Source organism: Enterovibrio paralichthyis, from assembly GCF_019209835.1.
Classification (GTDB): Bacteria; Pseudomonadota; Gammaproteobacteria; order Enterobacterales; family Vibrionaceae; genus Enterovibrio; species Enterovibrio paralichthyis.
In genome coordinates, this window is record NZ_JAHUTS010000014.1 from 1 (window position 1) to 115,343 (window position 115,343).

Below are 115,343 nucleotides of genomic sequence, written 5' to 3' on the forward strand. Positions count from 1 at the left end.
GAGGAAGCGATACATCATGTGTTGCCCATTAAGCGAGAAGAGCGAATATACCCGAGAGCCGTGAAGCCTAAGGCAAAGAAATACCCCAATAAAAAGAAAGCCAGTCAGCTTAACTGACTGGCATTAGCCAAAAGGCTGCTTTTTATTAGTGATTTATTCATCAGTCACGCAGGTGCGCGCCGAATTTCTCACCCAATAGTGCTACAACTGCTGCAACTGCCTCAGAAATATCACTTTCTTCAAGCGTGCGTTCAGTTGACTGCAGGCTCAGTGCAATCGCAAGGCTCTTCTTGCCTTCTTCAACACCTTTACCTTTGTACAGGTCAAACAGCTTGGAACCGGTCACCAGCGCGTTGTCAGTATCCAGACATGCACGAACCACGTCTTCTGAAGCAACGTCGTCAGCAACGATAACTGCGATGTCACGACGGTTAGCCGGGAACTTGGAAATCACAACTGCCTCTGGGATAACACGGGTGTTGATCGCAGACCATTCGATTTCGAACACGATAGTACGGCCATTCAGACCAAACTTCTTCTCAAGCTCTGGGTGAACCGTACCGATGTAGCCGACAACTTCACCGTTCACTTCGATTGCTGCAGATTGACCCGGGTGCAGTGCTGGATGCTTCGCCGCTTTGAAGCTGTAGTTCAGCTCGTTCGCAGTCAGCTCCAGGATCGCTTCCAGATCGCCTTTCAGGTCGAAGAAATCTACTGTGTTCGTTGCAATGTCCCAATGCTCTTCAGAGCGAGGCCCCGCAATCACACCAGCCAGCATCATCTCTTGCAGCATGCCGTTTTCAGCATCTTCGCAAGGAATGAAACGCAGACCTGCTTCAAACAGGCGTACACGTGGCTGTTGGCGTTTCTGGTTGTAAGCAACCGTGTTCAGCAGACCCGTCCACAGGCTCAGACGCATTGCTGACATATCTGCAGAGATTGGGTTTGGCAGGATCAGTGGCTCAACATCCGGCACAATCAGTTTCTGTTGGTTTGGCTCAACGAAGCTGTAAGTAATTGCTTCGTGGTAACCACGGTCAACCAGCAGGTCACGAACACGTTTCAGCGGCTGTTTCGCTTCTTTGTGCTCGTTCATGTTCAGGGATGCAACAGGCGCTTGGTTTGGAATGTTGTCATAACCGTAGATACGGCCAACTTCTTCAATCAGGTCCTGTTCAATCGCCATGTCAAAACGCCATGAAGGTGCTTTGGCAGTCCAGCCCTCTTCAGAAGCTTCAACTTCACAACCCAGACGAGTCAGGATATCAACCACTTCTTCCGAAGGAATATGGTGACCCAGCAGGTTGTCCAGCTTGATGCGACGCAGAGAGATTGTCTTCGCTTTAGGCAGGTGCTCTTCAGACTCCTGGCCTACGATTTCGCCCGCTTCACCACCACAGATCTCGATCAGCAGTTGTGTTGCGCGCTCCATTGCCTGCTGCTGCAGTGCTGAATCTACGCCACGCTCGAAGCGGTGTGAAGAATCTGTGTGCAGACCGTAGCTACGTGCGCGACCACGGATTGCGTCAGGTGCAAAGAATGCAGACTCTAGCAGTACGTCAGTGGTGGTTTCAGCATTTACGCCAGAATCCTGACCGCCAAAGATACCTGCGATTGCCAGCGCTTTGTTGTGGTCAGCAATCACCAGAGTATTGTCGTTCAATTCAGCTTCAGTACCGTCCAGCAGAGTCAGTTTCTCGCCCTGCTTCGCCATACGCGCAACAATACCACCTTCAATCTTCGCCAGATCGAATGCATGCATTGGTTGACCTTGTTCCAGCATCACGTAGTTAGTGATGTCAACGATTGGGTCGATAGAACGGATACCGCTGCGACGCAGTTTTTCCTGCATCCACAGAGGGGTTGCGGCTTGAACGTTCACACCTTTAACAACACGGCCCAGGTAACGTGGACATGCCGCAGGCGCTTCGATAGCAACTGACACTTTGTCTTCGATGGTTGCAGCAACGCTTTCGATAACCGGCTGACAAACTTCTGCACGGTTCAGAACGCCAACTTCACGCGCCAGTCCTTTGATGCTCAAACAGTCTGCACGGTTAGCCGTCAGGTCAACATCGATGGTCACGTCGTTCAGCTTCAGGAATTCGCGGAAATCAGTACCGATCACTGCGTCCTGTGGAAGCTCCATGATGCCGTTTGATTCAACGTCGATGCCCAGCTCAGAGAAAGAACACAGCATGCCGTGAGATGGTTGGCCACGCAGTTTCGCTTTTTTGATTTTGAAATCGCCTGGCAGTACCGCACCCACAGTCGCCACAGCCACTTTCAGGCCAAGGCGGCAGTTTGACGCGCCACAAACGATGTCCAGCAGCTCTTCACCGCCAACGTTAACTTTGGTTACACGCAGTTTGTCTGCATCAGGGTGCTGGCCACACTCAACCACTTCACCAACCACGACGCCGGTGAACTCACCCGCTACCGCTTCAACGTCGTCTACTTCCAGACCCGCCATGGTGATTTGGTGTGCCAGTTCTTCGCTGTTTACCGCAGGATTAACCCACTCGCGAAGCCAGGATTCACTGAATTTCATTTATCAATTACCCCAATGCTTACTTGAATTGTTTCAGGAAACGCAGATCGTTCTCGAAGAACGCACGCAGGTCGTTCACGCCGTAGCGCAGCATGGTCAGACGCTCTACGCCCATACCGAATGCGAAACCTGAGTATTTTTCTGGGTCGATACCAACAGAACGCAGAACGTTCGGGTGAACCATACCGCAGCCCAGTACTTCCAGCCATTTACCGTTTTTGCCTTTTACGTCTACTTCTGCAGAAGGCTCAGTGAATGGGAAGTATGAAGGACGGAAACGTACTTCCAGATCTTCTTCGAAGAAGTTACACAGGAAGTCGTGCAGGATGCCTTTCAGCTGAGCGAAGTTAACGTTCTCGTCAACCAGCATGCCTTCTACCTGATGGAACATTGGGGTGTGAGTTTGGTCGTAGTCGTTACGGTACACACGGCCAGGGGCGATAAAGCGCAGTGGCGGTTGTTTCTCTTCCATAGTACGGATCTGTACACCTGAAGTGTGGGTGCGCAGCATCAGATCTGGGTTGAAGAAGAAAGTATCGTGGTCAGTACGCGCTGGGTGGTCTTCCGCAATGTTCAGTGCATCAAAGTTGTGGAATGCGTCTTCGATTTCCGGACCCGTTTCTACCGTGAAGCCCAGCTCACCAAAGAAGCTCTCAATACGCTCGATAGTGCGGGTAACAGGGTGAATACCACCGTTTTCAATGCGACGGCCAGGCAGGGTCACATCAATCGTTTCAGCAGACAGTTTCGCTTCCAGCTCTGCGCTTTCCAGTGCAGTTTTGCGCTCAGACAGCAGTTGCTGAACAGCTTGCTTCGCTTTGTTGATGCTTGCACCCGCTTCGCGGCGTTCTTCCGGTGGCAGTTTACCCAACTGCTGAAGCTGAAGGGTCAGCTCACCTTTTTTACCCAGGTACTGTACGCGTACCTCATCCAGAGCCGCAACAGTATCAACCGCTTCGATGGCAGCCGTTGCGTTGGATAGAATCTCTTCTAGTTGTTGCATCGTTTCCTCATCTACCCACTTGGGCAGTGTCCTACAGGGAGTAATAGATATACCAATTCTCGGAGCAAAATCAGCGCTGAACTTGTGGTAAAGCGATAACAGAAAATGCTCTGGGAATTGGTATAAGACGTAACGCTACATAGTAAATAAACCGAAGCCTAAATCCAATCTGAAATACACGATAAGTGCTTGTCATGCTTATTTCATCGCCATATTTATTCACTGAAATCAGGTTCATTCAGTAAGGTGGCTAATTGTTGACACAAGAAGGTGATTTTTCGCGGATTTTAGGCATAGAAAAAGGGGAGCCGAAGCTCCCCTTTCTCACAAAGTCTATTCTGTAATAAATTACAGAGCAGCTTTCGCTTTCTCTACCAGAACAGAGAATGCAGCTTTGTCGAATACAGCGATATCAGCCAGGATCTTACGATCGATTTCGATAGACGCTTTCTTCAGACCGTTGATGAAACGGCTGTAAGACATACCGTTTTGACGAGCCGCAGCATTGATACGTGCAATCCACAGTTGACGGAATTGACGTTTTTTCTGACGACGGTCACGGTAAGCGTATTGACCAGCTTTGGTAACTGCTTGGAAAGCTACGCGGTAAACACGTGAACGTGCACCGTAGTAACCTTTAGCTTGTTTCAGAACTTTCTTATGACGTGCACGAGCTTGTACACCACGTTTTACGCGAGGCATTATGTCTCTCCTAAACTAATTCGTTAAAAATACTAAGAAAAATTATGCGTATGGAAGCATACGAACAACTGCACCAATTTCGCACTTAGGCAGAATTGAGTTTGGACGCAGTTGACGTTTGTTCTTAGTAGAACGCTTAGTCAGGATGTGACGCTTAGTAGCATGCTTGTACTTGAAACCGCCGCCAGTTTTCTTGAAACGTTTAGCAGCACCTTTGTTTGCTTTCATCTTAGGCATGATGAATAACTCCGCATTGTATGCAATTAATAACAGTGTAATTTGGCGAACAAAGAGGCTATGCCCGAAGGCATAGCCTCTCGTTACTTGTATGCCGAAATTACTTCTTCTTAGGGGCAAGAACCATGATCATTTGACGACCTTCGATCTTCGTTGGGAAGCTTTCTACTGAAGCGATTTCAGCAGTGTCTTCCTTCAGACGATTCAGAACGTCAACACCGATATCCTGGTGCGCCATTTCGCGACCGCGGAAACGGATAGTGACCTTGACCTTGTTGCCCTCTTCAATAAAGCGAACCAGGTTGCGTAGTTTTACCTGATAGTCGCCAATATCGGTTCCAGGACGGAATTTAACTTCCTTGATCTGGACAATCTTTTGTTTTTTCTTCTGCTCTTTCGCAGCCTTACTCTTTTCGTAGATGAACTTACCGTAGTCCATCACACGACATACTGGTGGCTCGGCATTAGGGCTAATTTCTACCAGATCAACACCAGCATCTTCCGCTACTTTCATTGCTTCATCGTATGAAACAATACCAAGCTGTTCACCGTCGATACCTGTCAGACGTACTTCACGCAGACCACGAAGTTCTTCGTTCAAGCGGTGAGCATTTTGTTTAGCCGGGACTTTTCTTGCGCCTTTAATACCTTATTCCTCCAAAATATTAAGAGTTCGGGTGCGAACTTCGTTCTCGAGCAGAGAAACGAATTCGTCAATTTTATATTTACCCAAGTCTTTACCTTTGCGTGTACGTACCGCGATTTCGCCAGCTTCCATCTCTTGGTCGCCGCAAACCAGCATATATGGTACGCGCTTCAAAGTGTGTTCGCGGATTTTAAAGCCAATCTTCTCGTTTCTCAAGTCTGCAGACGCTCTAAATCCTGCTTTTTGCAGTTTTTTCGCTACTTCCTGAACATATTCTGCCTGATTGTCAGTAATGTTCATGACTACAGCTTGTTGAGGAGCCAGCCAGCTTGGGAAATGACCTGCATATTCTTCAATCAGAATACCGATGAAACGCTCCAGTGAACCGAGAATCGCACGGTGAATCATTACAGGTGTGTGGCGTTCGTTGTCTTCGCCAACATAAGTTGCGCCCAAGCGCTCTGGCAACGCAAAATCGAGCTGCACAGTACCACACTGCCAAGCGCGATCCAAACAGTCATGCAAAGTAAATTCAATCTTAGGACCGTAGAACGCACCCTCGCCTTCCAGAATCTCGAATTGAATGTCCATTGAATCCAGTGCTTCCGCCAGCGCTTTCTCTGCGCGGTCCCACATTTCATCAGAACCTACACGCATTTCAGGACGGGTTGACAACTTAACCACGATCTCTTCGAAGCCGAAGGTCTTGTAAGTGTCATAAACCATCTTGATGCACGAAGTTACTTCTTGCTGTACTTGTTCTGGTGTACAGAAGATGTGTGCATCATCCTGGGTGAAGCCGCGAACGCGCATCAGACCGTGCAGAGCACCTGATGGCTCGTTACGGTGACAGCTGCCGAACTCCGCCATACGCAGCGGCAGGTCGCGGTAAGATTTCAGACCTTGGTTGAAGATCTGAACGTGACCTGGGCAGTTCATAGGCTTCAGTGCATATTCACGGTTCTCAGACTGAGTGGTGAACATGTAGTCAGCGTATTTGTCCCAGTGACCAGAACGTTCCCACAGAACGCGATCCATGATCAGCGGGCCTTTCACTTCCTGGTAATCGTATTCATTCAGTTTTGAACGTACGAATACTTCCAGCTCACGGAAGATAGTCCAGCCGTTGTGGTGCCAGAACACCATACCCGGCGCTTCTTGCTGCATGTGGTACAGATCAAGTTGCTTGCCCAGTTTACGGTGGTCACGCTTCGCTGCTTCTTCCAGACGCTGAAGGTGTGCTTTCAGTTCTTTCTTATCGTTGAACGCAGTACCGTAGATACGTTGCAGCATCTTGTTGTCGCTGTTACCACGCCAGTAAGCGCCAGCCACGTTCAGGATTTTGAAGTTTTGGCAGAAGCCCATGTGCGGAACGTGTGGGCCACGGCACATGTCGATGTATTCTTCGTGATGGTACAGACCTGGGCGATCGTCACGTGAGACGTTCTCATCCAGAATTTCCATCTTGTACGGTTCGCCACGTGATTCAAACGTATCACGCGCTTCCTGCCAGCTTACGTTCTTCTTAACAACCTGGTATTTGGTTTTTGCCAGTTCCTGCATGCGCTTTTCAATCGCATCAAGATCCTCTTGGCTCAGTGAACGGTCAAGGTCTACGTCGTAGTAGAAGCCATTGTCGATCGTTGGACCGATAGCCATTTTCACATCTGGGAACAGTTGCTTGATAGCGTGACCCAGCAGGTGAGCACAAGAGTGGCGGATAATTTCCAGACCGTCTTCGTCTTTCGCGGTGATGATTTCAAGGTTTGCGTCTTCAGAGATCAGGTCGCAAGCATCAACACGTTGACCGTTAACACGACCAGCGATACAGGCTTTTGCCAGACCAGGGCCGATGTCAGCAGCGACGTCGTAAGTGGAAACAGGGTTTTCGAAGGAACGCTGACTACCGTCAGGAAGAGTAATTACAGGCATTATTTCGTCCTATATACAGTGGTGCTACACACGCAGTAGCACTTGTTTTCATGAATTTGGCTCAGCGGAATAGGAATTGCGCCGCTGAGCTTGAAGGTTTTCCCGGGCGCGATTTTGTTACCAATCAAAATATCATCGCCAGAGCGAACAAGGATTGTACCCCCATTCAAAAAGAACGCAACTCAGATTAATACACTGTTGCTTACAGAGGATTTTATAGTCACGACGCTTCGATAGGGATTCGCTACAAACTTAGAACGCCGCCCAAAATACCGAGTGCAAAACGTACAGTTTCATGGGCTATTTGAAGTGAATTGGCAATGGAGAAACAAACACAGTGAACCAATTTTACCTGCTGCGCGTATTGGGGTTTGATGTTGCAATGCTAGAAATTTAGGCCTCGTTGGTACTATCCAAACAACGAGGCCTCTTTTTTATTTGATGTTCATGCAGTTAGCATAAAAGGTCGTGGTTGCCGGCCAGTCCGAGAACACACCTACCACACCCACATCTTTAGCCAGTACATCCAACAACTTCAGTGCATCGCCATCATTATTGGTGACGTCTTCGATGGATTGGTAATACCAGCCACCACCGCTTGCCAGCGGGCCCGAGCGTTCCAGCGTCCACGCTATCATTTTTAAGCCAGCAGCTTTTGCCTGTTTGGCATAATCCGAAGGAACAATTTCGCCATTTTCATTTACCGTCACCATCGCAAACAGCGGCGGTGCAATATATTCAACACCGGCATCCTTCAGTGCTTTCATATCTGACAAAGATGGCGCCCAGTTCTCATCATCGTACATACGTGAATCCAGATAGACTGCCTGTTCACCAAATTTTGGTTCATTCGCAATCCAGTATTTCACGTCTTCTATATTAAAGGACTGAGGGAAGACCTCAGAAGGCTTCACACCCGCCGCTTTATATTCGTCCAGCATTTTCTGAGCATATTCTTGCTGGCTGAAGCCTTGAAATGGCATCTCAACCGCTGGCGCTTTCAATTCTGGCGTCATTTTCACACCCAATTCTTTGAACAATGCAATGCTCTCAGCATGGGTCATCAAAGTACCGTTTGAGGCATACAGATCTGTACGCCAACCCGGTGTACCATTCATGTACTCTTCCGGTGTTGTCGCCATAGGGTTTCCACCATCCATTTTCCCTTTCAGGCGTTTAAATTCTTCCAGCGTGAAATCAGAAGTACGGCATTCCACTTGTGCTTTCTCGCCCGTATCAGGATCGGCAGGGGTAAATGGCACTGAACATTTTGCAGCAAGATCCGGATATGCAAGTACGTCCGTCGTGGTATGGAGGTCGCTCTGGGAGTGGCGGCAAACGAGCTGTTTATCTTTAGTGAAAGTCACATCACACTCGACAATGCCCGCCCCCATTTGCGCTGCTGCAATGTAAGATTCCTTAGTGTGCTCAGGAAACATCAGCGCCGCACCGCGGTGGCCGATAGAAAACGCACTCTTCTTTACCGGTTTGCCCAGACATTTTTCGAGTTTTGCCTTGAGTTCGCCCTCGTCCATGTCTGCCACCAAATACGCGGGACGCGGGCCTAATGTGTAGTCAGATGAGGCCATTGCAAAACCAGATGATAACAGTGAGACGGCCACGCCAATCTAGACGATTCTTTTCATGCATACACTCCTTAATTTAATGCGTTAACACAATGCGATGCTGGCGCATTCTGTCCTACCAAGATGACTGATTAGCGACAAAATCTTTACCGTTACGTGTCTGGTTAAGCTGTATTCTTTCAATTAATACACGACGTGTAATTTGAACTGGCCATGAAGCTTGTGGTTGATACCAAGCAAAAACTTGATTTTGGGTTAAGTGTCATACAACATGATTTGTATATACGAAACAACCGAGCAGATTGATGACAAAAGCGCCCCGCTTCCTACAAATCAAAACTTACATTGAAGAGCAGATCAGCAACCACACATGGGCTGTCGGTTCTCAAATCCCGACAGAGGCTGAGCTTTGCGAGCAGTTTTCGGTCAGTCGAATGACGGTGAACAAAGCTATTCGTGATTTGGTCAATGAAAGAAAGCTTGAGCGCACGCCACGCCTCGGAACATTCGTTTGCCAACCCAAGGCAGAAAGTCCTTTGATGGATATTCGCAACATTGCCGACGAAATCATCGCCCGCGGGCAAAACTATAACAATCAAATCATTAGCTTGTGTGAGATAAGCGCGCCAGAAGATGTGGCAATGCGATTAGGTATCCTACTTGGCAGTACCGTATATAAGAGTGAAATCGTCCATTTTGCTGATGGGATACCGGTACAGCTAGAAGTACGGTGGGTAAACCCTGCATTCGCGCCAGATTACCTGCGACAGGATTTTTCGAAGATCACGCCAAATCAATACCTTGTCTCAAACTGCCCCCTCAACACTATTGAACATACCGTTGAAGCGATCATGCCAACTGAAAGTATCGCCCGTCTGCTGCAGATGACCGTAAAACAGCCTTGCCTGTTATTGCATCGCCGCACCTGGAGTAACAACCAGCTAATCAGTGCTGCATTGCTTTACCATCCTGGTGATCGCTATAAATTGAGTGCACGGGCCGATCTCTAACTTACTCTGTCATTGCACAATTTATAGAAACTGGCCACTAGGGTTTACACCTTTTATCACATTTTCATAACACAGCATCTTGAATCCACCCTCTCATTTGTCTATACATTTATATATACAAATGACAGGTGAGAGTTATGAAACGGATATTCACTGACTGCCGGGTTGTTACCCTGGACACAGACATCAGTCAGCCTGACGGATATCAGGTTCGTGAGAACCAAATGATAGCGACAGAAAACGGTGTCATTACCGCTGTGGGTGAAAACCTGCCAACAGCGGGACATAACTTGGTCTCACTGCAAAACAAACTTGTCACTCCCGGGCTGATCGACGCCCATACACACCTCGTCTTTGCCGGTGATCGCTCCGGCGAGTTTGAACAGCGCTTGCAAGGTGTGCCCTATCAGCAAATCGCCTTAAATGGCGGTGGAATCCTCTCTACTGTCAATGCAACCCGAAACGCCTCACTGGAAGAGTTGGTGAAACTTGCCATTCCCCGCGCCAAAGCGTTAATGCGTGACGGCGTCACAACCATCGAAATCAAAAGTGGCTATGGCCTAAGTGTTGAACATGAACTCAAAATACTGCGCGCCGCCAAAACGTTAAAGGATTTGTTGGATATCAATGTCACAACAACCCTGCTTGGTGCCCACGCATTGCCACCTGAATTTAAAAACGACAGCAATGGCTATATCGAATTAGTCTGCAACGAAATGATCCCTGCCGCGGCTCAGGAAGGATTAGCTGATGCTGTCGATGTTTTCTGCGAAGGCATTGGATTTTCACCAGATCAAATGATGACGGTTTTCGAGGCTGCTCAACGCCATGGTTTGCACATCAAAGGACACACTGAACAACTTTCAAACCTTGGTGGCAGCGCACTGGCCGCAAAAATGGGTGCTCTGTCTGTCGACCATATCGAATACTTAACCGACGAAGACGTTGAAGCTCTGGCTGAAAACGGCACCGTTGCAACCCTGCTTCCCGGTGCTTTCTATTTCTTACGCGAAACGCAACAGCCACCCGTTGGACAATTGCGCCAACACCGCGTCCCTATGGCTATTGCCACTGACTTCAATCCCGGAACATCACCGTTTGCCAGCCTAACATTGATGATGAATATGGCCTCTACCCTGTTTGGCTTAACGCCGCAGGAAAATCTATATGGCGTTACCCGGCACGCCGCACAAGCTCTTGGGATGGGCAACAAAGGGCAAATTGCCGCTGGTTTTGATGCTGATTTTGCCGTGTGGGATTTAACCTCCCCTGCGCAATTGAGCTATCAAGTCGGGTTAGCACCACTTTGTGCGCGGTATCTAAAAGGAGAGCTCGCCCATGACGCTTGATCGAAGAATCTGGCAGGGTCGGACAGACCCTGAAGACGGTGAGCTAGGCCAGCGTTTTCACCAGAAAGTCAAAAGTGCTGAAGATGCCAAAACACCCGGCGTTATGCTGATGGGTTTTGCCTGCGATGAGGGTGTAGCGTGCAATAAAGGCCGCGTTGGCGCTTATGGAGCGCCTGTTGAAATCCGCAAAATGCTGGCCAATTTGCCCTGGCATCACGGTTCGCTTGCCCTTTACGACAATGGCGATATCCATTGCGATGACCACGACTTAGCCCGGGCACAAACACTGCTCGCCAATCAAATCGCTGAAGCGCTCAAGTATAAACAGTTTCCGCTTGTTCTGGGCGGTGGGCACGAAGTGGCCTGGGGATCATTTCAAGGCCTGGCTAACTACGTTGCACAGAAAAGCCCGGGTATCACGCCAAAGATTGGCATCATCAATTTCGATGCCCACTTCGACCTGCGCACACCATCTGGCGCATCACGGGCTGGCAGCTCGGGCACGCCTTTCTCGCAAATCGCCGAACACTGCCAAAAGCGAAATTGGCCGTTTCATTACGCCTGTCTTGGAGTAAGCCGCGCCAGCAATACCGAGGCCTTGTTTAATAAAGCCGAATCGCTGGGTGTCCTTGTTGTCGAAGATACTGACTTCTCAGCTGCTAACTTCACGGCGATTGAAGATCAGATAAGCACTTTTTTAGCCCAAATGGATGCCATCTATCTGACCATCGATATGGACGTATTCCCTGCAACTACAGCACCTGGCGTCAGCGCGCCTGCTGCCCATGGTGTTGACTATTCACTGATAGAACAACTTATCCGCACGATTACCGATGCCAAAGATTCGGACGGTAACCGAAAACTGAAACTGGCCGATATCGCAGAGCTTAATCCGCGCTACGACATCGACAACCACACATCACGGTTGGCTGCCCGGCTGGTCTGGACGATCACCCGCAGCCTCTCAACCCCAGAAGAACCTCAAGGAGTGACGCAATGAACGACCCACGTCTGGATTTGTCGCGAACCATCAAATCGCCAACAGGCACAACGCTGACTGCCAAATCCTGGTTAACCGAAGCTCCGCTTCGTATGTTAATGAACAACCTGCATCCGGATGTTGCCGAACACCCGCATGCCCTGGTGGTGTATGGCGGTATTGGTCGCGCTGCGCGTAACTGGCAATGTTTCGACAAGATCGTTGAAGTTCTGACCCGACTTGAAGATGACCAAACCTTGCTGGTGCAATCCGGCAAACCTGTGGGTGTATTCCCTACTCACAAAGATGCACCAAGGGTTTTGATTGCCAACTCTAACCTGGTGCCGCATTGGGCGAACTGGGAACATTTCAACGAACTCGATAAGCAAGGCCTGGCAATGTACGGCCAGATGACCGCGGGTAGCTGGATTTACATCGGCTCTCAGGGCATTGTCCAGGGCACCTATGAAACCTTCGTCGCGGTGGCAAAAAAGCACTTCGGCGGCGAAGCAAAAGGACGCTGGGTATTGACCGGCGGCCTGGGCGGCATGGGCGGTGCACAACCTCTTGCTGCGACCATGGCAGGCTTTTCAATGATTGCTGTTGAATGTGATGAAAGCCGCATCGACTATCGCCTGCGCACCGGTTATGTCGACAAAAAGGCAACAGATCTGGATGACGCGCTCGCCATGCTGCAGCAATCACTGGATGACAATAAGCCGGTTTCCATAGGCCTGCTGGGAAATGCTGCAGATGTATTTGCTGAAATGGTTAATCGCGGCATCACACCAGATGTAGTAACCGACCAGACTTCCGCCCATGATCCGCTGAATGGCTATTTGCCGCAGGGTTGGACGATGGAAGATGCAGCTGAAAAACGAAAAATTGATGAAGCAGCCGTTGTCGATGCTGCAAAAGCTTCCATGGCGGTTCAGGTTAAAGCCATGTTGGCGCTGCAATCACGCGGCGCTGCAACCTTGGATTACGGCAACAACATCCGCCAGATGGCACTGGAAAAAGGCGTTGAAAATGCGTTTGATTTCCCAGGCTTTGTACCCGCTTACATTCGTCCGCTTTTCTGCCAAGGTATTGGCCCATTCCGCTGGGCGGCACTTTCCGGTGACCCGGAAGATATCTACAAAACCGACCAGAAAGTGAAAGAGCTTATCCCGGATAACCCTCACCTTCACAACTGGCTGGATATGGCTCGCGAACGCATCCAGTTCCAGGGCTTACCGGCACGCATCTGCTGGGTTGGATTGAAAGACCGCGCCCGCCTTGGTCTGGCGTTCAATGAGATGGTGAAAAACGGCGAGCTGAAAGCACCGATCGTCATTGGGCGTGACCATCTGGATTCCGGCTCCGTTGCCAGCCCTAACCGCGAAACAGAAGGCATGATGGATGGTTCAGACGCAGTCTCCGACTGGCCCCTTCTGAACGCCCTGCTCAACACTGCATCGGGCGCAACATGGGTCTCGCTGCATCATGGGGGTGGTGTCGGCATGGGCTTTTCGCAACATTCTGGTGTCGTGATCGTCTGTGATGGTTCAGAAGACGCGGCTAAACGTGTCGGCCGTGTGCTTCACAATGACCCGGCAACCGGCGTAATGCGCCACGCTGATGCGGGTTACGGCATTGCGATTAATTGCGCCAAAGATCAGCAGCTGGATCTGCCATTGCTGGATTTACCGAATGTCCCGGTTAAAAAGTCATAAGGATCAAGGATGAACACGTTAACTATCACTCCCGGCGCACTGACACTGAAACAACTTCGAATGGTCAGCCGCGAGCCCGTCCAGATCGCTTTTGCTGACGGAGTACAAAGCCTGATGCAGGAAAGTGTGGATACTGTAGCCAGCGTCTTGTCAGAGGGTCGCGTTGTGTATGGCATCAATACCGGCTTTGGTCTGCTGGCCAATACCCGTATTGACCTCGACGATCTGGAAACGCTGCAGCGCTCTATTGTGCTTTCCCATGCTGCTGGTATTGGCGAATTTATGGATGACAAAACCGTCCGTCTGATGATGGTTCTGAAAATTAACAGCCTGTCCCGCGGCTATTCCGGCATCCGTTTTTCTGTCGTTGAAGCCCTGGCTCAATTGATCAATGCCGAAGTTTTCCCCTGCATCCCGAAGAAAGGCTCTGTCGGTGCATCCGGGGATCTGGCGCCCCTCGCCCACATGAGCACAGTGTTACTGGGGGAAGGTCAGGCCAGACACAAAGGTGAAATCGTTTCAGGTGCCATGGCATTGAAAATTGCTGGTTTAGAGCCAATTACTCTGGGGCCAAAGGAAGGCCTGGCACTTTTGAACGGAACCCAGGCTTCAACGGCCTTTGCATTGGAAGGCTTGTTTGCCGCGGAAGATCTTTACGCATCAGCAACGGCCTGCGGCGCATTATCTGTCGAAGCAGCACTTGGTAGCCGCCGACCGTTTGACCCACGGATTCACCGGGTTCGTGGTCACCGCGCACAGATGGATGCGGCCAATGCCTATCGTCACCTGCTGGAAATGAACAGTGAAATTGGCGACAGTCACCAAGGCTGTGAAAAAGTGCAAGACCCTTACTCACTGCGTTGCCAGCCACAGGTTATGGGCGCTTGCCTGCAACAAATTCGCCATGCCGCGGATGTACTGGAAATTGAAGCCAACTCAGTGTCTGACAACCCCTTGGTGTTCTGCGATGATGGCGACATCATTTCTGGAGGAAACTTCCACGCCGAGCCTGTCGCGATGGCAGCAGACAACCTGGCGTTGGCCATTGCTGAAATTGGCAGCCTGTCAGAGCGTAGAATGGCGCTGCTTATCGACAGCAGCTTGAGTAAACTGCCACCGTTTCTGGTCGACAATGGCGGTGTAAACAGTGGCTTTATGATCGCGCAGGTTACCTCAGCAGCGCTTGCCAGCGAAAACAAAACGCTAGCACATCCTGCTTCAGTTGATAGCCTGCCGACCTCCGCGAATCAGGAAGACCACGTTTCAATGGCAACCTTTGCCGGCCGCCGCCTTACCGACATGGCCGAGAATACCCGCGGCATATTGGCCGTTGAGTTACTTTCAGCCTGTCAGGGGTTGGATTTCCGCGCCCCGTTGAAATCCACAGCCAAGCTGGAGCAAATAAAGGCTGAGCTTCGCAGCCATGTCCCCTTCTACGACAAAGACCGGTACTTCGCACCGGACATTGAAAAGGCAAACCGCCACCTTATGGAAGCTTGCCACAATAAATATATGCCCAGCGAATTACTCCCCAGCTTTTAATGACACTCAACGCCTCCTTTCTGGGGGCGTTGCTCAATTTTGAGTAGATTATTCATTTCCAATGCAGAATGTGGGGGTTACCACACTTCACTCTTGTCAGATTGCGCTACTATTTTGTTATCACACCAATTTTGACGCCTAACGAGGTAGATATGTGGCATACGCTCTCGGTTCAACTTTCGCTTGCCCTGGGCCAACAATTCGAAGTCGAAGAAAAAATGCCCATTGACGGCGGAGACATCAACGAGTGTTACAGCATTGGCTGTGGCGACACCCGGTTTTTCGTCAAAATCAACGCTAAAGAAAACCTCCCGATTTATGAAGCTGAGGCCGAAGGGTTGCGCCATCTGGCCAACAGCGGTGAAGTTTCTGTCCCGCAAGTTATTTACATTGGTGTGATAAAAGAAAAAGCGGTTCTGGTACTCGATTTTATCGTGATGAAGCCGCTTAACGATGAAAATGGCTACCTGTTAGGTAAAGATCTCGCCCGTTTGCACAAATGGGGAGAGCAGCCGGAATACGGTTTTGATATAGATAATTTCATCGGCACTACTGAACAGCGAAATAACTGGCACCGTAAGTGGGCACAGTTTTTTGCCGACCACCGCATCGGCCTGCAGCTCAAACTGGCCGAAGAGAAAGGCATGTTCTTTGGGGACATTGAAACAATCGTAGAAGCGGTAAAGGAAAGATTGAGTAACCATCAGCCCAAAGCCAGTCTGCTACATGGCGACTTATGGTCGGGCAACGCCTCCTCCACCATGAACGGGCCCATTCTCTATGATCCCGCTTGTTACTGGGGTGATCGCGAAGTGGATGTCGCTGCAACTCACCTTTTTGGCGGTTTTCCTGAATCCTTCTATCGGGGTTACAACGAAGTCTGGCCGCTGGATGAGGGGTTCGAATCACGCAAAGATCTCTACAATCTGTATCATCTTATTAACCATTCATTGCTGTTTGGCGGTCATTATCTGGCGCAAACAGAGGCATTGATCAACAAACTGGAACTCCTTAACTAGAGCGGTTTACGGTCAAATACAAATTCTTCAGAATAGGCGCCAATCAGCGCCTTTCTTTTTGCGCATTATTCGACATTCGTTTTAGGAAAACCCTTCACTATGATCCAAGCTGCGATTTTTGACATGGACGGCCTGTTGGTTGACTCAGAGCCGTTTTGGCAAGATGCTCAACTGGCAGTGCTCAATGATTTGGGACTTCACGTCACCCGTCAGGACACCATCGACACCACAGGCATCCGCATTGACCAGATCGTCAAGCATTACTACAAAACCCAAGGCTGGGAAGGCCCAAGCTGCGACGAAGTGTGCGACATGATCCTGGATAAAGTGATTGAGTTAGTTGGCATTCATAAGCCGATGATGCCGGGGGTAATGCATGCGCTGGAGCTGTGTAAAGCGGCCAACCTGCGTATCGCGCTCGCCTCTTCCTCCCCGCTAAAACTCATCAACGCCACACTCAAAGCGTTGGATCTCGAAGCTTGGTTTGAGCAATGTCATTCAGCAGAGCACCTTAAATATGGCAAGCCGCATCCTGAAGTGTATTTGAACGCAGCAGAAAGCCTGGGCGTGCCTCCACAGAACTGCATCGCCTTTGAAGATTCTTTCGCCGGTCTCCTTGCTGCGAAATCTGCCCAAATGCGCACAGTGATTGTTCCTGAGCATTCAGTCGCCGATCAGGCTCGCTGGGTGATCAGTGACGTCAAACTTCAATCGCTTAACGAATTAAGACCATCAATGTTGGGCGAATAATGCGCGCCATTCTGGGCAAGTGAACGAAACTTGCCCAGTCTTTACATTTTTCTTCGCTCAGCCGCTCACAGCTTTAAAAACTGAAGTACTCCTTTCCGAACCTTCTTTCGTAATTCCCATAGGTACATTTATGTTTCGACACATAAATATACATAGCTTCGAAATTCACTAACAAAATCATGCTGAAGGTCATAGTTTGGTCTTATTTCACTGAGCAAACCTTCGGCGGTTCTTAGAATGGGAACACATGGACGGTCTAAGAAACAGCTATCTTTCTTGCATCGCCGTGTAGTTGGGCCCGCAGTTCATATAGGGAGTTGAACATGCAAAATTTTACAGAAAGAGGGATCGACTGCCCTCATTGTGGACACCGAATTCGTATCACACTGGATACCAGCGGCGGTGATCAAGAATTTTATGATGATTGTCCGGCCTGTTGTAATGCGATCCATTTAAACCTACAAATTGATACGCAACACAAAACGATTACCCTGTTTGTAGACGCAGACGACGAGCAAATTTTTTAAGTGACGGCGCGGTTAATCATCCCGCTTTTAAACCGAGATTCCGGTAAAAGGAAGCCAGCGCAAAGCTGGCTTTTTTATTTATCCGTGACGGGCAGCCAGAACCCTTTCTACAGTATCCACAACGGCTTGAGTTTGCGGATCGACCTCAATATTGACGATATCACCAACCTTTCTCCAACCCATATTGGTGCGGTTTAAGGTTTCGGGTATGAGGTTGACACAAAATTGCTCTTGCTTCACATCGCCAATCGTCAAACTGATCCCATCAATGCCGATGTAACCTTTATCAAAGACGTATTTGTTGATGCCCTGCGGCAAAGCAAACCACACTTGTCGGTTGTTTTCCGTTTCAACGATGTCCACCACGGTTGCGGTACACATGATATGACCCGACATCGCATGACCACCGATTTCATCGCCAAACTTCGCCGCCCTTTCAAGGTTAATGCTATCGCCCTCATTCAAGCCACCCAGATTAGTCAGGGCTAAAGTGGCCTGCATTAAATCGAACCAGACAATATCGCCTTCAATGCGGGTGACAGTGAGACAACATCCGTTGTGTGCCACGGAGGCGCCTATTTCCAGTCCTTGCAGCAACTCTGGACTGAATTTCACGCCGTGGCTTTGAAACTGGGCTTTTTTAACGATAGAGACCACTTCTGCAGTAGTCTGAACAATTCCTGTAAACATGAAAATTCCTGTTGGCAGTATGAATACTGAGGCAAACGAATAACTGGATATAGCGTATTTTCCAAAAGTATCGATTGTCGCTTTGGTTTGCAAACGTATAATACAGCGTCCTTTTATAGCCAAGTCTATCAACTTCGAATTAAGCGAGGTTTGGGTTTGATTTGGCTGTTTTTCCCCTTTTCTTTTTCGGAGTCATAGGTGCAGAACTATCGCCTAGAAGCTAAATCCATCATCAAGTTAGGCATTCCCGTTTTCATTGCGCAACTGGCGCAAACTTCGATGGGTTTTGTAGATACTGTGATGGCTGGTGGTGTCAGTGCCACTGACATGGCCGCTGTGGCCGTTGCAACCAGCGTCTGGCTGCCTTCCATTCTGTTCGGTATCGGCATATTGCTGGCGATGGTACCTATCATTGCACAGCTCAATGGTTCTGGACGCAGTGCAAAAATCCCGTTCCAGGTTCAACAAGGCATCTATATGGCGCTGCTGCTTTCTGTGCCGATCGCGCTGGTTCTCTACAATGCGGGCTATATCGTCAACTATATGGAAGTTGAGCCGGCTTTGGCAGAGAAAACAATCGGTTACCTCTATGCCGTTATTCTTGCCGTTCCTGCATTTTTGCTGTTCCAGGTCTTGCGTAACCTTGCTGAAGGTATGTCGCTGACCATTCCAGCCATGGTGATTGGCTTTATTGGCCTTGCCGCCAACGTACCGCTGAACTGGATTTTTGTTTACGGTAAATTTGGCGCACCTGAACTGGGAGCGGTCGGTTGTGGCGTGGCAACCACCATGGTGTACTGGCTGATGCTGATCGCCATGTTTATCTACATCAAGATAAATAAACGTCTGAGCAAAGTAGGCGCTTTCCAGAACTTTGGTGCACCCGATTTTTCTGCGCTGAAGCGACTTTTCAAGATGGGATTTCCGGTTGCAGCCGCGATCTTCTTTGAAGTAACGCTTTTCGCCGTGATTGCACTTTTGATTGCGCCGCTGGGTTCGACCGTGGTGGCTGCACACCAAATCGCCATTAACTTCTCTTCGATGATTTTCATGCTGCCAATGAGTTTGGGTACCGCGGTAAGCATCCGTGTCAGCCATCAGTTGGGCGAAAAATCAACGGAAGGTGCAGCACGCGCAGCAAAACTTGGCATTTTGATTGGCCTTGGCACGGCGGTGATCACCGCGGCGCTGACTGTTGTTTTCCGCGAACCCATCATTCATCTGTACAACAGTAACCCAGAAGTGGTTGCGATTGCCGCCAACCTCATGCTGCTGGCTGCTGTTTACCAGTGTACGGATGCGATTCAGGTTGTCGCAGCCGGTGCGCTTCGTGGTTACAAAGACATGCGTGCAATATTCGAACGCACCTTCATTGCATACTGGATCCTGGGTGTGCCAATCGGCTACATCCTGGGCATGACAGATTGGATTGTCGAGCCGATGGGCGCCTACGGTTTCTGGATTGGTATCATTATCGGCCTAAGTTCAGCGGCCGTGATGCTGGGTCAGCGTCTCCACTGGATACGCAAACAATCTGACGAATTCCAGCTTGCAATGGCTGAGAAGTAACACCTCCACAATCCCGGCCTAGTCCGGGATTTTCTTTTCTGCACAATCCAATACGATCGCTCCTGCCTTATACTTCGTATCGTCTACATATATGGCGTTCATCAATCAAAGTATGACTATCCGAATTTTGTGGGTTATCTGCATTGCTTTCACGCTCTCCGGCTGTCTGGAGAATGATAAGGCACGCGCACAATTCGAAAATTATCAGTCACGCCTGGCCAGTGTGCTCGACACAGAGCCTTTCCTGCTCAGTGCCCCGTCATACATCGAACTTCCACGTAAGCGAGACTTGACGCTGCCGGTTGAAGACGTCCGCATGGGGTTACTGGATGCCTACGAGTTGCGCACCTGTGGCTTATTCCAACTCATTGCAGATCGGAATTCGATTCTAGGTAAAGTGCAGGATGGCTTTCGCCAGCTTCAATACGAAATAACGCTGCTCAGCACACTCGAAAAATGCTTAAACCAGATCGAAACAGAGAGCTTGAAAACCCAGCTTGAATCCGCGTATCAACAAAAACGCGAACAATTTCCGACTGTATACTGGAATACCATTTCAACCTCCGACGCATGGCGTAAGCAACTGACGCCATCCTCAAGCGCCTTGATTTTGCCCGGAGAGCCATTCCCACACAGTGATGCACTGGTTGCGCTAACGGGCTATGCCAATCTGTCAGAAGATTCAACGGATATCGTTACCCTTCAGGAGCCGCTGGAGAAACAGCGCTATCTGGGCAATGTTTTTTACTCCATGGATGAAAGTACTCGTTGGTTGACAGCGACAACACGTCAACTGTATCGAGATGATGCCTTAATTGTATGCGGGGCCAACCGTGATCCTACCCGGCTCAACTATATGAGGAATGTTTTCGACAAGTTTTTTGTCGGCGAAGTACAACCGTATCTTTCAAAGATCAACAGCCTGTACCTGGATGCCCAACCAGCATTATTACAATTGAACGAGAAGTTACCCGAACATCCACTCCTCAATGAGTATAGAAATGCCTATTTCGCAGGCAAACACTATCAAGCGTTCCAAAATGCAACCAAAGATCATGTCCAATACTGGCAACGCCTTTTCCAGAGATGCAACATTAAAGTCGGTAATTAACTCGTTCAAAAACAAAAACAATGGTGCAAGAAACGCCAAGTTGTGCACCAAAGCAGCAAACGCGCATTCTCACGCAAAAAAGTCCCTTTTTACGCTTGCGCCCTCCCGCCCTACTCGCTAATATTCACCCCGCTTTCAAGGGAAGCGGTGCTGAACAACAGTCTAAAATGCGTCTGTAGCTCAGTTGGTTAGAGTACTACCTTGACATGGTAGGGGTCGGCAGTTCGAGTCTACCCAGACGCACCATGCTTCCCTTAGAAAAACAAAATGCGTCCGTAGCTCAGTTGGTTAGAGTACTACCTTGACATGGTAGGGGTCGGCAGTTCGAGTCTGCCCGGACGCACCATTATTTTCGAAAGCTGATATTTTGCTTGCGTCTGTAGCTCAGTTGGTTAGAGTACTACCTTGACATGGTAGGGGTCGGCAGTTCGAGTCTGCCCAGACGCACCATTCCTCCCCTAACCAGGGTGGAAACAGAATTTGGGTCTATAGCTCAGTTGGTTAGAGTACTACCTTGACATGGTAGGGGTCGGCAGTTCGAGTCTGCCTAGACCCACCAAATTCCAATAAATGCACTACCCTTTCGGGGGCATCCCAAGCATTTATTCGGGCGATTAGCTCAGTTGGGAGAGCACCTCCCTTACAAGGAGGGGGTCACTGGTTCGAGCCCGGTATCGCCCACCACTTTCGTAAGAAACAAAAAAGCCTGCTTTCGAGCAGGCTTTTTTGTATTAGAAATCGTTCAAGCATCTCAACTGGAAAGATTTGATAACGCTCTCCCCCGGCATCGAGACAATGGCAAGTCAATTTTCCGCAAGCGTGACTGTTACCATACTGACATCCATAACTTCTTGCCCATTTTTGCCTGTTACCCATTAGGGCTCATTGGTCAGGCACCAGATGTCATCCCAAAGACATGACTCAAGGTGTCTTGCTCTCTCCCAAACAGTGGCATGGCACAAACGAAATAGAACGCCATAATTTTTCTCTCACCAGCAAGTGAAGCATGAACAGCACAGTTTTCATTTAGCGTCAGTGAAAATACCTTTCGGACAATGAAACCCGCCATGGTAGGTTTGGTCTTCAATAAATTTGGCATCATCAATCGGATTACCGTCCTGATTTCCAATCAACCAGATATGGCTTTCGTCAAACACCACTGAAGGAAAATCTTAATCTTTGAATAACGCTTGCAGATGACCATCCCTATACAGGCCGTTCATTAAACTGGATTTTGCGCTTTGCGTTGTAATACTAAAGACTTCATCAGGAAGCGTCTTCCCGCTTTGGTGGATAGCGAATAACGTTTCAGTGAACACTTGTGGGCTGTCGCCAATGGTAGTGAGTTGGGGGGTTTTTCACAAAGTAATCAACTAGAGGTATTCCGTTGAGTATCAATTTTTGCATCAATCACCAAAGCAATCTACCTCTTGACTGTTTTGCGAAATGTAAGCATTCGACTCCAAGCATACATGCGGTAGTCGACCAAAAATTGATTCCAGTTAAGCGAGACACGGAAAACGTTTCACGCCTTTAATATAAAATTTAAGTTTTATAATAATGCGTTTATTAAATTAGATAAATTGTAAGATCTAAAATTTTGGCAACTCGCCGTACAATACGCTAAAGAAAAACTTAACGAATTATTCTATTAATCATGAGACTTAACGCACTTGTAGCATGCCTTTTGCTGTCCATTTCCACATCTGCTAGCGCCGATAGCGCCATTACAAAGATTGCCTCAAAAGACGCAGCTTTCCATGAAGACCAAGACGTTATCGCCTGTGGCGAACTAAAACAAATTACTCGCTTCAAACGTGGTTTTTACTTGAACCTGGACGACAAGTATCCCCATCAATCGCTCACGCTCGTGGTTTGGGAAGATGATATGGCTGGATTTCGACAAGAACATGGAAAGTTTGATGTGATGCTCGACAAGCAGGTGTGTGGAAAAGGTACGGTCACCCAGTACAAAGGCCGCAGTCAAATGAGCCTGTATAACGCGTTTTCATTTAAAATTAGCGGCTAGGGTAAAGCGATTTAAAAGTATGGGTGTTCAAGGTGTGAATTGATCAAAGCCCCATATTTTCACTTACAATGTCCCGCTCAAAGGCAACTACAATGACAGCTCAAATATCTGAAGTACTTATTTATAATGGTAAAAAGCTTAAACTCCATTGCACGCCCATTATTCCTGATAATCATCCACTCATTCGACACAACACAAGTCAAGAAGAGTCTATATCTTCATTATGCTGGCGCGGCTATGTGGGAACCTGGGAGATTGCAAATCGCAGGCTCTATCTGAATAGTGTTGATGGCAAGTATATTGTTACCACTCCAGTCTTTGCTGATTGGTACTGCGGCACGCTCGTCATTCCAGAATCAGATCCAGGTGAGTATTTTCATGGTGGCTGGGGACGTAGCTACGCTAAGAATAAGCTCGTTACCATAGTGAATGGTGAACTCACCCAAGTTCAATATCAAAATAAAAAGCACCCAGACCACATTGACGACTGGCCTAAGCAGCGCTTAAACCAAGTCATAGGAGCAATAGCTGAAGCATCTGAAAAGCTCTACTTGCTAGCAGATAACAACAATAAAAACCGTAGAATGATTGCTTTCACATTCGAGCAGAAAACAACCTTTGAATCTATGGCTGGTAAGCTATTCATCGCTATGCAAAGTTGCAGACAACCCTGGCCGATTTCTATGACTCCTGCTCAACCCAATACGGTGGGCGGCAACAAATATCACGTCCTTGCGATGAGTATTCCAACGCTATTCGCTGTTGAACTCGATCAAATGATTCACTTCGATCATTTCTGTGGCGTTGATGATGACAAAAGCATTATGGATAACATCGTGAGCTCCTGGTTTTGTTCGGAAGCAAAGAAGCCCAAAGCCCCAAACAAAACGCAATACAATAAGCCACCTGTTGACTTATTTGACGAGGACTTTCCGTTCTGAGGCTTGCCCGAGATCTAAACTTCAACTGCAAACCACACAACATTGTAACCCTTCCAGAAATACTGAGGTAGCAGCCAAAACGTGAGGATAGAACGGTTAGTTAAACCCCAAGGTAAGACGTTATCGATTGCTCGCAACACTACTTTGAGCTCAAGTTTTTTAGGCTGCGCCATTCATCGCTGTACTCAGTAATAGGAACCCAGGGAATTTTGCACACACTTCCTCGAACGTTTCGATTGATTGGCTGCGACCAAACCTTGATTGGTAAATCAATCAAGGCTAGGAAATCTATTTATTCAATACGTGCTTCTCAAGTAATTCTCAAAACGGGATATCATCAAAATCAGGCAATGTTGTTGATGTAACTTTAACTTGTTCAAGTTTGATTGCTTTCCAGTTGTGACGAGCTTTCGTTTTATCCCACGCCATAATACGCAACACCGTTACTCGTGATTCATTAGCTATATCACCAATCAAAAAAGGCGGAACAAACGTGTCATCTACGAATCCAAAGCCTTTCGGAGCAATGCGAAGCTCGCCGTCAATGATGCCAATATCCGCTAGTTCAACAGATTGACTCGGAACTGACGCAACCACCTTTTTCTCAGTACCATTCATAGACAGTGCCAGCTCAACATAGTCACCCGCTTGAGGTTTCAGATTGCTTTTGTGTATGCCCATGCGGACAGACCATGTGGTGGATTTATTCACAAAAACTTGAAAGCCTTTCTCCGACTTGTGAATGTTCTCGATAACGCCAATGACTTTCTCGGTCGGGCCATGAAGATATTCGGTAGCATCTCGACAAAGTGACTTTAAAAACGCCTTCAGTTCATTTTCATCGACACTGGCGTCGTACCATGGTTGATTCATCAACTGCTCTAGCTCTGGCTTTACTTTCCAACCATTACTTTGGTAGACCTGCAATGCTGTCTTTAAGCACATTGATGCTTCTGTAAGTTGCTGATTAGCCAGCAACAGCGGTATCGCACCATGAAACAGCTTTAAACTGAATGTAACATCATGAGCAGAGACGATTCCCTTTGCGAAAAACTTCAGTGCCAAGCTACGGTCTTGCTTTTGGTAGGTAGCAGCCAATGCCCCCCAAGCCCATGCTTCTTTCTGTTTTTTCCGCAGGATTGGCAGCAGTAACTCGCGAGCTTGTTCATATTGATCGGACACAATCAAACACTTTGATTGATCGTAGTCGAGCCAAATCAAGTGTTTCGTATCTGCCACTTGCTGACGCGTTTGATTGATAAACCCCAATACCTGATTAAGGTCGAGTTGCCAAAACTCACGAGCGCGTAACCAAGCACTGGCAACTTGACGTGCCGTCGATAGCATCAAGCTAGGTACTTCACCTTTCTCAGCTTGAAAAGGCTTTTTGCTGTCATCATCAAACAACGCGCCTTGGTGACGCAGTACCAAGTTGACCAAGCTTGGGAACCATTCGAGGTTCTTTTTAAATTGAACCAACAGCATCTTGTATTCCAACCCGCCTGTTGGAATATCAAGACTCACGATGGTTTGAAGCAAGTTTTCTATACGCTCAAATTCAAAGTCGCTAGGTCGAAAATTATTCGATGAAGCAGCGCGTTTCGAAATTCGTTCTTGTTGCTGCTTGATAAATTCATAACACACCCAAAATAACGCACCTTTGAGATATGTATCTTGCGGGGAGTGTTCTAATGCAGTAAAGCCAACATTCCACGCCTCTTGGAGTTGGCCAGATTTACGTAGGTTAGTTACGGTACGAAATGTTTGTTCTGTCATTTTTATTTCCTGTGAAAGCCTAGCTAATTCCAGCGCTTCACGAATTACTCCAGATCTGCAAAGACTCAGCCAGCAGATGGGGAGAACTGCTTAAATCTTGTTTCGGGTATACCTTAGTAAACTGTTTCTTTCCGTTATAGAAAAAATCAATGACCGCCGTATCACCATTTTTTGTTAGTGTGTATCGTTGTGCCCAAGCGATTTGATCTAAGTTAGACACCTTAATCTCGTGGCGAGAAAACACCTCATTAATGCGACAGTGAAACTGCCCCAAAAAGGGTTCAGCAAAGCTATACTGCTCTTCTATAACCTCAGAAACCTCAGACTTGATGGTTGATAAAGTAACGCCTTTAATCTCTGCCAATAGTTGTTGCAGCAACGTTTGAAGCAAACCTGTTTCACGGACATTAAACGATGAAACCTTGTTCTTGCCATTATAGTGAAACTGAACCTCTGCTACTGCGTCGGCGTGCTTAAAACGGTATAACTCTTGGTATTGGTAGTGGTGAATGTCGCATACTTCGATCCCTGAGCCTTGAAGGCAAGCTTGCACTTTTCTCAGCAGATCTTTTAATGTTGGCTGGTTATCACTAATGCCAAACTGATGCGCTTGCTCAGGGCTTACCGAGTTAACTACGGAAACTTTCGTTGCTGATTGCTCAAACACCAAACCTTGGCCACCAACGATCTGAGTATTGCCACCCAAACTGATTTTTGGCTCATCAATCACATACAACTTTGAAGAGGTACGAGTGATTGCCGTATAGAGCCAACGAAAGTACTCTTTGGTCAATGTTTTTAGGTGCGATGAACACTTAACAATGACATGCTGCCATTCGCTGCCCTGAGCTTTATGACAGGTGATCGCATAACCAAATTTGAGCTTAAACGCATTTAAATAGGGATCTTTTTTACGACGAACTTCTAGCTCATCACGGTTCAGGCCTCTATGACGCTGCATAAATTCAATACTAAGTGCTCTATTCTCATCAGGTGTGAGCGATGGCTCTGAGTTATATAGCAAATTTTCTAGAAGTTTTGCTTTTATCACTTTCGGCTGTAGCACCTCATCTCGAAATACCAATTCAACATCGCGAAAGTACAAATCCACATTGACCGATTCTGTTTTCCCATCCACTTTTTTCTTAAAGTAGACGCTCTTCTTCTCTGGCGCAGATAGGACTTGCCTCACCATTCCAAACTCACCGTTAGTCACGGTAATATCTTCCCGATAGTGGTTGGCAACCGAAATCACTTTGTCTCGTGGACACAACTCGTGTTGATTAGGGAAGAAATGCTGACGACAAAGGTCGTTGTAAACCTTTACTTGCGAGTTTGAAGACGCAACCAACATAACCTCTTTGGTTTGTGCAATGGTTGAATGACACAACGCCATATATTGATCAACAACGCTATCTGCCGAAATCGACTCAATATCCGGCTTTTCGGTATCAAAGTTGAGTTGGTTAAACACCTCTTCATCGATTGATGAGCGCAGCATGACAGCATTATCCATGACGCCACTACCTGCTTTTTGTCGCACGACTTCGTTTAGGTGTACTTCCGAGACTCTAAGATCATATTTATCATTTAAATACTGCGCTTTTAGCGCTGGCGAAAAGCTCATGGAGACAGGAGGAAGTTGAGCATGATCACCAATAAAGATGACCTTTCTCGATGAGGTTGGTTCTGCTTTTTCTAGGGAATCCTTGGTGTACTTGATGAAGTCATCAAGTAAACAGCCTGATCCAAACTGAATCGAGTCTGATTGCGTAAATGCATTCGATAGCATTGAGGCTTCATCGACAATATATACGGTCTCGTCACTATCAAAGTTGCGTTTGAGTTGAGCTAGTGGTACTGCCATCTCGTCTTCAGACAGCAATTTAGCATCTTTAAAGCTATAGATGGCACTATGAATAGTAGAAGCACTTGCCCCCGTTTTTTCTGAGATCACTTTGGCCGCTTTACCTGTTGGTGCTAGTAACACACAGTTTCGGCCATACGCTGTCAGATACTCAACCAGCCCCTTGGTAATGAATGTTTTACCTGTACCTGCATAACCATGAAGAATAAAGCTATCAAGCTGATTCGATCCCAAAAATGTTTGCATTTGCTCTAGTGCAATACGCTGGCCTTTCGTCAGCTCGACATTTTCAAAGCTATCGAAGATAGAGACACGTTTACGGGTCTCTTTCATCTTTAAGTCAAAGCTACTCGCCGCTTCAACACTTGCTTGCTTAAATGCTCTCAGTTTCTCTGCTTGCGCTTCAGACGATAGCTGGGCAGTTTTAGCCTTATGCAATTCAACTTTAATTGCATCCAGTTCGGCTTGTGTTTGTTGAATGGCTTTCGCTCTGCTTTCTATCTCTTGTAGGAGCTTTTGGTTATCTTTTTTAAGTAAAGTCGCAGGCGGCTCTTGCCAAGCTGGTGTTTGGAACTCAGGCACAAACACATATTGAGATTGCATGGTTTGGATAAACCAACGACCAATAATATAACTCTCTTCGATCAACCAGGTTGCATCATACACAGAGATATCTATCTCATTATGAACCGCTTTGTTCCCCAGTTTACGCACACCATGTAGCTTACCCAGAATATCTGCTGGAACGGCTTGCCTAAGCTTCCAATCTTTCAGCCGATCAAGTTGGCTCGATCTTGCATCAAGCTCAATATCTAAATGACTACAGATGTATTCCACCAGCAGCTCAGAGAATGCTCTAAGCTTAAATGCTGTAGTTTGTGGATCATTAAATAGGTAGGACTCGGCTTGCTTACCTAATTCGGCGAGCTTAGCATAATCTTGTTGTAAGAATGAGAAGTTTGAGACAACCATTTTTACTCCACTACTGTAGTTTCAGCTAACTCGATTTCGCTCAACTGCAAGATCGCTTTAGATTCAATCTGATTCAGTCTTAGACCTGCATTAACACAAGCACTTGCAAATTCACTCACTGTCATACTCGCTTTTTTGTTGACCAATATATAAAACACTTCTAATGCATAAATACGTAGCAACGTGCTCGAAGTGTATTTTATTGCATCTCTGACACCTGTCATAAACGCTTCATTTTCGATCAACCCATCAATGGAATATAAATAAGGCTCAGTACGCTTTCTTGTCTTGATAAAATGGTGAAGGACTCTTGCTTTTCCATAATCATGAATATTTTCATTCACGAGAAGGTCTCGTGTAACAAAATGGAATGCCATGCTGAAGACATTTCCATCTCCTTTGCGCATAGCCTGGACCATCAACCAAGCAGCATGCTTTATCGCTGATGGATAACATTTAAAGATAAGAATTAGTAATGAAACATCACGCTCTTCCCAGTCTTCAACGTTATGTTCAGATAAGAAAAAGCAAAACTGTTTAGCAGAAGAGTGATCATTAATACCAATCTTATAGTCAAACTCAACAACACGCTGTTCAAAGGGAAGATCAAGGGTCAATTTATCACCTAATAACGAAATTTCGTCCTTAATTGTTTCGATTTCTTCATTGCCATTATAGTCACAACCCAGAACTACTTCTTGCTTGATCAGCTCAACAATCTCAGTGTTACTGTTATAAGTTTTTGTTTTACTTGAATTAATGCTTAGGCCTAACGCATGTAATTCTACCTGTAGCTTCTTAAATACTTCTATGAGCTTTTGTTTACAATTGCCAAATAATCGGATGTCATCGACATAGCGTCCATACTCTACCCCTTCAATCGCATTCAGACGTGAGTCCATATCCATCAAGTAGTAATTTGCCAATAATGGACTACAACATGGACCAGTCATAATCCCGCGTGGGCGCGTTATCAGTTTATCTTCACCATTTTTTCTAAAGAGGAACACTGGTTGTGAGAGTACTGCTTCAAAATAGGAGAAAAACGGAGAAGTAACACTCGTTGCCATTTTTCTAGCTATTGACGTCAATAAAAGGTCTCGATCGATGTTATCAAAAAAACTCGATAAATCAGTAACCAGCATACAACTACAATCATTTGCCGATTGGTCTTGCCATTCACAGTAGTTTGGCCATGAAACCTCAGCAAATGACTCTGCGAGTCGACCTGTATTTTCCTTTCTCTCTAATCGATTGGCAAAACAGTGTTTGCTCAATTGAGGATCAAGCACATCAGCAATTACCTGCACAAAGCAGTAGTGAATCACCAGCTCTTTAAATGGAAGGCACACAACATAGCGATCAACCAGTGACGACTTAGGCAAAGCATAGTAATAACCATAACGTGGCTGGTATGCGCATTCACCTTGTAATTCGAATTTCAACTCGCCAATGAGAGCATGGTAGGCCTCTTCTGAACTAGGCATCTCTGACTGAAACATTGCGTGTTCACTATTACGACGTTCATTAGCCGCGTTTATAATCGCTCGAGTGATATTTTCTTCACTTGCGAGTTGTTGCATTAACATTATATTTAAATCTCAAAAACGTTCTTCGTTGCAGCTATCTTCGATAATTCGTAAAGTTTGCTAACTATAAAAAAGGGAATCCAAACAAGGCACCGATAATACCAATAGGGCTAATTGGCAAAGCCACATCGGCTACAAGTTCAGCAAGTCCCTCACTCGCAACCTCACTTGCTACAGATTCACCGACATGGTTGCCTATTCCAACAATTAATACCTCTGACACTGCATCACCCAAAGCAACATTATCTGTTGAACTTGTGGCCATAATCGATGGGAAATAGCACTTGAATAAACTTGTGGTCGTGCTCTAGCCAAAAGTGGTTGTAGTTATGAATCTCAGAGATAAAGCGCCCGAACACATCTGGCTCATTACCGTTCATATATGACGCTATCTTGCTCACTGGTTGCTGCCTCTTAAAGGGAGATGATTCAGAGGATTTTTGGGAGGGTTGCTTTTAATACAGGCAACATAGGCACTGATTCTCACACCAAGCCTGCTCAAATTTCGCTTTATAGGTTATCTCGAACCGATGCTGCTATGGCGTTTTTAAGCTTGCGATCTGACAGCTATTTGATAGGTAGTTTAGAGACTGCGTTATGTCTCAACTAGTGGGTTAGATAAACCTTTATTCTTGTTCGCACAAGTTTCATCCAGCGCGACCATTTAATCATTTTTTTCGATTTTTTTCGATTTTTTTCGGCGAGAGGTAACACATAAAGATAGGCTAAAGCGAAAATATGGGACCTTTTCGGCCCCTTCTTATTGTTGCCGAAGTGACTACATATTCGTTAACTGAACTTTGTTCATTGCATCTGTCTTGCACTCGGCTTTGTATGCATCTTCAGCAGCGTGACCCGCTTTCTGTGCACCAGTTTCGCCTTTATCAAGGTTAGAGTAATAACCAACGCGATATGCACTTTTTACTTCATCAGAGGCCATGCACTCTTTGTATAGACGGTCGTATGCCTCGACTGCTGTTTCACCATCTTCAGAGCCACCCTTAACTTGACTAGCAACAACTTCCTCAATTCCGATGACCTTATTTAGGTTAATGTTAGTGGTGATAGTTGCAGTATCAGTAATTGAGCCATTATTCGTCATAAATGCCGTATTGTCCGCACAAACAGTAAGATAAATACCTGTCTTATACTCAAATGCAGCACAGCTATTCTGATCGTAACTCTCACTACGCTTTAGTACCATTAGCTCACCAGACTTTTGATGGCGGAATGAAATAAGCTTGTTGTTAGAACCGAGTGATGCTTGTTCAACTATCCCAGTACTCCAACGGAATGTGATATTAGGATTGTTAACTACATAATGAACTTCATTGTTTACAGCATCAAAACCATCGACTACCCACCCCGGTAGATTCTGTCTTACCTTGTTGTAGTGGTCAGATGAGAGCAAATCATGCTCAAAATCTTTCGATGAGTACACAATGCCCTGATCGTAGTATGCGTAGAATTCCCAATCGTTAAACGTTGCGTAAGCATCTGGCATACCGTAGCGTTCTAGCATATTGTTGACTTTGCGGTTGAACTCGCCGTGAATTTCGATACGCTCACGAACCTCTGAGCTACTCACAGAAACCCAACCTTTGCGCTCGAACTCCCCTTGCTGAGCTCCGTGATTAAATGCAGTACAACCACTTAGTAAAGCTACTATCATCATAGCGGCAGCTAATTCAAATTTCATTTTCATTTATATTTCTCAGTTTAAATTCCAACGCTTGTGGGACAGTGATGATTGCTCTTTGAGTTTTTCCAGACGAGAACTCACTCTATATGAGATTCAGTCTGATTGAAGAAAAAAGAACACTCGCAAAGATGTTTGGTACACAGTCTTTTCCCAATGATTCACTACAATCAGAGTTTCTATTCACTTCATACCTTAGGGAGCGGCTAATCATAACTATGGTCAAGATTTATAATCGACTTATATTTCATGTAATTCAAATTATAAATCACCAAGCACCAAATCAAGCTACACACCTATCAAATTTGCTTGATAGAATCCATCACCGTTAACAGTAATGATGAAAAACGACAATTTCTTCATCGAAAAGTGACTTATAATCCGCTTATATTTCTTCTAAATTTTTATCAAAGTGGTGTTGGAAGGCATTCATACATGCCATAACTCGATTAGCCTCAGAAGTATGTTTGAATTAGCATTTCTGGCATATTTGCTTATGTAGCAAGTGACACGGATTTAGTAAGAGAGCCCTGACCTCACTCATCAACAACCTGTTGATAAAATTCATGTTTGGTGAGGTCAACGTAACAAAAGGATGCTTTACTCATACAAGAATATTAGCGGCGTTATAGTATGGGCCAAAGTATGGTTCGCAGTAATTGCTGGACAATATACCGATGAAAGGATTGTTAAAAAGCTTTAAATTGGATTAGATATAGTCAAAAATCCATCTATCTTTTACTGAAGCACCAAAGGGGTCAATCGTTGCCTGATATGTCAAAGCAACTAGAATAGCCCAAACCGTTATAACGATGGCAACACTTCTGCGAAAGGAGAAAATCGACCTAATTTGCTGTCCAGAATCAGTTGGCCACGACAGTTGTAGCAAGTGCATCGCCCACCGCAAGCCCAAGCAGCGCACCTTTTGCCCGCTCAATTTTATATTCTTTTTGTTCGTTCACGTTTTACATCCAATACAAATAGGTTAAGCCAAGTACTCATCACTTATGCAGTCGCATTTTCCCAGTGCACCAGCGTGTCATCACTCACCGTTCCGATCCTCTTGGCTTCTCGAATAAAAACCCGTTGGAGATTCTGGGCCACAGCCTTATTACCAAGCAGGAGGAGACTGCGAATGATGCGTGTAATTCTTAGTTGGTTATGATTTTTGGGCTTAAGCCAGTCGTGGCTTTTTGGGGTAAGCTCATCCCTGACAACAATGTCTTCGCCTCGACGTTCCAAACCGTAGTAGTCCAACATCAAATCGAGCGAGCGTAGATGAACGTTTCGCAATTCATCAGACGCGATGAATGCATCAATGTCTTCCTGCTCTACAAGCAGAGCGTGTTTGTTGAACTTGTGGCCATAATCGATGGGAAATAGCACTTGAATAAACTTGTGGTCGTGTTCTAACCAAAAATGGTTGTAGTTATGGATTTCAGAGATAAAGCGCCCGAACACATCTGGCTCGTTACCATTCATATATGACGCAATCTTGCTCACTGGCTGCTGCCTCTTCTAGGTAGATGAATCAAAGGAATCTTTGGAGGGTTGCCTTCAATACCGGCTAACTGATTCTCACAGTAAGCCTGCTCGAATTCCGCTTTATAGGTTATCTCGAACCAATGCTATTCTGGCGTTTTTAAGCTTGCGATCTGACAGCTATTTGATGGGTAGTTTAGAGGCGCGTTATGTTTCAACTAGCGCGTTAGATCAACCTTTACTCTTGTTCGCACAAGTTTCATTCTGCACAATTATTTGGCCGGTTGCTTTTTCATTGTTTTTGCGTGAAGTAACACTTCAAGGTGAGGTGGCGCATAAAATAGGGGTCACTTTTGACACTTTCGTTTTAGTGCGTTTATTGGGACCAGATTGGGCCCAATCGCATTATTCTGATCGTTAAACGATGCATAAAACGCTTAGAGCAACCAAGCATAGTTAATCTATCCGTCTGTTATATTAACTTTTTTAGTGAGAAGAACCTCGAATCGTCACTTTTAGCATTTAGACACGTTATGCCTTGACATGGTAAGGGTCGGCAGTTCGAGTCTGCCTAGACCCACCAAATTCCAATAAACGCACTATCCCAATAGCGTTTATTCGGGCGATTAGCTCAGTTGGGAGAGCACCTCCCTTACAAGGAGGGGGTCACTGGTTCGAGCCCGGTATCGCCCACCACATTAAAAAGCCTGCTTCCGAGCAGGCTTTTTTGTTTTCAGCGGAAAATTCAAACCGACACAATGACACCCAACATCCTGTCGGTATTCAGAGCTAAATCACCCATAACTTTCCCCCTTACTTTCCGCGCATATATCTCTGGTTATCAGGCTTACAGGCTGAAACGAAGACACAGACGGCTTCGGCACTAAACATGTGACGCCTTATTAGAGTCCAGTTCTAAAGCCACAATTGGGGTGCAAGGCTATCCTTACGTTTTTGCGCTCTTTTACACTTTTCCATTACAGTTTCTGCTTTAAATAACTGCTTACAACTATTCACTTTCAGTTCAAAACCCTGTATTTTACGCGCCTTTCTTTTCCAACTACGCCTAGAATTTTCCCTATGACAATCAAAGATATAGAAATAGTAATCGGGAATTTCACATGGGAAGTGAATTCGAGACAGTTAACACTCGGTAAGAATGATGGCTCTAACCCGGAGTCAAAAAGTACCGTTCTAACACCAAAGCAGTATCAGCTACTAAAGTGCCTTTATGACGCTTACCCTGATACCGTTCAGAATGACCAAATCATTGAGTCCGTTTGGGGTTCAAAACACACTTCTCCAGAAAGTTTGCCTCAACTAATCATAAGAACAAGGCAAGCAATTGGGGATGTAGATAAGAGCATTCTTGTTAACGAGCCTGGCGTTGGTTATTCACTCAACTTTAAGACGTTGGAAACTAAAGAAAAGGAAGAGTCTGTTACTCTTGTGGAAGACGGTGCTCTATCCAATCAAAGAAAAAAGAATAACCACACTTGGTATTTTTTGATTGTCTTGCTTACGGGTATTACCCTTTACAACCTTTGGAATGCTGGCGAAGCGCTATACAATCGATTTGATTTTATAAACGTACATCAACTTGAGCCCTACCCTGACATGGAACAGTCTGAAAACGGTAACGTTAAATTAAAGATTGATAACCATGACTGCGTATATTCAAAAGATAAACTCTTACTTCAGTGCTAATTCAGCTAAAACCAAAATCGTTGCTTGTTTTGTTTTAATCAACATTTTCCTGATTTGTGTTCCAGCGCTTTCCTATGTTAGAGCATTTGGGCAAGTTGAAGCTATTGGGTTCAAGTGGGAAACGTATATTGAACTTAAAGGCGACCAACTGACTTCACGAGTAACTTATTCCGATTTAGACGTTGACGAGTTGGGCATTCAAGTGATTGATTATAGTTACGATTACGATGCAAGCAATTCAAACAAGAATACGTACCTGTCGGTCGGGAATCAGAAATCCCCTATCATTAGACTTAGTCGAGCATACTATCTTGATGATCAGTGCAGCCTGGTATTCAGCGGGCGTTCTGAAATGACATTGTTGAACGTTTCACTACGCTGTTTTTATTAAAAAAAGCCCCGCTCTTTCAAGCGGGGCTTTTGCTTACGTAGGGTGTTTTATTGGATTATTCTTCGATTTCCGCCCAAATCTGGGCGCATTTGACTGCTCGTTTCCAGCCTTTGTAACGTTGGCTGCGTTTCTCTTCGTTGCCGTCTGGTGTGAATGAACGATCAACGACTGCTTTGCCCTGCAACTCATCAATGCCATTCCAGAAACCAACCGCAAGGCCTGCCAAGTACGCTGCACCCAGCGCTGTCACCTCTGTCACTTGTGGGCGGTGAACTTCAGTGTTGAGCAAATCTGCCTGGAACTGCATCAGGAAATTATTGTGCACTGCCCCGCCATCTACACGCAGCGCGCACAGTTCGATGCCAGAATCAGCCTGCATCGCATCCAGTACATCGCGGGTTTGGTAAGCAATACTTTCCAGTGTTGCACGTACAATATGGTTCGCATTCGCACCGCGGGTTAAACCAACGATAGTGCCACGTGCATACGCATCCCAGTAAGGTGCGCCCAAGCCAGTGAATGCCGGAACCACATATACACCGTTGGATGTATCCACTTTCGTCGCGAAGTATTCAGAGTCACGAGCATCTTGAATCAACTTCATTTCATCGCGTAGCCACTGAATTGATGCACCGCCCATAAACACTGAGCCTTCCAGTGCATAAGCCGGTTCGCCTTTCGGGCCACATGCCAGTGTCGTCAACAGGCCGTTACGTGAAGTCACTTTTTCTTTGCCGGTATTCATCAGCAGGAAGCAACCTGTACCATAGGTGTTTTTCGCCTGACCTGCTTCCACACACATTTGACCGAACAACGCTGCTTGCTGATCACCAGCAATACCGGCGATTGGAATACGGGTGCCGCCTTTACCGCCAATGTTAGTTTGGCCGTACACTTCGGATGAGCATTTCACTTCCGGCATCATGCTGGCTGGAATACCCATTTCATCAAGGATTTTGGCATCCCATTTCATGTCGTTGATATTAAAGAGCATGGTGCGTGATGCGTTGGTGTAATCGGTGACGTGTACGCGGCCTTGAGTCATTTTCCAAACCAGCCAGGTATCCACGGTACCGAACAGCAGTTTGCCGGCCTGCGCATCTTCACGTGCGCCTTCCACATTATCCAGAATCCATTTTACTTTGGTGCCAGAGAAGTAAGGGTCAAGCAGAACGCCAGTGTTTTCACGCACATACTCTTCAAGACCACGGGCTTTCAGTTCTTCACAGATTTCCGCTGTACGGCGGCACTGCCATACAATCGCGTTGTATACAGGTTTGCCGGTTTCTTTGTTCCAGACGATGGTGGTTTCACGCTGGTTAGTAATACCAATTGCGGCCACTTCATCACTACGGATGCCCGCTTTAGTCAGTGCTTCTACCAGGGTTGAACTCTGGGTTGCGTAGATTTCCATTGGGTCATGTTCTACCCAACCTGCTTCAGGATAAATCTGAGTAAACTCGCGCTGTGAGCTGCTGACGATATTGGCATTGTGATCCAGAACGACTGCGCGGGAGCTGGTAGTGCCTTGGTCCAGAGCGACGATATATTTTTGATTTGTCATTGTTCTATACCTTTTGTTTTTATTCGTTATTTAGATTTGAGCAGCTTCAGTTGAATCATCACATTGGTTCGGAATGGTGCAACCCGTACCAACGGTTGGCAGGAAGAAGCCAACGGCTTTCGGGTAAACCCAGGCACCAAAACACGCACCGGCGATTGGGCCAAGAATAGGCACGATGAAATATGGAATGTCTTTCGCGCCAGTCAGTGCATGGTCCCAGCCCGCGATAAAGGCGAAGAATTTAGGGCCAAAGTCACGCGCAGGGTTCATTGCAAAACCGGTCAGTGGGCCAAGGGAGCCACCGATCACCGCAATCAAAATACCAATCAGCAATGGGTTCATCGCACCGCGGTGAGCACCGTTGTTCTCATCACCCAGCGCCAGAATGCCAAACATCAGCACGGCAGTAATGGCGAATTCCACCATGGTTGCGCCAAAGAACGACAGAGATGCATGAGGATACGTAGAGAAAATCCCCGCTGTTGCCAATCCTTCTACACTTCCACGTGTAATACCGTTTGCGACTTCGTAGTCGGTAAACAGAGGGCCATAGAGGAAATACACCAAAGCCGCCGCAGAGAAAGCACCCATAACTTGGGACAAAATGTAAGGCGCGACTTTAGACTTATCGAAACCGTGGAATGCGGTCAGGGCGATAGTCACTGCCGGGTTCAGGTGGGCCCCCGACACGCCAGCGGTGCAGTAGATAGCAATCGCCACCCCCAAGCCCCAAACAATACTCACTTCCCATTGGGTAAATTCCGCACCGGTTAGCACTAATGCAGCGACGCATCCCACCCCGAAAAAGATGAGCAGCCCTGTGCCGATAAACTCTGCGATGCACTGACCCAGCAGCGTATGTTGCCGGTTATTAGCCATGATGGCCTCCTACTATGTGTGGTTAAAAAGCGCATTCACCTTTGCGGCCTACAAGCCTCACCTCAAGCGGCAAAGGTCACCCCTCTCTCACCAGTGAGACTCAATATACGCAGAACTGGACAAACCACTACGGGACAAAATCACAACTGAGCGAACGAGCACAAATTTTGAAACGGATGAACGAAAATTTGTTATCTGGCGCAATTTTGATGCCAAATTAGACAGGTAATTTTCGTGACGACAAAGAATAAAGGGAAGTCGTTTACACGTTAACCAGCCGTTAAAACTGGATAAATAGCACTCAATTAGCATTTACGTCGCCTGAACAAGAAAAATCTTTTATCCGTTTTATCTCAACTTTTAATGTTCGTTCGCGCATTTGTGTGAGTGAATTCATATCAAAGCGAAAACAGAGGTGCCACAATAAAACCATCAGTTATATGAGGATTTGGACATGCCACGCTTTGAGACGGATGTCGTTATTATTGGTGGGGGTGCAACAGGCACTTCTATCCTGCGCGATTGTGCGCTTCGTGGAATCAACGCAATTTTGCTGGAACAGGATGACCTCGCCTCTGGCACTACCGGACGGAACCACGGTTTGCTTCATTCCGGAGCCCGCTATGCCGTCACCGACAGCCATTCCGCCAAAGAGTGCATCAAGGAAAACAAAATCCTTAAACGTATTGCTCGACACTGCGTTGAAGAAACCGATGGCCTTTACCTGACCCTGCCGGAAGATGACATCAGCTTTCAGCCAACATTTATTGATGCTTGCCAAAAAGCTGGCATCGATGCTCAGCGTCTGACACGGGAAGAGGCGCTTCGTATTGAACCAAACGCCAACCCTTCCCTACTCGGCGCAGTGCGTGTACCGGATGGCACGCTCGACCCATTCCGTCTTTGCTCCGCAAACATTCTGGATGCCAAAGAACTGGGCGGGAAAGTATTTACCCACACCAGAGTGACTGGCTTGATCCGCGAGCAAGACCGAGTAATTGGTGTGCATTGCTATAACACCCGTCAGCGTCAGGCATTTGAAATTTACGCCCATCAGGTGGTAAACGCCGCAGGCATATGGGGACAGGGCATCGCTGAATACGCCGATTTAAAAATCAAAATGTTCCCAGCCAAAGGCTCATTGCTGATCCTCGATTACCGCATTAACAACGTAGTGCTAAACCGCTGTCGACCACCATCTGACGCCGATATCCTGGTGCCAGGTGACACTATTTCCCTGATTGGCACTACTTCCAAACATATTGATTACTGCGAAATTAATGATTTGCACGTCACCAGCGATGAGGTCGATATTCTGCTGGAAGAAGGTGCGAAGCTCGCCCCGATTATGGCAAACAGCCGTATATTGCGTGCCTACGCGGGTGTGCGTCCTCTGGTTGCAGTTGATGATGACGGCAGTGGCCGCGATATCAGCCGCGGCATTGTCTTATTGGATCACCAGGAGCGCGATGGCCTTGAAGGTTTCGTCACCATCACTGGCGGTAAGCTGATGACCAGCCGATTGATGGCGGAATGGACAACCGATCTGGTTGCCAAAAAGCTCGGAAACAACACGCCTTGCTCCACACATACCCGCTTGTTGCCGGGTGCAGCAACGCCGCCAAAAGCAGCCAAGAAAACAGCCAGCCTCGCCAAACCGGTTTATGAAAGTGCGGTTTACCGCCATGGTGAGCGAGCTGCTGCGTTCCTTGATAACGGGAAAGGCAGTGACACCGTCATTTGTGAATGTGAAATGGTGACGGCGGGCGAAATTAATTACGCCATTCAGACGTTGGATGTCCATAACCTTGTCGATTTACGTCGCCGTACCCGCCTTGGTATGGGTCCTTGTCAGGGTGAACTGTGTGCCTACCGCGCAGCCAGCCTGTTCCAGAAATATTCCGACGCCAATGCCGCTCATCTGCTGGTCGATTTCCTCGAAGAACGCTGGAAAGGCGCAAAACCTATTTTGTGGGGTGATGCGCTGCGCGAATCCGAATACAGCTATTGGATTTATGAAGCATTGATGGGTGGTGACGAGCTGCCGGGAAAGAAAACAACCATAGACACCGATACTCAGGAGAATACCCATGCTGACGTTTGACACCATTGTGATTGGCGGAGGCTTGGCGGGCTACTGCGCTGCAATCAAAAGTGCCCAGAGTGGCCGCAAAACCGCATTGATCAGCCAGGGCGAAGGAAGTTTACATTTTGCTTCCGGCTCCATCGATGTTTTGGCAAAAGACCCAAAAACACAAGCGCCTGTCCGCTACCCATTTGAGGCTATTGCCCAGCTTGCGAAAGCGCACCCTTACCGCAAAAGTCGGCGTTGAAAGTACCCGCGAAGCATTGGAATGGTTCCGTCAATTAATGCATGCGCAGGGGATCCATTTCCACCAGTTGGATGCGTTTCAGAATCATTGGCGTATCACTCCTTTCGGTACGCTCAAAGCCACCTGGATGTCACAGGTTTTCAGCGTATTACTTGATGACAATGCGCCCCACGGGTTCGAGCGCGTCATCGTTGCAGGCATCGACGGTTTCCGTGATTTCCAGGCTGACGTGGCGGCCGAAAACATCGCCCAACTCGAACAGTTTAAAGGTATTCCTGTAAAACCTGTTTCCATCGTATTGCCAGACAACCAAAGCGATGGTATGCGCGCCAAACGCGCAATAGATTATGCCAGGGCGCTACGTGATCCCCTTTTGTATAACGCACTGCGTGACCAGTTGCTCCGCTACGCAACGCCCCGCGATCTAGTGATCTTGCCGTGTGTCTTCGGTAATGGTGACGGACAGGATTACATGGCCCGTCTACAGAAAGAAACCCAGCTGAACTTCCATGAAGTGCCGACCATGCCGCCTTCTCTGCTCGGCATCCGTATTTCAGATGCCTTGCACCGCGCCTTTACCCAGGCAGGTGGAACCTTGCTGAAAGGCGACAGCGTAATTAGCGCAAACATGGAAACGCAAGACGGTGTTTGGCGTGTCGCGGGCATTCACACCCAGAAAATGGGTGACTTCCTGCTCAAAGCATCAGAGTTTGTGCTTGCCAGTGGCAGCTTCTTCAGCCGCGGTTTGATCTCCACTTCAGATCGTATTTTCGAGCCTGTGTTTGGGCTGGATGTCACTGCACCAAACCACCGCGACAACTGGTACAGCGCAAAGTTTTTGGATGCCCATCCCTACATCAGCAGTGGTGTAGTGACCAACGACAACCTCCAGCCCTCCATTCAAGGAGCAGCTGTCTCCAACCTTCGCTGTATTGGGGGTGTGCTGGGTGGATTTGACCCGGTAAAAGAAGGCTCAGGTGGCGGCGTTTCCATCGCAACCGGATTTGCGGCCGCAACAAAACAACAAGAAACAACAGAGACAACGCAAGAGGCAACAGTATGAACACAGCCCAACACACATTGCATGAAACCCGGTTCGAACAATGCCTGAAATGCACCGTTTGTACGGTGTATTGCCCTGTTGCCAAAGCTAACCCACTCTATCCTGGCCCAAAACAATGCGGGCCAGATGGTGAAAGGCTCCGCCTAAAAGACGCCACCTATTACGATGACGCACTGAAAATGTGTACCAACTGCAAGCGCTGTGAAACGGCGTGCCCTTCAGGGGTGAATATTGGTGACATCATTGCTGTTGCGCGCAAAAACCATGAAAAGGCACCAGTCAGCCCCAAACGCCTGCGTGACTATGTGCTCAGCCATACCGATCTTTTCGGCTCTTTGTCTGCCCCGCTCGCCCCTGTGGTCAACACACTCACTGCGATAAAGCCGGTCAAAAAGCTGATGCACCACACAGTAGGCATTGATGAGCACAAATCACTGCCGAAATACAGCCGTACTTCATTCCGTAAATGGTTTGCTTCACAGGAAGAAAGCCAAAAACAATACGCCGAACAAGCGTGCTTCTTCCACGGTTGTTATGTGAACTACAACAACCCGCAGCAAGGCAAAGATCTGGTTAAGGTACTCAACGCCATGGATATAGGCGTTCAATTGCTGGATAAAGAGCGATGCTGTGGCGTGCCATTAATTGCCAATGGCTTCTTCAAAAAAGCCAAGAAAAACGCAGAAATTAATGTCGGGGAGATAAGCCAATTACCTCAAGCCATGCCCGTACTTTCAACGTCTTCGACATGCGCATTTACGTTAAAACAGGAATACCCGCATGTACTCGATGTCGACAACAGCGCGGTAGCCGACCAGATCTATTACGTTAGCCGGTTCCTGCTCAAACGGGTCATGGAAGGCAAAACACTTAAGCTGAAATCGACGCCATTGCGGGTGCTTTACCATACGCCGTGCCATCTTGAACGAAGCGGCAACGTAATTTTCACTTTAGAACTGCTAAAACTTATCCCTGATCTGGAATTGATTGTGTTGGATAGCCAATGCTGTGGCAGCGCAGGCACTTATGGGTTCAAATCAGAAAACTACGACACGTCGATGAAGATTGGACAGTCTCTGTTTGAGCAAATCCGTTCGCAACAGGCTGATTTTATTGTGTCTGACTGCGAGACCTGTAAGTGGCAATTGGATGAAAATACCCAGCTTGAGACCCTTCACCCCATCACCCTGTTAGCAAAAGCGCTGGCAGATTAAACAGCTAAAGTATTGGAAAAGGCCGGCTTAGTCCGGTCATTTCTTATCAAGTCGCCAAAATCACAAAATTCTTGTTCCAAAATTAGGTGGAAAGCACTATTATTCTCCCGTTTTGGGGAGTAGTCATTTCGTCGCGCTGTCGTCATCCCGTAGCTTTCGCTTCCGGCACGCGAGAACACAAATCATTGTGTTCTGACAAGACCAACGCACTTACTTAACTATTGTTTTAAGCTGTGCGGCTGGTCAGGTGATTATCCTCGTCCTGTCACCTCCGCACGCTGGAGGTATCATGTCCTTCGAACTATTTGCTGGCTATAACGGCCTTTTAGTTCTTACCCTTTTGATGCTGGGTATCGACCTGTTGTTGACGCGCGGAAAAATCAGTTTCCGTAGTGCGGCAATTTGGAGTGTATTCTGGTTTTCACTGGCCTTTGTTTTCGCCGGTGCGATTTACTACTTTTGGCCTCAAATGTCACCGCACAGCGGCCTGACAAATGGCGAAGCAGCAACATCATTTATTACCGGTTACTTGCTTGAGAAATCACTGAGCGTAGACAACCTGTTTGTGTTCGCCCTGATCTTTACGCAGTTCAAAGTGCCGGAAAATAACGTTCCACGTATCCTGATGTTGGGTATTGTTGGCGCGCTGGTGCTGCGCGGTATTATGATCTCGCTGGGTGCACCGCTGATTGCCAAGTTCCACATCATCCTGTACGTGTTCGGTTTCTTCCTGATCTGGACAGGCGTTCAAATGTGGCGCCAACACGGTGAAGATAATGAATCATTCTCAGACAGCTTTGCAGTGCGTTTGATCAAGCGCTTCCTGCGCGTGAGCCCGGATTATCATGGCAACAAACTGTTCACCCGTGATTCGATTGGCCTAATGGCAACACCAATGCTGGTCGTGGTGATGGTGATCGCGATGACAGACGTGATGTTCGCGCTGGACTCAATCCCGGCTATTTTCGCGGTAACACAGGAACCATACCTGGTACTGGCTGCTAACGTGTTTGCCCTGCTGGGTCTGCGTTCTCTGTACTTCGTGCTGGGCGGTATGCTGAACAAGTTTGCTTACCTACACCACACACTGGCGTTCATGCTTTGCTTTATCGGTGTGAAGATGCTGCTCATTGATACCCCGTTCGCCATTGCGACGCCGGTTTCTTTAGGTGTGATTGTCAGCTCACTGGCTATTGGTATCGCCGCTTCAGTATGGAAGCAGCGCCAGCTTGAAAAAGCGCCTCTGTAACGAACAAAAGAAAAGGCACCTTGCGTGCCTTTTCTCTTTTCTCTTTTCTCTTTTCTGAATATCTTGCCTGCCGCGTTAGAGATTGCCGAGATACACGCCGAGTAAACCGCAACTGATCCCCGCCAATGTGCTGGCAAATGTCCCCAACATGACATATTCGGTAAACATCCTGCTGCCGTGATCTTTCAGGTCACCAAAGCGGAATACCGATTTTGCCGCCAACACCAGCGCTACGCCCGGCAATTGTCCCCACAACACAAAGGTCACCATCAGGGTTCGTTCGAAATAGCCAATATAGGTTCCCGCTTCTTTCAGCGGCCGGTTGCGGCCTGTGTCTTCTGTTTCAGAAAGCTCATCAGTCCAGTTTTTCAGCAACAGGGAAATCGCGGTTGATGAAGGCTTCAATGCAAGCAAATAAGCCAGCCCCCAACACAGCAACAGTTGTCCATTCAGGTTATCAAGCACAAGCCAGGCATGCTCCCGAGCATCTTGCCCTACCACCAGCAACACCAAAACAGTAATACAGGCAAGATGTATCAACTGCTTAAACAATAACCCTTTCAGAGACGCTGCCAACGGGGCCAGCAAGCCGGTCAGTATCCCGTATTGCAGCATCAGCGCACCTGTCGCCAATGTAGTGATCAGAAGAGGAATGCCGGATATTGCCAGTGCCGCGAATGTCACCACCAGCTGGAAGGCCAATGCCAGCACAAGCGGTGATTTCTTATCCGCAAATTGAGGTGCTAAATAAAACTCAGTGACGACATGAACGACCACGAGCACCAGTAAAAGGGTTACCACCAAAACTATGACTCCTGATATCGCTTGATTCGGTAGACGTACCATTTAAGCGCATCATCAACGCGCCCGTAGTTTGCGCGGTTGATGACCCGAGTGAACGCACTTCGGCTGATCCCTAGCTTTTCTGCCAACGCAGCATGTTGCAAGCTCGGATTGTCCATCCAGAGCACCAGCGCCTGCGCCATTTTGGCCGTCACCTGGCTGATCTGGTCATCCAGAAAACCGACCATCATGCCAACATCACCGCTGAAACTTTCTTCGTCTGCCGCAAAGGCAAAGCGTTGACTTTTCATGCCGTCGAGCAAGCGTCCGGAGAGCGTAAATGCCTCAGAATTGTTGGCTATACGCACCGGCAACTCGCGATCTTCTGCTTCTGCTACAGCCATCGACAGGCGGGCATCCAAACCCAGTTCGATCAAAGACAGTCTCAGCTTCAATGCCATGAAAAGCAGCTTTTCCGGTGACGTGGTGTACAACTGAAAAGCATCGCCGCGGTAGATTTCCCCGCTGCTATCACCAGTAAAGGCCGCAAAACATTGTTGTACCGCTTCAAGACCTTCCCGCCGGGCCGACTCAGTGACCTCGGTCGAGCCCACTAAATCGCCTGTTATTACCCCTGCATAGTTCTTTTTCACACGCACCTCAGTTACGCATATATGTAACAAATTAAATTGTTACCCAATAACGTAACCTTGTCAAAAGTTACTCAATAACGTAACCAGGATACATGTTACGCCATTTCATCACTTGCAGGCTCTTTCGCTTCTACTTCCAGGCTGTCATAAAGCGCCTGAAAACTCTCTGCGAGCTTGTGTTTAGGGGCAAAGTGCACCAGCGGTTTCTGGTGATAATGAGATTCCTTCATCTTCACAGATTGGGGAATAAAAGGCTCCAACAGAGGTAAACCCAAATCCCTGACGTTCTCGATGATCTGTGCCGGGAATTTTGCCTGCGCGTTGAACATGTTCACCACCACCCCTTCAAGTTTCAGGTTGCGGTTGTGATCGTCACGAAGCTCAGCAAGGTTATCCATCAATGTCAGCAGGGCTTGATGAGAAAAACTGTCACAGTCGAACGGGATCAACAGTTTATGCGCTGCTATCAGCCCCGCTTTACTGTAGAAATTGAGATTGGGCGGCGTGTCGATATAAATCCGCTCATATTCAGATTCAAGTTCATCCAACGCATCACGCAGCTTATAGATTTTGTAACGACGCTCAAACTCGGGTTCTAACGCAGCGAGTCGTGGGCTTGAGGGAATGATGTCGAGATTCTTGTAAGCTGTGGCTTGGGGAAACTGCTTGATAGGTGTAGAAGTCGAAAACCAGGATACTGTCTGGTCGAGCAGGTCTGCCACGGTACGGTCATTTTTAGCGTTGATATCTACACCGAGGTAGTGACTGCTGTTGCCCTGTATATCCAAATCAATCAGCAGCGTCTTCTTTCCGCTCGCAGCACTTAACGCAGCCAGATTAACCGTAATACTGGATTTACCGACCCCACCCTTCTGATTGAAAATTATGCGTCGCATTTTCCGCCTTCCATTGTCTGAAAAAAGGATTTGAAAAAGCACGACTACAAACTGTGCAAACTAATAGGCGATGGTAACAGTCTGAAAAGACCAATACATGAAGATGGATCCCGATTACCTCTGCCAGAAACAAAAAACGCCCGCAAAGCAGGCGTTTCAAAGCAATGTATGGATTAAGATTTTCCAAGCATACGGGTCAACGTATTATCTTTCATCAACACGTGGTGTTTAATGGCGCCCAACACATGAAGCAAGATAGCCGCAATCATGATCTTCGCCAGCACGCCGTGGGTCGCGCCGCCTAATTGACCCAGCCATTCGATTTTTTCACCGGCAGCAATCAGGTTAATACCAAACACATCCAGACCACGACCGCCACCAACCGACATCATAATGCCGGAGACTGGCATTAAAACGGTCGCCAACAGTAACAGGTGATGAATGCCTTTCGCCATTTTCTCCTGCCAACCTGATGCATCGCCGATAGCCGGAATTGGCCCCTCTTTAACTCGCCATACAATTCTCAGCGACGCCAGCATCAGCACAACGACTCCGAACGATTTATGAAGTCCCATCAGTTCTCCCTTCTCGGGACTTCTCGGCAAATCTTCCAGATAAAGGCCGAAAGCAAGCATTCCAATGATCGCAATAGCGACAATCCAGTGGAACGCAATGGTAGGCTTGGATAAAGCCGAGGGCGTACTCATTTATTGAACTCTCCATTTCAATTTAAGATGCTCAACAATTGTGCGCTCACTTTGATTTGCAAACAACCAACCTAATGTAAAGTAGCGTAAAACTCGTCCATTCAAACCTAATTACAACTATGTGCAAATGTGAGAGACACAACCGATACCGAACGCGGTCTGATTTGCCATACTTGCAGTCTTAACCTGAAAGATGATGGAGACGCTTTCATGAAGTCCCGCTTTGCCAACCTTTTCGTTTTGCCCATTTTACTGTTCACATTACTCGTTGCGCCCCCATTGTCCGCATCCACGGAAACCGCCCCATCGGCTGCGCCTGCTGCTTCAAGTGCTTTCGAGCAATGGAAAGCCCAGGTAAACACCCTTCACAAGGAGCTGGAAGATCTAGCTGCCTTACAGAACAGTGCCAGCGGTGAAGATAAGCTGGCATTGCAACTGCAAATGTTCCAGAAAAATGCGGAACTCCGGAGTTTGTTAGCAGCTGGCGTGAAAAATAGCGACTATGACCGAGCCTATTTGATAGAGCTGGTCAAACAGCAGCAACAGTATGACAACCAGGGAATGAAGTACCTGTCCGAGCGTTCAACACAGCTTTCAGAAGAGCTAAGTAACGCCAACAGCGAAGACAAGTTCGCTATCCTCGGTGATTACGAAGAGTCGAGAAAATATCTCGACAGTATGTATCAGGAACAGTCGCAAAATATCGTTTGGCTAAAAGCGCTTGATGCCCTCCCACCTAAAGCCGAGGAAGCCTTTAAGAAAGACGTCGATCGCCGCATTGAACAACTGGGCGCCAATGTTGAATACCTTCGCCAGCAACTCAGCGCCGATGCCGCACAACTGAAAGTTGCACCAGAATCTGAAAAAGCCTCTATTCAGTTAAGGCAATTGATCACCCAACGCAGAATGGCAATCACGACTGAAAGCCTGTCAGTGATGATCGAACTGGCTGACGGTGTCGGCATTGAAACTGCAGAGTACAAACGCCTTTATTTCGAGGTTACCGGCAGCGTTACTCAGGATCTCCTCCGAGGCGACGTACTGCTTTCCATTGTTAAAACCTGGTCGTCCAAATTTTGGAACTGGCTGGTTGAAAACGCCCCCCAGCATATTTTCCAATTGCTGGTGTTTTTGGTCATTCTGTTTATTGCACGACAAATCGCCAACCTGACCCGAAAAGTCGTGAAAAGAGCCGTTGCAGCCAAGAACCTAAAGTTCTCGCAGCTCATGCAGGACTTCTTTATCTCCATGTCCGGTAAGGCTGTCTGGTTTATCGGTATCCTTATCGCGCTTTCGCAAATTGGCCTGAACCTGACGCCAATCCTGACAGGTTTCGGTATCGCTGGTGTGATTGTCGGTTTCGCGTTGCAAGACACACTCTCCAACTTCGCAGCGGGTATGATGCTTCTGATCTACCGCCCCTTTGACGTTGGCGATTACGTTGCAGCCGGCGGCGTAGAAGGCAAGGTCAGCCATATGAGTCTGGTGAACACCACCATCAAAACCTTCGACAACCAGATTATTATTGTGCCAAACAGCAAAATCTGGGGCGACGTGATTAAGAACGTGACTCACGAGCGTGTGCGCCGCGTTGATATGGTTTTTGGTGTGAGTTACAGCGACGATGTACTGTTTGTCGAAAAAATTCTGACGGACATCGTCACCAATCACCCTTCAGTACTTCGCTCGCCAGAGCCGATCATTAAAGTTCACGTACTGAACAGTTCTTCGGTCGACTTTATTGTGCGTCCTTGGGTTAAAACCGATGATTACTGGGATGTTTACTGGGATGTCACCAAAGAAGTGAAAATCCGCTTTGACAAAGAAGGCATCTCTATTCCGTTTCCTCAACAGGATGTCCACCTGCATATGGCATCGGGGCAATTGCCGCCTGCGCCGGAAAAAGACGCATAAAAAAAGAGAGGGAGGCACTCGCCTCCCTCTCCGTTGTTGTTTGGGTTTATTTGGCTTTACCGAACAATCCCATAAACCATTTTTGAATTAACACCAGGCTATAGAACGGGTTGGTTGAGGTGTTGTACTCTTCCAGTGCATAAACATAATTGGATTTGTACTTTTCAACGGCTTCTTCTGCATTTTCCGCGTAAATAGAATCATCCTCGACCTCAAAACCCTGCTCCAACAAGCTTTCTTTTTCAGCGAGGAAGGTTTCAGATGCCATATCTAGAAATGTAAATTGTTTGCGGTTTGAATCCGGCATCGTGAAAAATTGATATTTGTTTGTCATAAGCACTCCATTGAAATTCCGTTCCAGCAGAATTCAAACAACCCGTCTAATAAACGTCTAAATGACGAAACTTGAGTAGTCTGAAGCCCATCCATAAGACTTACTCAACAACATATCACGCCCTCAAAAGCCGGCAGCAAAAACAGCACTGATGGATAGCTCAACACCCTGACATTTAGGTACAAATCACCAAAAATTGCAGTTTGGTAACCTGTTACACTAACCAGAATTACTTATCGGCAGGATGGTTAACCCCATCATTGGTGACCACCTCACCTAAATCGAACGGGTTTACGCCCTCAAGACAACCGACGTTAAATCCATACTCTGAGGGGTCAGAACGACGCTGGTGATGGGTATAGATGCCGCATTCCGAACAGAAAAAGTGCTTCGCGGTTTTGGTGTTGAATTGGTACAGCTTTAACAGTTCTTGCCCTTTCACAATGTGGATGCCATCAAGTTTGACCGACGCCACAATCGCCCCTTTACGTCGGCAGATTGAGCAGTCGCAACGACGTGGCTTTTCTATCCCATTGGGTAAAGACAATTCCATTTCCACACCACCACAATGACAGGTGAGTTTGTGCTTTTCTTTAATCTCTGTTTCGCCAACTTGTTTGATCATTCTGTTCTACTTCCTTGTTAAACATTTTTAGCTGATGAAAACCAGTGCGTGTTTTCATTACTTAACACTGTTTACTTTAAATATCATTCAATGTCTCGATTACAGCACACACATGACGACTGCTTTAATGTTGTTAACTCTGCCAGCTTTGCAATATTTTGCTAAAATACTTTCAATTCACCACTATTTATATTCATGGAGTTTCATGTCTCAACCCTTACCGAAGAACCGCACTGAGTGGCTGATATTCTTTCGTCGCGCAAAGACTGTCGACACGTTGGATTTAATGTTGGATGGTGCGTTGAAAAAACTAAAAACGCCTGCAGAACAGGCGGATGCAATTTTAGGCCATGAGGCCAGATTGGATGAACTGGAAGGTTCCCGCTAATTTAGCGAGCTCGAAGCAAACTTTCATTCAATTCCCTGCCATATGATCATGCAGACTGATTAAAGTTTCCGACATCTTGATTGTTGTCAGGTTGCGGCGTGGTGTCAGGTTCGGCTGGCAAATCAGATTCCGGCGCTTTTTCTTTAGGCTTCATGTACTCCTCGGCTTTCTTTTCGGCCTCATCCACCAATTCACCGCCTTTCTCTTTGCCTTTTTCCCAAAGTTCAGCGCTTTTCTCTTTGGCGCTGTCCCAAAGATCGCCCCCTTCCTTTTCCGCATCTTTCATCAGCTTTTCGCTTTTTTCTTTGGTCGCGTCCCAGGCGTTTTTACCGGCTTCCTTAGCTGACTTCCAAGCCTCGCCAGCAGACTCTTTTGCTTTGTCCCAGCTGTTATCTTCTTCGGTCGCCAATGCTGGCGCGGTAAGCATTAGTGAAACCAATATGGGCATGATCAGCTTCATCATTTCATTCCTTTTAAACAACGCTGTGTGCGTTTCAGTCTAACAATTCCATATCCAAAACACGTTAGCAAAATGTATCAAACTGCTTCCGGGCTTTGCCATAGAGACAAAAAACCTTCTGTAAAGGTCACTCTACCAAAAATAAAAAACAGCGTTCAATAGCAGACCAAAAAATAAGCCCACCTATTGGTGGACTAGTTAGGGTCTCTTTTCTGGGGGCCGTCATAGGTCCACAACAAATCACGCGGAATGGGGCCTTTGTTGCGGCCCCCCTGTTGTGTCTGCTCCCAGGCGTGGGCGAGGATACCAACCGAACGTGAAAGGCAAAACAATCCCCGTGACAGCTCAGCAGGAACACCAAGCTCTGCATAAATAACGGCTGTCGCGCCATCAATGTTCATGGGAATAGATTTTCCCTTGTCCTTAAAAAGCTGCTTTTCAACCTGCTGCGCAATTGCCAGATAGCGCCCTTCGACAATGCCTTCGCCAACTGCATTTTCAACCAATTCCATCAAGCGCGGCGCACGCGGATCGACTGGATGGAAGCGGTGACCAAAACCCGGGATAAATTTGCCGAAATGCTCCCGTTGGCATGCCAATCCCTTTTGGGTTGCCGCGGCAACGTCAAGCTGCTCATCCTGCATGATGTTATAAATCATCCGGTAAAGCGAAACGGCTTGTTCACCGGCTCCACCATGTACATCACCCAATACGTTAACCGCTGAGGCCATCGCATTGTTAAGCCCAACACCGCAGGTCGACGCCATCCGTGCTATGGCGATACTTGGTGCCTGAGGGCCATGGTCGACGGCAGACATCAAGGCCGCATCCAATAACTTTGCCTTATCAGGGGAAGGAAGCTCGCCTTGCACCATCAGCCAGACCATTTGGGTGAAACTGACATTGCCAATCAAGGATTCAATCGGGTAGCCAAAATAGCTGATCTCTCCGGGCTTCATATCTATGATTTCAGTGCGCCACCAATCAGCGACTGCTTTTTCTGGCCCTGAATCCGGGCGATGAATAGTCATATCACACCTCGCTCTGCCAGTTGTTCGATATCAGCATGGCTGTAACCAAGGTCATGAAGAATGGCTTTGGAATCTGCACCCAGTGCAGGCGGAGGACAACCCACTTCCGGGCGTTTTCCGTCGACCAGAAATCCCGGACGGGCAACATGTACCGGTTGCTCAACGCCGTCTACATCATCAAATACTGCTTCAAACTCCCTCTGCTTAACCTGCGGAAGATCCAGCGCTTCAGGTACCGACATCACGCGACCGGCAGGCACTCCGTGTTGATTCAGCACAGTTTCCCAATGTTCAGCAGGATGAGAGGCAAAAGCCGCTTCAAGAATCTCCGTCAGCGCTTTACGGTTTTGCAACCGAGCCTGTCTTTCTGAAAAGCGAACGTCGGTTTTAAGCTCAGGCTTTCCTATCACCTCGCAAACCGATTCAAACTGCTCCTGCTTGTTTGCTGCGATGTTAATAAGGCCTTCGCCAGTTTTGAATGCGCCGGATGGGCTGGCCGTAAAGTTATCATTCCCCATCGGTACCGGTGTTTTCCCGGCAATCAGATAATTGGAAACTACCCAACCCATGGTGGCGAGCGTCGACTCAAGCATAGAGACATCGATAAAACAGCCTTCACCGCTTTGTGAACGACCTGCCAACGCCGTAGAAATGGCAAACGCTGCCGTCATGCCACCCAGCGTATCGGCGATGGGATAGCCCACCCTCAGCGGCGCACTTTCTTCGCTGCCGGTAATCGACATCACACCCGACATGCCCTGGATGATCTGGTCATACGCGGGCAGGTTTTTCATTGGCCCCTCTGCGCCATACCCCGAAATCGCGCAGTAAATCAGCGCCGGGTTTTCCGCTTTCAGTACGTCATAATCCAGCCCTAGCCGCTTCATCACTCCTGGCCTGAAATTTTCCACCAGCACATCCGCGGTTTTTACCAGTGCTTTAAGCACGGCTTTGCCTTCCGGGTCTTTCAGGTTCAAAGTCATTGAGCGCTTACCGGTATTTTGTGCCAGGAAGGAAACACCGATTTTCCGGGCATTCAGTTCTGGATCTGCGCCTAACTGACGAGCCAAATCCCCACTACCGGGAACTTCCACTTTAATGACGTCAGCCCCCATGTGCGCCAGTTGGTGGCAGGCAAATGGGCCTGCCAATACATTGGTTAAATCAAGTACGCGAAATTTAGACAACATCCTACTCATTCGCCCACTCCTAACCTTCGCCGCTGTCAGTACTTGCACTGGTTTCCATCGGTTTGGCTTTACGACCCAGTCCCATTTTTTCTGCTAACACACGAAGCAGCGGCAAAATAAGCACAAAAACGGAGATAGACATAATGGTCAGTGTCAGCGGTCGCTCCCACAGGAAGCTCAAACTACCGTCTGAAATGGTCATCGAGCGACTGAGATTGTTTTCCATGATCCCGCCAAGGATAAAGCCCAGTAGCATTGGCGCCATAGGGAAATCCAGCAAGCGCAGGAATATCGCCACAATGGTGATAATCACCATCATGTTGATATCAAAGGTATTAAAGCTCACCAGATACACACCCGTGATGGAGAAGAACAAAATCAGCGGGATAAGAATTGGACGCGGAATCACCAGCAAACGTGAGATGTAAGGGATCAGCGGCAAGTTCAGGATCAGCAACACCAGGTTACCGAAGTACATGGAGATAATGACCGACCAGAACACATCCGGATTATCGACAAACAGGCGTGGGCCCGGTTGGATGCCATAGGCGATCAGCGCCCCAAGCATAATCGCCGTTGTGCCTGAGCCCGGGATACCCAGCGTCAGCAACGGAACAAATGAACCAGTAGATGCCGCATTGTTTGCTGACTCAGGCGCAGCCAGACCACGCAATGCCCCTTTACCGAACTTCTCTTTCAGCCGCTTTGGCGCGAGATTTCGCTCCAGACCATAAGCTAGGAAAGAAGCAATGGTCGCACCTGCACCAGGCAAAACACCGACCAAGAATCCGAACACAGAAGAACGTGCAATGGTTGGCGCCACTTCTTTCACTTCCTCTTTCGAAAGCTTCATGCTGCCAAGCGCCGCCATATCCATGTCGGGCTCTTCTTCCTTATGCTGGCCTTTCAGCACGGTCATGACAACTTCTGCCAGCGCAAACGTCGCCATTGCCAGAAGCAGGAAGCTGATACCGTCGACCAAATCGATATTGTTAAACGTAAAGCGTGGCGCGCCGGTGATCACATCCGTACCGATAGTGGCAATCATCAGGCCAAAGACTGTCATCGCCATCGCTTTCAGTACCTGCCCTTTACCGGCAAATGCCGATACTGCCGTCAAGCCAAGGATCATCAGCGCAAAATAGTCTGCCGACTGAAAACTCAGGGAAACTTTCGCCAATGCCGGTGCAGCAAACAACAGAATGATCGCGCCAATCGTACCACCGGTAAACGAGGAGTACGCCGCCAGCGCCAGCGCTTTACCCGCCTGACGGTTTTGCGCCATAGGATAACCATCAAACGCGGTCACGACCGTACTTGAACACCCAGGTGCGTTGATCAGAATAGAAGAGGTTGAGCCACCGAAAACGGCTCCGTAGTACACACCCGCCATCAGGATAATGCCTGACGCAGGATCCAATCCGTAAGTAATCGGGATCATCAATGCGACCGCTGAAATCGGCCCCAAACCCGGTAACATGCCGATAAAGGTACCGGCAAAACAGCCAACCACAACCATCAGGATGTTAAAAGGCATTGTCGCTGTGCTTAAGCCTGTTGCGATTCCTTCCCACATAGCCTTAGCCTCCAAACACTTGGGTAAACAAACGACCCGGTGCCAGATAGATATCCAGCAGTTTTGCCAACGTGAACCAGATGCCTACCGCAAAGGGCACTGAGGCAATAAACAAGGTTTTTGGTTTTCTCTCACCGAGAATCCAGTAACCACCAACCAGAAAGAAAACAGTCGCGAGCAGAAAGCCAACCCACTCCAACGCAAAAGCGAAAGCAACAATCAGCACCAAAAGCTTGGTGACCAGAACAAAGTCCAACCCCGCAAGGTTGAGTTTGCTTTCAGCGCCGCGGCGACCTGTCACCAGCATCAATATGCCGAGTACGCCACCCATGTATGAAAGCGCAATAGGTAAAGTCTGGGCATTAAACGGTTCGTACTCATCGCCGGGCAGCATGGGAATTACACGGGCGTAGTACCCGTATGCCACTGAAAGACAGAGAAATATGAGACCACCGATATGGTCTTTAGTGACAACCATCTGACACTCCTTGAACTACAGAAGAAGACGGAACATTCCGTCTTGTTTACTCGGTTGAAGCCTTTCCATTGGCTTCAATTGAGGGCTCAAATGAGCCCTCGGTCTGTTTATTTATTTGAGGAAGCCCAGCTCTTTCATCAGCTCGCCCACTTCCTGCTCCTGACCTTCAAGGAAAGTCACGAACTCTGCACGTGGCTTGTAGATTTCAGTCCAGCCATTGCGGTCACGCACTTCTTTCCATGCATCCGTGGTGTACATTTCTTCCAGTACAGCCGCATACTCGTTCGCTTGTTCATCCGACAGCCCAGGTGCACCAAAGAAGCCGCGCCAGTTGGTGAACTCTGCGTTATAGCCCAGCTCTTTCAGGGTTGGGACATCCGCCGCCGCAGGTGAACGTTCAGGGCCAGTCATCGCAAGGATGCGTACCTCACCGGCGTTTTTCAGCGCCAGCGCTTCAGAGAAACCGGTAGACAGCACCTGGGTTTCACCCGACAACATGCCCGCCATTGCTTTACCACCTGCATCGTAAGCGACATATTTCACGCGCTTTGGATCACCGCCTGCTGCTTTAAAAGCCATTGCTGCAACAAGGTGGTCCATGCCGCCACGGGATGAACCGCCAGCCACAGACACAGAACGAGGATTGGCTTTGTAGTCATCCATCAACTGCGTAAAGTTTTGGTATTTGGAATCTGTCGGCACCACAAAGGCAGCGTAATCACCGATGGTGGCCGCAATCGGCGTCAGGTCGCGGAACGATTGAGGGAAAACTTTCGACAAAGAGCGAATAACAATAGGGGTTGAGTTCACCATCAATGTGTTATCTGCCTGATCCGCCACTTCAATCAGGTGCGCAATGGCTTTACCGCCACCACCGCCAGACATGTTTTCGTAAGAAACCGTCTCGACAAGACCTGCTTTTGACAGCGCTTCACCGGTACCACGCGCGGTGCCATCCCAACCACCACCAGCACCACCAGGTACCAGGAAGTGAATTTCCTCAACGGCCGCATTGGCCATGCCTGCACTCAGTGCTGAAGTGAGCGCCAATGCTGCAACGAGCGAACGTTTTTTGGCGAACAGTGTTGAAATCATAGGTTTTTCCTCATGTCGTGCCGTCCATTGGACGAGATAGTTTTATTCCGAACTACACGCTCAACCTGGCGTTTCAGTGCAATGCACCTATTCGGTTTCTTTGCCCTACGCTTTCAAACCTATTGGCAGGATGAATATCTGGAAAGCTTGTGTGTTTAATGTTTTTTTAAACTTTAAAAAACATTTTGTGCATATTGTTCACTTGCGTGACACACCACAAAGAATCACCATTTCAATAAGATAGATTGAGAGACTCAGGTAACCTGAAACTGCCTGGACATAAACGCGGCCACTGCGCCTGTTCGATGGTTGTAACTAAAAGGTACTGACTACCCATGCTTTCCCTTCGCGCACTCAAGCTGAAAACCCTTATGATGCTCATTCTGGGCATGATGGCGCTACTACAAACCGGATTTATCGGCTATTTTGCCCTTACCTACCTGACACAATCACTGGATGAACAAATAGGCCTGCGCGCATTACACGTCGCCAAAACCATTGCCTCCATTCCTGAAGTGATTGAAGCGGTTGAACAGCGCGACAGCGAATTGCTACAGCCCCTCACCCTCGATCTTGCTTCGGTCAACGATGCCCGTTTTGTCGTGATTGGTGACCGCAATGGCATCCGGCTTGCCCACCCTTCCTGGCAACGCATTGGAAAGCCAATGTACGACGACGATGGCGACCGCAACGAGCCTGCGCTGCTCTATGGCAAACCCTATATCCAGAAAGCAGTGGGAAGCCTTGGGGCATCGGTTCGGGGCAAAGCCCCTATCTTCGACCGCAGTAGCGAAGAGGTGATGGGCATAGTGTCAGTTGGTTTTATGCTGACGTCTGTTGAAGAAACCATTGATCGATACCGGGATACGCTTTACGTCGTTATCGTCATCAGTTTTGTGCTGAGTGTACTGACAGGGCTATGGTTCGCCAGCCATTTCAAAAAAGCCATTTTCGGTCTTGAGCCTGAGCAAATCGGCCGACTGTTTCAGGAGCGGAATGCTACGCTGGAATCCGTCCGCGAAGGGATCATTGCGGTAAACAGCGAAGGCAAGATCACCACCTTCAATAAAGCAGCGGTTGATACCCTTGGTCTGGACGCCAATACACGACTCACCGATCGCCCCATAGAAGAGGTACTGCCAGACAGCCGCCTGATGGAAGTACTGCGCTCCGGTAAACCACAGTTCGATAAAGACGTCTGGCTGCAGGATAGAAACCTGATAGTAAACCGCCTGCCCTTGGTGCAGGACAACAAGATCACCGGCGTGGTTTCCAGTTTCCGCCGTAAGGATGAACTGGATGCGGTGAGTAAACGGCTATCTCAAATCCAACAATATGCCGATACCCTGCGCAGCCAGTCCCACGAGTATTCCAACAAGCTGCATACCATTGCCGGACTTATCCAGATTGGTGCAACCGATGAAGCACTCGCTTTGATTGGGCGGGAAACACAAAGCCACCAAGCACTCATTCAATTGATGGTGGAAGCCGTGCCCGATCCTATCCTTGCCGGTTGCCTCCTCGGGAAATACAACCGTGCCAAAGAGCTTGGTCTGAATCTCGAAATTGACCCAGAAAGCAGCATGAAAGAAATCCCCGATCACATCGCGCGGGAAGAGCTAGTGAGTATCCTCGGCAATCTGATCGACAATGCATTGGAAGCAACGCTCAAAAACAAACACAAGGAAGTACGGCTTTCGATGACAGACCTCGGTAACGACCTGATCTTCGAAATTGAAGACGAAGGCGAAGGGGTTTCGGAGCAGGATCAGGCGCGTATTTTCCAAAAAGGCGTCACCAGTAAAAGCGGCGAAGGACACGGTTACGGACTGCATCTGGTCATCAAACTGCTGCAGAAAATGGGCGGAACAGTCACGCTGGAGCCGGGTGACCAACTCGGCAGCCGGTTTACCGTCTACATCCCGAAGGCTGACTTTTCAGCAAGCTAGCTTAGAGCAATATAGAATTAAGAGAGAAGCAAGGAGTCAGCTGTATCTATGACTGAAAAGATCCGCTTGGTCATCGCTGAAGATGATGTGCAAATTGCAGAAATACAGAAACGCTTTCTGGAACGTATCGACGGCGTCGAACTGGTTGGCATCGCCCACACATTGGAAGATGCCGAAGATCTCGTTGACGTATTCAAACCTGAACTCCTGCTTCTGGACAATCATTTCCCCAACGGCACAGGGCTCGACCTGCTGCGTAAGTTGCGCGCCAATAACAGCGCCACCGACGTTATTCTCATCACAGCGGCAAAAGAAGTGGATACCCTGCGCGACGCACTGCGTGGCGGCGTGTTCTATTACATTCTTAAACCACTGGTGTTTGAGCGTCTGCAGGAAGTGATTGGGCAATATACCGCCCATTTGGAAAAGCTCCACGCAATGGAAAACCTTGCTCAAACCGATGTCGATACGCTGCTCCCCCAGCGAGTGACGGGCAACACGCCTGCACCAGACACACCCCAGCCCAACATCACCCGCCTGCCAAAAGGTATCGACGGCATCACGCTGGATAAAATCCGCTCGGTATTCTCCGGCTCTACCGAATCATTCAATGCAGAAGAAGTCGGTGCATTAATTGGGGCAAGCCGCACCACGGCAAGGCGGTATCTTGAATACATGGTCAGCACCCAAGAACTCGAAGCGCAGGTAAATTACGGCAGTGTTGGTCGCCCGGAAAGGCGCTACATTCAAGCGACCTGAATGCGGCTGAAAACCACCGCGCAGCCTTCTTTTTAAACCAGACATTCATGACAAGTCAGGCAGTTCAGCTTCTTGCCAAGCCAGTTGGCATTGGCGCTGCCTGTGATCCTGGTTGTACAAATGATAAACGACATATTTAGTTATAGTGCGCTAGATGCACTCTCCTCGATTTCTGATCCCCAACCCGCTAGGCTCTGAGGAATACCCCACCAAATCTTGATATACACGATGAATCGGAACACCAAGACGTCAACCTCAAACCACCCGCATCAAGAATTGACGGCGCGCGTTACCCTGCCTGTCGATTTCCGCCTTCAGGATTTCCTTACCTTTCACCGGCGTGACAAAACCGAGCTTTGCGAGCGGGTTTCCGACAATAGCGTTGAAAAGGCGATGCTGATTAACGGCGTGCCATGCTGCCTTATTCTGACGCTGTCGCAAAACAGTGCTGAAATCTCGCTGGCCGTTGACGGTGATACCGCTCCCCTCACCCCGCAAGCACTGGAAACTTTGCTGCGCCATATGCTCGGGTTAACGCAGGATATTTCGGCGTTTGAGGAAGCGTACAAAAACGATGCGAATATCTCCCGGCTTCTTAAACACAGTCATGGCCTGCGCATACCCCAAACTGGCACACCGTTTGAAGCCATTACCTGGGCAATTACCGGACAGCTCATCAGCGTGGAAGCTGCGGTGTCTATCCGTCGCAGGCTGATAGAGAAAACCGGTGTGCCACACAGTTGCGGATTGCTTTGCCAACCGGATGCTGGCTTGCTTGCCGCTACGGGTATCAGTATCTATCGCGAATGTGGCTATTCCAACTCCAAAGCCACTACCATCCAGCGCGTTGCGCAGCAGTTGGTTGATGGTGAGCTCTCCCTTTCCCTTGATGATGACCCAGCCGCAATTGCCAAAAACCTGCTGGCGGTTAAAGGTGTCGGCCCTTGGACAGTGAGCTACACCCTGCTTCGCGGCTTTGGTTATCTCGATGGTTCGCTGCATGGTGATGTGGCTGTCAGACGCAATTTACAACGGCTTTTGGCACTTGAAGAGAAGCCTTCAGAGAAGGAAACCCAGCAATGGTTGGCGCCTTTTTCCCCTTACCGGGCGCTGGTTGCTGCCCATTTATGGGCGATGCAATCCGATCAGGGATACTAAAGCTGGTTAAAACAGGAACAATCTGGCGCTGAAACAAGCAGTTGAACGTTCCAACGTGCCACAGTTGCAGAACCTCCGTAATCATTGCGGTATGCTCCACCGACCTTCGAACCGTGATCAATGACACATTTATGCTTTATCAGAACATGCTGGGATACCGGTATCCCAAGGGACCATTCGCCATGGTCAGCGTTTACACCTTCACCGGCGCAGCGGTGGTCACCTCGACGGTTTTCTCACTACTGTTGTTTCTTTCCATTGACGATAACCCGTTAATGAAGGCCCTTTTCGGCACACTGGCGATTATTTTTGAGGCGGGTAAATTCTACGCCTGGTATGAATATGGCGAGCGCCGCGCACACCGTAATTACACCGGTGCGCTGACGGCTCTGGTTTTCTATCTGGTACTGGCAGCCATTTCTATTGGCGGCAGTATTGGCGGCATTAACAGTGCGACCAATAAAGCGCAGGGTGTCATTTCGATTCAAGAAGCCAAAGTCGCCGCCTATGACCGTCAAATCGCCGCGCTCGACAAGCAAATTGAACTGAACAACCTTGCGGCCCAGAAGTACATTGAAATGGAACGCATTGCGACAGGCGTGACCCGCATTCAGGAACAAAACAACCGTCTGCGTGAAGAACAAATCCGTCTGGCGACTGAACGCGATTCCCTGCCGCCGGTTTCACAAGGTTCAGCAATCGGCCTGATTGATAGCCTGGCGAAAGCGTTTGACGTTTCCCAGCAAGCTGCGCAATTTGGTTTGGTGGTGTTCCTTTCTATCCTACTGGATCTGTTTGCGGCGTTTTTTGTGGGTGTGATTGGTGAAGAATTGCGTTTCCGCCGCTTCTACCAAAGCCATGCCGACTTTGATGTCACGACCAAGGATGTGCCTCAGCCGATTGGCTACCTTGAGCACAAACCGCAGCTGGATGCGGAGAACATTGCATCCGCAGAGCCGGAAGTACCACTAACCATGGAAGAAAAAATCCGCAAGGCAGTCGGAGATGGTGTGATCACCTGCTCGAAAAAAGCGGTGGCAAAACACTTCCTGATGAACAGCGACGATGTCGACCAACTGTTTGAACAAATGATGGAAGCCGGCACCATCGGCCAGAAGGCGAACAAGCACTACTATCTGGTTTCATGATCAAAGAGAGCGCCCACCGGCGCTCTTCTTTTCTCTGCTCAAATACCCTTTAGGCTTCAGGCTCTACCTTTTTCATCCCGCTACTCTCCATCATATTCGTTGCCGGTTGAGCTTTTTCCATAGTCTGCGGTTTGATGGTATCAATCACCATTTTCAAATCGTCAATCAAGCCTTCGTTTTGGCTGTTTTGAGCTTCCAGTGTTGAAACCTGGGCGGACAGCGTTTCCTTTTCCTGTTGCGACACCATCAGGTCAGCCTGAACGGCATCCAGCTTTGCCATTAACGCAGCGAGCTGCGGATCTACATCAGTTGAACCGGTCAGCGACTGCGCTTTCTCTTCCATTGCCAACGCCTGTTGCTGCATAGGCTGGTCTCGGAGGTCGTCATGTTGCATTGCCTGCGCAATCGCATGCAGCTGGTTTTCAAGCTCCAAAATCAGCGGTTCAAACTTGCCGTCGTCGACATTCCTGAAACGCTTCACCTCCTGACCGATATGTTTAAGGTGCTCAATTTCAAAGGTGACATCACCAACTGCAGAAGCGATGACGGCCTTATCCCGAGGGTTGGCAGTGACGGTTACCACCGCCTGCTCCAGCGACGCATTGGCTTTGGTAAAGCTGATGGGAGCCGCGGTTTTAAACCCTTCCTTTCTCAGCAATGCAATATCGCTTTTCAAGGGTTCGATATTCAGTTTGAGCGCAACGGCCACCTCAAGCTTCTTCGCATCGGCAAGAAACTCAGCCTGACCAACCTGCGCATCGTCGATATCGTTATCCGCCACGTCTTCAAACAACGCCCGGTAGTCAGAGGCCAGTCGCTTGTAGCGCGAGGCAAAATGCTGTTCAGCTTCGATACTGTCCAGGTACGCCATCTCCGCAATTGCGGGGGCTAACAATGAATCCGCTTCTGATTTGAGTGACTGCAACTTGTCGTAGAGCGAGGACACCGCCAAAAGACGTTTATCAAATACCTCCGCATAAGTGCCGGATGAAAATACGGAGTAGCTTTCTGTCGCTTTGCCAGGATTGGAGGCAAAGTCTTCATAAACATCGACGGCTTCAGACCATGCATCAAAAAGGTCTTCCACAAGATCCTTGTCGTAAAGACGGAGAGATTTGCTCTCTTCCATTTTCACCAACCAGGATTCATAACTGGATTTTGAAGCCTCATAAACCTTCAAGGTGTTCTGGCTTTCCTGCGATGCTTTGTTGGTTTCGGATGCAATCTGACGTGGTTCTGTGGTTGACTGACAGGCACTGAGCAAAGTGGCTAACGCAACGGCGCACACAGTCGCTTTGACGAGTTTCATCGGCTAATCCCCATTTAATGACAGAATCCGCACCGCTTATTTCTTATTATTTGTTGTTTTATATGAATAATTTTCACTGCTTTGCGGGCGGAGTATTTGAATGACACAGGTTAAATTTAGCCCTGCGGCTCACGCCCCATTCGCATTTTTATGTGACATTAATCACGTTAACTCTTGTAATTCTTACACCACGAAATCCGGTATTGATAATTCATTGAATAGGCAATGAGTTACCTCTAAACGTTATAAAAACACATGCCAGAGAGGGCAATTACCGGGACTGTTTGGGTCAGCCCCAGCAAGCAGCTGTTCATTATATTGCACACAAAAATCACAAAACGGTTATTGGAATCACTGTTTTCCAACGGCATGCCTCCCACGGCTTGCACTGTGATGATTCCGCCGTTAGTCTGACATTTAGCGTATTCACCCATACATGGACACGGATAATGGATCAGATTAATAACCTATCGTTGCTTTCTGCAATGTGCGAAAACGTGAACAGTGCTATCGCTGTAACCAACCCGGCAGATGGAAATGTATTGGGCTATATCCCATCACACAGCCGCGAGACCATAGAAAGAGCCATCCTTGCCGCCGAGTCCGCACAAAAAGAATGGGCGAAAACGACCGCAAAACAGCGCGCTGAAATCCTGAACCGTTGGTATCAGTTACTAATGGATAATCAGGAAGATCTGGCGCGGATCATGACACTCGAACAAGGTAAACCATTGGCAGAATCCCGTGGTGAAGTCGCCTACGGTGCTTCGTTTGTTCAATGGTTTGCTGAAGAAGGCAAACGTGCCTACGGCGAAACCATACCGGCACCACTGGGTGATCGACGCATTATGACTATCCGCCAGCCTGTGGGCGTTGCTGCTGCCATCACGCCGTGGAATTTCCCGATTGCAATGATCACCCGCAAAGCTGCCCCTGCTCTCGCGGCAGGTTGCGCCTTTATTGCCAAACCGGCAGCGCAGACACCACTTAGCGCCTATGCCGTAGCAGAATTGGCTTACCAAGCGGGATTACCCCGTGCTTTGCTACCTATCGTTACGACTACAGAAGCAGCGATGGTGGGTGAACTGTTTTGCAGCAGTCCGCATATCCAGAAAATCTCCTTTACCGGCTCTACCAATGTCGGCCGTATCCTGATGAAACAGAGTGCTGAGACCGTGAAGCGTGCTTCTATGGAGCTGGGCGGCAACGCACCGTTTATCGTCTTTGACGATGCAGATATTGATTCGGCGGTAAAAGGGGCTATCGCGTCTAAATTCCGCAACGCCGGTCAAACCTGCGTTTGTGCCAACCGTTTCTATGTTCATGACGCCGTTTACGATGTGTTTGTGGCGAAATTCGTTACTGCGGTTGAAGCACTGAAAGTCGGAAATGGCCTGGAAGACGGCGTGGCTATTGGCCCGTTAATTGATGAGCCAGCTAAAGCCAAAATCCAGTCGCTGCTCGACAATGCCGTTACTCAAGGCGCGAAATTGGCCTGTGGCGGACGTGATCTGGGTGGTCAGTTCTTTGAGCCCACGGTGCTGACCAATGTCAGCCATGATATGGCGATCGTTCAGGATGAAATCTTTGGCCCTATCGCACCGGTTATCCGCTTTTCTGACGAGAACGAGCTGGTTGAAATGGCGAACGACACCATTTATGGCCTTGCCAGCTACTTCTACAGTAAAGACATCAACCGCGTGTTCCGTGTTGCAGAGGCACTGGAATATGGCATGGTTGGCGTGAACGAAGGCATTATTTCCACCGAAGTGGCCCCCTTTGGCGGGGTAAAACAGTCCGGCATTGGGCGCGAAGGCGCCCGTGAGGGTCTGAATGAGTACCTGAACACCAAATACATCTGCCTGGGCGGTATGTAAACACTGTTCATCATCCTCACAAAACAGGCAGAGCTACGGCTCTGCTTTTTACTCACTGTGTTGCACATTGTCCAATTCAGCCAATCCTAACTATGCTTCAATTAATCAACAAAATACTTGGTGTGCTACATAAGATCGGAGGATATAAATGGCGATTATGGATGAAATTGACGCCGCCGTAAGTGCCCATGGAAAATGGAAACACAAACTGCGAATTGCCATTGATACCGGAGAATGTGAGTCCACCCCTGCCCGCGTGAAACTCGATACCAATTGTTCGTTTGGTAAATGGCTCCATTACCGCATGGACGAACAATACAAAGAAACACCCCACTATGACGAAATTGTCACCCTGCACGCCGCCTTCCACCGTGAAGCGGGCACTATTTTGGAAATCGCATTAAACGGCGATAAAGAGACCGCCAATCAGCGAATGAAAATGGGCAGTGACTTTTCTGTGTTGTCAGCAAACCTCACCGCCAAGATGCGCGAATGGCAGCATTGGCTGCAGAAAAACGGCGTGAATTAATTCCAGCGGAAAAACAACCTCTTGGGTTTAACGCAGCCACAACGCTAAGTGCATAATTTACCGCATGGTATTCACCAAAAATTAACCCACCGCCGGCTCACGCTGCTGCTAAAACTAGCAACCCGCATAAAAATTCCGCAAACGGTCTTCCCAAACGCGCCCACTTTCCTTTAATGTGAAGCCCGACAGCGTATTTTCGTTTAACAGTGCGAAACTACGCGACATTGAAATGAGAACAACAAGGTAAAACGAGATGTCTGACGTACCTTCAGCTGCAATCGACGTTGCAGCAACTGCGCAAACTGCTGCTGAATCTTCTGGCGCAATCTGGCCATACGTGGTGGGTGGTATCGCCCTTGTCATCGCAGCAGGCTACTGGGGCTTCAAGCGTATGAATCGCCCAACTTTCCTTATCAAGCAGATTCGTCGCCGTAATCTGAAAGCGATGAAGAAAGAAGGTATCGAGAGTTCAGAAGCGACAGCGGATCTGGACCGACTACTGACTTCTATCGAGTCGTATGCGGTAGAAAAAGAAATGAAAGGCTCAGACATGCTTAAGCTTCTGACGCCATTGAACGACCAAAACCGCATGAAAAGCGCGAAAGATATGTACCTCACCATGCAACACATCGCCCGTGAAATCGGTGATACACGTCTGGCCGGTGAATTCAAATCTAAGTCTTCTGGCGTGAAATCAAGCTCTAAGCTGATGGCTGGTCTGCTGAAACGCGCGGGTATCTAAACCCAAACCTTCAGGACAACACGAATATTAAACGGACACCCAAAGGTGTCCGTTTTGTTTTTGCGTCTGCCGCGTTACTTCATGGTCACTTTGCCACCAACCACTTTAAAGGCGGGTGTTCCCCGTACCAAAGTCTCTCTGGCAAACACACTGCCACATCCCGGACATTGGCAAGGCGTGGTGGTATAATCTGCCACAATTCTCTCTTTCCAACACTTCGTCAGCGCCCCTTTTCCGCCCTTTTTATATTTGAACAACAGGGTTTTACACTTGGCGCAAATGATATCAACGGAACGCTCCGGCATCTTTTTATTTGGTTTAGCCATTCTATCCCCCGGAAAATTGCCAGACGCTCATTCTACTAAAGTCGAATTCGCAATGAAAAACTGAGATAGCGCTTAGGTTTATCACTCTCAAATTAACAGCCCGTTTACATTTTTAGCTATCCTTTCTCCGTTTACTGCGTGAGCCTGTACCCCACCCACGGCTTCGCTTCTCAGCCAACGAAGGAACTCTTCCACAACGGAGTGTTATATGAAAATCAAAGCGTTGCTCAAATCACTATCCATCGCCACCGTGATTTCATTTGCCGGTATGCAAAGTGCCACGGCGCAGGATCGGGACTATATTCTCGCTACCGCATCCACAGGCGGAACTTACTATCCTGTGGGCGTCGCACTGGCAACCCTGAGTAAAGTAAAGCTGGAGCCTCAATATAAGTTCGCACTCTCTGCTATCAGCTCTGCGGGTTCCGGTGAAAACATCAAACTGCTGCGTGAAAACGAAGCGCAATTCGCCATCCTTCAGGGTTTGTATGGTGCCTGGGCATGGAGCGGTGAAGGCAAGCTGAAGCAGTCCGGCCCTCAGAAAGAACTGCGTTCTGTCTCCATGCTTTGGCAAAACGTAGAGCACTTTGTTGTGCTGAGCGACCTCGCTAAAACCGGCACCATGTCAGATATGAAAAACCTGGACGGCAAGAAGTTCTCTATCGGCAAGAAAAACTCAGGTACCGAAGGTTCTGGCCTGCAGATCCTGGGCGGCCTTGGCATTGATGCAGACAAGCTGGACTTTGCCTACCTTGGTTATGGCGCGAGCGCTGACGCCCTGCAAAACGGCACCGTTGACGGCATGAACACTCCGGCCGGTGTACCGGTCAGTGCCGTAACCCGCGCCTATGCCGCTATGGGTGACAAAATCACCATCCTTGGTTTTACCGACGAGGAAATGAAAGAAGCCAATGGCAACTACAACCTCTGGACCCGCTTTGTCATCGCACCTAACACTTACCCAGGCCAGACAGAAGCGGTAGAAACGGTTGCACAGCCTAACTTCCTTGCGGTTCGCAGCGATGTGACCGACGAAGATGTTTACCTGCTGACCAAAACCATCTACGAAAACCTCGCTTTCCTAAATGGTATCCACAAAGCCACAACCGCGATGTCACTGCAAAAAGCCATCGACGGCCTGCCAGTGCCACTGCATCCGGGTGCAGCGAAATACTACAAAGAACAAGGCCTGACGATCCCGGCTCATCTGATCGCCGAGTAAACCAGACAGCGCCGGCTCCAGTCGGCGCTTTGCTGTTTAGCCACACCACCCAAAAGGACGTCGTGCCTTTCGCACGCTAGAGGGAACATGACAAATACTTCTTCCCAACCATCGCCACAGGAAAAGGATTCCGACCTCTCCCAGTTTGAACTGACACAGCGAACGGATTTCCCTCTGCTGACCCGCGTTGTTACGGTTATCGGCATTTTGCTGTCTCTGGTTCATATTTGGTTCAATACGTTGGCTACCCTGCCCGAGCTATGGGTTTCCGCCGCCCACTTCGCCGGATTTTCGGTGATGTGCGCCCTTACCTATCCTGCAGCCGCCAAATGGCGTACCAGTCGCTTCGCTCTAGCGATTGATATCGGCATCGCTGTTGCTGCGGTTGCCTGCCTGGTTTACCTCATTCTGGGGGAAGATGCGCTCTACGAGCGGGGCGTGAAGTTTGTTACCTCTGATTGGGTGTTCTCGATTATCGCGATTCTGATCGCGCTAGAGCTTATCCGGCGTACCATGGGCTGGTTTATTCCCTGCCTGATCGTCGTGGCGCTGACCTATGTCATTTGGTGGGGAAGCTGGATTGACGGCATTTTTGCCTTCCCTGGCCTCTCTGCAGAAACCGTGCTTTACCGAGCATTCTATAGTTCGGACGGCATGTTTGGCCCCATTTCGCGGATCTCATGGAGCTACGTCTTCATGTTCATTCTGTTTGGGGCATTTTTGGTAAAATCTGGCGCCGGTGACTACATTATCGACCTTTCCCGTGCAGCCGCCGGCCGCGTTATCGGTGGCCCCGGTTTTGTCGCAGTTTTGGGCTCTGGCTTGATGGGCTCGGTTTCCGGCTCCAGCGTGGCAAACACGGTTTCTACCGGCGTTATCACCATTCCTATGATGAAAAAGGCAGGCTTTCCTGCCCGTTTTGCCGCTGGCGTCGAGGCCGCTGCTTCAACCGGGGGGCAATTGATGCCGCCGGTGATGGGAGCCGGAGCCTTTATCATGGCGTCATACACCCAGATCCCGTATGTAGAAATCATTGCTGTCTCCTTTGCCCCGGCGTTGATTTACTTCCTCTCTGTTGCATTTTTTGTGCGTATTGAAGCCAAACGCTCTGGCGTCCATCAGGTTGAAGCTGACACGCCATCGATGTTTTCCGTGTTTATTTCGGGGTGGCATTTCCTGATCCCGCTGGCAGTTCTGGTTGCCCTGTTGATCATGGATTTCACCCCGACTTACGCGGCGGGCATTTCGATCATTTCGGTCATCCTCGCTTCCTGGCTGTCCCCCAACCGGATGGGTTTTGCCGACATTCTCGATGCGTTGGCACAGGGTGCGCGCAATATGGCAACCACGGCGGTGCTCCTCACCGGTATTGGCCTTGTCGTAAACGTGATCAGTACCACAGGTATCGGGAATACCTTCTCCCTGATGGTGAATGACTGGGCGGGCGGCAGCCTGTTTATCATGTTGCTGCTGGTGGCAATTGCCTCTTTGATTCTGGGGATGGGATTGCCGGTTACCGCGTCATATATCGTGTTGGGTACCCTTTCCGCTCCAGCTATTTATGGCCTGATCGCAGAACAACAATTGCTGGATCTGCTTGCAAACGGCCAGCTGCCAGAGGAAGCCAAAACCATCTTTATGCTGGTTGCGCCAGACCAACTTGCTGCCCTCGGCGCCCCCATGTCGTTTGAATCAGCCATCGAGCTGCTCGGCAAAGTACCGGAAGATTTCAAAGCCACGCTACTGGAACAATCTCTGGGGCCTGCCACTGTCGGCCTGGCTCTGCTTTCTGCGCACCTCATCATCTTCTGGCTGTCGCAGGACAGTAACGTCACACCGCCGGTTTGTTTGACTGCCTTTGCAGCCGCAACCATTGCACGCACGCCGCCCATGGCGACAGGGTTCACCGCATGGAAAATCGCCAAAGGATTGTATCTGGTGCCGTTGTTGATGGCTTATACACCCTTGGTTGCCGGTGATTTTGAGCAAGTGGTGGTGATTACCGTGTTCGCTATTATCGGCGTGTGGGCGCTTATCGCTGGCTTGGAAGGTTATCTCGAAGGCCCTATCAATATCTTTCTGCGGGCAGTAGTTTTCGGATTGGGCGCACTGATGATGTGGCCGGGACTTGACCTCATTGTCCGGATCGCCGCCGCCGTCGCCTTTGGTCTTCTGGTCGTTTATAGCTCGCGAAATGGTGCGCAGCCCAGCCCTGCTTAACTGACACAACAGCACAAACTCAAAGCGCGCCTTCCGGCGCGCTTTATGGTTCACGTAGTTGTTATTTTTATCGCAAGGCTCAGTCTTTCAGGATAAAGCTGTCCATCAAGCCGACCATACGGCCGATCTCCGGTTTGGTAATGGTGTCATTCGCACCCAAATCCATGGCTTTGCGACGGTTGTCATCACTCATCAGTGACGAGAACATCACGATCGGAATGGTCTTGAATTCCTCAATTTCCCTTAGCCGTTTCACCAGGTGCATGCCATCCATTTTTGGCATTTCCACGTCACTGACAACACCGTCGACGAACTCGGAAATCGGTAAGTTTTCCTCGTTACACAATTTGACGAATTCCATCATATTGTCCAGGCCTTCCTGCCCGTCTTTCGCGGTGATCACGTTATAGCCCGCAGAGCGCAAGGTGTTCTCAATCAAGCGTCGGATAAAGGCGGAGTCATCAACCACCAGCACAGTCTTGGCTTCACGCTTTGCCACCATGGCATCGTCGATAACCACACGCTTGTCTTTGGTGACATCGTATTTTTCCATGCTGAGTTCAGGGTTGATATCAGCGATGATTTTTTCGAAGTCGAGGATCATGATGAGGTTGGATTCCTGACGCACCACCGCCACAACACAGTCCTGATCAGAAGCCTCAAGAAACTGGCTGGGAGATTCCACTTCTTCCCAGGAGATACGGTGGATACGGCTGACGCTGTCGACCAGGAACCCATTCGACATGCGGTTAAAGTCGGTGACGATAACCACTTTGCTGTCAATGCTGTCTTTGGTGGGAACACCGAGCCAACCAGCCAAATCCACCAGCGGGATCAGCTTTCCGCGTAACGAAAAAACGCCCAGCACATTGGGCTGTGCGTTGGGGTAATCCGTGGTCTCCGGTACCCGGATAACTTCACGTACTTTGGCGACGTTGATGCCGTAGTAACAGACTTTCTTGGTGCCGTCCGGCAACATTTTTTCCAGACGAAATTCAATTATCTCAAGTTCATTGGTTCCGCTTTCGGTCAGAATGGTTGTTTTTGGTTCTGTACTCATACCAAATCTCTAGGCTGATAGAGGCAAAAAGAAATATGTCCTCTATCAGCATAGTCTTAATCTACAGACAGATGCGTCATTTGGTAAATTTATTCCCCACCTCCAGTAGACTGGGTGCCGTTTCGCACCGCTTAATCAAACTTGAAAGCATCGTGCTGTTGCAACGCCGTCACAATCTCTGCAGTGCTCGCACCCATCGCCAAATCCAGTCCAGAAGCAGAAATATCCATATTTTCCAGAATGATGGTTTGAGATTTCCCTGCTTCAGAATGCATTGCCAGTGTCACTGTGCCATTACCTGCCACAGTCGCATCATCGAAGTACGGCAGAATGTCGCCCACATCCGGCGTGGTAGTAAAGTCCGGCAACAAATTACTGATATCCAGCTTATCCTGACCCAAGACAAGATCCGTTACCGTATCAGTGTTTGCCGGATCGCTCAGCGAAGCGGATTCCCATATAAAGAGATCGTCGCCCTCACCGCCTGTCAGTATGTCATTCCCCGCCCCGGCCAGTAAGGTGTCGTTACCGTCCATACCGAACAGGCTTTCCCCGGCAGAATCGGCGACAAGGTTGTCTTCTGCCGCTGAGCCCATGGTGTCGCCAAGATAGAGCTGTCCACCATTCACCAGCGCCGACAGGAGTTCAGCTTGGGATAAACCAGACGAAGCGCCGTTGATTAACGCATCGAGCGACACATCGTTAAACACAATGTGCTGCACCGCGTCACCGCTATCCAGAATGCTGAGTGTAGTGGTGCCGCCTGATTCCGACAGCGAGAGGATGCTGGTCAGGTCGCTGAAAGCAGTCAGGTGGGTTACATTGACTGCGGCGCTCAAATCCACCACATCGCTGGCGGGATTAAAGTCCCCGATGGTATCGGTATAAGCAGCCCCCACGGAGCCCAGATCGCCCGAAGACCAGACAAAGCGGTCGCCGCTGCTATTCCCAACACCCTCATCGCCACCCCAGAGCATGTCATCTCCAGCGCCGCCGGTAAGGATATCCGCCCCCAGTCCGCCGATTAGCAGATCATCACCGGCACCGCCATTTAGCGCTGCACTTTCTGCTCCTGACGCAACCACATTGGCCACCGCCAAATCAGAGGCTTCAACCGCCCCTGTTGCAGGGTCAACCACATCTATCTGCAAGGAAACAGGTACTGATTCTGCCGTTTCCCCGGTGCTGGTTTCGGAGATTGCCACCACTTCCACTTGCTGCGACAACACAGCAGAACCAGTGACATGCAGTTGGCTCAACTCGTCTGCGGTTAAGGTCAGCACGCCGTTTACCGGGCCGGCTCCCATTGCAGCACCGTCTGCGTCGGTAAAGGTTAACCCAGCGGGGATATTGCGAATTTCTACCGACAGGGTTTCAGAAGGATCCGTCAATGCCGCCGCCAGCCCCAGCAAGGGGATGAGCGCCGAAATGCTGCCTGCAGCCGCTGCTGTTTGTGCCGCATTCAACGTCAGGGTTGGGATATCCGGTTTAGGGGCAACATTCACTGTGATGGATGCAGTATCACGTAATGCACCGCCTGACCCCGTACTACCATTGTCATTGACGACAACCGTCACGGTGTCCTGACCGGAGAAGTTGGTATCCCCAAGATAGGTAACCCCACCAGACAAGACAGCGTTGATATCATCCAGCGCACCATTGAGGATCATGGTGCCCGAATCCTGGCCTGTGACCGTAACACCCGGTGGAAGCGGCGTAGTCGAAGGTAGACCGATAACACCATCAATAGCGCTCAGGCGCACCGTCACTGCATTGCCTGCCTGTTCGCTAGCGTCAACATCCTTGACCTGAATGGACTCTATCAACAGTGGCGTGTCTTCCTCGGCATTCACCGTGGCCGGTGCTGTCAGTTCCGGCGCATCATTAACCGGAGAGACAGTGACATCAATGGTCTGGTTTACCCAAAGTGAACTCTCTGCCTCCACACCGTTGTCCACGGCGCGGACAGAGATCTCAAGCTTGCCATCCCAATTGAGTGTATTGGCATCACCAGGCGTAAAAATCAGGCTAGAGAGCGTGCTTTGGTTGGCAATGATCACCCAACTGCCATCGCTCTGTTTTTCCGCTGAACTGCCCGGTGCAACACCGGTTGGCAGAGAAATAGATGCGCTGTCAGGCACGTTGGTCAGTACAACCTTGATGGTTTCAGGTTCATTTTCCGTGACAGACAGGCCGGTGCCATCATAGGTGGGCTTGTTATCCACCACGCTGATATCCAGTGGCAGGACAATGTTGTCATCCTCAGAGCCCGCCACCGAAGGCGTGATCTCAGCGTCTACGCCGTCGCCAACCGGATTAACGACCACATCAATACTTGTTTTGTAGGCTTCCGGTGCGTCAAGTGCCGATTCTCCTGCGAAGACAACCAGCTCGACGGTCATTTTTCCGCTGAAGTTTTCCGGTGGTACAAACGCGATGCTATCCAGATTGAGGCTTTGCGCTCCCGCTGGCACGCTTACCGTCCAGATCCCGCTTCCGCTGTTTTGCACCAACTGGCTGCCCGTAGATATCACCTGGAAGTCATCGGGCACTCCCACCAGCCGGATAGAGTAAATCTTCTCTGAACCGTCGGTATCGTTAAGCTGCGCCATCACGCCTGTGAGAGGAATAGCGCTGTCCTCGTTACCCGAGATTGGCGTGGTATTGCCACTGAAAGTCACCGGATCGTTTACTGGCTGCACCTCGAACGACACGCTTGAGTTGACGGTGTCAGTAACGATTGAATCCGGCTCGCCAGTGTCGTCATTCACCGCTTTGTCTTCAACCGTCGTAGCCATGGATACCGAGACATTTCCGCTGAAATCTTTCGCTGGTTTAAAGTGAATCGAAGAAAGCTCGCTGACGGAGACCGAAATGCTGCTCTGCGGGTTTTCCCCGTTGGCATCGACAAAGAACCCCATCGAAGTGTCAACACTCAAAACCACCGAGGTGACCGACTCAACGCCGGACGTAGGCGATGTATCGGGGTCAATCAGTTTTGCACTAAAGTCCAGCTCGATAATGCCATCTTCCAGCGCTTTTCCGGCCACAGGCACCCAGTCAGTCTGGTTGTCTGTCGGCCGTTCTTCGCTGTCTAAACCGTTGGTTTCAACCACGGAAACGGAGGTAGTAACACCATCCACCACAGGGGTAACCAACACAGACAAGGTGGTCGACACCTCTTTTACATGACCGCTGAGCAAGTCGGTTGTTACCAGTTTGATTGGCAAAGAGACATCACCGGCAAAGTGTTCCGGCAGGTGAAGTGACACACTGGAGAGATCGACGCTGCCATCAGACCCGACCGGCACTTTGGCGACGTATTCGCCGGTCGCAAAGTTAAAGTCCATGCCGGAAACCGTGCCGCCGATAGCCGCTAGGTCACCGCTTGAAATCACCAGTGTCAGCTCGTCATCACTGACATGAAGCGCTTCAACGCTGATCTGTCCGTCCAGTTGATCACCAAGGTTGATAGCTTTGTCTTCAACCCCTGTAATGTCCTGTGGCGTGACCGTGATATCCCCAGCCTGCTGGTTGTTATCAACGCTGCCCTGAAAATCCAGGGTGAGGATAAGTGGTGTCTGCTCGACTTGGGCACTGACATCCCCCTCGCCCGCATCGCCCTGATCCTGAACCCGCGCAGTCACTTTGATATAAACAGGTGTGGAAATCGGAACCGTCGTTGATATGGCGAGCGAACTGAGGGCACTTTCGGGAACCGTCCAACTGCCGTCGCCGTTATTGATACCGCCGGCAACGGTAAACTGGTCAAAGAACGCCTGATCAGCCAGGGTCAGCGGCGTACCTTGTGCGTCTTTCAGGAAGGTTACAACTACCTGCGTAATAATTTCCGCGCTGTTGCCGTCTGTGTTAACGCCTTCCGGTGTGATAAATGCCAGATGCTGATCGGCTGCAGCCAGCGAAATCGTACCTGTGCCGTTATCACTCACGGTCGTTGAAAGCGGGTCATCACTGCTGTTCACCAGTTCAATGCTACCGTCATCTTCCACTGCCGCCACGATACGCACATTCAGGGTGCCAGTAATTTCGGCTGTGTCGATGGCGGTTGAATCTGTGTCGGCTTGCTCGACTGTCAGTTTGACACTGAGATCAATATTTTCATCCTGATCGACATTTTCCGGCGCGCGCAACAGTAGCTGAGCGCCACCCAGCAAAGCCTGCACCTGAGCTGCACTCAATACGGCTTCTCCACCACTGAAGGCCAAAGGCGTTGATTCACCGGAAACGGTAAGGGTGTAACCGGCATCAATCGCGCTTTGCGCCATGCTGAAGGTGATGGCCGTGATCTCTTCGTTGTTATCCGTGTAACCCTGGTCGGCATCCGGTCGCCAATTCACCACCACATTCTGGTCTTCAACGCCCCGACTGCTAAGGCTGTAATCCGTCGCGTCAATTTTGGGTTCGATGTGGATAATCACGTCTTTGTTCACCGTCAGCGAATTGCCGTCATCTTCTGTGACAACAATAGTGACGGTGAGGTGAATATCGTCCGTGCTGCCTTCCGGTGGCACGACTTTGATATCTGAAAGGCCGTCCACCTTTGCCTGGTATTGCGGCTCGCCATTGGGCCCGATACCTGCATAAATCAGGTTGATGGCGTTCTCATTGGTATCCAACAGGGTGACGCCGGGCGGGATGTTTGTCACCAAGGTAGAAAGCGTTTCTGATTTGTCACCAGACAGGGCTGTCCCTGCTTCACCGGACGAGATATTGAATGAGAGCGACACTGAACTGTCTTCATCAATGGTGGTTTCAATACCGGTATCGACGCCGTTTTCTATAATCGGCTGCCATACATTTCCGAGGTCAGCGCTGATCACCGGCACATCGGCTACCCCTTTCAAGGCAACATTCAGTATTTTCGACGACGTTTCATAAACATGGGTGGCAGTTTCAGGTACACCGGAAGCATTGGTAATGGTCGCGGTATCTTTCACCACACCCTTCACTGTCAGGGCAAAATCAACATTGCTCTGTGGTGGCGGCAACAGTGAAAGCCCGCCGATATCTGTGTAGGCGATTTCATAAACGCCATTTTCCTGCGGCACTTCCGTACCATTCGCCAGCAAGAGCTTTGCGCCCGTCGGCAAATTGGTGATCCAGACATACAGCGCTTCAGAACCATCCAAGTCCGCCGTGTCCGTCAGGCTGATATGCGAAGAGAGCGGAATGAGCTCATCTTCCAATCCACTGGTCCGGGTCACCCGCAATGTCGTCGAATCTGCAATTGGATCGACTGCCACCGTCAATGTCCGGGTTACCGAATCGGCCGTTTGCTGTCCGTTCACATAGTTGGCGGTTTCCTTGCCCTGTGCTGTTGCTGTCAACACCACGTCGCCGGAGAAATTGGCATCCGGTTTGACCACCATCTGATTGATATCAGCCGCGGCAATCAGATATACCCCGCTTGCATCGGGCGTGAGTGTGTTGCCATCCAGAATCAGGCTAGCACTGCCACTGTCTATGGAGAGCAGATAATTCAACGCTTCAGAGCCATCGTTATCCTGCAAATCAGCACGTATGCTGAGGGTTGCGCCGTCACTGTCTTCATCGATGGAGTAGTAGGTGACCGTGTTGTCATCGTCCCACTGTGGTACGTCTGCAATGCCTTCCACGGTGATGGTGAAGCTTTGTTGGGGTAAAGCGCGCTCCGAGCCGTTGCTGTTGTCGACGTAGGCATTCACGGTAAACGTTGGAATACCATTGCTGGCGGAGTAATCCTGATCCGGCACAAAGGTCACGCCCTGCAACGTCCACAACACATTGTCCGCATCCGGCGTAAACAGGCTTCCCGACAGCGTTATCATCCCGTTGGAAATGGGCAGCTCGCTGCCATTGGCGTAAAACGTGCCGTGCGCATTGGCCGGCAAGGTGATGGTGACACGGTCTACGTGCTCGCCTTGATCATAATCGCCGATATCCACTGTCATATTGATGGCAATGCCATCCAGCGGGTTGGCCACTTCATCATCATCCGGATCGCTAAGACGCCCTTGGTCTTCAATACCTTCCGCGTTATTGACGATAAGTTGTGGCTCATCATCCACCACGATGATTTGGGTGGTGCCGACAACAATATCGCCGTCACCATCAAGAATTTCATAGCTGAATGTTTCAACGAACCGGTTGTTTGTCGCGCTGCTATGGTCAATGCTCGGGTCTGCGGTGAACCTGATATTCCCGCTGGTTTGGACAGTCAGGGTGCCGAGAACCTGTCCGCCAACACCCTGCGTGACGGTAAAGCTGTTGTTCAGACCCTGTGCCAGTTCATGCTGCTCACCATTAATGGTGACCGATTTGATTACCGCATCATCCGCGCCACGGTTACGTGCAGGCAAGACGGTCAGCCAGCCGGAGTTTTCTCCTTCTTCTGCCGTCACACTGCCACCGCCGACACCAACATTGTCTGTTTCCAGCGAGAACGGCACATCATCGAGCACGTTCACAACGATCGTCGCTTCCGCTACATCGCCGTCGCTGTCTGTCACCTCCACAGGGAAGTTAATCGCCAGGCTGTTTTTTTCATCGCCACGGGGATGGTCGAGCGCGCCTAACAAGACGAAAGCGTAACGCCCGTCCGGGTAAACCGTCAGGGTGAACACCTCACGGCTTTCAGCGACCCCTGTATAAACCTTGCTGGTTGCAGTATCACTGGTCAGTTCCAGAGAGACAGGCTCGCCGCGGGAGCTGAGCGGGATATTGTTGCCGCTGTTGTTCTGGCTGTTGTCACTGTTTTGCGCCGCAAAGCCGGAAACGTCAATGGCGATACTTTCAATCTCGTCGCTGCCGGAATCAATCTGAAGCTGTCCGCTGGCGCTGTCCTGATCTGTACCCACTCCGCCCGGCGTGGTGCCGGGGCGGTTAGTATTCGCGCCGCTGCCATTGGCGTTGATGTCACTCTCTTCAACATTCAGCTCGGGCGCTGCGGTAACAACCGGCGGCTGCCCATCAACAATTTCAATACTGAACAGGGCGACGGAATTGACGGTGTCACCGTCACTGTCTTCGGTCTGTAGCCGCACGGTGAAAACGAGTCTATCCCCCCTAAACGAGACAAACTCAGTGGATTGACTGTCTGGCAGGTGGTCGATGGGCTTGTAAAGAGTCAGTGTCGGTGTGATATCCAGATTAAAACCGTCACTTGCCTGCTGCGCACTGAAACTCAGTGTCATTGCAGTTTCGCCATTCACTGTGCCTGTCAGCGTCGCGGTAGAAGCGTCGTAGGAAAATGAAAGCGCCTCACCACCGCTGGTCAACACAGCGCCCAATCCGGTGATCAGCTCCTGCAATTGCAGTGAATCAATCCCGATTTCAGACGGAAGTAAGCGATCTGCCGAGGCTTTTGCCTCGCCGGTGGTAAATGCGGTTTCCGGATACCCCTTCTCACTGCCATCAGGCGTTAGATCCGGCTCCGTGAGCACAACTATGCCAGTGACACCGGCAGGGGAAATCGCGCCGTCGTCATCGCTCAGGGTGACAGTAAATTCGCCGGTTGTTTCATCGCCGTCGGTATCCAACACTTTCACGCCAATCGGCAAGGTAATCGCGGCATCGCCCTGATCGATGGCATAAAACTGGGTGACTGTGTATGAGCCTGACGGATTGCCATCGCCATCTAAATCAAGGGAAATAGTCAGCACTTTAGTGCCATTGGCGGGTGTGGAAGCTGATGACAACGAAGGATCATCAAACACCACGACAATTTCGTCTGTAAGTGCAGAAAACGGCTGTGGTTGAATGGACGTTTGATACCCGTTACTGGTGAGTGCGTTCAGTGCATCTTCCAGCCCCGGCACAGCAAATAGCGAGATGGATTTGACGGCATCAGAACCCTGCGTCAGCCCCAGACTGACACTTTGGGACTGACTAATCGTGTTAACGGCTGGGTCAACCAATTCAGCGTTAGTTGGGTCAACACTCGGCGGTGAGCCATCAAGTACCGTGACATTGAAATCGGCCAACGTGATATCGCCGTCTTTGTCTTCAACCCTGACCGACAGCGGGAAGACCACCTTCTCGCTGTCAGGCTGGTCTATAGCATGTGACAACGTCACACTATATGAGCCGTCTGTCGGGTCAAGCGTGATATACAGCACCCGCACCCAATTGCTGTTCGCATCAAAATACCCGAGGTCAATAGGTGAAGTTGTGCCATTCACATCAACACTGCCCGGCGCGAGATCCAGCGGGTGGCCATCACTGGTTAATCCGCGCAGTGAATCGGGAAACGATGCACTTAACGCCCAGGTTACGGAGTCAATTTCGTCACTGCCTACCTGCAAACCTAACGAACCTTCCGCTTCAGACGGTGCAGCATTGAAACCAGGATCGGTCAGTTCAACACTGGTGGCATCTGTGGTGGTGCCTCCTCCGTCTTTTACGGTGTACGCGACATTAATGGGGGCATCGAGAAGGTCATTGTCTGAATCGCGAATCTGCAGTTGGAGATCAATCTGTAGGCTGTCTTCCCCTCCACCGGTCCCTTTTATGAATTTGACCCAGCGGTTGTTGGCATACTCATCTGGGTCGTTTTCATCCAACGGCTGGGACAGCACAAAATCAGACGCCACACTCACGCCTGTTGCGCCGGTTCCTGCTTCCTGCGTGGCTGTCAGGGTGAAACGCATCACTTCACTGCCATCGCTCTTGCTGCCCACCAGCACAACCACATTCGGATCGGTGCCCGCTTCCACGGCAAATGTTAACGCCGCACCTGAAGACGTGAGTGCGTTCAGTTCATCCAACAAACCGGACTCACCGTTTTGCGCTTCCAGATTGGAGATATACAGGGTATCCGGCAACAAACGGTCAGCGCCGGCATCCAGCGTGACAGTGCCTTCCGCCGTCTGGGCGGGTGAACCGAGTTTGGCTTCTGTCAGGGTATAGTCACCGGCGATTTCCGCTGCATCCCCTGAAGCATTCCTGCCATCTTCAAGCGTGACGGTAAACGACCCCGTTTCGCTGTCACCGTCGCGATCCACCGCTTCAACGGTGACCGGGATGGCTTCTACATTCAACGCGCTATTTTCATCAATTGAGGCGTTTTGGGTGACTACGTAGCCATAACCACCGGTGTCATTTCCTGCCAGTTTGGTCGATGGTAATTCAACCAATGAAATGGCAAGCACCGTAAAATCCGGGTCGGAAGCCAACGTGACCTGAATCTCGTCATCCGTGACGGTGTAACTTGTTGCGTATCCATTACTGGTGATGCTGCTAAGCACGTCAACCAGCGCGGGCGTAGAGACAATCCTGACCACTTCGAGCGCGTCACTGTTCACATCCACATTCAGCGGGATCGGGTCGGACACATACTCCAGAGTATCTTCGTTATGGTTGGTGTTGTTGGGGTTCACCGACGGGTTGGCACCGTCGAGCAATGTGACATTAATATCGACAGGTGAATCCAGTTCATTGCCGCCGCTGTCCTGCCCCTGCACCGCAATGGCAATCGAAATACCGGCCGGCGAGACGGTGACCAATCCGGCGCTGTCGCCGCTTATCTGGTCGAGTGGCGCGCTCAGTGACACTGTCACAGTCAGGCTGACATCACGCCCACTTTGTGTGGCTTCAAGCGAGATGGAGACAACCTCTGCCCCATTCTGGCTACCGATGATGGCTTTGCCATCGTCAGAGAGCACATAGGTTAAAGGTTCGCCGCCACTGCGGGTATCTGTCGTCAGTTCTTCAATAAGTGTTGCGGCTACAGCGGGCTCAATCACAAAGGAATCAGCCTCTAGCGGCAAGGTTCCTGCTTCAACATCAATTTCTGCGGTGACGGTTTGCGGATAAGGGCTTTCACCGTTTAGCGGGTTCAAATCCCCTTCCGTAATGGAAAGCGAAATTGTTTCACCGCCACCGGGTGGGACAATCACGGAGTCATCTTCAACCGCCACTTCGGGTGCCAAAGGTTCATAGGCAGTTTCGAATCCCGCGCGGGCAAGCACGCTGGTATTGTCATACTGGATGATGGCATAACCGCCGATAGAAGAACTCAGCCCGTTGCCGCCTGCTGCGGGAGCTTCAAAATCAACCGTTGGGTCTTCACCGGCTAAAATCGCCTGTTGCAAGGCGGCGATATCCCCTTCCAAGAGCGCCAGAGGGTCGGAGCTCTCAATCAGCGAAACGTTTTCCTCCAGCCCGATAACTTCTATGCCAGCATCGTCCAGACGCACACAGGTTGCACAGGGCTCATTGACCAGAACCGGCACGCCATTTTTCATCACGACATACTTGGCACCGGGCCCGGCGACGATTATATCGTCCTGCTGTAAGGCGGTTTCGCCAGTGAGAGGCATTGCAACATCGTTGCGGACAATGTACACAACGCCTTCAGGGTTACTTGCCATTAAGGGGGAGTTTATCGCTTCTGAACCATCTGAAGCGGTTTCAATTCTGTAGCTCGCCATTCTATCTCCAACGCCAATCCCAATTTGACTGAATACTGCCTGGAAGAAGATTTCCAAAAGCGGAGAGTTGAACCTTAGCAAAGGCCAAGTAAATGGATTGACGAGAGTTTGAGACAAAAAACAATCATTTTGCCCCTTCTACCCTCCCGATTAGTCGAAAAACCTGTAAGTGGCTGTCTGAATTGTCTCATTTACGATAGGAACGCGATAAACCGCCGTTTGGGGGGTCAAAATTGCCCCAACATGCCCTAACTTTACGGGGCGAACGCAATATGTGACTGGAAGCATGTGGGTTTATACACACATGACTAGATACACATGCATTACTTGTGTTCAGGGAAAGCGAAATCGTTCGGAGATCACAGCACTCGTCAGGACGTAGCCTCCAGTTTTCCCAATTTAAATTTAAAAACGTGTCTCAATTCGGTTTGAGGGAGTATTCATGAAGAAAAATAAGATCACTGACGGAACAGGTCAAAGGACGCATACAGCGTTTCAACATACGTTGAAGCCCGCATTGAGTGCACTGACCTTGGTTTTTGCCGCTCTCGGCAGTTCGGCAGCGGTACAGGCCCAATCTCTCGAGCAAGCCGTCGCAACCACGCTGACACAAAATCCAACCATCCGCGAAGCCTATAACGAGTTTAAAAGTCGTGAAGAGGATATTGACGCTTCGCAGGGTGGGTATCTGCCCGCATTGGATGTGGATGCCGGTATTGGCTATTCAGATTACAACAGCGATGCCACCAAAGGGACGTTTCACCCGCGCGAAGTCGGTATTAGCCTCCGCCAGTTGATTTGGGATGGCGCCATTACCTATAACGACATCAAACGCACAAAATCCGAAGCAGAAGCACAGCGCTACCAGCTGCTGGCAGACGCACAGGATACCGCGCTGAGTGTGGCAGAAGTCTATATCGATGTACTGCGCGCCGAAGCGATCCTCGATTTGTCGCAGAAGAACCTCGTTACCCACGAACGTATTTACGCAGATATCAAAAAGCGTACTGACTCCGGGTTAAGCTCTACCGCTGATTTGTCGCAAGCTGACGGCCGTCTCGCGCAGGCGAACTCCAACCTGCTGTCTGCGCAGAGTAACCTGCAAGATGCCATGATCCAGTTTGAGCGCGTCGTCGGTGACACGCCTCGGGATCTTGTCCTGCCGGAAGTGGATGCCCTCTTCATCCCCGCGTCACTGATTGATGCCATCACCACCGCTAAAGAAAACAATCCGGTGATCAAAGTGGCAAACAACGATGTGGATGCCGCGCGCTACCAGTACGAGCAGACCAAAGGTGATTTCTACCCGACCTTTACTGTTGAAGCCTCACAACAATGGGGAGAAGAACTGGATGGTACGCCGGGTGACACCGATGAGTTCCAGGCCATGGTGCGCATGCGCTACAACCTGTTCAACGGTGGCACCGACGCCGCAGAGGCGCGCAGCGCTGCCTTTCAGGTCAACAAGGCCAAAAACATTCGCCAGAACGCACATCTGCTGCTGGATGAAAGTACCCGTCTGGCATGGACAGCCAAAGAGCTCGCAGAACGTCAAACTGTCTTCTTGCAGCAACATGTCGATGCTTCAGCCAAAACACTGCAAGCCTATGAGAAGCAGTACCTGATTGGCCGCCGCTCATTGCTGGATTTACTGAATACAGAAAACGAGCTGTTTGATGCCCGCCGTTCGTACATTGATTCTCACTACTCGGGTATCTTCGCCAAATACCGCGTCCTGAATGCCACTGGTCTGCTACTTTCAGAGTTAAGGGTAGACACGCCACAAGAATGGCAGGCGTCTATCTATAACAACCAAAGCAATGAAGGAGAAACACAATGATGAACGCTGTATGGCAGCCCTCTGCCAGGTTCAAATGGCTTCTCAAAGGCACGACCGCAATGGCAGCTGCACTGTTGCTCAGTGCCTGCTCGGTGAGTGTCTCTTCACCTCCGGTGGCAATGCAACAATCAGATCTTTACGACGCAGACAACGATGGGGTGATCAATGCCCGTGATGCCTGTGAAGGCACGCCACAGGGTGCTGTTATCAACAATGAAGGCTGTTCTGAAATTATCGATATTTCCGCGCGGGACGACCTGCACATTCTGTTCGCCAACAACTCCGCGGAAATCCCGCAAAGCTTCAATGAAGAAGTGACAGATCTGGCGCGCTTTCTGGCCTCGTTTCCGCAAATTCATGTGGAGTTAAACGGCTACGCCAGCAAAGTGGGGAACTCCGCCTATAACCTTGCCCTGTCAAAACGCCGCGCAGACTCCGTCAAGCGTGCCTTGATCCGCGCTGGCGTATCAGCTGATCGCATTAATATTGTCGGCTATGGCGACAGCGACCCGGTAGCAGCGGACTCACAAGATAAATCAGACATGCTCAGTCGCCGCGTGACAGCCAGTGTGGCGATTTCTGAATCTGAGCTTGTGAAGAAATGGACAATCTACACCTCCCGCCAGTAAAGCTATTGCGGATACAACGAAAAAAGGGCCAGCTGGCCCTTTTCCTTTTTGCGTTGACGTGTATGCGCTACATCACCCGTACCGGACTAGTGAAACACGATAGGGTCAACGGTTCCCTGATTGGTCGGCAGCGCCAGCAACAACCAGAAATCGAGATCTGTTTCTGTGCATTTGCCCGGCTCAACAAGGACAACTCCCTTACAACGCTTTCCGCCAGGCTGCTCAAGCAAGGCACCCGGACGGCGTAACGCTTCAGAAAGGCATTCTTCGCCGACAACAAAATGGAGTCCGGAATCATCAACAATGCTGAATAATCGGCCATGTTGGTAAAAATAGACTCGCTCGTTATCAACTTCTTCACGAATCCCCGAGACACCCATTAGCGCCTTACGCACGGACTCCGACAATTCAAGTCCTGTCACTTTCATTTTGTGTCACCGTCTATGTTATCTTTTCCACCAATATAGAGACGGATTCGGGTCTGTTAAGAAGCGTATGGGATATTCGGTCTAAAACCGTAAAAAAGGATGACAGACTTATGTATCTTCCGTCGATAAAGGACTCATTCATCGACTATTTTGCTTGAAAAAGTATCACCCGCGAGTATGACTATCATCCCAAAGTGACATTTCACGTTAGACAGACTCAAATCATTTAAGTGACAACCGCTTCAGGTTGATCCCACACACATTTCGTTTTTTTTGCTTGCCCCTGTTCATTAACTCTGCACTACGCTTTAACAGTGAGATAAATTTCTCAATAAGTTACCGCAAAAAATATCGCTACCCGTCATTCCTACCAAGGAGGTTGCTAAGCCAATAAGACATTTCCCCCTTCGCTTCGTATATACCGCTAGCTAGTCAAAAGGAGAGACTGTATGAAAGGGCTTTTTTGGTTTAGACATGATTTACGTATTGCAGACAACCCTGCGCTCGTCGCCCTCTCCCGGCGTTGCAACAAAGCCCTGATGGTATATGTGATTGACCCGGACTGGTTCCGTCCTACCAATCACCACTCCAAACATCTCGGCCGTTTCCGCGAAGAATTCCTTTACCAATCCCTGCGCGCCTTAGAGCGGGAACTGAAAAAGCGTAAGCAACGTTTAGTGGTTAAAGTGGGTAACCCACTGGTAGTGATCCCAGAGCTATGCAAAAAGCACCAGATTGATTTAGTCTCTGTGACCGATCACCCCGGCGTGTATGAACGCCAACAGGTGGCTTACCTGATGCGAACCCTGCCCTGTGAAGTCAGTGTCAGTGAAAGCTTTACCCTCTATCTGCAAAGCCAACTCAATTTTGATAAAACCACCCTTCCCCCCACCTTCAGCCAGTTCAGAAAGCATATTGAGAGGAAAAATATCCTGCCATGCATTCCCATCAGCGCGCCGGACAGCCTACCCGCGTTTATTGATGAACGGCGGGATCTATGGGGTGGACAGGAGTTTGTTTACGACCTCTCCCCCTACCATGGCGGGGAAGATGCCGGTTCAGTCCAGCTGAACCAGTTCTTTTGGAAAACCTATGGACTGAAAAACTACAAACAGACTCGCAACGGGTTCGACGGCTGGCAGTTCTCGTCCCGCCTCTCGGCGTGGCTGGCGAATGGCTCGCTCTCACCACGCATCGTGGCGGCAGAATTGGATAATGTGGAATACCGCCACGGACGCTCCGAATCCACGGAAGCCATGTTTGCCGAACTACTGTGGCGCGAATACTTCCAGTGGATGATGCATTGCCACGGCGCCAAAATGTTTGCCTTCGGCGGGATCAAAGACAAACGCCCCCTCACCACGTACTACAGCGAGCACTACAAAGCCTGGGAACAGGGCACCACCGAGTTTCCTATCGTTAACGCCTGCATGCGTCAGCTAAACCAAACCGGGTATATGTCTAACCGCGGCAGACAAATTGTGGCGAGCTGCTTAGTGAACGAATTGGGTGTCGACTGGCGATTTGGTGCAGCTTACTTCGAACAGCAACTGATCGATTTCGATGTCGCGGCCAACTACGGCAACTGGCAGTACCTGGCAGGTGTCGGCGCAGACCCGCGCGGCCAGCGTCACTTCAACCTGGAAAAACAGGCGAAAGAGTACGATCCCGATGGCACCTTCGTTGAACGCTGGGCGAACGCCAGCGCGTCAGAAAGTCTGCTGAAATACTAAATATAAAGGTTCCAACAAACCCGTTACCCCATTAAGCGGACTTGTTGGAACCTTGCTTTTTCTTTCCCGCTTTTCATCAATCTGTGGCACACAGCCCATGTTCATCATTAATCCAGATCATGTTCTCCGCTCACATTGAAACTGGCGACAGGGGTCGGTAAAAAAGAATGGATACCAACAATTACCCATCCTTATTAATGTCAGAGGCAAACATGTCAGTTCAGGAAATCGACTTCCCGGCCGGTACCAGCATCAATGGCAAAGAAATAAACCCCCACTTCAAAGACGCCTTCGAAGTGGTGGTCAGCAAACCCAACTTAGATGCGAAGTACGTCTATCACGCCATTTTTGGCTTTATTCCCACACCGGTTCGATGGGCTTTAAATTTAAGAAATTCAATAGTAAAGTGGTTTGGATTCTCCGCGGCCAACGTCGAAATGTCGCTGCCACTGGAAGAAATTGAAAGTGGAAAACAAGCAGGATTTTTGACCATTGAATTGGTAACCCAAAACGAAGTGGTTTGCGGTGCCTATGAGGCGAACATGGATATGTGGCTCTCTGTTTTTAGGCAATCCGACAACACTTTTTGCGTTTCAACACTGGTCAATTTGAAAACCCGGTCAGGGGTTATCTACATGGCGCTGATTAAACCTTTTCACAAGATTGTCGCCAAATACTGTATTCGACAGGCGATCAAAGCAGGACGGATTTAATTCACCGTCAAACAATAACGGCACTGAGGTAAGGCGCGATAATGCTAAATCTTGAAAACACCGGACTGATCGTTGTAGATATCCAAGGAAAACTGGCAAAGCGGGTAGCAGACAGTGAAGCGACGATTTCTCATTGCCAAAAGCTCATTAAAGGCGCTAAAGCCCTTGGTTTGCCAATCGTCTGGGTAGAACAAAACCCCGAAAAGCTGGGTGATACCGCCCCTGAAATCGCCGAACTGCTCGAAGACATCAAGCCTATCGCCAAATTTACCTTCAATGCTGGCGAAGAACCCGACTTCATGGAAGCTATCAACCAAACCGGCCGACAATCCTGGCTGGTCTGCGGCATCGAAGCCCATATCTGCGTTTACCAAACTACCGCACACCTTCATCAAAACGGCTTCGATCTTCATCTTGTTACCGACTGCATCGCCTCCCGAGCTGCTACTAACAAAGAACTCGCCATCGCCAAGATGATGCAAATGGGCATATCAGTCACAGGGCTGGAGATGTGCCTGTATGAATTGGTGAAAGATTGTCGAAAACCTGAGTTTAAAGATGTGTTGGGGTTGGTGAGATAATTTAGCGGGCTGATTAATTACTCACCGAAATGCTCCGCTTTTGATCCCTTCCCATTTTCAAGGGGAAGGACAAAAGCCCATACCCTCCGCGCCTTTTCATCCCAACTTTTCATTCCAATCAGCCCAATATCTCAATAATCCTGTCTGCAATCCTGCGCGACAAAATCATCCCGGTATGGGTTAGCGGGAAAACTTCGTGGCTGGCCATGCCGGTGATCTTGGTTTCAACAATCAACACGGTGCCATCGGAAGGTTCGCCATTGTTAACCAGTACCCTAGCTGGGCCGATGGCCATGTCTCCGGCGAGGCTGTAAAGCGTGACGTTATCCGGCCAGCTAGGCTCGTTTTCCGGGAGTAGGAACTTGCAGGAGTCCTGAAACATTAACTCCCCTAGCCCGATTTTGCGGAAAAACGCGGCGACTTCGGAGCCTTGGTGCGGCGTACCAAGGGTAATGACTGGCTCTACAAAGCGTGACATTTCGCTGCCTGCTTCCAGATATACACGGGTGATCACGCCACCCATGGAGTGCGCCACTATTGCGGTGGGCTGTGCGTCGATAAAGGCATCCATTTCCGCGAACAGGGTATCCAAATCCGGAAAGACGGTGTTGTATGACAGATTCAGCACGTCATGCCCGGCCTCTTGCAGTCGGTTTCTGAGTGGGATCAACGCAATCCCGTGCATGTACAAGCCGTGCAATAGAATGATTTTCATACGTAACCCAGCCTTCCTCTTGGTCTTTAAGCTTTATTCCCATCATAAACCAACATCAAGTTTTGAAATTGAGACGCCGCAGACAAGCTCTTGATAAGTATTTTTATCGAGGCGATTGCATTTGCTGTCGCCGCTATACCAAGGAGAAATGAATGCAATTCAAAGCACCTTTTGTCTTTGCGTATTTTTGTTCCCTGCTGGCCTTCTCTGCCGCCGCGACTGTTGAAGATTCACCTGAGCAACAGGCGCTTGATGCGCGCACTGAGCAGATCCAAAACACGCTCTCCGACATTCAGGACGAGACGGCGAAAAATTTAGATGTTGCCCAACAAAATGCAGATGCACTCGATGATGACGCTTCCACAGAAGCCCCCTACATCAAGGCTGATTATTCAGGAGAAAATCAATGAAAAACTATCGTTCAGTTGCTGTTGCCTCTTTTTGCTCCATGCTCGCATTTTCAGCTTATGCCTCCACTGAAGGCTCTATCAGCCAACAAGCGGAGCAGGTAACCACGCAAACCGTTGAACAGGCCAAAGATCTGGCGGCCGAAGTCAAAGCGGACGTAGAGGAGATGATTGTTGTCGCGGAAGAAAACCTCGAAGAGATGAATAAAAACGCCAAGGAAGCGATGGCGAGTGAGCAAGCGGATGTCACCAACCTGACTGAAGAACAGGCGAAGGATGCCCAAGAGCAGCTGGCTGAAGACAAAGCTGAAATGGAAGAAGAGGTCAAACAGGCCGTAAGCAACTAACCCGCATTCGGACAATAAAAAAGAGCGGCTTTTTAAGCCGCTCTTTCTGTTTGGTTCTTTCGTCCTGATTAGAAAATCAGGTGAGCAACGCCCGCGATAACTGGCAGCGTGACCAGAGTACGCAGCAGGAAGATCAGCGCCAGTTCCCACAGTTTCACTGGGATTTTAGAACCCAGCAGCAGAGCACCTACTTCAGACATGTAAATCAGCTGGGTAACAGACAAAGTTGCTACTACAAAACGGGTCATCTCGTTGTCGATGTTCGCCGCCAGTACCGCTGGGATGAACATGTCCGCAATGCCCACCAGCATGGTTTCAGATGCTGCTACCGCTTCAGGGACGTGCAGCAGTTCCAGCAGTGGAACGAATGGCATGCCCAGAATGGTGAAGATTGGTGTGTATTCAGCGACGATCAGCGCCGTTGTACCGATAGCCATTACCACTGGCAGTACGCCGAATACCATGTCTGCTGCGTTTTCCAGGCCTTCTTTCAGCACATCGCTCAGTGAACGGATGTGAGAAGCACGGTTCAGGGCAGATTTTACGCCGTAAGAGAACAGCGTCTCGCCTTCTGGCAGTGCTTCGCTTTCCAGTACTTTCTCTTCGCCGTTAACCAGGGTGTTTTTCTTCCAGCAAAGTGGCGGAAGACGCGGAACCACAACCGCCGCAACAAAGCCGGCCAGACATACGGTCAGGTAGAAAGGCACGAACATGTGCTCAAGGCCAACTTGCGCAATCACCACCAGACTGAAGCTGATAGAAACCACAGAGAAGGTTGTACCTACGATAGCCGCTTCACGTTCGGTGTAGTAGCCCTGCTCGTATTGCTTGCTCGACATCAGGATTGCCACTGAACCGTCACCCAGCCATGAGCTTGCACAGTCAACCGCGGAACGGCCTGGCAGACCAAACAGTGGACGCATAATGCGGGTCATAAAGGTACCGATCAGTTCCAGCAGGCCGAAGTTAGTCAGCAATGGCAGGAACAGGCCAGCAAATACGAATACAGAAAGCAGTGTCGGCAGCAGATCAGCCAGTACGAAGCCACCGGTTGCACCGCCGGTAACGTGCTCTGGACCAAAACCGAAGAATGCCATCAAGACAAAGGTTGCACCCAATAAACGCACTGTCAGCCAAACTGGAGAAGCTAAAAAGAGACCTGACAGGAATTTTGATTCAGTCACAAAGCGTGGCTTAGTCGCCAGTGCCATCACAGAACCCACCGCGCTGATCATAATGATGCTTGTCACCACCACAGTGGCACTGTCACCCAGCGCACCCAGCAGAGATTTCGCCAGCACAGCGATAGGAATAGTAAAACCGCCGTTGGTCACCACAGGGGTCATAAACAGCAATACACCCAGCAAAGATGGGATTAAGAACATCAACAGATTCCGTGTTGATGATGTCGTAGTGTTAAGTTGTTCGGTTTTCTGCATGGCAAGACTTCCTGAGCAATGCGATAACGCTGGGGTTAAAGACGAAATATATATTCACAATATGTGACTAATTGAGCGCAAGATTAAATCAAGCGTATTTTGATGTAAACAATAAATAGTCATTTATTTTGAATAATTTCGTCAAAGTCGATTAATTGACCACTTTGCAATCGATATCTGTTCGTTTTTAACTCATTAACGGTTAAATAATTGTAAAATATATTACGTCGACAATATAAAAAACGCCCCATTTATGGGGCGTTATTCACCGGACTTCTGTGATTCACATAAGTGAATAATTATCCAATCTTTCGGTCTATGCGTGCATATTCGGAGAGTATCCATGCACCGAAGCTGTCCATGAGGTCAACAACCGCACGTTTTTTCACCCGCTTTCTCTCGACGAGGTAAAAAAGTCGCTCTATTTCCAGTGACTTATCCGGATAGTGGGCAAGGAAGGCCTCAGAAGCCGACACCAGATCATGCGCCCATTTCTGCTCTTTGTACGCGACCAGACCGAAGCTGGCGTTTATTAGCTTTTCCGCGGCATCCTGCGCGGCATCCAACTGGGTTCCCCACTTGGTAGCCAGCGCGATTTTCTGGCGCAATTCGCGCATCCTCGGTGCCAGATCATCATTCATGGCTTTTGACACTTCCCAGCTCACTTCGAAGTGGCCGAAGCTGCGTGCCAGGTTGTCGCCACTAAGGCAGACCGCGCAATGTTTGATGAAAAAACCCCAGCGGAAAATGTTGGCGAGGTTGGTGGCATCTTTCAGCGGTACGACATCAATCTGTACCCTTTTTACCGCATCGCTGGACTGCTCAATACGGAATTTCACCGTATTGAGGGCTGAAAACTCCTGCACCGCGAGTGCCCGTGTGGTCACCAGCGTCAACGGCAAGTCTTCTACCTCTCCTGCTTTCCGGTGGGCAATCACGCCTGAGAGATAGACGCTGTGCAGCACATCGCCCAATACGCCCTTCAACTGGCGCAATGCGGTGGCGATAGGTTCAACAAATGTGGGTTGAAAAGGTTGTTCGTTGTCCAACTCTGGCAACAGGCCGCCCCTGGGCTTGTTCTGGTACAAAGAAAGTCCTTATGTTTAGGGAAGTCGTGCAATGTCATCATTTTAAAGGCACATCTCTGCTACAACCAGTTTTATGCACCATTGTTGCCGCTTGGGATTGGGAAAAGTCACTTGGCGTGGTCTAATACTGAAAATCTTATCATTCCGGTGAAACACTGATGGAAAACGCACTACTTTCAATCGACGAAACCCTAGAAACCGCATTCGATATCTTCTTCGAAATGGCGGAAGACAACTTGGAATATGATGATTTGCAAGCCTACCAGGCACGCTTTGATGAAGAAGGCGCAGCCGTGGCTGTTGATGCAGCGGAAGATTGGGAAGGTCACGTTGGTTTTGATGTAGACCGTGACAGCTTTGTGGAAGTCCAGATTGGCCTGACTCAGGGCGATGCGCTGGAAGACGTACTGGCACGTATGCTGATCAGCCGAATTCCTGACGAAAAGTTCTGCCACATTCTTTGGAAACGTGCAGCTTAAGCCATTGTTTCAATGATGAAAAGGCCAGCAATTTTGCTGGCCTTTTCTGTTTTTAGAAGTGATATTCTTTTGATGCGTCGTAGTCACGCGGAAGCTGGTGCGCAATCCCCTTATGACAGTCGATACAAGTCTGCCCGGCTTCTTCTGCCTTATCGTGAACATTGGCCGCCACAGATTTCTGCACACTGAAGTCCATGTATTCAAAGTTGTGGCAGTTACGGCATTCCTGTGAATCGTTAGCCTTCATACGATTCCATTCACGGGTTGCCATTTCCAGACGGTGATCTTCAAACTTCTGCGCAGTATCCACTTTGCCAAAGGCTTTGGCGTAAAGCTCTTTACTCGCCTGAATTTTACGGATCATCTTAGGCCCCCACTCCTTCGGCACGTGACAGTCCGGACAGGTTGCCCTTACGCCACTGCGGTTGGTGTAGTGAATGGTGCCCACATATTCCTGATACACGTTTTCACGCATTTCATGGCAACCGATACAGAACTCTTCGCGGTTGGTCATCTCCATGCCGGTGTTGAAACCGCCCCAGAAAATGATCCCCGCGATAAAGCCGATGGTCAGCACCGCACCTATTGCCAAACCACTTGGCGTTTTGAACCATGTCCAGAGCTTGGTGATGAATCCTGGTAATTTCATCATCGCCTCCTACTGACCAAACTTACCGGCCGGTGTGAAGTCATTTTCAATCAGTACTTCTGCCTGTGCTTGCGGCACATGGCATTGCAGGCAGAAATAACGACGCGGAGAAACCTCTGTCAGCACTTTGCCATCGCGATCCATAAAGTGTGTCGGGCTGACGCGGGGCGCACCGGTTTTGCGGTAAACGTCCACGTCATGACATTGCAGACACGCATTGTTTGACTGGTTTACCTGATAACCATCAACCGAATGCGGGATCATCGGCGGCTGGTTAACATAGTTCAGGCTGAATTTATCCTGATTCTTCGGTACATTTTTGATGGTTGGTGCATCATTGGTATCACCGATTTCGGTGCCACCACGCAGTGATTCCACTTCTACAATTGTTTCTTCTGTCACTGTTGCTGCAATGGCGGCAGCGCTGCCCAGCATTAGCGCGAGCAATAGAGAAACCGCTTTTCTACTCTTCATTTTCGGCTCCAATTCTTGTCCTGAATTCCAAAACCTGTTCGGCACATACATCGATACAACGACCACAGCTGATGCAGTCCTTGTCCAAAACCCTTCTGTCACCCGCCTTTAACGGCTGACGCAATACTTGTGGCTCGGGGCACACATTGAAACAGTCCATACATTTGGTGCAGGCTTCGCGCTTCACCGCTTTTATGCGGATTAGGCTTTTTGAACCAATCAGGCCGTAAGCCGCGCCCAGTGGGCATAAATGTCCACACCAGCCATGCTCAACCAACACCAAATCCATCACAAACACACAGACCACCAGCCAGATACCCGCGCCAAATCCGAAGATAAGGCCGCGCTGTAAGGTGTTTACCGGATCAAGCCATGTCCACACCAAGGTGCCGGAAAGTGCACTGCCAACCACAATTGCCGCAAGTAGCCAGTACCGCAGTGAATTGTTCCAGTTGAAGCTAACTTTCATGCCAAGTTTGCGTCGAAGCCAGGCAGCCAAATCGGTGACCATGTTCATCGGGCAGACCCAGCTGCAAAACGCGCGCGGGGCAATCAGTGCATATAAGCCAACCACCACCGCCAGACCAATCAGGGCTGAAGGCTGAAGCCAGTGACCGCTCGCCAGTGTTTGCGCAGCAATCAGTGGGTCAGTGAAAGGCACCACATCAAACAGCACACTGCCGGAGAGGTTGCCTTTAAACAGCCATACATCCCAAAACGGGCCCGACCAAAACGCCAGCAATACGGAAAGCTGAGTCAACCGGCGCAAAATGAGAAAGCGGTGTGCTTTCCACCAACCCAGTTGGGCAACCGCGGCTTTGCCTGCGTCTTTCGCCAGATGCTTCGCCATTACAATCCCTCCCCCGGTTTACGGGCAGGAAGTGTGAGATTGCGAGGAACCAAGGCTTCGCCGTTATTGGCTTCCTGTTCTTCCCAACCTAGACGGTAGTGCTTGCCAAGTTGCCCGCGGGCAAGTTCAGTTGGCACCACTTTAATGGCGGTTTCATCCAGCACACAGGCATGTTCACACAGCCCACAGCCGGTGCATTTATCCGCGTTGACCATCGGGATCAGCTTGGCATGTACGCCGGTGCGTCGGTTATGCATAGGTTCCAGCGTGATGGCTTCATCAATCATGGGGCAGACGCGGTAACAGACGTCACAGCGAAGCCCTTGCCAGTTGAGGCAGTTTTCATGATCGATAAGCACTGCTGTTCCCATTTTTGCCTGGGTAATGTCAGTCAATGCCGGATCCAGCGCACCGGATGGGCACGCTTTCACGCAGGGAATGTCCTCACACATCTCACAGGGCACGGCTCTCGCGTCAAAGTAAGGCGTTCCTGCCGCAACTGGAGACAGTAAGGTGGCCAGTTTCAATGTGTCATAAGGGCAGTCACGCACACACAAACCACAGCGGATACAAGCATTCAGAAACTCAGGCTCATCCAACGCGCCCGGTGGACGAATTGGCACCCCCGAATTGGCCTGGCTCTGTTTGGATTGCAAGCCCAACACGGTCACTGCAATGCCCGCACCAGCCGCCGTCCTTGCCGCATCCCGAAGGAAACGGCGTCGGCTGTTGCTGGTTGGCACATTGCGCTCCGGCGAGTTTGTCTGCTTGTTACTGCTATTCGTCATTTGCGGACTGCCTACCCGTTACGCCTTCATGACCTTGACCGCACACTTCTTGTAGTCGGTCTCTTTTGACAGCGGATCGGTTGCATCCAGGGTCAGCTTGTTCACCAGCTGACCGGCGTCAAAGAACGGCATGAAGACCAACCCTTGTGGTACGCGGTTGCGGCCACGGGTTTCAACGTGAGAGATCACCTCGCCACGGCGGGACATCACTTTCACGGCATCACCACGGCGCAGGCCACGCTTCTTCGCATCCAGTGGGTGCATAAACACCACAGCATCCGGAAATGCTTTGTACAGCTCAGGGACACGGCGGGTCATGGTGCCGGTGTGCCAGTGTTCAAGCACACGGCCGGTGGAGAGCCAAAGGTCAAAGTCTTCATCCGGGGATTCTGCTGCGGGCTCGTAAGGCAGAGCAAAAATCACCGCTTTCTTGTCCGGTTTACCGTAGAAGGCAAAACCTTCGCCCGCGTTAACGTATGGGTCGTGACCTTCTGCGTAACGCCAAAGGGTTTCTTTACCATCGACAACCGGCCAGCGAAGACCACGCGCCTGGTGGTACATTTCGAACGGTGCCAGATCGTGCGCTTTACCGCGGCCAAACGAGGCATACTCTTCGAACAGGCCTTTCTGGATGTAGAAGCCTGCTGCGCGTGCATCGTCATTCAGGCGATCTTCCGGCACTTCATCAAGGCTGTACTGGTTAACCTGACCGTTCGCATACAGAATGTCGAACAGGGTCTTGTCTGCCACTTCCGGTTGCTTGGCAACCAGTTCAGCCGGCCATACATCAGCGACCTTGATGCGCTTGGACAGTTCAACCAACTGCCACAGGTCAGATTTCGCTTCGCCCGGCGCTTTCACTTGCTGGTACCAGAACTGGGTACGGCGCTCAGCGTTTCCGTATGCACCCTCTTTTTCCACCCACATTGCAGTCGGCAGGATCAGGTCAGCAGCCATCGCAGTGACAGTTGGGTACGGGTCAGAGCAGATAACGAAGTTGCGTGGATCGCGGTAACCCGGCAGACGCTCTTCATTGATGTTCGGGCCAGCCTGCATGTTGTTGTTACACATTACCCAGTAGACGTTCAGTTTGCCGTCTTTGAGCATGCGGTCTTGCAGCACGGCGTGGTAACCCGGTTTTGGCGGAATGGTGCCTTCTGGGAGTTTCCAGATTTTCTCTGCCATTGCGCGGTGTTTAGGGTTGTTTACCACCATGTCTGCTGGCAGACGGTGCGCAAACGTACCCACTTCACGTGCAGTACCACAGGCTGATGGCTGACCCGTCAGGGAGAATGGGCCACAACCTGGCTTGGAGATTTTTCCGGTCAACAGGTGAATGTTGTAAACCAGGTTATTCGCCCACACACCACGGGTGTGTTGGTTGAAGCCCATGGTCCAGTAAGACACCACGTTCACGTTCGGATCGGCATACAGTTCCGCCAGTGCGATCAGCTGGTCTTCCGGTACGCCGGAAAGCTTGGACACAGACTCAACATCATAATCCGCAACGAACGTGGCAAAGCTGTCGAAATCAATCGGATCGGAATTGCCGCTACCGGCATTTTTCGCTGCTTTTTCCAGAGGATGCGTAGGACGCAGGCCGTAACCGATATCGGTCACCCCTTTGCGGAAGTTCACATGCTTGGCAATAAAGTCTTTGTTTACTTTATTGTTTTGGATGATGTAGTTGGCGATGAAGTTCAGGATCGCCAGGTCGGTTTGCGGCGTGAAGATAATGCCGTTGTCAGCCAGTTCGAAACTGCGGTGTTCAAAGGTTGATAGAACGGCAACTTTAACATGCGGTGCAGACAAGCGACGGTCAGCAAGGCGCGACCACAGGATTGGGTGCATCTCAGCCATGTTCGAGCCCCACAGCACGAACGCGTCGGCTTTCTCGAGGTCATCGTAACAACCCATTGGCTCATCCATACCGAATGTACGCATGAAACCCACAACCGCAGACGCCATACAGTGGCGCGCGTTCGGGTCGATGTTGTTGGTCAACAGGCCTGCCTTCATCAGTTTGGCAGCCGCGTAACCTTCCCACACTGTCCACTGGCCAGAGCCAAACATACCCACCGTAGTCGGCCCGTTGGTTTGAATAGCGGTAGTGAATTTCTCTGCCATCAGATCCAGCGCTTCATCCCAGCTTACCGGGGTGAACTCACCGTTCTTGTCGTAAACACCGTTGGTTTTACGCAGCAGAGGCTGAGTCAGGCGGTCTTTACCGTACATGATTTTCGGCAGGAAATAGCCTTTGATACAGTTCAGGCCGCGGTTTACCGGCGCATCAGGGTCACCCTGAGATGCCACCACACGGCCATTTTGCGTACCAACAAGGATGCCACAACCCGTACCACAGAAGCGGCATGGTGCTTTATCCCATTTTACTTTCTCATCACTGCCTGCAGCGTGGGCGATTGACGCTGGCAAAGTAATGCCTGCGGCACTCGCGGCGGCTGCAGCTGCATTCGCTTTGAGAAATTTACGACGTGTCAGGTTCATTGCCCCTCTCCTTCCATATGATGCTCAGGCTCTTCGTTCTCGACCTGATGAAATACCAGCGTTGCAGCCAAAACCCCCGGCAACGCTTTAATTTGTTCGAAAATGTCTAACAGTCCGCCACGGCTGGAGCCTTCAATAACGACCACCAGCTTTCCTGCCTCGCTGGATGCTGGCACTTCAGCGCCCGGCATCAGTTCAATGGCCGCGCGGACAATATTGGTTTGGTCAGCCGCCGTGTGAACGACAAGGCTGCTGACGTGATATTCATTCATGGCCAATTCTCTCTATGGCAATTGCATTGACCGGACATGGCGACACACATGCGCCGCACCCGGTACAGTCAGAAACAGTGATAACAGGCTGTGCGACCTTGCCCAGTTGCAGTTGGAACTTGATCGCTCCCATTTCGCAGGCATCGCTGCAGCTGCGGCATTCGACGCCTTTTTTCGCCAAACACGCATCACCAATGGCAACGTGTTGCTGCCAGGGCGTTGAGGTTTCAGGCTGAAACAAACCTTCTGGGCAGCTTTCAGCACAGGCATAGCAAAACGTGCATTCACCTTTGGTGAAATCAACCGTTGGGAAACCACCATCGCCGACAGCGATGATCTTTTCTTCGCACGCTCGGACGCAGTCACCACAGCGGGTACAACCCGAGGTGAATTGCTGCCAGCCCGCAATCCAGGGCATAGGTTGCACCCTTTCTTTGGCGGCGCTTCGAAGAAAAAAACGGCGGCGTGTATCAACCATTGCAAACCCAACATCTCTTTGCCTTTTGCGGTGTTAACGCAGTGGGCATTTACAAGTTCATAGGATCACATTAGGAAGAAGCGTTGGGGGTAGATATACCTCGAAGGGGGTAATTGGGGGGTGTTATTGCGCCAGATCAATTTCCATCACCGCTTTGGGTCACATTATGGGTTTATACTCATTCGACTTTGATCGCCAAGCCATTGCGGCAAAAGGCCAAATATGCATCAATGCTCCCCGCTCAGCGCAGAAGGAAACGGAATCACTTAAGCATGACAGCGCCTACCCATAACATCACCGTCAGACACTCCGTTATCACCATCGTTGCGCGGTCGTTGATCGGTATTCTTTCGCTCGCCGTGATCATTACCGGCTTTGCCTTGTTTACCCTTGCATCCAGTTTGAATGATGCCGCGGCTATCAACACGGCAGGCTCTTTGCGGATGCAAAGTTACCGCATTGCTTACGACATTGTTCTGGACTCGCCCCGTTACCAAAACCACATCGTCAGCTTTGAACAATCGCTCACATCTCCGGAGTTGCAAATCCTCGATAACTTTGCCGTCCCCCGTGAAATCCGAGAACGCTATCACAGCCTGCTTGAGCGCTGGGTGGTACTGCGCCCTGAACTGGAAAGCGAAGATCGCGGATTTTATGTCGAACAAGTCGCCCTGTTCGTGAATGATATCGACCGTTTTGTGTATGCGCTTCAAGAGTTTTCTGAAAACAAACTGCAGGTGCTGGCCTTGGTGGGAAGCCTGAGCCTTGGCCTTATCCTCGCGCTGGTGCTGTTTTTACTTCACTATACTCAGCGCCGGATCGTGAATCCGCTCAACTTGCTGGTCACTGCCAGCCAGCGGATCCAGAACCGGGATTTTCATATCGAACTGCCACCCAGCCGCAGCAATGAACTGGGTGTACTCTCCAACAGCTTCGCCATCATGGCGAGTGAACTGGAAGAGCTCTATTCCAACCTTGAACAGAAAATTGAATCTGAAACGCAGAAGCTGACCAAGGCAAACCGTTCGCTCAATTTGCTCTATGACTGCTCAACACTGCTGTCATCCACCTTCCTGACCCGTGAGCGCTTTGAAAAGATCCTCGACATTACCCTGAATATGGATGGTGTGGATGCCCTGTCTTTATCCGCCCATAACCCCAACCAGTCAGACTGGGAAATCACCGCAGGCGAGCCTACCAAAGCGCCATGGCATACCCTGCCGCTTATGCTGGACGGCGAATCGCTCGGCACATTGAAATGGCAAGGCGACGAAGATACTACTGACAGTGTGTTACTGACTAACCTCGCGGCTATCCTCGCCCGTGGTGTGTATTACAACCATGCGCAGAAACAGGCGATGCACCTTGCTGTAATGGAAGAACGCGCGACGCTTGCCCGTGAATTGCATGATTCCATTGCTCAGTCGCTTTCATACCTGAAAATCCAGACCAGCCTCTTGAAGCGCCATCTGAAGCAGCTCGATGCGCCGGATGCCAATGAGATCGCCGAAGAGATCAGTGACCAGCTACGCATCGCATACGACCAGTTGCGCGAGCTGTTGAATGCCTTCCGATTGTCGCTCACCCATGCCGATTTTGGCCTCGCGCTTCAGGAAATGCTCGACGCCCTGCAAAGCCAAACAGAGGCAGAAATCCGCATGGTGTCATCGCTAGATACCCTGTCTATCGATGCGCAGCGCCAGATGCATATCCTGCAAATCATCCGGGAAGCGTGTGCCAATGCCATCAAGCATGCCCATGCAAACCAGATCACCGTGAGTTGTATTCAGCACAACCACCAGGCCAGCATTGCGATTGTTGACGACGGTGTCGGTTTCTCCCTGCAAGAGGAAAAGCCAGACCACTACGGCCTCAACATTATGCAGGAGCGATCTGCTATGCTCGGAGGCGAGCTGAAGATCATTACCGCCCCTTCCGAGGGGTGTCAGGTCAGGCTGACCTTTGACCTCAACTGAATTTGGAGCAAACCCCTGTATGACCACCTGGACTGTATTGCTGGTCGATGACCATCCGCTGATGCGTAAAGGATTGTCACAACTGCTAAAGTTTGAACCTGAATTTGCTGCGGTAAATGAAGCCAGCAGTGGCGCGGATGCCATTGCTGAAGTGGCACGTCATGAACCGGATTTGATCATCCTAGATTTGAATATGAAGGGATTGTCGGGACTGGACACCCTGCGCGCTCTGAGAAATGAAGGCTGCACCTCTGTGATTGTGATCCTGACGGTATCTGACAGCCCGAACGATATCCACGCTATTGTACAGGCCGGTGCTGACGGTTACCTGCTGAAAGACAGTGAGCCCGAAGAATTGGTCGAACAGCTAAAACTGGCCATGACAGGCCAGAAAGCTTACAGCGAGCAGGTTCGCGCCTATCTGGAGCAAAGCCGCGATCAGGCGTCACCCTTGAGTGTGCTTACCGAACGTGAACGTCAGATCCTGCAGCAAGTCGCCAAAGGGCTGCGCAACCGCCAGATTGCTGAATCTCTCTATATTTCAGAAGCAACGGTAAAGGTACACCTAAAAAACCTGCTGAAAAAACTCGGGGTCGAATCCCGTGTTGCCGCTACCGTGCTCTACCTTGAGCATGAGCCAAACGGCTAAATTGCCGCCGTAAAAAGCAGAGAAAGCAGAGAAAGCAGAAAGAGCAGAAAGAGCAGAAAAAGATATAGAAGAAAAAGGCGGCTTGCATCAGCAAGCCGCCTTTTTGTATCACCGCAAATAATTAGATGATGTCCGTCCCGTTCAGGGTAACAGACTCTGCATCTGTCCAGATGGTGATGGTCCAGTCAGCGTTGGTATCATGCTGGAAGACATAAGCATTCAATTCACCAACCTGTGCATTGCTCAGGCCGAGAATGCTGATCATTTCCGCAGACAGTGGCGCATTTACCGTGCCACCTGCATCAAAACTCCAAGGTGAACCTTCCAGATTGAAGCTGTCATCACCGGCGCCAAGGTGGGCGACAAAGCCATGCCAATCTGGCGCTGCACCGTTGAAGTCTTCGCCGAAAGGCTCGTCACCCTGACGGAACACTTCGTTCGGGTTGATGTAGACATCCTGATCGCCTTCATCGCCCAGCACTGCTTCGATATTCGACATGACATTACCGGTTACGCTGGAATCAGACTGGTAACGATCACCAGTGAAATCGACGGTCGCATCGCCTTCAACAATCGTCTGGTCAAAGCCGTTATCGGCGTTGTACATGAACTTGTTGCGAGTCTGGCCGTTGACGGTTTCTGTCAGGCCAACGAAGTCGTTCTCATCGAAGATAAAGACATCCTGACCCGCACTGCCGCGGTATTCATCGACGCCAGTGCCACCGTCAATACGCACGTCACTGCCGGTACCACCGTCCAGATAGTCATCGCCAGCACCGCCTAGGAGGGTATCTTTGCCGGTACCGCCATACAGTTTGTCGTTGCCGTCGCCACCTTCAATGATGTCATCACCTTTCTGGCCGTAAAGGATATCGTCCCCTTCATCGCCGTAGATGTGGTCATCATCATCGCCACCGTACACGGTGTCATTACCTTCGTTACCGTGGATAATGTCTTTGTCGCTGACAATGATCTCTTCGGTGGTGTTAGTGAAATCGTCGTAGTTCAGCGAAGACAGGTTCTGGTAAGAATTCGCCACCAGTGACAATTGGGTACCCGCTGTGATTTCGGGCCCTTCCAGTTGGATCAGCAGTTTGCCGTTTTCACCCACGTTGTTGTAGTGGTTCCCCGTACCGTCCATATCCAGGTCGAGGATGGCGAACTTGTAGTAGTTACCCTGCGCATCACAGTAGATCAGCGTGTAATCCACATTCACCGGATAGGTCTGGCCGTTGTAGGTGACGGTTTGCGACGAATCATCCGAGTATTCATTGCAGATATCATCGCCGTTGAGCAGGCCATCGTCATCCTGGAATGTCACTTCGGTGCTGTTGCCGTCAAATGCCAGTGATGGTGGGAAACAGGAGGTATGGAATTCGCCGCCTTGTGGTGTGGTGAAATCATCACCCAGCACAAACACAGTAGTGGTGGGCTCACCTTCCACTTTCTGGCGGGTAATCTGACCACCCCAGATCACATCATCACCCTCGCCGCCCAGCAGCGTATCATCGCCCCACTGGCCGTAAATGGTGTCGTTACCCTTACCGCCGTCGATGTAGTCTTCATCGTTGGTGAACTCGACCACATCTTCAGAAATGGTGCTGTAGTCGATCTGGCTGAGATTCTGGAACGAGTTGGAAACCAGTGAAAGCTGGGTATCTGGCGTAATTTCTGGGCCTTCAAGTTGGATCAACAGATTGCCGTTTTCAGTCAGGTTATTGTAGTAGTGGCCGTTGCCATCCAGATCAACATCAATGATGGCAAACTTGTAGTAATTGCCCTGAGAATCGCAATACGTGAGGGTGTAATCCACGTTGGCGGAATAGGTTTGACCATTGATGGTGACAGTCTGGTTGGCATCGTCTGAGTATTCATTACAGATATCATCGCCATTCAGTGCGCCATCATCGTCATTAAACGTCACTTCCACGCAGCTGCCATCAAACGCCAGTTTGGGCGGGAAACAGGAGGTATGGAACTCACCGCCGTATGGCGTGGTAAAGCTGTCGTTCAACAGGAAAGCTTTAACGGTCGGATTGGCACCATAGTTAGGTGAAGCCGTGTTACCGTAGATGATGTCATCACCGTCATCGCCGTACAGTTCATCGCGGCCATTGTCGCCTTCAATGTAGTCGTTACCGCCGTTACCATGCACTACATCATCACCGTTACCGGCGGTGATGTCATCATCACCGCCGATGGAAGGATCTGTGGTGCCCTGCTCGGTGAATGAAGAGTAATCCAAGCTACTGATGTTTTGGAATGAGTCAGCAACCAAGGAAAGCTGGGTAGAAGCGGCAATTTCCGGGCCACCAATCTGGATCAGGATCTTGCCGTTTTCGCCAAGGTTGTTGTAGTGGTTGCCGTTGTAGTCGGCATCAATATCCACCACAGCGAATGTGTAAACATTCCCGCTGGTGTCTGTGTACTGGAGCTGATAATCAACATTGGCATCATAGGTTTGGCCACCCAGCTCTACGGTTTGTGTCGCATCATCAGAGTATTCATTGCAGATATCATCGCCGTTGAACTGGCCATCATCATCATTGAACGTAACGTCTGTGGTAGAGCCAGCAAAGTTTAGGGTAGGAGGAAAACAGAAGGTGTGGAAATCGCCGCTGCTGGCCGTAAAGTCAACGCCCATGACGAACACCGCGCCCAGGTAATTGTTGCCCGACGAGCCATCGACGTCCCCATAAATCACGTCGTCGCCATCACGCCCTTCAATATAATCATCATCCAGCGTGCCGTTCAGCGTTTCGCCGCCTGACGTACCGTATAAGTTAGACATTCAATGATCCTCTTATTGCTAACCGAAGAAGAGGCAGACCGGCTATCTCCTACTGTGAAACTGGAGACCCTGGACTTTCCGTCCCAACCTTGCGGTTGGTTTGGCTTTCGCTCAAAAAAATTTAGTCACTGTCAAAGCTCGCCTCATTGCCCAGACCAAGTCAAAGAGCCGCTGAAACGAGTACTTTTGAGCAATCAGGTTGGCTGAACAGATCCGCCGCAGCAAGCGTTCAGAAAGCAAATAATGGGAATATAAGACGCTAGATGAGCATGAATCAGGGCGTGTATGAATTAAGAGTTAAGACATAACACTAAGGACGGGGAGAGAGAATCGTACTTTTGCGTGAATAAGGTGTTAAAAACTGCCACACAAGTGACAATTTACTGGGCATGGTCTAGACACGCCAAAACCGCTCGGATCTCCAAGCGGTTTAGCGTTATTGATTGTCTACAGTTTAGGCTGCAGTGACCGGTTTCTCTGTCAGGTTTGCGTCAGAGTTCTGTTTGCTGACGCCTTCCGCACCATGCATCCAGTCGACGAGTTTGCTTGAGCAAAGCACCAGCAACAGACCAGCAATACCCGCAGTGACAGCGATACCACCGAAGATAGCCAGAGGACCTGCATCACCCACATGGCTACCGACCAGACCGGCAACATAGTTAGCAACTGCGTTGGCACAGAACCAGGTACCCATCATGACTGACATAAGACGAAGCGGAGCCAGTTTGGTGATCAGCGAAAGACCGATCGGTGATAAACACAGTTCACCCAAAGTATGGAAGAAGTATGCGCCAACCAGCCACCACATGGATGCCTTCACGGACATATCGCCGCCCTGCTGCATCGCTGCACCGACCATGCACACGAAGCCCAGTGCCAGGAAGCCCATCGCCATCGCGAATTTGATTGGTGAGCTTGGCTCGCTCGAGCCCATACGGCGCCAAAGTACAGCCAGCAGTGGTGCAAAGATAATGATGAATGCAGGGTTCAGTGACTGGAACCATGCCGCAGGCACTTCAAAACTGCCGATCATGCGGTTGGTGTATTCCTGTGAGTAGATGTTCATCAGGCCGCCTGCCTGCTCGAACCCTGCCCAGAAGATGATCACAAACATGCTCATCACCACGATCACTTTCAGGCGATCGCGTTCTACTTTTGTCAGTGGCTGTTTCTTGTTGCTGCCAGATTCGTCCATTGCTGCTTTTGCAGCCGGCGCAACACCGATCTTACCCAGGTAGCGGTTGGCGAAAACCAACTGGATAACCAGTGACAACAGCATACCGATACCGGCACACAGGAAACCTGCTTTCCAGCCGTAATGGGTAGATGCCGTACCGGCAATGATACCTGCCAGCAGAGAACCCAGGTTGATACCCATATAGAAGATGGTGAACGCGCCGTCACGACGGTTATCCCCTTCCCCATACAGCTGACCAACCATGGTAGAAATATTTGGCTTAAAGAGGCCGTTACCCACGATCAGAAAGGCGAGACCAACGTAGAAGGCTTGCAGTTCATAAGGGTTAATGAAACTGTTTGGCAGCGCCAGCGTAAATTGGCCAATAGCCATCAATGCACCACCAATGATGATGGAACGACGCTGTCCAAGGAAATTATCTGCCAGCCAACCACCGAGTACAGGTGTAAGGTAAACCAGACCTGTGTAGATACCGTAGAGGTTCAGCGCATCCTGGGTCGTCCAGCCCAGACCGCCGTTGATGGTCTTATCAGTGAGGTAAAGCACCAGAATGGCGCGCATTGCGTAGAAGGAGAATCGTTCCCAAAGCTCTGTGCCACACAGCAGAAACAATCCACGAGGATGACCCAGCCATTCCGACTGTTTGTTTGCATTCATTTCGTTTGTACCGCCTATCTGAAGGTTCTATGCGGGACTTGCTGGTCCTCCATTCCCATTCAGACGCCGCTACAGGCGGTACAGACTGCACCAATTTGATCGATGTCGCAAATATTTATTTATCTATTTTTGCATTTACACAGATGCATTGATCTGTATCAGGTGCATGCAGAATGAAAAACGCAGTGATATATATTGATATCACTGCGTTAAAATAGATGGTTATTCCGGACCATTACACAATAACCGGAACATCAGGTGCGATATTTTTCCTACGGCACAACATCAGGCCAACACCAGAAACGATCGCCATCGCCAACAGGATCGCACCCAGTGAGAACTGGTTGTTTACGTTCATCTGCGCCGCCAACAGGGTAAACAGACCTGCCGACATATTTTGAACACCGCCCATTACCGCACCCGCTGTGCCCGCATGGCGTGGGAATGGTGAAATTGCGCCGGTAGTTGCGGCCGGGAACAGGATGCCTGCACCAGTAAAGTAGACAAAAGCACCGCCAATCAGGGTTTCGACTGTGACATTGACAAAGTAACCCGGCACGAACACCGTCAGTGCACCCGCCAGCAAAACCACTGAACCAATCATCAGAGATTTTGACGCTGAGAGTTTCTGCTCAATCACACTCGACAGCCATGAACCCAGCATAAAACCCGGCAGCGGCAAAACAAACAGCAGGCTCACCGTGGTTGCACTCAAGCCCAGCGTACTGCCCAAAAGCACACCCGCTGCGGCTTCAAACACCGAAATACCTGAGAAAATGGCAATCAGGCTGATCAAATAGCCCTGGAACTGGCGGTTGCTCATCACGTGGTGATAGCTTTTCAACACGGAATCACGACGGCGGTTTTCTGGTGGCAGAGTCTCCTGAAAGTAGAGAGTCATGATCAGGTACACCACGGCTGCCAGCACCAACAAGAATACGTAGCTCGCCTTCCAGCCAAAGTGGGTGCTCAACACACCGCCCAATACCGGCGCGACCAGCGGCGAGAAAATCAGGCCAATACTGACAAGGCTGTTCGCACGGTGCAGTCGGCTGCCGTCAAAGCAGTCACGGGTCAGGGTTCGAGCCATTGCCCCACCACAACCAATACCCGCGCCCTGAATAACGCTGCCCAACAGGAAAACACTGAATGATGGTGCCATCAGGGTAACCACAGTACCCGCCAGATAAATCACCAAACCAACAAGAATGATCGGCTTGCGGCCAAAACGGTCAGAAAGCGGGCCATAGATAAACTGGGACAGACCATAAGGAATGAGGTAACACGCCATCACCGCCTGAAGCAGTGCTGGTGAAACGAGAAAACCTTCCGCCATCATCGCCATTGATGGCACATACATGGTTTGCGTCATCTGGCCGACAGCAGCCAGGATGATGATCATAAGTAAAACTTTGGACAGGGATGTAGCCGAAGACATCACCGTTCTCCCATAACAAGCGAAATAATCAAACAGAATTTATGCGAGACAGCATGGACAGAAAGAGGGAAAAACCGGGGTGAAAAGCAGATTCCTACGCTATCTCTTTATTTGCGCAGAGTTTAGTGGCGTGATCCGAATCAAACAACATAAAAAACGTGTTTCATACACGATAAGAAATCATAGAAAGGATTAGATTTTCTAATGGCAGAAAGGGAAGTTTACACTTTGTGGACGAAAAAAAAGCAGCGACTGAGCGCTGCTTTATTGCTGTCGACCTTAGATCAGTCAATGGAAAGTTTATGCTTTCCGTGGGAAACCTTGGCCTTCAGATACAGTGTGTTGCCATCTTTCAGGTGCGCCTGCGTGCCGATAACCGCTTCCAGCTGAATACCGTGATCCTGAATTTCTTTAATTTTCTTAGGATTGTTGGTGATCAAGCGAATGGTAGTCACATCCAATGCTTTCAGCATGTCTGCCGCATCTTCAAAGCTGCGCAGGTCATCCGGGAAACCCAGATGATTGTTGGCTTCGTAGGTATTCATGCCCTGGCTTTGCAGCTCGTAGGCATCCAGTTTGTTGTAAAGACCAATACCACGCCCTTCCTGACGCAGGTAAAGAAGGATACCGCCCTGCTCGCCCATTTTCTGGATGGTTTCTTCCAGCTGCTCGCCACAGTCACAACGTGATGAATGGAAAACATCCCCGGTCAGGCACTCAGAGTGCATGCGCACCAATGGCGCAGAATCATTTTGGTCGGCACATTTAAAGATAATGGCGACGTGTTCCTGCTCCGATGTCAAACCGTCAAAAGAGAGGATCTCCGCAGGGATCTTACTTCCCACACCCACTTTGAACGGAACTCTTGCTCTAATTTTTGCCATCGACTGAAATTCTCTTTTCACTCGGCGCGAACCGATTCTTGTACTGCCTTGTATGCCCACTGCGTCACCCAAGGGTTGGGCTGCGTGGACATCAATTGAAAACCGCTATTGTTATATTGTAACACTAGCTTTGATATGGCGGGCAATCGTATCAGAGTTGCTTTACTGTCGCCAACTTATCCCCATACAAGATTGGGATAGCCGAAATGAGCGGTGCATGGTGCTAACGCAAGCGCCGCACCACTGAAGCAGGATTGCCGGAAACAACAGAAAACGGTTCTACATCGCCTTCCACAACGGAACCGGCTTCTACCACCACGCCTTCACCAATGCAGACGCCCGCTTTGATAACGCTGTTCCCGCCCACAACCACGTTGTTGCCAATGATCACCGGTTGCGATATTTCATGTTCGCCTCGCTGTACTTCCAGCGGAAGCAAGCCCTGGGTAACGGTGTAGATCCCGACTCCGGGCCCAATGATAACGTTGTTCCCGATTTCTACGTGCCCGCTGTCAATAACGGTGCAATTTGGCCCCAGAGCAACATTGTTTCCAATGTGTACGTTCATCCCATAGGAGCAGGTAAACGGCGCTTCTACCACCACACCCTTGCCTTTTACCGCAAACAGTTTGGTCATCACCATGTCCTGAGTGTCTGCATCAGCTGGATCAATGGTGTTAAATTGCTGGCAAAGGCGCTTTGATGCAAAGCGAAATTGTGTGAGTTCAGGATCAGCAGGGCTGTAGGGCATTCCCTGCTGCATTTTTTCAAACTCGGTCACTGGTTCATCCCTGATTTAAAAGTCTTTTCTAAATTTAGCGCGATACCGTTGAGACGTCATTCAATACCTCTCCGTAGGTATCGAGAAACCGGCGCCCTGCCTCAATGCCATCCTGATAATCATGCTCAAGCTGGAACGGCTTACTCAGCAAGGCACTGCTTGAAAGTGGCACTTCCGGTGCTATCTGCACCAACTCGGCACGCATTGGCGGGTGGGACATAAAATCTACCGCTTCCTGATAGCTGTGAAAGTGTTTGGTCAGCATTTCCAGCATATCTGCATTGAGCTTTTGCCCCGTGAGGGCATGGAGACGATAGATAGAATCGCCGCCAAACAACCAGCGGCCACCGTTTTGGTGTTTATGTTTGGGCATCATTTCGCGGATTTTGTGCCACAAAGGTTCTGGTGTGCTTTCACGGTAACGGTGACGGATATCTTCAAGACGATTGGAAAGCTGCTCATGAAATTCCGACAGTTTGCCAAGGCGGTCTTCGATATTCAGCCTTGCAAGATAGTCCGGCAAACGCTTCTCCATCCGGCTGCGCAGATTTTCCACCAGCACCGAGCTTACCGGCGCTTTGTCTTCCACTACCGGCTCAGTGCGAATGACAACAATGATGTCTGCTCCGCGGTTGAACGCCTCTCGGGCAGGAATAGCATTGCTGACTCCGCCATCGACATAGAAGTTGTTGTTCAACTGCACAGGTGAAGGATAAAGCATGGGAATAGCGCAGGTCGCTTTCAGCACATTCACCCAGTCACCTTCGAAGAGGTGGAAAAAATCAGGTTCCAGCGTGTGTGTATTGGTGACACAGGCATACGCTGAACGCTCGGCCAATACTTCCCTCGCCTGCTCAACCCGCAAACCGTCAACATTGTTGGGCCCGGCCATATCCAACGCCCAGTCCAAATCCATAAACTGCTGGCGTCGGACATACTTTACCAGGTTGAAGAAGCGGTCATTGGTGGTGTATCGGGTAATAAAGTGATGACCAAAGCCGCGCTGGCGGGTGATGTAGGAGGAAATATTCAGTGCACCGGCGGATGTGCCGAAATAGAGTTCGAAAGGGTCAAAGCCTGCGTCAAGGAAGCTGTCGAGCACACCGGTAGTGTAAATACCCCGTTGACCGCCACCTTGGGCGACAAGTGCAATGCGCTTTCGGCGTTTTGGGAGTCTTAGGTTGCGGATGTCACCGTCAGTGGTGGACGGGTAAAACGCTGCACTTTCCGTGTCGTTTGGGCTCTGCACTTTTACCTCAGCGTAACGAATTCAACTGGAAGCTATTTTACTCCCAGCGATTTGCACAGAGCCAACGTTTTTATTGGAAACAGCACCAATGGCGCTGCTTAGGAAAAGATTATCGCGACTGAGGCAAAAGTAAAAATCATTGTCAGCGCACAAGAAGCGGTGACCAAAGCGATTTTCAGATTCGTGTCCATTCTGCATCTCCTTGCAATCAAGATTAACACTCACGTTACATACTTTTAATGTAGCGGAAATCAGGTCACAAGCGTGAATATTCACATATCAAATTAAGATCGCGCTTTTCAATTACACAGATGTTTCAAAATGTGACAGACAACAAACACTGCTACCAAGTGCCACCTCAAGAACTTTCCTCTGGTCAAACCTGCCAATCCCTCAAGTCAGTAACATTTGGTAAACGCACTGAATCACGAATAGAAATTCAATAAAACCGGGAGAAAAAGCCTTTATAAACCTCAATAGACATGACATTTATTGCCAGAAATAGACAAACAATTATTTAACATTTTTTCTTTTATCATTGTGATGAATAAATAGTCATTTTTTCCATAGTTTTCGATAGTTAATCACTATCGACTTTTCTAACATGTAAAAATTACCTCGACTCTTACTTATATTTTCCGGTTGCCTTAGGTCTGGATTCAGGCTGCCAGGCTCTAATTTAGAGATAATCCGCAAAATCGTTCAATTTTCCATCAAACAGTCTTATTGACCAATTCACAACTTTTCACTAACACCACCATCAACCACAGTTCAATGCACTGGTAATAGAATATTTACATTCCACATCACTCGGTTGCACATTCATTAGTTGGAATGATCGCCAAATTTTCAGCATATTATTAAGTGTTTTACGTTATTGATTTACCGATAACCAACGCTTAATCTGCTAGCAACCTCACTTGCAGAAGAATATTTTGCAAAACGTGAAGGGAATAATTCTAAACACAACATGGTTGACACAGTGCCTGCAACCAAGCGAATTCAAACGAGCGCGCGCTAACCGCTCTACGCAATAAAAAAGACACCGTCTACAACATGATGTTAATAAAGCGGCCGTGAAAAGGACAGGCACTGGCAACGACAAGGAGATGTTATGACACGTGAAATCTGGGGCTCCCGGGCAGGATTCATCCTCGCCGCAGTGGGCTCAGCAATCGGACTTGGAAACATTTGGCGTTTCCCCTACATGGCGTATGAAAACGGCGGCGGCGCATTTTTTGTTCCTTACCTTTTTGCCATGCTGACAGCCGGTATTCCTTTTATGATCATCGAGTTTGGTCTTGGTCATAAACTGCGCGGTTCTGCACCGGTTGTATTTTCAAAACTCAACACTAAATTCGAATGGCTGGGCTGGTTCCAGGTAGGTATTGCAGCCACTATCGCGGTTTACTACGTTGCGGTTATCGGCTGGGCAATGTCATACGTTGGCTTTGCCTTTGACCAAAGCTGGGGCACAGACACCAACGCCTTCTTCTTCAGTGAATACCTGAAGCTGGGTGAGAACTCTCCGACTGCACTGGGTGACTGGCAGCTACACATTGCTATCCCTATGACTTTGGCCTGGGCCATCACTTTTGCCGCAGTTTTCACTGGCGTCAAAGGCGGTATCGAGCGTGCCAGCAAAATCATGATGCCAGTTCTGTTCGTTATGGTACTGCTGCTTATTGCCCGCGTTGCATTCCTGCCGGGTGCCGTTGAAGGCCTGAACTACCTGTTTGAACCTGATTTCAGCAAACTGGCCGACGCGAAAGTGTGGTCAGCAGCTTATGGCCAAATCTTCTTCACCCTGTCTGTTGGTTTCGCCATCATGCTGGCTTACTCCAGCTATCTGCCGAAGAAATCTGACGTTACCAATAACGCCTTCATGACAGTACTGATTAACTGTGGCTTCTCTATGATGGCGGGTGTGCTTATCTTCTCTATCCTCGGCTACATGGCTCAGGAGCAAGGTAAAGCGATCACTGACGTTGTCAGCGGCGGCGTAGGTCTGGCGTTTGTTACCCTGCCACAGGCGATTAACCTGCTGCCAGCGCCATATATCATTGGCCCACTGCTGTTCCTGTCACTGGTTGTTGCAGGCCTGAGCTCGCACATCTCGATCATTGAAGCGGTAACATCTGCGATTATCGACAAGCTGAACATCAGCCGTAAAGTTGCTGCCTCTGCAGTGTGTGGTACCGGTTTCGTTGTTTCCATGGCGTTCGCAACCAACGGCGGCCTGTTGCTGCTGGATCTGGTTGACTTCTTTATGAACAACATCGCTCTGCTGGCAAGCTGTCTGATTGAACTGGTGTTCCTGGGCTGGCTGATCAAAGTGGCTGATATCCGTGACCACGTAAACAAAGTTTCTGAGTTCTCAGTAGGTGCTTGGCTTGAAGTCTGTATCCGCTTTGTAAGCCCACTGATGCTGGCTTGGATCGTAGGCTCTAACCTGGTTAACACTTTCAAGGAAGGCTACGGTGGTTACGCACAATATGACCTGTTCCTGCTGGGTTGGGGTCTCACAGCACTGCTGGCGGTAGTCGGTATCATTATTAACGTCGTATCACGTCCAGCGAAAGAAACCGCAGAAGACGCTGACGCGCAGGAGGTAAACGCATGACAACAGGTGCAATCATTATGATGCTGATTGGTTTTGGTATCACTTGGGGCGGCGCAGCTTGGTGCATCAATAGAGCCATGAAAGCAGGCAAATAGTCCCTTCTCCCTCAACGCAGACACCCCGGTTTTCACCGGGGTGTTTTTTTATCAGGCAATTTCCACTTCTTTTACATGGCGTAGCCCACGGATTAGGTATTTTACGGGGCTGACACTGGCACTACGTCTTATTCTCTAAGATAATAACCGACTTACGTATGAGAATAAGGGGACTTCCTTTCATGGTTAATCAGAAGCGGATCCTGGTGGTGGATGACGACTTAGAAATCCGCGAACTGCTTCAAGAGTATCTTTCAAAGTCCGGCTATGAGGTGACAACCGCCCAGAACGGACAAGAAATGAAAGCGAAACTTGCTGTTCAATATCCCGATCTCATCCTACTCGACATCATGCTTCCCGGTGATGACGGCTTTACCCTGTGTAAATACGTCCGTCAGGACTCCAGCGTACCTATCATTATGCTGACAGCGGTATCAGACGAGACTGACCAAATCATCGGCCTGGAGCTGGGTGCAGACGATTACATCGCCAAACCGTTCAGCCCCCGTCAGCTGGTTGCCCGCATCCGTGCCCTACTTCGCCGTACCCAGCAGTTGCAGGAAACCACCATGTCCAAGCCTAAAGCAATCCGCTTTGCCCAATGGCGACTGGACCCTGTTACCCAACGCCTTAACCATCAGGTGACCGGTCAGGAAGTGGAAATGACCTCAGCAGACTTTGCCTTGCTGATGCTGTTTATTGAAAACCCAAACACCCTGCTGGATCGCAATGCCATTTCCAATGCCACCCGTGGGCGCGATGCACAGCCACAGGAACGCGGTATTGATGTTCAGGTCAGCCGCCTGCGCCAGCGCCTGAAAGACAACGGACGCCAGTCCACTATCATCAAAACCGTTCGTGGTAACGGTTATATGTTCGTGTCCGACATCACCTATGAATCTTAAAGAATATTTCTGGCCGCGTTCGTTGCTTTCACGAACACTGCTGCTTACCGTCCTTTCTGTTTTTCTCGCTCAGGGCATTGCCAGTTTCTTCTGGTATGCACAGTCCAAAGAACGCGAAGTCGAAGGCCTGAAATCTGCTTCTGAAAGCATGGCGCAGATGTTTGCCTCTACCACCAGTTTCTTCCAGTCTCTGCCGGTCGAATATCGCCATATCGCTCTGGATCAGTTGCGGAACATGGGCGGTGCGCGTTTCTTCGTTTCCTTCAACAGCGAAGAGATCAATATCGCGCCGATTGAAGAGAGCCGTACCAAACGCGAAGCCATCCAGACCATTGAAAGCGTCCTGACCAAAGAGTTGCCAAACGCCAGCAATATCAAGGTGGAATTTTCGCGCCCGGAAACACTCAAGGTACTCAACAACAGCTTGTTGCTGTCTGATTTACCCAAATCCTGGGCACACCACACCCTGAGCATGGAGCCGCTTAACCCACCGATTCTGGTGGTACAAATCGAGATAAGCCAAGGGCAATGGGTGTATATCGCGGCCATATTGCCTGCGCCTTATGTCACGCTGGAAAATGACCTGATCAATGCCGATCAAGTGGTATTCCTCATTGCTATCACCACCCTGCTGCTCTTTTTTACCTTCACCCTTATCCGCAACCAGACCCGCCCCCTGAAGCGACTGGCGCAGGCTGCAAACCGCCTGAGTACGGATATTGAACAGCCAGAACTGGTTGAAGAAGGCGCTGCGGAAATCACCACGGTGACCCGCGCTTTCAACCTGATGCAAAAGCGCCTACAACGCTATATGCATGACAGGGAAAAGCTATTTGGCTCGATTTCCCACGACCTGAAAACACCGATCACCCGTCTGCGTCTTCGTGCTGAACTGATTGATGATGAAGTGCAGGCCGCGAAAATGAACAAAGACCTCGACGAGCTTGAGATCATGGTGAAAGGCGCACTGCAAACGGTGAAAGACACTGACATCCATGAAAACGTTTCATCGGTGGATGTACTGCAAATCATCACCAGCATTGCGGAAATCCATAACCAGCAGCGCCAGCGCGTGATCATTTCAGGGCAACAAAAACGGCCGTTTTACTGTAAACCACTAGCGTTTAAACGCTGTCTGACGAACCTCGTCGACAATGGCGTGAAATACGGTGATGAAGTCATGGTCTATGTCCATGACAGCGATAAATCACTGGATATCACCCTGCTGGATAACGGCCCGGGTATTCCTGAAGAATTCCTGAATAAAGTGTTCGACCCTTACTTCCGCCTGCACACGGATCTGCACGGCACCGGCCTTGGTCTGGGTATCGCCAAAAACATTATCCGAGCCCATGGCGGCGAAATCATTCTATCCAACCGCAAGGATGGCGGGTTACAAATCGACATCGCTTTCCCGAGGGCTTGATGAATGAAAAAGATCTTTCCCCTGTTGCTGGCAATGAGCCTTGCCGCACCTGTTTATGCCGACACGCCAAGCGAAGTGGAAGTACTGCACTGGTGGACGAGCGGCGGTGAAGCCCGTTCGGTCGACAACCTCAAAGAGAAGATGAAAAAAGAAGGCTATATCTGGAAAGATTTCGCCGTTGCTGGACGCGCAGGTCAAAGTGCCATTAACACCCTGCGGATCCGCGCCCTTTCAGGCAACCCGCCGGATGTTGCACAGATCAAAGGCCCCGAAATACAGGAATGGGGAAAACTCGGCTTTCTTGCTTCATTGGATGATGTTGCCGCCAAGCAGCACTGGAATGAACTGATCCCCCGCCGTGTTCAGGAGTATCTCAAGGTTGATGGCCATTATGTTGCCGTCCCGTTCAACATCCACCGGGTGAACTGGCTTTGGGCAAATCCTGAAGTGTTCGAAAAAACGGGCGCTGAACTTCCGGTCACCCTTGACGACTTTTTCGTTGCCGCCGAGAAAATCAAAGCCGCCGGGTATATCCCGCTGGCACTGGGCAGCGAAGCATGGCAGGAATCTACCCTGTTTGAGTCCATCGCGCTTGCCATTATGGGACCGGAAGATTTCCGTAAAGCCTTTATCGACAAGGACACAGCACTGCTGACCGGCGAAAAAATGCGTGAAACCCTGCTGACTTTTCGCAAGATGAAACAATACACAGATGCTGACTCACCGGGACGCAACTGGAGTGATACAACATCACTGGTGATTGAAGGCAAAGCCGCCATGCAAATGATGGGCGACTGGGCAAAAGGCGAGTTTCTGGCAGCCAATAAAGAAGCTGGGAAAGACTTCCTCTGCATTCCGGCACCCGGCACTGCCAACCAGTTTTCCTTCAACATCGACAGCTTTGTGTTTTTCAAAAACAGCAATGCCGGGAAAACCGATTCACAACGCACACTGGCAAAGTTGATCCTCGATCCGGACTTCCAGCGTGAATTCAACATGAGCAAAGGTTCCATTCCGGTTCGTGTAGATTCAGATATGGAAGGTTTTGATACCTGTGGCAAGGAGTCCATGCAGGCATTTTTGCGCGCGGCGGCGACAGATAACCTTGTGCCAAGTCTTTCTCACAATATGGCGGTAGGCAGAGCATCCCAGATTGCCCTGTTTGATGTGATTTCACGCTTTTTCGACGATGACGATGTCAGCGTCGACGAAACCATGCGTTATATCCGCGCCGCGGTGCTGGCTGATAACCTGTAACAGGATGCCAAACTCCCTTGGCTATCACAATTTCACATTGCGTGGATGAGCACTTCCGCGAATTGTGAAACAGGCAGATAAGCCAGATTCTGTAACTTGTTGTGATCACTCGATAGCATTACTATTACTTAATTATTAAAAGCCCGCACACAGCGGGCTCTATTTCGAGCAAAAAGGATTTAATCAATGCGTCGTTCAGCCCTTCTCGTTCTTCTTTCGCTGGTTTCAGGGTTTGCTGCAGCAAAAGACGTTAACGATTTTGACCCACTCTGTCTTAGCCAGAAATACAATCACTACATCACCGCCTCTATTGGCTGGTATGAAAGCCTGGTTGACCTGACCATTCAAAAAGACCCAAAACTTGAAGAAGTGGCGAGCTGGTTTTTGGAAGGACGTCGTGAACACTTCAAGCTCAATCAGGAAGCGTTTAATTACTACCTGAAAAATGACCCAGCCAAATTGAACCT

Annotated in this window: 96 protein-coding genes, 6 tRNA genes, 1 pseudogene and 1 riboswitch (1 of these 104 running past the window's edge); of the genes and pseudogenes, 51 read left to right on the forward strand and 52 right to left on the reverse strand. The window is 49.6% G+C overall.

Annotated elements, in window-relative coordinates; translation table 11 throughout:
- Nucleotides 1-160 precede the first annotated feature (160 nt).
- The 7 genes from pheT to KU854_RS15850 form a co-directional block, all read right to left on the reverse strand.
- A complete protein-coding gene (pheT, locus tag KU854_RS15820) occupies nt 161-2,551 on the reverse strand; it encodes a phenylalanine--tRNA ligase subunit beta (RefSeq protein WP_218359419.1) in 2,391 nt (796 codons plus the stop codon).
- 19 nt (nt 2,552-2,570) lie between these two features.
- A complete protein-coding gene (gene pheS / locus KU854_RS15825) occupies nt 2,571-3,554 on the reverse strand; it encodes a phenylalanine--tRNA ligase subunit alpha (protein ID WP_218359420.1) in 984 nt (327 codons plus the stop codon).
- Nucleotides 3,555-3,902: 348 nt separating this feature from the next.
- A complete protein-coding gene (rplT, locus tag KU854_RS15830; protein WP_002540099.1) occupies nt 3,903-4,256 on the reverse strand; it encodes a 50S ribosomal protein L20 in 354 nt (117 codons plus the stop codon).
- 42 nt (nt 4,257-4,298) lie between these two features.
- Complete coding sequence (gene rpmI, locus KU854_RS15835; RefSeq protein ID WP_054778341.1) at nt 4,299-4,493, reverse strand: 50S ribosomal protein L35; 195 nt, start codon at nt 4,491-4,493, stop codon at nt 4,299-4,301.
- 100 nt (nt 4,494-4,593) lie between these two features.
- Complete coding sequence (gene infC / locus KU854_RS15840) at nt 4,594-5,139, reverse strand: translation initiation factor IF-3 (RefSeq protein ID WP_218359505.1); 546 nt, start codon at nt 5,137-5,139, stop codon at nt 4,594-4,596.
- Nucleotides 5,140-5,142: 3 nt separating this feature from the next.
- Nucleotides 5,143-7,071, reverse strand: coding sequence for a threonine--tRNA ligase (thrS, locus tag KU854_RS15845; RefSeq protein WP_054778339.1), 1,929 nt, complete (start codon nt 7,069-7,071; stop codon nt 5,143-5,145).
- Nucleotides 7,072-7,505: 434 nt separating this feature from the next.
- Nucleotides 7,506-8,660 carry a glycerophosphodiester phosphodiesterase family protein gene (locus KU854_RS15850; RefSeq protein WP_218359421.1) on the reverse strand — a complete coding sequence of 385 codons (1,155 nt, stop codon included), beginning with the start codon at nt 8,658-8,660 and terminating at the stop codon, nt 7,506-7,508.
- A 302-nt stretch (nt 8,661-8,962) separates the two neighbouring features.
- On the opposite strand from KU854_RS15850, the gene hutC reads away from it, so the two are divergent.
- The 8 genes from hutC to KU854_RS15890 all read left to right on the forward strand — a co-directional run bounded on the left by hutC (nt 8,963) and on the right by KU854_RS15890 (nt 17,548).
- Nucleotides 8,963-9,667, forward strand: a complete 705-nt coding sequence (hutC, locus tag KU854_RS15855; RefSeq protein ID WP_218359422.1) for a histidine utilization repressor — start codon at nt 8,963-8,965, stop codon at nt 9,665-9,667.
- A 137-nt stretch (nt 9,668-9,804) separates the two neighbouring features.
- The gene (hutI, locus tag KU854_RS15860; protein WP_218359423.1) at nt 9,805-11,016 is read left to right on the forward strand and encodes an imidazolonepropionase; all 1,212 of its coding nucleotides are present in this window, start codon (nt 9,805-9,807) and stop codon (nt 11,014-11,016) included.
- The gene (hutG, locus tag KU854_RS15865) at nt 11,006-12,016 is read left to right on the forward strand and encodes a formimidoylglutamase (RefSeq protein ID WP_218359424.1); all 1,011 of its coding nucleotides are present in this window, start codon (nt 11,006-11,008) and stop codon (nt 12,014-12,016) included. The genes hutI and hutG overlap by 11 nt, the downstream gene beginning before the upstream one ends.
- Nucleotides 12,013-13,710 carry a urocanate hydratase gene (gene hutU, locus KU854_RS15870; RefSeq protein WP_218359425.1) on the forward strand — a complete coding sequence of 566 codons (1,698 nt, stop codon included), beginning with the start codon at nt 12,013-12,015 and terminating at the stop codon, nt 13,708-13,710. The genes hutG and hutU overlap by 4 nt, the downstream gene beginning before the upstream one ends.
- Nucleotides 13,711-13,719: 9 nt before the next feature.
- Nucleotides 13,720-15,252: a histidine ammonia-lyase gene (gene hutH / locus KU854_RS15875; protein ID WP_218359426.1), complete on the forward strand. Its 1,533-nt coding sequence runs from the start codon at nt 13,720-13,722 to the stop codon at nt 15,250-15,252.
- A 152-nt stretch (nt 15,253-15,404) separates the two neighbouring features.
- Nucleotides 15,405-16,271 (forward strand): fructosamine kinase family protein, encoded by an 867-nt coding sequence (locus KU854_RS15880; RefSeq protein ID WP_218359427.1) that lies wholly within the window; start codon nt 15,405-15,407, stop codon nt 16,269-16,271.
- A gap of 99 nt (nt 16,272-16,370) precedes the next feature.
- Nucleotides 16,371-17,021 (forward strand): hexitol phosphatase HxpB, encoded by a 651-nt coding sequence (gene hxpB, locus KU854_RS15885; RefSeq protein ID WP_218359428.1) that lies wholly within the window; start codon nt 16,371-16,373, stop codon nt 17,019-17,021.
- Nucleotides 17,022-17,344: 323 nt separating this feature from the next.
- Nucleotides 17,345-17,548 (forward strand): CPXCG motif-containing cysteine-rich protein, encoded by a 204-nt coding sequence (locus KU854_RS15890; protein WP_054778335.1) that lies wholly within the window; start codon nt 17,345-17,347, stop codon nt 17,546-17,548.
- Nucleotides 17,549-17,626: 78 nt separating this feature from the next.
- On the opposite strand, the gene KU854_RS15895 is transcribed toward KU854_RS15890, so the two are convergent.
- Complete coding sequence (locus tag KU854_RS15895) at nt 17,627-18,238, reverse strand: riboflavin synthase subunit alpha (protein ID WP_218359429.1); 612 nt, start codon at nt 18,236-18,238, stop codon at nt 17,627-17,629.
- A 198-nt stretch (nt 18,239-18,436) separates the two neighbouring features.
- Between KU854_RS15895 and KU854_RS15900 the strand changes: the two genes are divergently transcribed.
- The 7 genes from KU854_RS15900 (at nt 18,437) to KU854_RS15930 (ending at nt 21,602) form a co-directional block, all read left to right on the forward strand.
- A complete protein-coding gene (locus tag KU854_RS15900) occupies nt 18,437-19,807 on the forward strand; it encodes an MATE family efflux transporter (protein WP_218359430.1) in 1,371 nt (456 codons plus the stop codon).
- A gap of 91 nt (nt 19,808-19,898) precedes the next feature.
- Nucleotides 19,899-20,918: a DUF3080 domain-containing protein gene (locus KU854_RS15905; protein ID WP_255555596.1), complete on the forward strand. Its 1,020-nt coding sequence runs from the start codon at nt 19,899-19,901 to the stop codon at nt 20,916-20,918.
- A gap of 169 nt (nt 20,919-21,087) precedes the next feature.
- Nucleotides 21,088-21,164: transfer RNA gene (locus KU854_RS15910), tRNA-Val, on the forward strand.
- A gap of 23 nt (nt 21,165-21,187) precedes the next feature.
- A tRNA-Val gene (locus tag KU854_RS15915) sits at nt 21,188-21,264 on the forward strand.
- Between the two features lie 27 nt (nt 21,265-21,291).
- Nucleotides 21,292-21,368: transfer RNA gene (locus KU854_RS15920), tRNA-Val, on the forward strand.
- Between the two features lie 32 nt (nt 21,369-21,400).
- Nucleotides 21,401-21,477, forward strand: a tRNA-Val gene (locus KU854_RS15925).
- Between the two features lie 49 nt (nt 21,478-21,526).
- Nucleotides 21,527-21,602 (forward strand) — tRNA-Val (locus tag KU854_RS15930).
- Nucleotides 21,603-21,807: 205 nt separating this feature from the next.
- Here the strand turns inward: KU854_RS15930 and KU854_RS24875 are convergent.
- Nucleotides 21,808-22,020: a CRISPR-associated ring nuclease gene (locus KU854_RS24875; protein ID WP_336245258.1), complete on the reverse strand. Its 213-nt coding sequence runs from the start codon at nt 22,018-22,020 to the stop codon at nt 21,808-21,810.
- Between the two features lie 555 nt (nt 22,021-22,575).
- Between KU854_RS24875 and KU854_RS15940 the strand changes: the two genes are divergently transcribed.
- Nucleotides 22,576-22,947 carry a hypothetical protein gene (locus tag KU854_RS15940; protein ID WP_255555597.1) on the forward strand — a complete coding sequence of 124 codons (372 nt, stop codon included), beginning with the start codon at nt 22,576-22,578 and terminating at the stop codon, nt 22,945-22,947.
- Nucleotides 22,948-23,039: 92 nt separating this feature from the next.
- Nucleotides 23,040-23,888, forward strand: a complete 849-nt coding sequence (locus KU854_RS15945) for a hypothetical protein (RefSeq protein WP_218359431.1) — start codon at nt 23,040-23,042, stop codon at nt 23,886-23,888.
- A gap of 321 nt (nt 23,889-24,209) precedes the next feature.
- Here the strand turns inward: KU854_RS15945 and KU854_RS15950 are convergent, their stop codons facing one another.
- From KU854_RS15950 to KU854_RS15975, 7 genes and pseudogenes are all read right to left on the reverse strand, one after another.
- Nucleotides 24,210-25,664: a DUF7017 domain-containing protein gene (locus KU854_RS15950; protein ID WP_218359432.1), complete on the reverse strand. Its 1,455-nt coding sequence runs from the start codon at nt 25,662-25,664 to the stop codon at nt 24,210-24,212.
- A 37-nt stretch (nt 25,665-25,701) separates the two neighbouring features.
- Nucleotides 25,702-28,503, reverse strand: a complete 2,802-nt coding sequence (locus tag KU854_RS15955; protein WP_218359433.1) for an ATP-dependent DNA helicase — start codon at nt 28,501-28,503, stop codon at nt 25,702-25,704.
- A gap of 2 nt (nt 28,504-28,505) precedes the next feature.
- Nucleotides 28,506-30,086, reverse strand: coding sequence for an RNA-directed DNA polymerase (locus tag KU854_RS15960; protein WP_218359434.1), 1,581 nt, complete (start codon nt 30,084-30,086; stop codon nt 28,506-28,508).
- 70 nt (nt 30,087-30,156) lie between these two features.
- On the reverse strand, nt 30,157-30,315 hold the full coding sequence (locus KU854_RS15965) for a cytochrome P450 (protein ID WP_255555598.1): 159 nt from the start codon (nt 30,313-30,315) through the stop codon (nt 30,157-30,159).
- A gap of 22 nt (nt 30,316-30,337) precedes the next feature.
- A pseudogene (locus KU854_RS25205) lies at nt 30,338-30,493 on the reverse strand (opioid growth factor receptor-related protein); the annotation flags it as partial.
- Between the two features lie 377 nt (nt 30,494-30,870).
- Nucleotides 30,871-31,797: a hypothetical protein gene (locus KU854_RS15970; protein WP_218359435.1), complete on the reverse strand. Its 927-nt coding sequence runs from the start codon at nt 31,795-31,797 to the stop codon at nt 30,871-30,873.
- Between the two features lie 999 nt (nt 31,798-32,796).
- Nucleotides 32,797-33,294 (reverse strand): opioid growth factor receptor-related protein, encoded by a 498-nt coding sequence (locus KU854_RS15975; protein WP_218359436.1) that lies wholly within the window; start codon nt 33,292-33,294, stop codon nt 32,797-32,799.
- Nucleotides 33,295-33,893: 599 nt separating this feature from the next.
- Between KU854_RS15975 and KU854_RS15980 the strand changes: the two genes are divergently transcribed.
- Both KU854_RS15980 and KU854_RS15985 read left to right on the forward strand, forming a co-directional pair.
- Nucleotides 33,894-33,969, forward strand: a tRNA-Val gene (locus KU854_RS15980).
- A 384-nt stretch (nt 33,970-34,353) separates the two neighbouring features.
- Entirely contained in the window at nt 34,354-34,980 is a 627-nt protein-coding gene (locus tag KU854_RS15985; protein ID WP_218359437.1) for a winged helix-turn-helix domain-containing protein, read from the forward strand.
- A gap of 446 nt (nt 34,981-35,426) precedes the next feature.
- On the opposite strand, the gene glpK is transcribed toward KU854_RS15985, so the two are convergent.
- Nucleotides 35,427-36,935 carry a glycerol kinase GlpK gene (gene glpK / locus KU854_RS15990; RefSeq protein ID WP_218359438.1) on the reverse strand — a complete coding sequence of 503 codons (1,509 nt, stop codon included), beginning with the start codon at nt 36,933-36,935 and terminating at the stop codon, nt 35,427-35,429.
- 30 nt (nt 36,936-36,965) lie between these two features.
- Entirely contained in the window at nt 36,966-37,814 is an 849-nt protein-coding gene (locus tag KU854_RS15995) for an MIP/aquaporin family protein (RefSeq protein ID WP_218359439.1), read from the reverse strand.
- A gap of 454 nt (nt 37,815-38,268) precedes the next feature.
- On the opposite strand from KU854_RS15995, the gene glpA reads away from it, so the two are divergent.
- The 5 genes from glpA to KU854_RS16020 all read left to right on the forward strand — a co-directional run bounded on the left by glpA (nt 38,269) and on the right by KU854_RS16020 (nt 43,673).
- Nucleotides 38,269-39,918 carry an anaerobic glycerol-3-phosphate dehydrogenase subunit A gene (gene glpA / locus KU854_RS16000; protein ID WP_218359440.1) on the forward strand — a complete coding sequence of 550 codons (1,650 nt, stop codon included), beginning with the start codon at nt 38,269-38,271 and terminating at the stop codon, nt 39,916-39,918.
- Nucleotides 39,905-40,147, forward strand: a complete 243-nt coding sequence (locus KU854_RS16005; RefSeq protein ID WP_218359441.1) for an FAD-binding protein — start codon at nt 39,905-39,907, stop codon at nt 40,145-40,147. The genes glpA and KU854_RS16005 overlap by 14 nt, the downstream gene beginning before the upstream one ends.
- Nucleotides 40,110-41,210 carry a glycerol-3-phosphate dehydrogenase subunit GlpB gene (glpB, locus tag KU854_RS16010; protein ID WP_218359442.1) on the forward strand — a complete coding sequence of 367 codons (1,101 nt, stop codon included), beginning with the start codon at nt 40,110-40,112 and terminating at the stop codon, nt 41,208-41,210. Before KU854_RS16005 ends, glpB begins: the two co-directional genes overlap by 38 nt.
- A complete protein-coding gene (glpC, locus tag KU854_RS16015; RefSeq protein ID WP_218359443.1) occupies nt 41,207-42,424 on the forward strand; it encodes an anaerobic glycerol-3-phosphate dehydrogenase subunit GlpC in 1,218 nt (405 codons plus the stop codon). Before glpB ends, glpC begins: the two co-directional genes overlap by 4 nt.
- 289 nt (nt 42,425-42,713) lie before the next feature.
- A complete protein-coding gene (locus KU854_RS16020; RefSeq protein WP_255555599.1) occupies nt 42,714-43,673 on the forward strand; it encodes a TerC/Alx family metal homeostasis membrane protein in 960 nt (319 codons plus the stop codon).
- A 75-nt stretch (nt 43,674-43,748) separates the two neighbouring features.
- On the opposite strand, the gene KU854_RS16025 is transcribed toward KU854_RS16020, so the two are convergent.
- The 4 genes from KU854_RS16025 to KU854_RS16040 form a co-directional block, all read right to left on the reverse strand.
- The gene (locus KU854_RS16025; RefSeq protein ID WP_336245260.1) at nt 43,749-44,474 is read right to left on the reverse strand and encodes a DUF3307 domain-containing protein; all 726 of its coding nucleotides are present in this window, start codon (nt 44,472-44,474) and stop codon (nt 43,749-43,751) included.
- Between the two features lie 5 nt (nt 44,475-44,479).
- The gene (locus tag KU854_RS16030) at nt 44,480-45,109 is read right to left on the reverse strand and encodes a winged helix-turn-helix domain-containing protein (protein ID WP_218359445.1); all 630 of its coding nucleotides are present in this window, start codon (nt 45,107-45,109) and stop codon (nt 44,480-44,482) included.
- Between the two features lie 95 nt (nt 45,110-45,204).
- Nucleotides 45,205-46,005, reverse strand: a complete 801-nt coding sequence (locus KU854_RS16035; RefSeq protein WP_218359446.1) for a ParA family protein — start codon at nt 46,003-46,005, stop codon at nt 45,205-45,207.
- Between the two features lie 173 nt (nt 46,006-46,178).
- On the reverse strand, nt 46,179-46,712 hold the full coding sequence (locus KU854_RS16040; protein ID WP_218359447.1) for a cytochrome b: 534 nt from the start codon (nt 46,710-46,712) through the stop codon (nt 46,179-46,181).
- Nucleotides 46,713-46,922: 210 nt separating this feature from the next.
- Between KU854_RS16040 and KU854_RS16045 the strand changes: the two genes are divergently transcribed.
- Entirely contained in the window at nt 46,923-48,626 is a 1,704-nt protein-coding gene (locus KU854_RS16045; RefSeq protein ID WP_218359448.1) for a mechanosensitive ion channel family protein, read from the forward strand.
- 46 nt (nt 48,627-48,672) lie between these two features.
- Here the strand turns inward: KU854_RS16045 and KU854_RS16050 are convergent, their stop codons facing one another.
- Both KU854_RS16050 and KU854_RS16055 read right to left on the reverse strand, forming a co-directional pair.
- The gene (locus KU854_RS16050; RefSeq protein ID WP_218359449.1) at nt 48,673-48,960 is read right to left on the reverse strand and encodes a response regulator; all 288 of its coding nucleotides are present in this window, start codon (nt 48,958-48,960) and stop codon (nt 48,673-48,675) included.
- A gap of 229 nt (nt 48,961-49,189) precedes the next feature.
- The gene (locus KU854_RS16055; RefSeq protein ID WP_054778321.1) at nt 49,190-49,585 is read right to left on the reverse strand and encodes a GFA family protein; all 396 of its coding nucleotides are present in this window, start codon (nt 49,583-49,585) and stop codon (nt 49,190-49,192) included.
- A 205-nt stretch (nt 49,586-49,790) separates the two neighbouring features.
- On the opposite strand from KU854_RS16055, the gene KU854_RS16060 reads away from it, so the two are divergent.
- Entirely contained in the window at nt 49,791-49,973 is a 183-nt protein-coding gene (locus tag KU854_RS16060) for a hypothetical protein (protein WP_054778320.1), read from the forward strand.
- A gap of 46 nt (nt 49,974-50,019) precedes the next feature.
- Here the strand turns inward: KU854_RS16060 and KU854_RS16065 are convergent, their stop codons facing one another.
- From KU854_RS16065 to KU854_RS16090, 6 genes are all read right to left on the reverse strand, one after another.
- Nucleotides 50,020-50,436 carry a hypothetical protein gene (locus KU854_RS16065; protein WP_255555600.1) on the reverse strand — a complete coding sequence of 139 codons (417 nt, stop codon included), beginning with the start codon at nt 50,434-50,436 and terminating at the stop codon, nt 50,020-50,022.
- A 191-nt stretch (nt 50,437-50,627) separates the two neighbouring features.
- On the reverse strand, nt 50,628-51,464 hold the full coding sequence (locus KU854_RS16070; RefSeq protein WP_218359450.1) for a citryl-CoA lyase: 837 nt from the start codon (nt 51,462-51,464) through the stop codon (nt 50,628-50,630).
- The gene (locus KU854_RS16075) at nt 51,461-52,663 is read right to left on the reverse strand and encodes a CaiB/BaiF CoA transferase family protein (RefSeq protein ID WP_218359451.1); all 1,203 of its coding nucleotides are present in this window, start codon (nt 52,661-52,663) and stop codon (nt 51,461-51,463) included. The genes KU854_RS16070 and KU854_RS16075 overlap by 4 nt, the downstream gene beginning before the upstream one ends.
- A gap of 10 nt (nt 52,664-52,673) precedes the next feature.
- Nucleotides 52,674-54,230 carry a tripartite tricarboxylate transporter permease gene (locus KU854_RS16080; protein ID WP_218359452.1) on the reverse strand — a complete coding sequence of 519 codons (1,557 nt, stop codon included), beginning with the start codon at nt 54,228-54,230 and terminating at the stop codon, nt 52,674-52,676.
- Between the two features lie 4 nt (nt 54,231-54,234).
- Nucleotides 54,235-54,708: a tripartite tricarboxylate transporter TctB family protein gene (locus KU854_RS16085; RefSeq protein ID WP_218359453.1), complete on the reverse strand. Its 474-nt coding sequence runs from the start codon at nt 54,706-54,708 to the stop codon at nt 54,235-54,237.
- 111 nt (nt 54,709-54,819) lie between these two features.
- Nucleotides 54,820-55,803 (reverse strand): tripartite tricarboxylate transporter substrate binding protein, encoded by a 984-nt coding sequence (locus KU854_RS16090; RefSeq protein WP_054778316.1) that lies wholly within the window; start codon nt 55,801-55,803, stop codon nt 54,820-54,822.
- 335 nt (nt 55,804-56,138) lie between these two features.
- Between KU854_RS16090 and KU854_RS16095 the strand changes: the two genes are divergently transcribed.
- The 4 genes from KU854_RS16095 to KU854_RS16110 all read left to right on the forward strand — a co-directional run bounded on the left by KU854_RS16095 (nt 56,139) and on the right by KU854_RS16110 (nt 60,817).
- Nucleotides 56,139-57,752, forward strand: coding sequence for an ATP-binding protein (locus KU854_RS16095; protein ID WP_218359454.1), 1,614 nt, complete (start codon nt 56,139-56,141; stop codon nt 57,750-57,752).
- A 48-nt stretch (nt 57,753-57,800) separates the two neighbouring features.
- A complete protein-coding gene (locus tag KU854_RS16100) occupies nt 57,801-58,511 on the forward strand; it encodes a response regulator (RefSeq protein ID WP_218359455.1) in 711 nt (236 codons plus the stop codon).
- A gap of 228 nt (nt 58,512-58,739) precedes the next feature.
- Complete coding sequence (locus tag KU854_RS16105) at nt 58,740-59,669, forward strand: DNA-3-methyladenine glycosylase family protein (RefSeq protein WP_218359456.1); 930 nt, start codon at nt 58,740-58,742, stop codon at nt 59,667-59,669.
- A gap of 131 nt (nt 59,670-59,800) precedes the next feature.
- Nucleotides 59,801-60,817 (forward strand): bZIP transcription factor, encoded by a 1,017-nt coding sequence (locus tag KU854_RS16110; protein WP_218359457.1) that lies wholly within the window; start codon nt 59,801-59,803, stop codon nt 60,815-60,817.
- A gap of 49 nt (nt 60,818-60,866) precedes the next feature.
- On the opposite strand, the gene KU854_RS16115 is transcribed toward KU854_RS16110, so the two are convergent.
- Complete coding sequence (locus tag KU854_RS16115; protein ID WP_218359458.1) at nt 60,867-62,126, reverse strand: hypothetical protein; 1,260 nt, start codon at nt 62,124-62,126, stop codon at nt 60,867-60,869.
- 449 nt (nt 62,127-62,575) lie between these two features.
- On the opposite strand from KU854_RS16115, the gene KU854_RS16120 reads away from it, so the two are divergent.
- The 3 genes from KU854_RS16120 to KU854_RS16130 all read left to right on the forward strand — a co-directional run bounded on the left by KU854_RS16120 (nt 62,576) and on the right by KU854_RS16130 (nt 65,274).
- Nucleotides 62,576-64,003: an NAD-dependent succinate-semialdehyde dehydrogenase gene (locus KU854_RS16120; protein WP_218359459.1), complete on the forward strand. Its 1,428-nt coding sequence runs from the start codon at nt 62,576-62,578 to the stop codon at nt 64,001-64,003.
- Nucleotides 64,004-64,151: 148 nt separating this feature from the next.
- A complete protein-coding gene (locus KU854_RS16125) occupies nt 64,152-64,532 on the forward strand; it encodes a CZB domain-containing protein (protein WP_218359460.1) in 381 nt (126 codons plus the stop codon).
- Between the two features lie 253 nt (nt 64,533-64,785).
- Nucleotides 64,786-65,274, forward strand: coding sequence for a hypothetical protein (locus tag KU854_RS16130; protein ID WP_218359461.1), 489 nt, complete (start codon nt 64,786-64,788; stop codon nt 65,272-65,274).
- 74 nt (nt 65,275-65,348) lie between these two features.
- Here KU854_RS16130 and KU854_RS16135 read toward each other — a convergent pair whose 3' ends face one another.
- Entirely contained in the window at nt 65,349-65,600 is a 252-nt protein-coding gene (locus KU854_RS16135; protein ID WP_218359462.1) for a hypothetical protein, read from the reverse strand.
- Between the two features lie 208 nt (nt 65,601-65,808).
- Here KU854_RS16135 and KU854_RS16140 point away from each other — a divergent pair, with 208 nt between their 5' ends.
- Both KU854_RS16140 and KU854_RS16145 read left to right on the forward strand, forming a co-directional pair.
- The gene (locus KU854_RS16140; RefSeq protein WP_218359463.1) at nt 65,809-66,822 is read left to right on the forward strand and encodes a TAXI family TRAP transporter solute-binding subunit; all 1,014 of its coding nucleotides are present in this window, start codon (nt 65,809-65,811) and stop codon (nt 66,820-66,822) included.
- 87 nt (nt 66,823-66,909) lie between these two features.
- A complete protein-coding gene (locus KU854_RS16145; RefSeq protein WP_218359464.1) occupies nt 66,910-69,042 on the forward strand; it encodes a TRAP transporter permease in 2,133 nt (710 codons plus the stop codon).
- 79 nt (nt 69,043-69,121) lie between these two features.
- On the opposite strand, the gene KU854_RS16150 is transcribed toward KU854_RS16145, so the two are convergent.
- Nucleotides 69,122-70,102 (reverse strand): chemotaxis protein CheV, encoded by a 981-nt coding sequence (locus tag KU854_RS16150; RefSeq protein ID WP_218359465.1) that lies wholly within the window; start codon nt 70,100-70,102, stop codon nt 69,122-69,124.
- A 131-nt stretch (nt 70,103-70,233) separates the two neighbouring features.
- Nucleotides 70,234-80,532: a retention module-containing protein gene (locus KU854_RS16155; protein WP_255555601.1), complete on the reverse strand. Its 10,299-nt coding sequence runs from the start codon at nt 80,530-80,532 to the stop codon at nt 70,234-70,236.
- 442 nt (nt 80,533-80,974) lie between these two features.
- Between KU854_RS16155 and KU854_RS16160 the strand changes: the two genes are divergently transcribed.
- On the forward strand, nt 80,975-82,372 hold the full coding sequence (locus tag KU854_RS16160) for a TolC family outer membrane protein (RefSeq protein WP_218359466.1): 1,398 nt from the start codon (nt 80,975-80,977) through the stop codon (nt 82,370-82,372).
- Nucleotides 82,369-83,001, forward strand: a complete 633-nt coding sequence (locus tag KU854_RS16165; protein WP_218359467.1) for an OmpA family protein — start codon at nt 82,369-82,371, stop codon at nt 82,999-83,001. The genes KU854_RS16160 and KU854_RS16165 overlap by 4 nt, the downstream gene beginning before the upstream one ends.
- A gap of 86 nt (nt 83,002-83,087) precedes the next feature.
- On the opposite strand, the gene KU854_RS16170 is transcribed toward KU854_RS16165, so the two are convergent.
- Nucleotides 83,088-83,429, reverse strand: a complete 342-nt coding sequence (locus tag KU854_RS16170; RefSeq protein ID WP_255555602.1) for a hypothetical protein — start codon at nt 83,427-83,429, stop codon at nt 83,088-83,090.
- Between the two features lie 449 nt (nt 83,430-83,878).
- On the opposite strand from KU854_RS16170, the gene KU854_RS16175 reads away from it, so the two are divergent.
- The 3 genes from KU854_RS16175 to KU854_RS16185 all read left to right on the forward strand — a co-directional run bounded on the left by KU854_RS16175 (nt 83,879) and on the right by KU854_RS16185 (nt 86,456).
- Entirely contained in the window at nt 83,879-85,162 is a 1,284-nt protein-coding gene (locus KU854_RS16175) for a DASH family cryptochrome (protein ID WP_218359468.1), read from the forward strand.
- A gap of 167 nt (nt 85,163-85,329) precedes the next feature.
- A complete protein-coding gene (locus KU854_RS16180) occupies nt 85,330-85,875 on the forward strand; it encodes a DUF2867 domain-containing protein (RefSeq protein ID WP_255555603.1) in 546 nt (181 codons plus the stop codon).
- A gap of 41 nt (nt 85,876-85,916) precedes the next feature.
- Nucleotides 85,917-86,456 (forward strand): hydrolase, encoded by a 540-nt coding sequence (locus KU854_RS16185; RefSeq protein WP_218359469.1) that lies wholly within the window; start codon nt 85,917-85,919, stop codon nt 86,454-86,456.
- 118 nt (nt 86,457-86,574) lie between these two features.
- Here KU854_RS16185 and KU854_RS16190 read toward each other — a convergent pair whose 3' ends face one another.
- Nucleotides 86,575-87,171 carry a PGAP1-like alpha/beta domain-containing protein gene (locus KU854_RS16190; RefSeq protein WP_218359470.1) on the reverse strand — a complete coding sequence of 199 codons (597 nt, stop codon included), beginning with the start codon at nt 87,169-87,171 and terminating at the stop codon, nt 86,575-86,577.
- 152 nt (nt 87,172-87,323) lie between these two features.
- On the opposite strand from KU854_RS16190, the gene KU854_RS16195 reads away from it, so the two are divergent.
- Complete coding sequence (locus KU854_RS16195; protein ID WP_218359471.1) at nt 87,324-87,581, forward strand: hypothetical protein; 258 nt, start codon at nt 87,324-87,326, stop codon at nt 87,579-87,581.
- Nucleotides 87,578-87,925, forward strand: coding sequence for a hypothetical protein (locus KU854_RS16200; RefSeq protein WP_218359472.1), 348 nt, complete (start codon nt 87,578-87,580; stop codon nt 87,923-87,925). Before KU854_RS16195 ends, KU854_RS16200 begins: the two co-directional genes overlap by 4 nt.
- A 68-nt stretch (nt 87,926-87,993) precedes the next feature.
- On the opposite strand, the gene KU854_RS16205 is transcribed toward KU854_RS16200, so the two are convergent.
- Both KU854_RS16205 and KU854_RS16210 read right to left on the reverse strand, forming a co-directional pair.
- Nucleotides 87,994-89,310, reverse strand: coding sequence for a YjiH family protein (locus KU854_RS16205; RefSeq protein ID WP_218359473.1), 1,317 nt, complete (start codon nt 89,308-89,310; stop codon nt 87,994-87,996).
- A gap of 353 nt (nt 89,311-89,663) precedes the next feature.
- Nucleotides 89,664-90,452, reverse strand: a complete 789-nt coding sequence (locus KU854_RS16210) for a hypothetical protein (protein ID WP_218359474.1) — start codon at nt 90,450-90,452, stop codon at nt 89,664-89,666.
- A gap of 158 nt (nt 90,453-90,610) precedes the next feature.
- Here KU854_RS16210 and KU854_RS16215 point away from each other — a divergent pair, with 158 nt between their 5' ends.
- Complete coding sequence (locus tag KU854_RS16215) at nt 90,611-90,931, forward strand: HI1450 family dsDNA-mimic protein (protein ID WP_218359475.1); 321 nt, start codon at nt 90,611-90,613, stop codon at nt 90,929-90,931.
- Between the two features lie 52 nt (nt 90,932-90,983).
- Here KU854_RS16215 and napC read toward each other — a convergent pair whose 3' ends face one another.
- Genes napC through napF form a run of 7 tightly spaced genes read right to left on the reverse strand, consistent with a single transcriptional unit; the run spans nt 90,984 to nt 96,947 of the window.
- Nucleotides 90,984-91,580 carry a cytochrome c-type protein NapC gene (napC, locus tag KU854_RS16220; RefSeq protein ID WP_218359476.1) on the reverse strand — a complete coding sequence of 199 codons (597 nt, stop codon included), beginning with the start codon at nt 91,578-91,580 and terminating at the stop codon, nt 90,984-90,986.
- A gap of 9 nt (nt 91,581-91,589) precedes the next feature.
- Nucleotides 91,590-92,054, reverse strand: a complete 465-nt coding sequence (locus tag KU854_RS16225; RefSeq protein ID WP_054778306.1) for a nitrate reductase cytochrome c-type subunit — start codon at nt 92,052-92,054, stop codon at nt 91,590-91,592.
- Nucleotides 92,044-92,904, reverse strand: coding sequence for a quinol dehydrogenase ferredoxin subunit NapH (napH, locus tag KU854_RS16230; RefSeq protein WP_218359477.1), 861 nt, complete (start codon nt 92,902-92,904; stop codon nt 92,044-92,046). The genes KU854_RS16225 and napH overlap by 11 nt, the downstream gene beginning before the upstream one ends.
- Complete coding sequence (napG, locus tag KU854_RS16235) at nt 92,904-93,692, reverse strand: ferredoxin-type protein NapG (protein ID WP_218359478.1); 789 nt, start codon at nt 93,690-93,692, stop codon at nt 92,904-92,906. Before napG ends, napH begins: the two co-directional genes overlap by 1 nt.
- Nucleotides 93,693-93,710: 18 nt before the next feature.
- A complete protein-coding gene (gene napA, locus KU854_RS16240; protein ID WP_218359479.1) occupies nt 93,711-96,197 on the reverse strand; it encodes a nitrate reductase catalytic subunit NapA in 2,487 nt (828 codons plus the stop codon).
- Nucleotides 96,194-96,469, reverse strand: coding sequence for a chaperone NapD (locus KU854_RS16245; protein WP_218359480.1), 276 nt, complete (start codon nt 96,467-96,469; stop codon nt 96,194-96,196). The genes napA and KU854_RS16245 overlap by 4 nt, the downstream gene beginning before the upstream one ends.
- A complete protein-coding gene (napF, locus tag KU854_RS16250; protein ID WP_218359481.1) occupies nt 96,462-96,947 on the reverse strand; it encodes a ferredoxin-type protein NapF in 486 nt (161 codons plus the stop codon). Before napF ends, KU854_RS16245 begins: the two co-directional genes overlap by 8 nt.
- A gap of 272 nt (nt 96,948-97,219) precedes the next feature.
- Between napF and narQ the strand changes: the two genes are divergently transcribed.
- Entirely contained in the window at nt 97,220-98,923 is a 1,704-nt protein-coding gene (gene narQ, locus KU854_RS16255) for a nitrate/nitrite two-component system sensor histidine kinase NarQ (RefSeq protein WP_218359482.1), read from the forward strand.
- Between the two features lie 19 nt (nt 98,924-98,942).
- Entirely contained in the window at nt 98,943-99,572 is a 630-nt protein-coding gene (locus tag KU854_RS16260) for a response regulator (protein ID WP_218359483.1), read from the forward strand.
- Nucleotides 99,573-99,693: 121 nt separating this feature from the next.
- Here KU854_RS16260 and KU854_RS16265 read toward each other — a convergent pair whose 3' ends face one another.
- From KU854_RS16265 to cydH, 7 genes are all read right to left on the reverse strand, one after another.
- Complete coding sequence (locus tag KU854_RS16265) at nt 99,694-102,363, reverse strand: calcium-binding protein (RefSeq protein WP_218359484.1); 2,670 nt, start codon at nt 102,361-102,363, stop codon at nt 99,694-99,696.
- Nucleotides 102,364-102,392: 29 nt separating this feature from the next.
- Nucleotides 102,393-102,478: riboswitch (cyclic di-GMP riboswitch) on the reverse strand.
- A gap of 339 nt (nt 102,479-102,817) precedes the next feature.
- A complete protein-coding gene (locus tag KU854_RS16270) occupies nt 102,818-104,218 on the reverse strand; it encodes a peptide MFS transporter (RefSeq protein ID WP_218359485.1) in 1,401 nt (466 codons plus the stop codon).
- A 235-nt stretch (nt 104,219-104,453) separates the two neighbouring features.
- Nucleotides 104,454-105,656 carry a multidrug efflux MFS transporter EmrD gene (gene emrD / locus KU854_RS16275; protein WP_218359486.1) on the reverse strand — a complete coding sequence of 401 codons (1,203 nt, stop codon included), beginning with the start codon at nt 105,654-105,656 and terminating at the stop codon, nt 104,454-104,456.
- Nucleotides 105,657-105,940: 284 nt separating this feature from the next.
- Complete coding sequence (locus KU854_RS16280) at nt 105,941-106,540, reverse strand: GTP cyclohydrolase II (protein WP_218359487.1); 600 nt, start codon at nt 106,538-106,540, stop codon at nt 105,941-105,943.
- 223 nt (nt 106,541-106,763) lie between these two features.
- A complete protein-coding gene (locus KU854_RS16285; RefSeq protein ID WP_054778303.1) occupies nt 106,764-107,321 on the reverse strand; it encodes a maltose acetyltransferase domain-containing protein in 558 nt (185 codons plus the stop codon).
- Between the two features lie 34 nt (nt 107,322-107,355).
- Nucleotides 107,356-108,570, reverse strand: a complete 1,215-nt coding sequence (locus tag KU854_RS25060) for a patatin-like phospholipase family protein (protein WP_218359488.1) — start codon at nt 108,568-108,570, stop codon at nt 107,356-107,358.
- Nucleotides 108,571-108,668: 98 nt separating this feature from the next.
- Nucleotides 108,669-108,761 carry a cytochrome bd-I oxidase subunit CydH gene (gene cydH / locus KU854_RS25160; RefSeq protein WP_218359489.1) on the reverse strand — a complete coding sequence of 31 codons (93 nt, stop codon included), beginning with the start codon at nt 108,759-108,761 and terminating at the stop codon, nt 108,669-108,671.
- Nucleotides 108,762-109,684: 923 nt separating this feature from the next.
- Between cydH and KU854_RS16300 the strand changes: the two genes are divergently transcribed.
- The 6 genes from KU854_RS16300 to KU854_RS16325 form a co-directional block, all read left to right on the forward strand.
- Nucleotides 109,685-111,193, forward strand: coding sequence for a sodium-dependent transporter (locus tag KU854_RS16300; RefSeq protein ID WP_218359490.1), 1,509 nt, complete (start codon nt 109,685-109,687; stop codon nt 111,191-111,193).
- The gene (locus KU854_RS16305; protein ID WP_218359491.1) at nt 111,190-111,288 is read left to right on the forward strand and encodes a MetS family NSS transporter small subunit; all 99 of its coding nucleotides are present in this window, start codon (nt 111,190-111,192) and stop codon (nt 111,286-111,288) included. Before KU854_RS16300 ends, KU854_RS16305 begins: the two co-directional genes overlap by 4 nt.
- Before the next feature lie 182 nt (nt 111,289-111,470).
- The gene (locus KU854_RS16310) at nt 111,471-112,193 is read left to right on the forward strand and encodes a response regulator (protein ID WP_054778302.1); all 723 of its coding nucleotides are present in this window, start codon (nt 111,471-111,473) and stop codon (nt 112,191-112,193) included.
- A complete protein-coding gene (locus KU854_RS16315; protein WP_218359492.1) occupies nt 112,183-113,619 on the forward strand; it encodes an ATP-binding protein in 1,437 nt (478 codons plus the stop codon). Before KU854_RS16310 ends, KU854_RS16315 begins: the two co-directional genes overlap by 11 nt.
- Nucleotides 113,620-113,622: 3 nt before the next feature.
- Nucleotides 113,623-114,876 (forward strand): ABC transporter substrate-binding protein, encoded by a 1,254-nt coding sequence (locus KU854_RS16320; protein WP_218359493.1) that lies wholly within the window; start codon nt 113,623-113,625, stop codon nt 114,874-114,876.
- Between the two features lie 186 nt (nt 114,877-115,062).
- Nucleotides 115,063-115,343 carry the 5' portion of a hypothetical protein gene (locus KU854_RS16325; RefSeq protein ID WP_218359494.1) on the forward strand. It continues 250 nt past the right edge of the window, so the window shows 281 of its 531 coding nt (coding positions 1-281); it begins with the start codon at nt 115,063-115,065; its stop codon lies beyond the right edge, outside the window.

Coding starts and splice junctions, on each gene's coding strand:
- pheT (WP_218359419.1), bottom strand. CDS start 2,551: ATGAAATTCAGTGAATCCTGGCTTCGCGAGTGGGTTAATCCTGCGGTA.
- pheS (WP_218359420.1), bottom strand. CDS start 3,554: ATGCAACAACTAGAAGAGATTCTATCCAACGCAACGGCTGCCATCGAA.
- rplT (WP_002540099.1), bottom strand. CDS start 4,256: ATGCCTCGCGTAAAACGTGGTGTACAAGCTCGTGCACGTCATAAGAAA.
- rpmI (WP_054778341.1), bottom strand. CDS start 4,493: ATGCCTAAGATGAAAGCAAACAAAGGTGCTGCTAAACGTTTCAAGAAA.
- thrS (WP_054778339.1), bottom strand. CDS start 7,071: ATGCCTGTAATTACTCTTCCTGACGGTAGTCAGCGTTCCTTCGAAAAC.
- KU854_RS15850 (WP_218359421.1), bottom strand. CDS start 8,660: ATGGCCTCATCTGACTACACATTAGGCCCGCGTCCCGCGTATTTGGTG.
- hutC (WP_218359422.1), top strand. CDS start 8,963: ATGACAAAAGCGCCCCGCTTCCTACAAATCAAAACTTACATTGAAGAG.
- hutI (WP_218359423.1), top strand. CDS start 9,805: ATGAAACGGATATTCACTGACTGCCGGGTTGTTACCCTGGACACAGAC.
- hutG (WP_218359424.1), top strand. CDS start 11,006: ATGACGCTTGATCGAAGAATCTGGCAGGGTCGGACAGACCCTGAAGAC.
- hutU (WP_218359425.1), top strand. CDS start 12,013: ATGAACGACCCACGTCTGGATTTGTCGCGAACCATCAAATCGCCAACA.
- hutH (WP_218359426.1), top strand. CDS start 13,720: ATGAACACGTTAACTATCACTCCCGGCGCACTGACACTGAAACAACTT.
- KU854_RS15880 (WP_218359427.1), top strand. CDS start 15,405: ATGTGGCATACGCTCTCGGTTCAACTTTCGCTTGCCCTGGGCCAACAA.
- hxpB (WP_218359428.1), top strand. CDS start 16,371: ATGATCCAAGCTGCGATTTTTGACATGGACGGCCTGTTGGTTGACTCA.
- KU854_RS15890 (WP_054778335.1), top strand. CDS start 17,345: ATGCAAAATTTTACAGAAAGAGGGATCGACTGCCCTCATTGTGGACAC.
- KU854_RS15895 (WP_218359429.1), bottom strand. CDS start 18,238: ATGTTTACAGGAATTGTTCAGACTACTGCAGAAGTGGTCTCTATCGTT.
- KU854_RS15905 (WP_255555596.1), top strand. CDS start 19,899: ATGGCGTTCATCAATCAAAGTATGACTATCCGAATTTTGTGGGTTATC.
- KU854_RS24875 (WP_336245258.1), bottom strand. CDS start 22,020: ATGATGCCAAATTTATTGAAGACCAAACCTACCATGGCGGGTTTCATT.
- KU854_RS15940 (WP_255555597.1), top strand. CDS start 22,576: ATGAGACTTAACGCACTTGTAGCATGCCTTTTGCTGTCCATTTCCACA.
- KU854_RS15945 (WP_218359431.1), top strand. CDS start 23,040: ATGACAGCTCAAATATCTGAAGTACTTATTTATAATGGTAAAAAGCTT.
- KU854_RS15950 (WP_218359432.1), bottom strand. CDS start 25,664: ATGACAGAACAAACATTTCGTACCGTAACTAACCTACGTAAATCTGGC.
- KU854_RS15955 (WP_218359433.1), bottom strand. CDS start 28,503: ATGGTTGTCTCAAACTTCTCATTCTTACAACAAGATTATGCTAAGCTC.
- KU854_RS15960 (WP_218359434.1), bottom strand. CDS start 30,086: ATGCAACAACTCGCAAGTGAAGAAAATATCACTCGAGCGATTATAAAC.
- KU854_RS15970 (WP_218359435.1), bottom strand. CDS start 31,797: ATGAAAATGAAATTTGAATTAGCTGCCGCTATGATGATAGTAGCTTTA.
- KU854_RS15985 (WP_218359437.1), top strand. CDS start 34,354: ATGACAATCAAAGATATAGAAATAGTAATCGGGAATTTCACATGGGAA.
- glpK (WP_218359438.1), bottom strand. CDS start 36,935: ATGACAAATCAAAAATATATCGTCGCTCTGGACCAAGGCACTACCAGC.
- KU854_RS15995 (WP_218359439.1), bottom strand. CDS start 37,814: ATGGCTAATAACCGGCAACATACGCTGCTGGGTCAGTGCATCGCAGAG.
- glpA (WP_218359440.1), top strand. CDS start 38,269: ATGCCACGCTTTGAGACGGATGTCGTTATTATTGGTGGGGGTGCAACA.
- KU854_RS16005 (WP_218359441.1), top strand. CDS start 39,905: ATGCTGACGTTTGACACCATTGTGATTGGCGGAGGCTTGGCGGGCTAC.
- glpC (WP_218359443.1), top strand. CDS start 41,207: ATGAACACAGCCCAACACACATTGCATGAAACCCGGTTCGAACAATGC.
- KU854_RS16020 (WP_255555599.1), top strand. CDS start 42,714: ATGTCCTTCGAACTATTTGCTGGCTATAACGGCCTTTTAGTTCTTACC.
- KU854_RS16035 (WP_218359446.1), bottom strand. CDS start 46,005: ATGCGACGCATAATTTTCAATCAGAAGGGTGGGGTCGGTAAATCCAGT.
- KU854_RS16040 (WP_218359447.1), bottom strand. CDS start 46,712: ATGAGTACGCCCTCGGCTTTATCCAAGCCTACCATTGCGTTCCACTGG.
- KU854_RS16045 (WP_218359448.1), top strand. CDS start 46,923: ATGAAGTCCCGCTTTGCCAACCTTTTCGTTTTGCCCATTTTACTGTTC.
- KU854_RS16050 (WP_218359449.1), bottom strand. CDS start 48,960: ATGACAAACAAATATCAATTTTTCACGATGCCGGATTCAAACCGCAAA.
- KU854_RS16055 (WP_054778321.1), bottom strand. CDS start 49,585: ATGATCAAACAAGTTGGCGAAACAGAGATTAAAGAAAAGCACAAACTC.
- KU854_RS16060 (WP_054778320.1), top strand. CDS start 49,791: ATGTCTCAACCCTTACCGAAGAACCGCACTGAGTGGCTGATATTCTTT.
- KU854_RS16065 (WP_255555600.1), bottom strand. CDS start 50,436: ATGATGAAGCTGATCATGCCCATATTGGTTTCACTAATGCTTACCGCG.
- KU854_RS16070 (WP_218359450.1), bottom strand. CDS start 51,464: ATGACTATTCATCGCCCGGATTCAGGGCCAGAAAAAGCAGTCGCTGAT.
- KU854_RS16075 (WP_218359451.1), bottom strand. CDS start 52,663: ATGAGTAGGATGTTGTCTAAATTTCGCGTACTTGATTTAACCAATGTA.
- KU854_RS16080 (WP_218359452.1), bottom strand. CDS start 54,230: ATGTGGGAAGGAATCGCAACAGGCTTAAGCACAGCGACAATGCCTTTT.
- KU854_RS16085 (WP_218359453.1), bottom strand. CDS start 54,708: ATGGTTGTCACTAAAGACCATATCGGTGGTCTCATATTTCTCTGTCTT.
- KU854_RS16090 (WP_054778316.1), bottom strand. CDS start 55,803: ATGATTTCAACACTGTTCGCCAAAAAACGTTCGCTCGTTGCAGCATTG.
- KU854_RS16095 (WP_218359454.1), top strand. CDS start 56,139: ATGCTTTCCCTTCGCGCACTCAAGCTGAAAACCCTTATGATGCTCATT.
- KU854_RS16100 (WP_218359455.1), top strand. CDS start 57,801: ATGACTGAAAAGATCCGCTTGGTCATCGCTGAAGATGATGTGCAAATT.
- KU854_RS16105 (WP_218359456.1), top strand. CDS start 58,740: ATGAATCGGAACACCAAGACGTCAACCTCAAACCACCCGCATCAAGAA.
- KU854_RS16110 (WP_218359457.1), top strand. CDS start 59,801: ATGCTTTATCAGAACATGCTGGGATACCGGTATCCCAAGGGACCATTC.
- KU854_RS16115 (WP_218359458.1), bottom strand. CDS start 62,126: ATGAAACTCGTCAAAGCGACTGTGTGCGCCGTTGCGTTAGCCACTTTG.
- KU854_RS16120 (WP_218359459.1), top strand. CDS start 62,576: ATGGATCAGATTAATAACCTATCGTTGCTTTCTGCAATGTGCGAAAAC.
- KU854_RS16125 (WP_218359460.1), top strand. CDS start 64,152: ATGGCGATTATGGATGAAATTGACGCCGCCGTAAGTGCCCATGGAAAA.
- KU854_RS16130 (WP_218359461.1), top strand. CDS start 64,786: ATGTCTGACGTACCTTCAGCTGCAATCGACGTTGCAGCAACTGCGCAA.
- KU854_RS16135 (WP_218359462.1), bottom strand. CDS start 65,600: ATGGCTAAACCAAATAAAAAGATGCCGGAGCGTTCCGTTGATATCATT.
- KU854_RS16140 (WP_218359463.1), top strand. CDS start 65,809: ATGAAAATCAAAGCGTTGCTCAAATCACTATCCATCGCCACCGTGATT.
- KU854_RS16145 (WP_218359464.1), top strand. CDS start 66,910: ATGACAAATACTTCTTCCCAACCATCGCCACAGGAAAAGGATTCCGAC.
- KU854_RS16150 (WP_218359465.1), bottom strand. CDS start 70,102: ATGAGTACAGAACCAAAAACAACCATTCTGACCGAAAGCGGAACCAAT.
- KU854_RS16155 (WP_255555601.1), bottom strand. CDS start 80,532: ATGGCGAGCTACAGAATTGAAACCGCTTCAGATGGTTCAGAAGCGATA.
- KU854_RS16160 (WP_218359466.1), top strand. CDS start 80,975: ATGAAGAAAAATAAGATCACTGACGGAACAGGTCAAAGGACGCATACA.
- KU854_RS16165 (WP_218359467.1), top strand. CDS start 82,369: ATGATGAACGCTGTATGGCAGCCCTCTGCCAGGTTCAAATGGCTTCTC.
- KU854_RS16170 (WP_255555602.1), bottom strand. CDS start 83,429: ATGAAAGTGACAGGACTTGAATTGTCGGAGTCCGTGCGTAAGGCGCTA.
- KU854_RS16175 (WP_218359468.1), top strand. CDS start 83,879: ATGAAAGGGCTTTTTTGGTTTAGACATGATTTACGTATTGCAGACAAC.
- KU854_RS16180 (WP_255555603.1), top strand. CDS start 85,330: ATGGATACCAACAATTACCCATCCTTATTAATGTCAGAGGCAAACATG.
- KU854_RS16185 (WP_218359469.1), top strand. CDS start 85,917: ATGCTAAATCTTGAAAACACCGGACTGATCGTTGTAGATATCCAAGGA.
- KU854_RS16190 (WP_218359470.1), bottom strand. CDS start 87,171: ATGAAAATCATTCTATTGCACGGCTTGTACATGCACGGGATTGCGTTG.
- KU854_RS16195 (WP_218359471.1), top strand. CDS start 87,324: ATGCAATTCAAAGCACCTTTTGTCTTTGCGTATTTTTGTTCCCTGCTG.
- KU854_RS16200 (WP_218359472.1), top strand. CDS start 87,578: ATGAAAAACTATCGTTCAGTTGCTGTTGCCTCTTTTTGCTCCATGCTC.
- KU854_RS16205 (WP_218359473.1), bottom strand. CDS start 89,310: ATGTTCTTAATCCCATCTTTGCTGGGTGTATTGCTGTTTATGACCCCT.
- KU854_RS16215 (WP_218359475.1), top strand. CDS start 90,611: ATGGAAAACGCACTACTTTCAATCGACGAAACCCTAGAAACCGCATTC.
- napC (WP_218359476.1), bottom strand. CDS start 91,580: ATGAAATTACCAGGATTCATCACCAAGCTCTGGACATGGTTCAAAACG.
- KU854_RS16225 (WP_054778306.1), bottom strand. CDS start 92,054: ATGAAGAGTAGAAAAGCGGTTTCTCTATTGCTCGCGCTAATGCTGGGC.
- napH (WP_218359477.1), bottom strand. CDS start 92,904: ATGGCGAAGCATCTGGCGAAAGACGCAGGCAAAGCCGCGGTTGCCCAA.
- napG (WP_218359478.1), bottom strand. CDS start 93,692: ATGACGAATAGCAGTAACAAGCAGACAAACTCGCCGGAGCGCAATGTG.
- napA (WP_218359479.1), bottom strand. CDS start 96,197: ATGAACCTGACACGTCGTAAATTTCTCAAAGCGAATGCAGCTGCAGCC.
- KU854_RS16245 (WP_218359480.1), bottom strand. CDS start 96,469: ATGAATGAATATCACGTCAGCAGCCTTGTCGTTCACACGGCGGCTGAC.
- napF (WP_218359481.1), bottom strand. CDS start 96,947: ATGGTTGATACACGCCGCCGTTTTTTTCTTCGAAGCGCCGCCAAAGAA.
- narQ (WP_218359482.1), top strand. CDS start 97,220: ATGACAGCGCCTACCCATAACATCACCGTCAGACACTCCGTTATCACC.
- KU854_RS16260 (WP_218359483.1), top strand. CDS start 98,943: ATGACCACCTGGACTGTATTGCTGGTCGATGACCATCCGCTGATGCGT.
- KU854_RS16265 (WP_218359484.1), bottom strand. CDS start 102,363: ATGTCTAACTTATACGGTACGTCAGGCGGCGAAACGCTGAACGGCACG.
- KU854_RS16270 (WP_218359485.1), bottom strand. CDS start 104,218: ATGAATGCAAACAAACAGTCGGAATGGCTGGGTCATCCTCGTGGATTG.
- emrD (WP_218359486.1), bottom strand. CDS start 105,656: ATGTCTTCGGCTACATCCCTGTCCAAAGTTTTACTTATGATCATCATC.
- KU854_RS16280 (WP_218359487.1), bottom strand. CDS start 106,540: ATGGCAAAAATTAGAGCAAGAGTTCCGTTCAAAGTGGGTGTGGGAAGT.
- cydH (WP_218359489.1), bottom strand. CDS start 108,761: ATGGACACGAATCTGAAAATCGCTTTGGTCACCGCTTCTTGTGCGCTG.
- KU854_RS16300 (WP_218359490.1), top strand. CDS start 109,685: ATGACACGTGAAATCTGGGGCTCCCGGGCAGGATTCATCCTCGCCGCA.
- KU854_RS16305 (WP_218359491.1), top strand. CDS start 111,190: ATGACAACAGGTGCAATCATTATGATGCTGATTGGTTTTGGTATCACT.
- KU854_RS16310 (WP_054778302.1), top strand. CDS start 111,471: ATGGTTAATCAGAAGCGGATCCTGGTGGTGGATGACGACTTAGAAATC.
- KU854_RS16315 (WP_218359492.1), top strand. CDS start 112,183: ATGAATCTTAAAGAATATTTCTGGCCGCGTTCGTTGCTTTCACGAACA.
- KU854_RS16320 (WP_218359493.1), top strand. CDS start 113,623: ATGAAAAAGATCTTTCCCCTGTTGCTGGCAATGAGCCTTGCCGCACCT.